Annotated in this window: 108 protein-coding genes, 2 tRNA genes, 2 pseudogenes and 1 riboswitch (2 of these 113 running past the window's edge); of the genes and pseudogenes, 59 read left to right on the top strand and 53 right to left on the bottom strand. The window is 39.9% G+C overall.

Going from position 1 to position 115,343, the window contains the following annotated elements; all coding sequences use genetic code 11:
* Together ASF86_RS14375 and recD are read left to right on the top strand one after the other, a co-directional pair.
* A protein-coding gene (locus ASF86_RS14375; RefSeq protein ID WP_056483096.1) for a UvrD-helicase domain-containing protein crosses the window boundary here: on the top strand, positions 1-3,341 show its 3' portion. The gene continues 358 nt to the left of window position 1, outside the view; 3,341 of the gene's 3,699 nt are visible here — the last part of the coding sequence; the start codon falls outside the window, past its left edge; the stop codon is at positions 3,339-3,341.
* A gap of 108 nt (positions 3,342-3,449) precedes the next feature.
* Entirely contained in the window at positions 3,450-5,201 is a 1,752-nt protein-coding gene (recD, locus tag ASF86_RS14370) for an exodeoxyribonuclease V subunit alpha (RefSeq protein WP_056483093.1), read from the top strand.
* Between the two features lie 702 nt (positions 5,202-5,903).
* On the opposite strand, the gene ASF86_RS14365 is transcribed toward recD, so the two are convergent.
* A complete protein-coding gene (locus tag ASF86_RS14365) occupies positions 5,904-7,202 on the bottom strand; it encodes a serine hydrolase domain-containing protein (RefSeq protein ID WP_056483090.1) in 1,299 nt (432 codons plus the stop codon).
* A 211-nt stretch (positions 7,203-7,413) separates the two neighbouring features.
* Between ASF86_RS14365 and rpsO the strand changes: the two genes are divergently transcribed.
* The 3 genes from rpsO to ASF86_RS14350 all read left to right on the top strand — a co-directional run bounded on the left by rpsO (position 7,414) and on the right by ASF86_RS14350 (position 11,333).
* Entirely contained in the window at positions 7,414-7,683 is a 270-nt protein-coding gene (rpsO, locus tag ASF86_RS14360) for a 30S ribosomal protein S15 (RefSeq protein ID WP_002114951.1), read from the top strand.
* 265 nt (positions 7,684-7,948) lie between these two features.
* Positions 7,949-10,036: a polyribonucleotide nucleotidyltransferase gene (gene pnp, locus ASF86_RS14355; RefSeq protein ID WP_171252347.1), complete on the top strand. Its 2,088-nt coding sequence runs from the start codon at positions 7,949-7,951 to the stop codon at positions 10,034-10,036.
* A gap of 85 nt (positions 10,037-10,121) precedes the next feature.
* A complete protein-coding gene (locus ASF86_RS14350; protein WP_056483084.1) occupies positions 10,122-11,333 on the top strand; it encodes a magnesium transporter CorA family protein in 1,212 nt (403 codons plus the stop codon).
* A gap of 214 nt (positions 11,334-11,547) precedes the next feature.
* Here the strand turns inward: ASF86_RS14350 and ASF86_RS14345 are convergent, their stop codons facing one another.
* From ASF86_RS14345 to ASF86_RS14320, 6 genes are all read right to left on the bottom strand, one after another.
* On the bottom strand, positions 11,548-11,877 hold the full coding sequence (locus tag ASF86_RS14345) for a chaperone modulator CbpM (protein ID WP_045436891.1): 330 nt from the start codon (positions 11,875-11,877) through the stop codon (positions 11,548-11,550).
* Between the two features lie 11 nt (positions 11,878-11,888).
* Positions 11,889-12,842 (bottom strand): DnaJ C-terminal domain-containing protein, encoded by a 954-nt coding sequence (locus tag ASF86_RS14340; protein ID WP_056483081.1) that lies wholly within the window; start codon positions 12,840-12,842, stop codon positions 11,889-11,891.
* Between the two features lie 145 nt (positions 12,843-12,987).
* A complete protein-coding gene (locus ASF86_RS14335) occupies positions 12,988-13,599 on the bottom strand; it encodes a LysE family translocator (RefSeq protein ID WP_056483078.1) in 612 nt (203 codons plus the stop codon).
* Positions 13,600-13,736: 137 nt separating this feature from the next.
* Entirely contained in the window at positions 13,737-14,612 is an 876-nt protein-coding gene (gene hslO, locus ASF86_RS14330) for an Hsp33 family molecular chaperone HslO (RefSeq protein WP_056483075.1), read from the bottom strand.
* 164 nt (positions 14,613-14,776) lie between these two features.
* Positions 14,777-16,621: a monovalent cation:proton antiporter-2 (CPA2) family protein gene (locus ASF86_RS14325; protein ID WP_056483072.1), complete on the bottom strand. Its 1,845-nt coding sequence runs from the start codon at positions 16,619-16,621 to the stop codon at positions 14,777-14,779.
* Positions 16,622-16,697: 76 nt separating this feature from the next.
* Positions 16,698-18,926, bottom strand: coding sequence for a primosomal protein N' (locus tag ASF86_RS14320; RefSeq protein WP_056483069.1), 2,229 nt, complete (start codon positions 18,924-18,926; stop codon positions 16,698-16,700).
* 148 nt (positions 18,927-19,074) lie between these two features.
* Between ASF86_RS14320 and gspF the strand changes: the two genes are divergently transcribed.
* From gspF to ASF86_RS14305, 3 genes are all read left to right on the top strand, one after another.
* Entirely contained in the window at positions 19,075-20,280 is a 1,206-nt protein-coding gene (gspF, locus tag ASF86_RS14315) for a type II secretion system inner membrane protein GspF (RefSeq protein ID WP_005045048.1), read from the top strand.
* Between the two features lie 23 nt (positions 20,281-20,303).
* Positions 20,304-20,888, top strand: coding sequence for a type II secretion system major pseudopilin GspG (gspG, locus tag ASF86_RS14310; RefSeq protein WP_056483066.1), 585 nt, complete (start codon positions 20,304-20,306; stop codon positions 20,886-20,888).
* Between the two features lie 269 nt (positions 20,889-21,157).
* Entirely contained in the window at positions 21,158-21,502 is a 345-nt protein-coding gene (locus tag ASF86_RS14305) for a hypothetical protein (RefSeq protein WP_003654643.1), read from the top strand.
* 64 nt (positions 21,503-21,566) lie between these two features.
* Here ASF86_RS14305 and ASF86_RS14300 read toward each other — a convergent pair whose 3' ends face one another.
* A complete protein-coding gene (locus tag ASF86_RS14300) occupies positions 21,567-21,830 on the bottom strand; it encodes a DUF2798 domain-containing protein (protein ID WP_003654645.1) in 264 nt (87 codons plus the stop codon).
* A 243-nt stretch (positions 21,831-22,073) separates the two neighbouring features.
* On the opposite strand from ASF86_RS14300, the gene ASF86_RS14295 reads away from it, so the two are divergent.
* A complete protein-coding gene (locus tag ASF86_RS14295) occupies positions 22,074-22,412 on the top strand; it encodes a tRNA-binding protein (RefSeq protein ID WP_056483063.1) in 339 nt (112 codons plus the stop codon).
* Position 22,413: 1 nt separating this feature from the next.
* Here ASF86_RS14295 and lnt read toward each other — a convergent pair whose 3' ends face one another.
* Complete coding sequence (gene lnt / locus ASF86_RS14290) at positions 22,414-23,973, bottom strand: apolipoprotein N-acyltransferase (protein ID WP_056483060.1); 1,560 nt, start codon at positions 23,971-23,973, stop codon at positions 22,414-22,416.
* Positions 23,970-24,809: an HlyC/CorC family transporter gene (locus ASF86_RS14285; protein ID WP_004794939.1), complete on the bottom strand. Its 840-nt coding sequence runs from the start codon at positions 24,807-24,809 to the stop codon at positions 23,970-23,972. Before ASF86_RS14285 ends, lnt begins: the two co-directional genes overlap by 4 nt.
* 185 nt (positions 24,810-24,994) lie before the next feature.
* On the opposite strand from ASF86_RS14285, the gene tusA reads away from it, so the two are divergent.
* Positions 24,995-25,252 (top strand): sulfurtransferase TusA, encoded by a 258-nt coding sequence (gene tusA / locus ASF86_RS14280; protein WP_005037115.1) that lies wholly within the window; start codon positions 24,995-24,997, stop codon positions 25,250-25,252.
* Positions 25,253-25,384: 132 nt separating this feature from the next.
* Positions 25,385-25,765, top strand: coding sequence for a hypothetical protein (locus ASF86_RS19880; protein ID WP_056483057.1), 381 nt, complete (start codon positions 25,385-25,387; stop codon positions 25,763-25,765).
* Positions 25,766-25,809: 44 nt separating this feature from the next.
* Here ASF86_RS19880 and ASF86_RS14270 read toward each other — a convergent pair whose 3' ends face one another.
* Positions 25,810-27,522 carry an electron transfer flavoprotein-ubiquinone oxidoreductase gene (locus tag ASF86_RS14270; RefSeq protein ID WP_056483055.1) on the bottom strand — a complete coding sequence of 571 codons (1,713 nt, stop codon included), beginning with the start codon at positions 27,520-27,522 and terminating at the stop codon, positions 25,810-25,812.
* 186 nt (positions 27,523-27,708) lie between these two features.
* On the opposite strand from ASF86_RS14270, the gene ASF86_RS14265 reads away from it, so the two are divergent.
* The 5 genes from ASF86_RS14265 to ASF86_RS14245 all read left to right on the top strand — a co-directional run bounded on the left by ASF86_RS14265 (position 27,709) and on the right by ASF86_RS14245 (position 32,121).
* The gene (locus tag ASF86_RS14265) at positions 27,709-28,320 is read left to right on the top strand and encodes a DUF1285 domain-containing protein (RefSeq protein ID WP_056483052.1); all 612 of its coding nucleotides are present in this window, start codon (positions 27,709-27,711) and stop codon (positions 28,318-28,320) included.
* A gap of 55 nt (positions 28,321-28,375) precedes the next feature.
* Positions 28,376-29,242, top strand: coding sequence for a glutamate racemase (murI, locus tag ASF86_RS14260; protein ID WP_004640924.1), 867 nt, complete (start codon positions 28,376-28,378; stop codon positions 29,240-29,242).
* Between the two features lie 116 nt (positions 29,243-29,358).
* Positions 29,359-30,363, top strand: a complete 1,005-nt coding sequence (locus ASF86_RS14255; protein ID WP_056483049.1) for a DUF4062 domain-containing protein — start codon at positions 29,359-29,361, stop codon at positions 30,361-30,363.
* Between the two features lie 73 nt (positions 30,364-30,436).
* Positions 30,437-31,453, top strand: coding sequence for a ferrochelatase (gene hemH / locus ASF86_RS14250; protein WP_056483047.1), 1,017 nt, complete (start codon positions 30,437-30,439; stop codon positions 31,451-31,453).
* Between the two features lie 23 nt (positions 31,454-31,476).
* Positions 31,477-32,121, top strand: a complete 645-nt coding sequence (locus tag ASF86_RS14245; RefSeq protein ID WP_005045031.1) for an MBL fold metallo-hydrolase — start codon at positions 31,477-31,479, stop codon at positions 32,119-32,121.
* Here the strand turns inward: ASF86_RS14245 and ASF86_RS14240 are convergent.
* On the bottom strand, positions 32,118-32,312 hold the full coding sequence (locus ASF86_RS14240; protein WP_003654666.1) for a DNA gyrase inhibitor YacG: 195 nt from the start codon (positions 32,310-32,312) through the stop codon (positions 32,118-32,120). The two genes, ASF86_RS14245 and ASF86_RS14240, sit on opposite strands and share 4 nt — an antisense overlap.
* 87 nt (positions 32,313-32,399) lie before the next feature.
* On the opposite strand from ASF86_RS14240, the gene ASF86_RS14235 reads away from it, so the two are divergent.
* The 5 genes and pseudogenes from ASF86_RS14235 to ASF86_RS20280 form a co-directional block, all read left to right on the top strand.
* Positions 32,400-33,038 (top strand): SAM-dependent methyltransferase, encoded by a 639-nt coding sequence (locus ASF86_RS14235; protein WP_080592993.1) that lies wholly within the window; start codon positions 32,400-32,402, stop codon positions 33,036-33,038.
* On the top strand, positions 33,028-34,233 hold the full coding sequence (locus ASF86_RS14230; protein WP_056483044.1) for a TIGR03862 family flavoprotein: 1,206 nt from the start codon (positions 33,028-33,030) through the stop codon (positions 34,231-34,233). The genes ASF86_RS14235 and ASF86_RS14230 overlap by 11 nt, the downstream gene beginning before the upstream one ends.
* A 75-nt stretch (positions 34,234-34,308) precedes the next feature.
* Positions 34,309-34,719, top strand: coding sequence for a GFA family protein (locus ASF86_RS14225; protein WP_056483041.1), 411 nt, complete (start codon positions 34,309-34,311; stop codon positions 34,717-34,719).
* A gap of 45 nt (positions 34,720-34,764) precedes the next feature.
* Positions 34,765-34,831, top strand: a riboswitch (Fluoride riboswitch).
* Between the two features lie 124 nt (positions 34,832-34,955).
* Complete coding sequence (gene crcB / locus ASF86_RS14220) at positions 34,956-35,336, top strand: fluoride efflux transporter CrcB (protein WP_003654670.1); 381 nt, start codon at positions 34,956-34,958, stop codon at positions 35,334-35,336.
* A gap of 219 nt (positions 35,337-35,555) precedes the next feature.
* Positions 35,556-35,651: pseudogene (locus ASF86_RS20280) on the top strand (hypothetical protein); the annotation flags it as partial.
* A 158-nt stretch (positions 35,652-35,809) separates the two neighbouring features.
* On the opposite strand, the gene ASF86_RS14215 reads toward ASF86_RS20280, so the two are convergent.
* The 3 genes from ASF86_RS14215 to ASF86_RS14205 all read right to left on the bottom strand — a co-directional run bounded on the left by ASF86_RS14215 (position 35,810) and on the right by ASF86_RS14205 (position 38,046).
* The gene (locus ASF86_RS14215) at positions 35,810-36,142 is read right to left on the bottom strand and encodes a HopJ type III effector protein (RefSeq protein WP_004640939.1); all 333 of its coding nucleotides are present in this window, start codon (positions 36,140-36,142) and stop codon (positions 35,810-35,812) included.
* A 251-nt stretch (positions 36,143-36,393) separates the two neighbouring features.
* Entirely contained in the window at positions 36,394-36,648 is a 255-nt protein-coding gene (locus ASF86_RS14210; RefSeq protein WP_004640941.1) for a type B 50S ribosomal protein L31, read from the bottom strand.
* Positions 36,649-36,747: 99 nt separating this feature from the next.
* Positions 36,748-38,046 carry an ABC1 kinase family protein gene (locus ASF86_RS14205; RefSeq protein WP_005037091.1) on the bottom strand — a complete coding sequence of 433 codons (1,299 nt, stop codon included), beginning with the start codon at positions 38,044-38,046 and terminating at the stop codon, positions 36,748-36,750.
* Between the two features lie 256 nt (positions 38,047-38,302).
* On the opposite strand from ASF86_RS14205, the gene ASF86_RS14200 reads away from it, so the two are divergent.
* Both ASF86_RS14200 and ASF86_RS14195 read left to right on the top strand, forming a co-directional pair.
* Positions 38,303-39,550, top strand: a complete 1,248-nt coding sequence (locus ASF86_RS14200; RefSeq protein WP_056483038.1) for an SfnB family sulfur acquisition oxidoreductase — start codon at positions 38,303-38,305, stop codon at positions 39,548-39,550.
* Between the two features lie 32 nt (positions 39,551-39,582).
* On the top strand, positions 39,583-40,833 hold the full coding sequence (locus ASF86_RS14195; protein ID WP_003654675.1) for an acyl-CoA dehydrogenase family protein: 1,251 nt from the start codon (positions 39,583-39,585) through the stop codon (positions 40,831-40,833).
* Positions 40,834-40,867: 34 nt separating this feature from the next.
* On the opposite strand, the gene abeM is transcribed toward ASF86_RS14195, so the two are convergent.
* Positions 40,868-42,214, bottom strand: coding sequence for a multidrug efflux MATE transporter AbeM (gene abeM / locus ASF86_RS14190; protein WP_003654676.1), 1,347 nt, complete (start codon positions 42,212-42,214; stop codon positions 40,868-40,870).
* 32 nt (positions 42,215-42,246) lie between these two features.
* Positions 42,247-42,708, bottom strand: a complete 462-nt coding sequence (locus ASF86_RS14185) for a DMT family transporter (protein WP_005037083.1) — start codon at positions 42,706-42,708, stop codon at positions 42,247-42,249.
* 116 nt (positions 42,709-42,824) lie between these two features.
* Here ASF86_RS14185 and hemW point away from each other — a divergent pair, with 116 nt between their 5' ends.
* On the top strand, positions 42,825-43,979 hold the full coding sequence (gene hemW, locus ASF86_RS14180; protein ID WP_056483035.1) for a radical SAM family heme chaperone HemW: 1,155 nt from the start codon (positions 42,825-42,827) through the stop codon (positions 43,977-43,979).
* A gap of 46 nt (positions 43,980-44,025) precedes the next feature.
* On the opposite strand, the gene ASF86_RS14175 is transcribed toward hemW, so the two are convergent.
* Complete coding sequence (locus ASF86_RS14175; RefSeq protein WP_003654681.1) at positions 44,026-44,781, bottom strand: SDR family oxidoreductase; 756 nt, start codon at positions 44,779-44,781, stop codon at positions 44,026-44,028.
* Positions 44,782-44,893: 112 nt separating this feature from the next.
* Here ASF86_RS14175 and ASF86_RS14170 point away from each other — a divergent pair, with 112 nt between their 5' ends.
* Positions 44,894-45,790: a LysR family transcriptional regulator gene (locus ASF86_RS14170; RefSeq protein ID WP_056483032.1), complete on the top strand. Its 897-nt coding sequence runs from the start codon at positions 44,894-44,896 to the stop codon at positions 45,788-45,790.
* A gap of 62 nt (positions 45,791-45,852) precedes the next feature.
* Here ASF86_RS14170 and ASF86_RS14165 read toward each other — a convergent pair.
* The 4 genes from ASF86_RS14165 to ASF86_RS14150 all read right to left on the bottom strand — a co-directional run bounded on the left by ASF86_RS14165 (position 45,853) and on the right by ASF86_RS14150 (position 51,523).
* Positions 45,853-45,928: transfer RNA gene (locus ASF86_RS14165), tRNA-Lys, on the bottom strand.
* A gap of 21 nt (positions 45,929-45,949) precedes the next feature.
* Positions 45,950-46,025, bottom strand: a tRNA-Lys gene (locus tag ASF86_RS14160).
* Positions 46,026-46,145: 120 nt separating this feature from the next.
* Positions 46,146-47,987 carry a long-chain-acyl-CoA synthetase gene (locus tag ASF86_RS14155; protein WP_056483030.1) on the bottom strand — a complete coding sequence of 614 codons (1,842 nt, stop codon included), beginning with the start codon at positions 47,985-47,987 and terminating at the stop codon, positions 46,146-46,148.
* 191 nt (positions 47,988-48,178) lie between these two features.
* Complete coding sequence (locus ASF86_RS14150; protein WP_056483027.1) at positions 48,179-51,523, bottom strand: Rne/Rng family ribonuclease; 3,345 nt, start codon at positions 51,521-51,523, stop codon at positions 48,179-48,181.
* Positions 51,524-52,244: 721 nt separating this feature from the next.
* Between ASF86_RS14150 and ASF86_RS14145 the strand changes: the two genes are divergently transcribed.
* The 4 genes from ASF86_RS14145 to ASF86_RS14130 all read left to right on the top strand — a co-directional run bounded on the left by ASF86_RS14145 (position 52,245) and on the right by ASF86_RS14130 (position 55,268).
* Entirely contained in the window at positions 52,245-53,177 is a 933-nt protein-coding gene (locus ASF86_RS14145) for an RluA family pseudouridine synthase (protein ID WP_005037068.1), read from the top strand.
* Entirely contained in the window at positions 53,174-53,848 is a 675-nt protein-coding gene (locus tag ASF86_RS14140) for an HAD-IA family hydrolase (RefSeq protein ID WP_056483023.1), read from the top strand. Before ASF86_RS14145 ends, ASF86_RS14140 begins: the two co-directional genes overlap by 4 nt.
* A gap of 72 nt (positions 53,849-53,920) precedes the next feature.
* Entirely contained in the window at positions 53,921-54,613 is a 693-nt protein-coding gene (locus ASF86_RS14135) for a helix-turn-helix transcriptional regulator (RefSeq protein ID WP_003654689.1), read from the top strand.
* A 49-nt stretch (positions 54,614-54,662) separates the two neighbouring features.
* A complete protein-coding gene (locus ASF86_RS14130; RefSeq protein ID WP_056483020.1) occupies positions 54,663-55,268 on the top strand; it encodes a glutathione S-transferase family protein in 606 nt (201 codons plus the stop codon).
* 56 nt (positions 55,269-55,324) lie between these two features.
* Here ASF86_RS14130 and ASF86_RS14125 read toward each other — a convergent pair whose 3' ends face one another.
* Together ASF86_RS14125 and hcaR are read right to left on the bottom strand one after the other, a co-directional pair.
* On the bottom strand, positions 55,325-56,002 hold the full coding sequence (locus ASF86_RS14125) for a DUF1345 domain-containing protein (protein ID WP_056483017.1): 678 nt from the start codon (positions 56,000-56,002) through the stop codon (positions 55,325-55,327).
* A 265-nt stretch (positions 56,003-56,267) separates the two neighbouring features.
* Entirely contained in the window at positions 56,268-57,173 is a 906-nt protein-coding gene (hcaR, locus tag ASF86_RS14120) for a DNA-binding transcriptional regulator HcaR (RefSeq protein ID WP_056483013.1), read from the bottom strand.
* A 654-nt stretch (positions 57,174-57,827) separates the two neighbouring features.
* Between hcaR and ASF86_RS14115 the strand changes: the two genes are divergently transcribed.
* Positions 57,828-58,880 carry an MBL fold metallo-hydrolase gene (locus ASF86_RS14115; RefSeq protein WP_005037058.1) on the top strand — a complete coding sequence of 351 codons (1,053 nt, stop codon included), beginning with the start codon at positions 57,828-57,830 and terminating at the stop codon, positions 58,878-58,880.
* Positions 58,881-58,954: 74 nt separating this feature from the next.
* Here the strand turns inward: ASF86_RS14115 and katG are convergent, their stop codons facing one another.
* The 3 genes from katG to ASF86_RS14100 all read right to left on the bottom strand — a co-directional run bounded on the left by katG (position 58,955) and on the right by ASF86_RS14100 (position 64,506).
* Positions 58,955-61,111, bottom strand: coding sequence for a catalase/peroxidase HPI (gene katG / locus ASF86_RS14110; protein WP_056483010.1), 2,157 nt, complete (start codon positions 61,109-61,111; stop codon positions 58,955-58,957).
* A 530-nt stretch (positions 61,112-61,641) separates the two neighbouring features.
* Positions 61,642-63,936 (bottom strand): phosphoenolpyruvate--protein phosphotransferase, encoded by a 2,295-nt coding sequence (gene ptsP, locus ASF86_RS14105; protein WP_004640970.1) that lies wholly within the window; start codon positions 63,934-63,936, stop codon positions 61,642-61,644.
* A gap of 84 nt (positions 63,937-64,020) precedes the next feature.
* Complete coding sequence (locus ASF86_RS14100; RefSeq protein WP_003654696.1) at positions 64,021-64,506, bottom strand: RNA pyrophosphohydrolase; 486 nt, start codon at positions 64,504-64,506, stop codon at positions 64,021-64,023.
* A gap of 182 nt (positions 64,507-64,688) precedes the next feature.
* Here ASF86_RS14100 and ASF86_RS14095 point away from each other — a divergent pair, with 182 nt between their 5' ends.
* The 4 genes from ASF86_RS14095 to ASF86_RS14080 all read left to right on the top strand — a co-directional run bounded on the left by ASF86_RS14095 (position 64,689) and on the right by ASF86_RS14080 (position 68,154).
* The gene (locus ASF86_RS14095; protein WP_056483007.1) at positions 64,689-65,339 is read left to right on the top strand and encodes an HAD family hydrolase; all 651 of its coding nucleotides are present in this window, start codon (positions 64,689-64,691) and stop codon (positions 65,337-65,339) included.
* 198 nt (positions 65,340-65,537) lie between these two features.
* Positions 65,538-66,977, top strand: a complete 1,440-nt coding sequence (locus ASF86_RS14090; RefSeq protein WP_056483004.1) for a DUF2252 domain-containing protein — start codon at positions 65,538-65,540, stop codon at positions 66,975-66,977.
* 54 nt (positions 66,978-67,031) lie between these two features.
* Positions 67,032-67,775: a sporulation protein gene (locus ASF86_RS14085; RefSeq protein ID WP_056483000.1), complete on the top strand. Its 744-nt coding sequence runs from the start codon at positions 67,032-67,034 to the stop codon at positions 67,773-67,775.
* Between the two features lie 127 nt (positions 67,776-67,902).
* Positions 67,903-68,154: a hypothetical protein gene (locus tag ASF86_RS14080; RefSeq protein WP_005044977.1), complete on the top strand. Its 252-nt coding sequence runs from the start codon at positions 67,903-67,905 to the stop codon at positions 68,152-68,154.
* 7 nt (positions 68,155-68,161) lie between these two features.
* On the opposite strand, the gene ASF86_RS14075 is transcribed toward ASF86_RS14080, so the two are convergent.
* Positions 68,162-69,022 carry a LysR family transcriptional regulator gene (locus ASF86_RS14075; protein WP_004640979.1) on the bottom strand — a complete coding sequence of 287 codons (861 nt, stop codon included), beginning with the start codon at positions 69,020-69,022 and terminating at the stop codon, positions 68,162-68,164.
* A gap of 115 nt (positions 69,023-69,137) precedes the next feature.
* On the bottom strand, positions 69,138-69,392 hold the full coding sequence (locus tag ASF86_RS14070; protein WP_003654707.1) for a DUF2061 domain-containing protein: 255 nt from the start codon (positions 69,390-69,392) through the stop codon (positions 69,138-69,140).
* Positions 69,393-69,629: 237 nt separating this feature from the next.
* Here ASF86_RS14070 and leuC point away from each other — a divergent pair, with 237 nt between their 5' ends.
* From leuC to leuB, 4 genes are all read left to right on the top strand, one after another.
* A complete protein-coding gene (gene leuC / locus ASF86_RS14065) occupies positions 69,630-71,048 on the top strand; it encodes a 3-isopropylmalate dehydratase large subunit (RefSeq protein WP_056482997.1) in 1,419 nt (472 codons plus the stop codon).
* An 18-nt stretch (positions 71,049-71,066) separates the two neighbouring features.
* On the top strand, positions 71,067-71,714 hold the full coding sequence (gene leuD, locus ASF86_RS14060; RefSeq protein ID WP_056482993.1) for a 3-isopropylmalate dehydratase small subunit: 648 nt from the start codon (positions 71,067-71,069) through the stop codon (positions 71,712-71,714).
* A gap of 112 nt (positions 71,715-71,826) precedes the next feature.
* On the top strand, positions 71,827-72,417 hold the full coding sequence (locus ASF86_RS14055; RefSeq protein ID WP_003654712.1) for a hypothetical protein: 591 nt from the start codon (positions 71,827-71,829) through the stop codon (positions 72,415-72,417).
* Positions 72,418-72,450: 33 nt separating this feature from the next.
* A complete protein-coding gene (leuB, locus tag ASF86_RS14050) occupies positions 72,451-73,530 on the top strand; it encodes a 3-isopropylmalate dehydrogenase (protein ID WP_004640985.1) in 1,080 nt (359 codons plus the stop codon).
* Between the two features lie 52 nt (positions 73,531-73,582).
* Here leuB and ASF86_RS14045 read toward each other — a convergent pair whose 3' ends face one another.
* On the bottom strand, positions 73,583-73,990 hold the full coding sequence (locus ASF86_RS14045; protein ID WP_045434880.1) for a hypothetical protein: 408 nt from the start codon (positions 73,988-73,990) through the stop codon (positions 73,583-73,585).
* A 174-nt stretch (positions 73,991-74,164) separates the two neighbouring features.
* Between ASF86_RS14045 and ASF86_RS14040 the strand changes: the two genes are divergently transcribed.
* Positions 74,165-74,536: a lysozyme inhibitor LprI family protein gene (locus ASF86_RS14040; RefSeq protein WP_003654719.1), complete on the top strand. Its 372-nt coding sequence runs from the start codon at positions 74,165-74,167 to the stop codon at positions 74,534-74,536.
* Positions 74,537-74,587: 51 nt separating this feature from the next.
* On the opposite strand, the gene infA is transcribed toward ASF86_RS14040, so the two are convergent.
* The gene (infA, locus tag ASF86_RS14035) at positions 74,588-74,809 is read right to left on the bottom strand and encodes a translation initiation factor IF-1 (RefSeq protein WP_001284370.1); all 222 of its coding nucleotides are present in this window, start codon (positions 74,807-74,809) and stop codon (positions 74,588-74,590) included.
* 263 nt (positions 74,810-75,072) lie between these two features.
* On the opposite strand from infA, the gene ASF86_RS14030 reads away from it, so the two are divergent.
* Positions 75,073-76,083: an AraC family transcriptional regulator gene (locus ASF86_RS14030; RefSeq protein WP_005037036.1), complete on the top strand. Its 1,011-nt coding sequence runs from the start codon at positions 75,073-75,075 to the stop codon at positions 76,081-76,083.
* A gap of 26 nt (positions 76,084-76,109) precedes the next feature.
* On the opposite strand, the gene truA is transcribed toward ASF86_RS14030, so the two are convergent.
* The 5 genes from truA to asd form a co-directional block, all read right to left on the bottom strand.
* Positions 76,110-76,907, bottom strand: a complete 798-nt coding sequence (gene truA / locus ASF86_RS14025) for a tRNA pseudouridine(38-40) synthase TruA (protein ID WP_056483204.1) — start codon at positions 76,905-76,907, stop codon at positions 76,110-76,112.
* A gap of 14 nt (positions 76,908-76,921) precedes the next feature.
* Positions 76,922-77,893 carry an asparaginase gene (locus tag ASF86_RS14020; RefSeq protein ID WP_056482990.1) on the bottom strand — a complete coding sequence of 324 codons (972 nt, stop codon included), beginning with the start codon at positions 77,891-77,893 and terminating at the stop codon, positions 76,922-76,924.
* 55 nt (positions 77,894-77,948) lie between these two features.
* On the bottom strand, positions 77,949-79,202 hold the full coding sequence (locus tag ASF86_RS14015) for a hypothetical protein (protein WP_056482987.1): 1,254 nt from the start codon (positions 79,200-79,202) through the stop codon (positions 77,949-77,951).
* A gap of 59 nt (positions 79,203-79,261) precedes the next feature.
* On the bottom strand, positions 79,262-80,614 hold the full coding sequence (locus ASF86_RS14010) for a FimV family protein (protein ID WP_056482985.1): 1,353 nt from the start codon (positions 80,612-80,614) through the stop codon (positions 79,262-79,264).
* Positions 80,615-80,762: 148 nt separating this feature from the next.
* Positions 80,763-81,881: an aspartate-semialdehyde dehydrogenase gene (asd, locus tag ASF86_RS14005; protein WP_004641000.1), complete on the bottom strand. Its 1,119-nt coding sequence runs from the start codon at positions 81,879-81,881 to the stop codon at positions 80,763-80,765.
* A gap of 187 nt (positions 81,882-82,068) precedes the next feature.
* On the opposite strand from asd, the gene ASF86_RS14000 reads away from it, so the two are divergent.
* Both ASF86_RS14000 and gltP read left to right on the top strand, forming a co-directional pair.
* Positions 82,069-83,178, top strand: coding sequence for an endonuclease/exonuclease/phosphatase family protein (locus tag ASF86_RS14000; RefSeq protein ID WP_056482982.1), 1,110 nt, complete (start codon positions 82,069-82,071; stop codon positions 83,176-83,178).
* A 699-nt stretch (positions 83,179-83,877) separates the two neighbouring features.
* On the top strand, positions 83,878-85,164 hold the full coding sequence (gltP, locus tag ASF86_RS13995) for a glutamate/aspartate:proton symporter GltP (RefSeq protein WP_003654734.1): 1,287 nt from the start codon (positions 83,878-83,880) through the stop codon (positions 85,162-85,164).
* A gap of 54 nt (positions 85,165-85,218) precedes the next feature.
* Here gltP and ASF86_RS13990 read toward each other — a convergent pair whose 3' ends face one another.
* The 4 genes from ASF86_RS13990 to ASF86_RS13975 all read right to left on the bottom strand — a co-directional run bounded on the left by ASF86_RS13990 (position 85,219) and on the right by ASF86_RS13975 (position 90,412).
* Positions 85,219-86,319, bottom strand: coding sequence for a glycosyltransferase family 4 protein (locus ASF86_RS13990; protein WP_056482979.1), 1,101 nt, complete (start codon positions 86,317-86,319; stop codon positions 85,219-85,221).
* A gap of 262 nt (positions 86,320-86,581) precedes the next feature.
* A complete protein-coding gene (locus tag ASF86_RS13985) occupies positions 86,582-87,517 on the bottom strand; it encodes a lauroyl acyltransferase (RefSeq protein ID WP_056482976.1) in 936 nt (311 codons plus the stop codon).
* Between the two features lie 116 nt (positions 87,518-87,633).
* A complete protein-coding gene (locus tag ASF86_RS13980; RefSeq protein ID WP_017388434.1) occupies positions 87,634-88,266 on the bottom strand; it encodes a LysE family translocator in 633 nt (210 codons plus the stop codon).
* Between the two features lie 235 nt (positions 88,267-88,501).
* Positions 88,502-90,412, bottom strand: a complete 1,911-nt coding sequence (locus ASF86_RS13975) for an ATP-binding cassette domain-containing protein (protein ID WP_056482973.1) — start codon at positions 90,410-90,412, stop codon at positions 88,502-88,504.
* 32 nt (positions 90,413-90,444) lie between these two features.
* Here ASF86_RS13975 and ASF86_RS13970 point away from each other — a divergent pair, with 32 nt between their 5' ends.
* Positions 90,445-90,690, top strand: coding sequence for a SlyX family protein (locus ASF86_RS13970; protein ID WP_005037011.1), 246 nt, complete (start codon positions 90,445-90,447; stop codon positions 90,688-90,690).
* Positions 90,691-90,745: 55 nt separating this feature from the next.
* On the opposite strand, the gene ASF86_RS13965 is transcribed toward ASF86_RS13970, so the two are convergent.
* Positions 90,746-91,756, bottom strand: a complete 1,011-nt coding sequence (locus ASF86_RS13965) for a zinc-binding alcohol dehydrogenase family protein (RefSeq protein WP_056482970.1) — start codon at positions 91,754-91,756, stop codon at positions 90,746-90,748.
* Positions 91,757-91,855: 99 nt separating this feature from the next.
* Here ASF86_RS13965 and ASF86_RS13960 point away from each other — a divergent pair, with 99 nt between their 5' ends.
* From ASF86_RS13960 to ASF86_RS13915, 10 genes are all read left to right on the top strand, one after another.
* Positions 91,856-92,233 (top strand): winged helix-turn-helix transcriptional regulator, encoded by a 378-nt coding sequence (locus ASF86_RS13960; protein ID WP_056482968.1) that lies wholly within the window; start codon positions 91,856-91,858, stop codon positions 92,231-92,233.
* 148 nt (positions 92,234-92,381) lie between these two features.
* A complete protein-coding gene (locus tag ASF86_RS13955) occupies positions 92,382-92,831 on the top strand; it encodes a hypothetical protein (RefSeq protein WP_003654749.1) in 450 nt (149 codons plus the stop codon).
* 35 nt (positions 92,832-92,866) lie between these two features.
* Positions 92,867-95,503: a type I DNA topoisomerase gene (topA, locus tag ASF86_RS13950; protein ID WP_056482965.1), complete on the top strand. Its 2,637-nt coding sequence runs from the start codon at positions 92,867-92,869 to the stop codon at positions 95,501-95,503.
* 88 nt (positions 95,504-95,591) lie between these two features.
* On the top strand, positions 95,592-96,350 hold the full coding sequence (locus tag ASF86_RS13945; protein WP_056482962.1) for a hypothetical protein: 759 nt from the start codon (positions 95,592-95,594) through the stop codon (positions 96,348-96,350).
* 135 nt (positions 96,351-96,485) lie between these two features.
* Complete coding sequence (locus ASF86_RS13940; RefSeq protein ID WP_016801770.1) at positions 96,486-97,058, top strand: HdeD family acid-resistance protein; 573 nt, start codon at positions 96,486-96,488, stop codon at positions 97,056-97,058.
* Between the two features lie 113 nt (positions 97,059-97,171).
* Complete coding sequence (locus ASF86_RS13935; protein ID WP_056483200.1) at positions 97,172-99,151, top strand: ATP-dependent helicase; 1,980 nt, start codon at positions 97,172-97,174, stop codon at positions 99,149-99,151.
* Between the two features lie 72 nt (positions 99,152-99,223).
* Positions 99,224-99,463, top strand: a complete 240-nt coding sequence (locus tag ASF86_RS13930) for an RNA recognition motif domain-containing protein (protein WP_003654760.1) — start codon at positions 99,224-99,226, stop codon at positions 99,461-99,463.
* Positions 99,464-99,472: 9 nt separating this feature from the next.
* A complete protein-coding gene (locus ASF86_RS13925) occupies positions 99,473-99,835 on the top strand; it encodes an ASCH domain-containing protein (RefSeq protein WP_056482959.1) in 363 nt (120 codons plus the stop codon).
* Positions 99,836-99,916: 81 nt separating this feature from the next.
* A complete protein-coding gene (locus ASF86_RS13920) occupies positions 99,917-100,420 on the top strand; it encodes a DUF6586 family protein (RefSeq protein WP_003654765.1) in 504 nt (167 codons plus the stop codon).
* Positions 100,421-100,532: 112 nt separating this feature from the next.
* Entirely contained in the window at positions 100,533-100,811 is a 279-nt protein-coding gene (locus tag ASF86_RS13915) for a hypothetical protein (protein WP_003654767.1), read from the top strand.
* Positions 100,812-100,847: 36 nt separating this feature from the next.
* Here the strand turns inward: ASF86_RS13915 and ASF86_RS13910 are convergent, their stop codons facing one another.
* The 4 genes from ASF86_RS13910 to ASF86_RS13895 form a co-directional block, all read right to left on the bottom strand.
* Positions 100,848-102,557, bottom strand: coding sequence for a cation:proton antiporter (locus ASF86_RS13910; RefSeq protein ID WP_056482956.1), 1,710 nt, complete (start codon positions 102,555-102,557; stop codon positions 100,848-100,850).
* A 150-nt stretch (positions 102,558-102,707) separates the two neighbouring features.
* Positions 102,708-102,863 carry a 50S ribosomal protein L33 gene (gene rpmG / locus ASF86_RS13905; protein ID WP_003654787.1) on the bottom strand — a complete coding sequence of 52 codons (156 nt, stop codon included), beginning with the start codon at positions 102,861-102,863 and terminating at the stop codon, positions 102,708-102,710.
* A gap of 12 nt (positions 102,864-102,875) precedes the next feature.
* Complete coding sequence (gene rpmB / locus ASF86_RS13900) at positions 102,876-103,112, bottom strand: 50S ribosomal protein L28 (protein WP_000048256.1); 237 nt, start codon at positions 103,110-103,112, stop codon at positions 102,876-102,878.
* A gap of 167 nt (positions 103,113-103,279) precedes the next feature.
* The gene (locus tag ASF86_RS13895) at positions 103,280-104,728 is read right to left on the bottom strand and encodes a coniferyl aldehyde dehydrogenase (RefSeq protein ID WP_005036991.1); all 1,449 of its coding nucleotides are present in this window, start codon (positions 104,726-104,728) and stop codon (positions 103,280-103,282) included.
* 112 nt (positions 104,729-104,840) lie between these two features.
* Between ASF86_RS13895 and ASF86_RS13890 the strand changes: the two genes are divergently transcribed.
* The 5 genes from ASF86_RS13890 to ASF86_RS13870 all read left to right on the top strand — a co-directional run bounded on the left by ASF86_RS13890 (position 104,841) and on the right by ASF86_RS13870 (position 108,733).
* Positions 104,841-105,533: a TetR/AcrR family transcriptional regulator gene (locus ASF86_RS13890; RefSeq protein ID WP_004641034.1), complete on the top strand. Its 693-nt coding sequence runs from the start codon at positions 104,841-104,843 to the stop codon at positions 105,531-105,533.
* A gap of 75 nt (positions 105,534-105,608) precedes the next feature.
* Positions 105,609-106,472, top strand: a complete 864-nt coding sequence (gene purU, locus ASF86_RS13885; RefSeq protein ID WP_004794803.1) for a formyltetrahydrofolate deformylase — start codon at positions 105,609-105,611, stop codon at positions 106,470-106,472.
* Positions 106,473-106,853: 381 nt separating this feature from the next.
* Positions 106,854-107,669: an energy transducer TonB gene (locus ASF86_RS13880; RefSeq protein WP_056482953.1), complete on the top strand. Its 816-nt coding sequence runs from the start codon at positions 106,854-106,856 to the stop codon at positions 107,667-107,669.
* Positions 107,670-107,708: 39 nt separating this feature from the next.
* Positions 107,709-108,329, top strand: a complete 621-nt coding sequence (locus tag ASF86_RS13875; protein ID WP_004641039.1) for a MotA/TolQ/ExbB proton channel family protein — start codon at positions 107,709-107,711, stop codon at positions 108,327-108,329.
* Complete coding sequence (locus tag ASF86_RS13870; RefSeq protein ID WP_003654800.1) at positions 108,329-108,733, top strand: ExbD/TolR family protein; 405 nt, start codon at positions 108,329-108,331, stop codon at positions 108,731-108,733. The genes ASF86_RS13875 and ASF86_RS13870 overlap by 1 nt, the downstream gene beginning before the upstream one ends.
* A gap of 57 nt (positions 108,734-108,790) precedes the next feature.
* Here the strand turns inward: ASF86_RS13870 and msrA are convergent, their stop codons facing one another.
* The 7 genes and pseudogenes from msrA to lgt all read right to left on the bottom strand — a co-directional run bounded on the left by msrA (position 108,791) and on the right by lgt (position 113,676).
* A complete protein-coding gene (gene msrA, locus ASF86_RS13865; protein ID WP_005036987.1) occupies positions 108,791-109,315 on the bottom strand; it encodes a peptide-methionine (S)-S-oxide reductase MsrA in 525 nt (174 codons plus the stop codon).
* A gap of 95 nt (positions 109,316-109,410) precedes the next feature.
* A complete protein-coding gene (locus ASF86_RS13860; protein WP_017391312.1) occupies positions 109,411-110,466 on the bottom strand; it encodes a DUF4105 domain-containing protein in 1,056 nt (351 codons plus the stop codon).
* 14 nt (positions 110,467-110,480) lie between these two features.
* On the bottom strand, positions 110,481-110,990 hold the full coding sequence (locus ASF86_RS13855) for a dihydrofolate reductase (protein WP_003654807.1): 510 nt from the start codon (positions 110,988-110,990) through the stop codon (positions 110,481-110,483).
* Between the two features lie 44 nt (positions 110,991-111,034).
* Positions 111,035-111,877 carry a thymidylate synthase gene (thyA, locus tag ASF86_RS13850; protein ID WP_003654809.1) on the bottom strand — a complete coding sequence of 281 codons (843 nt, stop codon included), beginning with the start codon at positions 111,875-111,877 and terminating at the stop codon, positions 111,035-111,037.
* Positions 111,878-112,037: 160 nt separating this feature from the next.
* Positions 112,038-112,407, bottom strand: a pseudogene (locus ASF86_RS13845) (hypothetical protein); the annotation flags it as partial.
* 11 nt (positions 112,408-112,418) lie between these two features.
* A complete protein-coding gene (locus tag ASF86_RS13840; protein WP_004641047.1) occupies positions 112,419-112,778 on the bottom strand; it encodes a hypothetical protein in 360 nt (119 codons plus the stop codon).
* A gap of 79 nt (positions 112,779-112,857) precedes the next feature.
* Positions 112,858-113,676 carry a prolipoprotein diacylglyceryl transferase gene (lgt, locus tag ASF86_RS13835; RefSeq protein ID WP_005036980.1) on the bottom strand — a complete coding sequence of 273 codons (819 nt, stop codon included), beginning with the start codon at positions 113,674-113,676 and terminating at the stop codon, positions 112,858-112,860.
* Positions 113,677-113,769: 93 nt separating this feature from the next.
* Between lgt and ASF86_RS13830 the strand changes: the two genes are divergently transcribed.
* The gene (locus ASF86_RS13830) at positions 113,770-114,549 is read left to right on the top strand and encodes an NRDE family protein (protein WP_056482945.1); all 780 of its coding nucleotides are present in this window, start codon (positions 113,770-113,772) and stop codon (positions 114,547-114,549) included.
* 49 nt (positions 114,550-114,598) lie between these two features.
* Here ASF86_RS13830 and ASF86_RS13825 read toward each other — a convergent pair whose 3' ends face one another.
* Positions 114,599-115,343, bottom strand: the 3' portion of a protein-coding gene (locus tag ASF86_RS13825; protein ID WP_056482943.1) for a PhoX family protein. The gene runs 1,589 nt beyond the window's last position; 745 of the gene's 2,334 nt are visible here — the last part of the coding sequence; the start codon falls outside the window, past its right edge — the gene reads right to left on this strand; it ends in the stop codon at positions 114,599-114,601.

Raw genomic sequence — 115,343 nt, 5'->3', positions numbered from 1 at the left:
GTTTAAAATTAGTTATAGATCAGTTCGATGAGCTATTTGTAGGGACACTCGATAGCTTTAGCCAAAAACTATTACGTGAGTTTGCTTTTGAGAGTGGCAAAATTGAACGCGCTCAAATTACCGATGACGCTAAAACTTATAGCCGACAACTCATTCATGATGTACTACGTGAGTGGATACAGTCTCAACCTCAAACCGTAATTGATGCCTTATATCTGGCAGGTGAACTTAAGAGCGTCGATAGTTTTGTCAAACTCGTCGAAGACTCACTTAATTTTAGTTCGGCTCATTTTAAGCTTCCTGAAAAACCCACTATTCAGTTTGAGCAACTTGCGCAGCTCAAACAGTTGGCGACAGAAATTGACTTAAGCCTTTTAGAGCACTATTACCAGCTTGATGGCGAACACTATAAGCATGTGAGCGGTACGGTATTTCGAAACGGCGCTTTTAATAAATTATTTAGTGAATGTTTACCGCAGCTCCTGCAAGTTTTAACGCAAAGCGACAGTATTTTAGTTTTTGATGGGTCGCTATCAGCACAGCGTGAACTTATTTTTAAATTTTTAGGTCAAATTGCCGATCAGAAAGTTTTTAAAAAATGTCCGGCCGAAATTTCAGATGGGTTTTATCAGCACACTACAGTTCAGCAAATACAGCAACTCTTTGGCGTGCTTAAAAACTATGCTGAGCAGTTCGACCAGCTTCATATTTATTTGAAGGCCTATTTGTGTGTCGAAGTTAAAAAAAGACTACCGCAGGTTTTACAAAATAAAGGCGAAACGACCTTTTCTCAGCAAATCCGTACACTGTCTGATGCTTTAAAGGGCGAGCAGGGGCAACGTTTTGCGGTATTTGTTCAGGCTCGCTATCCCTTAATTTTGGTCGATGAGTTTCAGGACACTAACCAAGATCAAGACGACATGCTCGCCAGTATCTGGCGTCATCCGCAGCGCTACCAAAAAGGCTGCATGATTATGGTGGGTGACCGTAAACAGGCGATTTACGGTTTCCGTGGTGGGGATATGCTCACCTTCCTAAATGCCTATAAAGATATTCAAGCCAAACATGGCCGCGAATATAAGTTAATTCATAACCATCGTTCCGTTGCTGATTTGGTTGAAGTAGTTGATGCCTTATTTCAACGACAAATTGATTTCGGTGAACAGGTTCAATATGACCCAATTCGAGCAGGAACTCGGCCTCATCCTGTACTGATCGAGCACAACAATCATAATTTTCATCCTTTACGCTGGCTGATGCTTAAAGATAAAGAAACAGAGGCTCAGCAAGTTGCATGGAAGATTCGAGATCTACTCAATCGTTCTCATGAGGGTCATTTATATTTTCAAAAAGACTCTCAGATTCAAGTCTTAAACGAAGATGATATTGCAGTATTGTCCCGTAATCATGATGGGCTTGATAAAGTTCAATATGAGCTAGAGCGTTTAGGCATTCGGGTTAATCGCCCATCGAAACGAAGTGTTTTTGATTGCACGATTGCTCAAGACGTCGGTGCTTTATTGACAGCAATACTTCACCCTTACGATGAGGCAAAAGTGAAACGGGCCTTAATTAGCCGCCTGTTTGCTATGGATTTGAAGCAATTGTTGCAACTTGAGCAGACAGCAGAAGGCTTAAGCCAGTTCATGACTGGTTTTGATAGCATTAGAGAGCTGTGGTCTAGTCAGGGCTTTTTAGTTGCATGGCAACAATGTTTAAGCCAGTTTGATATCTGGCAAAATTTGGTGGCTGCTCAAAGTAAAGATAATGAACGGGTTGTGGTGAACTTGCGTCATTTGACTGAAATTTTGAGTCAGCACAGCGAGAAATACTCAGGCGCGCAAAACCTCTATCATTGGTATCTCAAACAGTTGCGTTCCCCTCTTGACCGTGATTGGGAGCTAGAACGTAAATTGTCGAGAGAAGCTGGTGTTCAGCTCATGACAATTCACCAGTCAAAAGGACTGGAATTTAAGATTGTTTTCTTATTAGGTGCAGACAAGCCGTTTCGAGAAAATAACAAAACTCTGAATTTTTCGACCCAAGATGTAGTCCAACCAGACTCAAGCCAGACCTTGACTCAACGAGTCGTTGCGATTGCTGACAAGACATATTTGAATGAAATTGAACTTAAACAACACGAAGAGCGGGCATTAGCTGAACAGAATCGCCTTTGGTATGTGGCTCTAACGCGAGCAAGCCATCGCGTCTATGCACTTTTACAAGATGCTGATGGTAAATCGGTTTCAGGCTTAGCTTTCTGGAAAAATAGGAATGAGCCTTTTCAGCACCATTGCTGTACAGATGAAATGGTTTTGGAGCAGATGCCTCAAGCAATTCATTTAGCTAAGCAAACCAGTATTATTGAACTAGAAGCACAACGCTTTCCTGAGCAACGTTTTTATTCTCGTGGTAAAACCAGTTTCAGTTACTTGGCGCAGCATTTAAAACATAAGGTTGGCACAGATTTATTGGCGAGTCAGAGCAATGATGTTGTATTAGCAGAAGATGAGCTGGACTTGGTCAACACTGTTGAAACAATCAGTGCTCAGCCGATTGACTGGATAAAGAATAATTTTCCGCGAGGAACGCTTGCTGGTAATTTCCTGCATGAAATTTTTGAGCATATCGATTTTCAATGTTCAGATGACTGGGTCATAGAAATACGTCGTCGTTTTAAAAATGACTATAGTAGTCTTTGGCTAGATTTACTCAGTACATATAAAGAGAGCTTCCCAGAGGAAGAAGACGCCGAGAATCTGCTTTATCAGTCAGTTGCACAGTGGTTGCAAGATGTTTTACGAACGCCACTCTATCAGGGCTTCCGATTGAACCAACTTCAACCAGAGCAGCATTTGTCAGAGTTTCCTTTTTATTTGGCATTATCAGATCGGGTTTTAGCCATGACTCGTGTTCAGCAACTCTTTGCTGAATATGGTCTGAATATGCCGGAGTTACTTGAAGCCCGTTCAGCCCGTTATCTCAATGGTTCTATCGATTTGGTTTATTTTGATGGACAGCGCTATCACATTGCCGATTATAAAAGTAATTATTTAGGAGAGGATCTTGCTGATTATCGTAGCGATAACATTGCACAAAGCATGTCTTTAGCAAGTTACTGGCTACAGGCAGGTCTATACTTGGTGGCATTACATCGCTATTTGCAAGTCAAAATGCAGGATTACCAAATTGAGCAACATTTAGGGGGGGCGACTTATCTTTATTTGCGTGGCATGAATGGTGAAGCAGAGCAGGGGTATTATTACTGGCAACCTAGTATTGAGTTTATTCTGCGTCTTGATGCCATTTTGGGGTATTTTGCTGAGGATAAAATCGCATGAAAAATGCTGATAAGTTAGGTAATTTTAAGATTAACAAATACTTGACATGTGGATAAGCCTGTCTATAACCATGTGGACAAGCGTGTGGAAAACTAGGTGGATAAGTGTGTGGACAATCTAAATAGCCCTGAACAAGCCGATTTAAGCTGGTTAACAACGTGGAGTAACTTCTTAAATCAGGCTCCATTTACTGAGCAATCACAAGTGCCAGATACCGCTTCTTATTTGCAGCAGCTTATCGAAGCTAGCTTGCAAGGTGATAGCTGTATCGATGTCAGTCCAGAGCAAATTGCAGCACTTGGTCAACTTGCTATATCAGCCGATCAAGCGACTTCAAAAGTTGCACCATGCGTCTACGATGAGCAGGGGTTGGCATTATACCGATATTGGCACCTAGAGCAACGCCTTGCAGAACAAATTTGTCGATTAAAGCAACAATTAATTCAGCCTGTATCTTGTGATGACTATATAAGCCTACTTACAGACCCTCATCAGCAGGCAGCTTTACAAATGGTTGCTCGGCAGAGCCTGAGTATTATTACGGGTGGGCCGGGTACAGGTAAGACCTATACACTTGCACGTATTATTGCTGTGCTTAGCCAAGCAATTCCGCATATTCGTGTGGCGATGGCTGCTCCAACGGGTAAAGCAGCACAGCGCATGCAAGAGGCCTTACAGAACTCGTTTAATGACTCTAAATTGCTTGAGTCTGGATTAATGAGTGAAGAGCTCAGAAATCAGGGAACACAAACGATTCATCGGTTATTGGGAATGGGGCATAGCCAAACACCACGGTTTAATCAAAAACAACCGCTTCCTTACGATGTGATTGTGGTGGATGAGGCTTCCATGCTGGATTTAAATCTGGCAACTCTTCTGTTTGAGGCTGTGCCAGAGTCTTGTCGAATTATTTTATTAGGAGATGCAAATCAGCTCGCTTCCGTTGATGTAGGTGCAGTACTTGCTGACTTGCAACAAATACAGGTACTAGCCGACAACAGAGTACAATTACAAACCAGTCGTCGTTTTGCTGAAGGGGCGTTGATTGGGCAAGTTGCTAAATTTATTCAGGCGCAAACCTATCAACAAAATCATGAAGTGGTTTTGCAGCAATTTGAGATTGATATTGTTGAGGTTTCTGAATTAAAGCCTATAGTTTTACAAAATGACATGCCAGATGTAGTTCAGCTTGAGTATTTACCGGAAGGGAATCACACAGAAGTCGAAATTTATTATCAGAAACTCATGTTAGGTTTCCAAGGCTATGTAAAGAGTCTAAAAAACTATTTAAAAGAAGAACGCTCGATTGAACAGGTTCAAAACGTAGTAAGAGCATTCGATGACTACCGTATTTTAACGGCGGTCCATCATGGCCCATTTGGCTTACAACAGTTAAACCAGTATGCGCAGCGCTGGTTACAACAACAGTTATCAATAGTTACAGTGGGTGGATGGTATGTAGGTCGTCCGGTGATGATGACTTATAACGACTATCAACTTGGTATTTCAAATGGAGACATTGGTTTATGTTTTGAACATAGAACTCAGCCTCAGCAGTTTGAAGTATATTTTCCAAGTTTAAATAAATGGGTGGCGGCAAACCGGTTACCTAAAAGTATCCAAAGTGCATTCGCTTTAACAATTCATAAGTCGCAAGGGTCTGAATTTACACACACTGCTGTGGTTCTTGATCGGGCTGCAAAGAACTTATTAAGCCAAGAGCTCATTTACACTGCGATTACACGAGCTAAAAAAGTAGTGAGTCTTTTGGTTCATCCAGAAGCTTTAGTTCAGGCATTTACAGTTCGTACTACACGAAAAAGTGGTTTAGTTCAGAAAGTTAATCGGTTAGTTCGTTAAGACAAACTTAATATTTTTACCCTTGTAAGAAAAAGCTTACATAGATTCGAGATATTTGCTGCTAGAGTACACCCCACGTTTTTGAGATTATAAACACACAACGAGCTTGGCACGGAATGTCGGGCAAAATCGCACAATAATAATAGCTTAAGTCGAGAGACTGCGAACTTACAATGACGTAGGTGTATAAAGAGGAAACTTACAGCCGCTAAGCCTTGTAGTTTTGGGAGAGACTACAGGGCTTTTTTATATTCACGTTTTAATTTACTTCTAAAAAATTATCAAAAAAGATCTGTTTTAGACCTCTATTTAGTATGTTTTCTTTTAAAAATTTATATCAATAATATCAATATATTTATCTGTAATATGATTTTTGAGCAGCCATTTTTCCTGTGAATTGTTAAGTTATATGTTATACAGAACTGTACGTTAAATGTTAAAAATGGTTATTTACTAAATATTATACAGACCTGTACGTTTTTACTTACATGATGATAAGAAAAATACTACTTTTCTTCATAATTGGATGTGTCACAATACATCACATAAGGAAATAGAAACAAAGACACTGGAAGTGAGTTAAAACAACAAGAAGGATGTGACTAGCATCTCACCAACGATAATAAAAACAGAAATAACACGATAAACAAAAACTACAGCGCAAAAAACCCAAGCAGAAATGCTTGGGTTTTTTATTTGCTTTTACACTAAGTTAGTTTCGTGTGAATCACTACCAAACAAAGATCGGCGCTGATCTCTAGGAATGCGTGGGCATTGTGTCGAAATCTGATAAAGCACGTTGGCTAAAGCAGGAAGGTGGGTTCCCACGACAGATTTGCCCGTTGTTAACAGAGACACACTAATATCTCTTTCAGGGTCGGCCCAACATAAAATATTAGAGAACCCTAAATGACCAAAAGCTTGTCCTGTCATTGGACCAAAAAGACCTACAGGGTTACTACCTAACATTGGTCCTAAGGCATAGCGCATTGGAATTAATAAAGTACGATCAATGTTAACGCCTGTAGTCGGCAGTGTTGCCCTGAAAATCGTTTTCTCACTGAAGATTTGCTGACCGCCATAGCTTCCTCCACTTAAAAGCATTTCAAAGAAACGTCCAGCTTGTTCTGCACTGGTATAGATGTTTCCGGCTGGGCAAATTGTGTCCATAAAACGGTTGTCGTTAGTGACATCAACTGCAAGTTGTAACCCTCCACCTAATACATGGTTCAGGTAGTGGTCGGTACCAAGGCGAGGGTGTAGACCCGTTGCACAGTTTAAAGCAACCTCTGAGCGGTACTCTGGTTTTAAACCATAGTTGAAATAAGGCATTCCCATCGGTTTTTCGATAGTTTGATGCACAAATTCACGTAAATCTTGCCCAGTCACCCGCTCAATCACTTCTCCTAAAATATAACCCGCTGTAACAGCATGATAGGCAAGGTGGTTACCAGCAGGGGATACAGGCTTGGCAGCATATAAACGTTTTAAAATTTGATCTTTATCGAAGAGTAATTCGGGTGTGACATCGCCGTCTATATAGGGAATGCCGCCACGATGTGCTAATAAATGAAAGATAGTCGCACGGCGTTTACCATTTACGCCATATTCCGGAATATAGTAGCTCACAGGATCAAGCAAATTGATTTCGCCTTTTTCATCTAATAGATGAATTAACATGGCGGTGATCATCTTTGATGCTGAAAACAGGCAAACAGGTGTATCTGGAGTCGCAATCAAAGCATTCTCTTGTAGTCCTGCTGGAGAGTTCCCCTGAGCATATCCAATGCTTCTGTCCAGTAGAACTTTACCTTGTCGACGTAGACAAAAAGTAATGAGTGGATAATTTCCGGTTTTATATAATGCTTCTACACTGTTCCAGATTTTTTGAATCTGGCGTTCAGTCATTCCACCCTGTTCAGCAGCAACCTCATCTTTACGACGAATAACTTGCTCAATATTGTCCGGTACTGGACAAGTGTTAGTTGAAAAAATTTTCACACGTCCCTCGCGCTTCTTTCTTTTTATTCAAGGGTAGTGTGCAGGGTTAATATGCTCATGTCAGTGTCTAAAATGACAAGTTACTGAAAACTATTTTGCAATCCACCTATAGATACCTTAAAATAGGCGACTTGCTGTAGTGATGCACGGCAGTCAGTTGCCTCAACTGATTCATATCGTTTACTTTTTTTAAGCATCTCGGAGAAATCGAATGGCTTTAACTAATGCAGACCGCGCAGAGATCATTGCTAAATTTGCTCGCGCTGAAAATGACACTGGTTCACCAGAAGTACAAGTAGCTTTATTGACTGCTCAAATCAATGATTTACAAGGTCACTTTAAAGCTCACAAACACGACCATCATAGCCGTCGTGGTTTGATTCGTATGGTTAACCAACGTCGTAAATTGCTTGACTATTTAAATGGTAAAGACCACGGTCGTTACACTGCTTTGATCGGTGCTTTAGGTTTACGTCGTTAATTCGATTTTCACTTTGTTTTCGCTATTTCGCATGTCGCAATGCTTTATCGCTGAAAAGAGAGTTTCACTTAATTTTAGATTAAGTGATTTTTAGAAGGGGCGCTTGTGCGCTCCTTCTTTGCGTTTAACTTTTAACATTATTTAAAATTTTTGGCCTAGTGTGATGGCTTCTAAGCTTTGTCATTTATCTACCAATCGGTGTAGTCTGAATGCCAAACCTTAGGGGTCTCACTAGAATAAAATTAGGAAAATACAATACATGTCAATGTTTAATATCGTTCGTAAAGAATTCCAATATGGTCAACACACTGTTGTTTTAGAAACAGGTCGTGTTGCACGTCAAGCAAATACGGTTTTAGTTACAATGGGCGGCGTAACTGTTTTAGTTGCAGTAGTTGCTCAACCTAAAGCAAAAGCGGGTCAGGACTTCTTCCCGTTAACAGTTAACTATCAAGAAAAACAATATGCTGCGGGTCGTATCCCAGGTGGTTATGGTAAACGTGAAGGTCGTCAGTCTGAAGCTGAAACTTTAATTTCACGTCTTATTGACCGTCCAATTCGTCCATTGTTCCCAGAAGGTTTCTATAACGAAATCCAAGTGACAGCGACTGTTGTTTCTTCTGATAAGACTATGGATGCTGACATTGCTGCAATGATCGGTGCTTCAGCTGCAATGTCAATTGCAGCTGTTCCATTCCGTGGTCCAATAGCAGGCGCACGTGTTGGTTTAATCAACGGCGAATACATTCTTAACCCAACCCACGAACAATTGAAAGAAAGTGATCTTGATCTTGTGGTTGCAGGTACTGAATCTGCGGTACTGATGGTTGAATCTGAAGCGAAAGAACTTTCAGAAGACCAAATGTTAGGCGCTGTACTTTTCGGTCATGACGAAATGCAAATTGCTGTTCAAGCAATTAAAGAATTTGCTGCTGCTGCTGGTGCAGTTGAATCAACTTGGGTTGCTCCAAGCAAAAACGAAGCTCTTCTTGAGCAATTAAAAGCAGCTTTCGAAGCTAAAATTTCTGAAGCATATACGATTGCGGTTAAACAAGATCGTTATGCAGCACTTGATGCACTTTATGCAGAAGCTGTAGCTCAGTTCGTTCCTGAAAATGACGAAACTGGTATTGCTGACGAAGTAAACGAATTATTTGAAGAACTTAAATACCGTACAGTACGTGACAACATCTTGTCAGGTAAACCACGTATTGATGGCCGTGATACTAAAACTGTTCGTGGTATCGACGTTCAAGTTGGCGTATTAGATCGCGCACACGGTTCTGCATTATTTACACGTGGTGAAACTCAGGCGTTGGTAACAACAACTTTGGGTAATACTCGTGATGCATTAATGGTTGATACATTGTCAGGTACGAAAACTGACAACTTCATGTTGCACTACAACTTCCCTGCATACTCTGTAGGTGAAACTGGCCGTGAATCTGGTCCTAAGCGTCGTGAAATTGGTCATGGGCGTTTAGCACGTCGTGGTGTTCAAGCAGTTCTTCCTGCTGCTGACCGCTTCCCATATGTTATTCGTATTGTATCTGACATTACTGAATCTAACGGTTCATCTTCAATGGCTTCTGTATGTGGTGCGTCATTATCACTTATGGATGCGGGTGTTCCACTTAAAGCACCAGTTGCTGGTATCGCAATGGGCTTAGTGAAAGAAGGTGAGCGTTTTGCAGTACTTTCTGACATCTTAGGTGACGAAGATCACTTAGGTGATATGGACTTTAAAGTAGCAGGTTCTGCAAACGGTATTACTGCACTTCAAATGGACATCAAGATTGAAGGTATTACTGAAGAAATTATGGAAGTTGCATTAAACCAAGCATTTGCTGGTCGTATGCACATCCTTAACGAAATGAATAAAGTCATTTCACGTGCTCGTCCTGAAATCAGCGCTCATGCACCGACATTTGAAGTCATTAACATCAATCCAGACAAAATCCGTGATGTTATTGGTAAAGGCGGTGCAACGATTCGTGCCATTACTGAAGAAACTAAAGCTGCAATTGATATTGAAGATAACGGTACAGTTCGCGTATTTGGTGAAACTAAAGCTGCTGCTCGTGCTGCGATTGCAAAAATTCAAGCACTTACTGCTGAAGTTGAACCAGGTAAGATCTATGACGGTAAAGTAATCCGTATTGTAGAATTCGGTGCGTTTGTAAACATCATGCCGGGTACTGATGGTCTTCTTCACATTTCGCAAATTTCAAATGAACGTATTGCGAACGTAACTGATGTTCTTAAAGAAGGTCAGGAAGTGAAAGTACAAGTTGCTGATGTTGATAATCGTGGTCGTATTAAATTGACTATGAAAGACATTGAACAAGCATAATTGTTCTAGTGACATGAAAAAGTCCGCTTGATGCGGACTTTTTTTATGGCATGATGCAAGTAATACAAAAACAGATCATCGTGGTATGCAGGTTTATTACTTTTATCGCCATCAAGCTGAGGGCTATGTCTTTTTAAGCCGTGAACAGCATAGTGAACATGTTCTAGAGTTTTTCTGGATTGATAGTCTCCGAACGGATGTGGTCAATCATAATGAAGAATGGCAACAAGAGATTCAAAAGCTTTCAGGCGTAGTTATTAATGAGTTTCATATGCGGGATATTTCGAATATTGAACATCCTTGCGCCTTTGACACGCTTGAAGAATATGACTTACTGATTTTTAAAAAGCTGGTTACGCCTGATGATGAAATTAAACATGCTGAATCCCAAGACAGTGTTTTTGGTTTGGCGACTACACCAATTAGCTTTATTTTGACACCAGATGTGCTGATTAGTGTGCGTGAGCCGGGAAACAAGTCTATTGAAAATTATATTCAACGTCTTGATAACATTTTATGTAGAACTTTAGAAGAGCAAAATAAAACCCGTAAATTACCAAATTCACCGATCGATTTATCATTACGGTTGTTAAACAGCATGATTGATGGCTATCTCGATATTCGCTCGCCATTGACGAGAAGAGTCGAACATTGGCAACAGCAATTGCTTCAGGGTAATCGTCGTTTTAAACAATGGCATCAACTATTTCATGAGAATATGGCATTTCAGCAAGTAGAAAATCTATGCGAGGAGCAAATTGAAAGCTTGCAAGAGTTTAGAGATGAAATCGTAGAAAATTACCACCATGTGATTGGCAAGCATATCCACAATTCACAAGATATTTTACTGGTACGTTTAAATGATTTAATGAGTCATGTTGAACGTATTCAAAAACATACATTACGGTTGCGTAGCGCCATTCAGTCTGCAATTGATCTGCATTTTTCAGCCATTGCGAACCAGACCAATGAAAACATGCGGATTCTTGCCATTATCACCGCCGTTTTTGCACCTCTTACCCTTTTAACGGGTATTTATGGAATGAATTTTGAGTTTATTCCAGGTCTTAAGTCACCAGTTGGTTTCTGGATTATGCTAGGGGTCATGCTGCTGAGCACCATTGTACTGTTGTACTATTTCTATCGACAGCATTTGGTGGGGCGAGGTGAACGAAGTGTCATTGATTTGTTGGCCCAGCAACACCGTCAAGATCGGATGAATTTATTTTGGTTTTTGGAATATGAACCGATTAAGCAGACTTTGAAGGAAGTGGAGAAGATTACTCGGTTGAAATAATTTTTTATTTTTGCACGACGGAGTCTTCTCATTAATATATCAAATAGTTATAGCTAATTCGTTACTTTGGTTTTGCCCAAAGTAACCAAAGGCATTTGTCATCCTTAGAACCTGTTCACTATCAGCATCTAACTAATTTTATTGCAAAAACAATATTATTTAGATAATGGGCAGGCTAAGGATGACCTTTAGCTCAAGCTATGCTTCAAAAATCTTAATGAAAATGCTTCAACTGTTTTCTAAGTTGTTGTACTTCATCAATCAAATCTAACATCACTGCAACTGCTGCCAAACTTGCATCAAAGTCACGTTGTAGACGATAAGCTTTACGAGCACGAGAGACATCTTCGCCCATAAACTGATGGGTTTCAGGTGCGGTATTGACCGATAAAATATCATATTCAATTAGTTGAATAATCCAGTCGGGACTTTGACCACAAGCTTGAGCGAATTGTTGTAGATCAAATGTGGATTGTTCATCAACGACCTCAGCACTAAAGGTATGGCCGTCATATACAATTTCTCGATAATGAATGGTTGTCATAATCTTGCTCCCTAATGAGATGAACGAGGTTCGAATGAAGCAAAGGCTTCTGCCAGTTGCTGATAGGCTTGTTTTTCTTTTTCAGAATGTGCAGGTGGAAATACAATATTTAAGATTAAGTATAGATGCCCTGGTGTTTTATTAGGTATCCCTTTGTCTTTTAAACGTAGCTGTTGTCCTTGTTTTGCATTGTGAGGTAAATTAACGTTTAAAGGTCCAGCTGGTGTTTTTACTTCAATACCTTGACCTAACGCTGCTTCCCACGGAGCTACATCTACAGTCAAATATACATCACTGCCTTCGACATGAACGCGGTCTGTATCTTTATACTGGATTTCAATATAGAGATCGCCGTTAGCACCGCCATTGATACCACTTTGTCCTTGTCCACTTAATCGGATTTGCTGACCTTCTTTCATACCTTTTGGTATTTTGACTTGAAGGGTTTTACGTTGAACTTCAGGTTCGCCATAAGCATTTACGGTCGGAATTTGCAGGGTAATTTGTTGCGTTGATCCATGATAGGCAATATCAAGATCGACCTCTATGCTGGCATGTTGATCTTCACCGCGATAACTACGCTGTTGCCTCTGGTGTTGTTGACCACCACCAAATCCTGCACCAAAGCGACCAAATAAATCTTCAAAACCGCTAAAGTCTGCTTGCTCACCACCTGTAAAGCCTTGGCGGTAAAACTGTGCACCATCGAAGCCACCTTGCGCAGCGCCTTGACCAAAGTTATTAAAACCTTGTGGGTGGTCAAGCATCTGGTCATATTCGGTTTTTTTTTCGGTGTTACTTAGCGTGTCGTAGGCGACATTAATAGCCTGCATTTTTGCTTCAGCATCTTTTTCTTTGCTGATGTCAGGATGATATTTACGAGCTAATTTTCGATAAGCTTTCTTAATTTCATCAGCAGAGGCTTCTCGAGAAACCCCCAATTCTTCATAATAATTTTTGGCCATAATGTTTTATCAGGATGGTGTGGTTTATTTCATTATGAAACGATTTTTAGAGTTTTCAATAAGCTAGATTGTATAAGTGTTGTTTTATTGAAAATAAGATTGAGAGAAAGAGGTATAGATGGAGTAGGGCTATACCTCTCATTAGCTAGATAAAAGTTTGGTACAAGCCGTAAATAGCAATCAATAGAAGTAATAGGCCGCAAAGCCCTAATATTTTTGGATATAAATGGCTATTAGAAAGACGGCGGAAAAATACATAAACCAGAGATAAAGTTAAGAAGTCTAAAACAATCCATGTCAGGGTGAGTATAGTTAAACTTAGGTTGAGCTGTGGTGTAATAGAAACAAATTGGGGAAAGAAAGCAGAGAAGAAAATAATATCTTTCGGGTTGGATATTCCGACAAAAAAGCCCTTTTTGAAGCCACCATTTTGTGCTGAAACTGTTTGTATCGCTTCTGGGTGAGGTGCCTGAATGACTTCTTTAAGAATAGTGAAACCTAAATATCCAATATATACACAGCCTAAGATACGGATAATATTGAGATAACTATCGTTAACACTCAGTACTCCCTTTAAAACGAGTACTGAAATAAAAATTAAAATAAGTGAGGCTAAATTGGTCCCAAAAATCGTTTCAAGAGCCTTTCTATATCCACCTTTAAGTCCAGCGCTTGCAACTAAAATCATGACAGGGCCGGGGGTAGCAATCATAATAATGACGCTAAAAATAAAGAGAAAATAATCAAAATAATTCATGGAATATAAGAATCTTACTTATTGGGCTATAAAGTAATCTTATATTATCTTATTTAAAATAAGATATTGAAAACGATCATCAAAAAATAAGGATAAATAAAAAGGCGGTATATCCGCCTTTTTATAAAGTTTAACTACTAACTCAAATGTTCACCAAATAACGCTAAAGCTTCTTCAGCGGTAAAGGTATATTGCGTATTACAGAACTGACAGTCCATACGAATAGGGTTCTGTTCTTCTAACGTTTCATGAACAGCATCTACACCAATTTGAATCAGCGCATTAGCACAGCGTTCTTTTGAACATGTACAGCCGAATTTGAGTGCTTCAACTTCTGGTAAACGAACCTCTTCTTCGTTATATAAACGATATAAGATCTCGGTTGCATCTAAATTGGTGAGCTCTTCAGCTTTTAATGTTTCGGTCAACATGGTCAAGCGGGGCCATAAATCTTCATCAACCAACTTTTGCTCTTCGTCATCATGACGTGGTAAAAGCTGAATGAGTAAACCACCAGAGCGCTTAGCAGTACTCGCTAGCACAATTCGAGTTGGAATTTGTGCAGATAAGTCGTAATACTGCATGAGGCAACCGGCTAAATTTGCCTGATCAAGAGGTACAATGCCTTGGTAACGCTCGCCAAATTCCGGTTCAATATTGATAAATAAAACGGGATTAACTAAAGCGCCGAGAACTGTGCTGCTGTCTGTTGCTTCAATGAAGCGTGGATCACTTTCATAATCGGCTAAAGCACGAACTTCACCTAAATGATTACATTCAGCCATTGCCCATTTAAAGGTGCCGCTAGCCTGGATTTGCAAGCTGATACGACCTTTGATTTTTAATGTACTTGCAAGTAATGCAGTCGCACTCAACATTTCACCTAGCAAAATTTTAACGGCAGGCATATAGTCACGTTGAGCTAAAATAGTTTGTAGTGCTTCTTCTAGATGAACTACTTCCCCACGAACTGGAAAGTTCTCAATATAAAAGCGTTGGCGTAAATCAGACATAATATTCTCCAGGGCCCTAAGTAGATTATAACAATTTAGTTTTAAGCAAGCTTAGGGAATGCAGCGAAGCCGCAAGTAGAACAAAGGACAGCTTGGTGTCCATTGTCCAATTATTTAGGCAATGTGAATAAGTCCTTAATATAGCCATTTTTTGAAATCTCAAGTTATTCTAGATGATCTCTTGTAATATCAATGCGATTTGGCTGTAAATGACGCTTTAAATTCACATCGTGTTTTGACGTGGCTTGTTGTTGAGCATCACTTTCAAATAGATGTTCAAGTTCGGCTAAAGCGTTACGATGCGTCTCAAAGATCTTTTGTTCATCAGTATAAATACTTTGCTGTTGTATGAGCAATTTCTCATCATAGTCACGAAAGATTTCGATATTGTTATAGGCTTGCTCGTCAGAGATCCCGAGTTCTCGTAAGGCCCGATAAGCCATTCCTAATGAAGATAAATACGTCTCACGCCAAATATATTCAACACCTAAATCTCTTAAGAGATGTACATGATGGCGATCACGAGCGCGAGCCAATAGCTTTAAGTTTGGATAATTTAATCTGAGATGACGTGCCACATTCATAGAATCTTCGACATCATCAATCGCTAAAATAAATACTTTGGCTTTTTCAATACCCGCAGAACGCAGTAAATCTGGTTGGGTCACATCACCATAATAAAGTGATCCACCATATCGTCTGACAAAGTCGACTTGATGAAGATTGTTATCAATTGCGGTAAACCCTAGATGTTGCAGGCGGGCAATACGCGCAATAATTTGCCCAAACCGACCAAAACCAGCAATGATAATCGGGTTATCCTGCTGAGGAATTTCATCATACTCAGGTGGACGTTCCTTATTAAACAGAGGAATCACCTGAGTTGCCATAATCCAGTAAATCACTGGCGTGAGTACCATCGACAAAGTCACAATAAGCGTCACAGGTTCTAATAAAGCTTGAGTTAAAATCTTTTCACTTTTAGCTAAGCTTAAAATGACGAAAGCAAACTCACCGCCTTGAGCTAAACAAGTTCCTAATAGTAGGCTGTTATTCCAACTGTATTTTTTATAGCGTGCAATGGTGGTCAATATCAGTGTTTTAATGACCAGTAAGCCGATTGCTCCACCAATAATAAGCCACGGCATTTCAATCAATAGTGACAGTTGAGTAGTCATACCCACGGTCATAAAGAATAAGCCAAGTAGTAGGCCTTTAAACGGTGCAATACTGGCTTCAACTTCGTGACGAAATTCGGAATCTGCTAATAATACGCCTGTGAGGAAAGCACCTAATGTCGTGCTAATACCTAACGTATCCATCAGCAAAACGACAGCAAGAATAATAAATAATCCTACCGCCGTAATGAGTTCAGTTGCTCCACTTTTGGCAACAAAACGGAAAAATGGACGCATCACATAACGACTAAATAGAAATAGACCAGTGAATGTTGCGATGATAGCCGCAAAATAAGCCACACCATGATGGGTAGATTCTGTTCCTGCCAATAATGGAATGATGGCAAGTAAGGGAATCGCCGCTATATCTTGAAAGAGTAAAATCGAAAAAGACTGCTGACCATAAGTCGTGTTGAGTTGCTGCTTTTCAGTCAGAAGCTGCAATACAAAAGCGGTGGAAGACAGTGCAAGGGCAAAACCAATGACAAAGCTGACAGAAAGCTGCTGCTTAAAGAGTAATAGTATGATCAGCATAAGTACGCCACCGCTAATGAGGACTTGCAGACTTCCCATTACAAAAATAGAGTCACGCATTTCCCACAACCGCTGTGGTCTTAGTTCTAAACCAATCAGGAACATCAATAAAATGACACCGAATTCGGCAAGTTCCATAATCGCTTCAGGGTCATGTGCAATATTTAAAACACTAGGACCTAGAAGTATTCCTGTAAATAAATAACCTAAAACTGTTGCTATCCCTAGGCGTTTGCCAAGAGGGACTAAAATCAGAGAAGCTCCAAGAAAGATTGTTGCTTGCAGTAGGAATGACATTCATTGCCTCGAATGTATTAGTCTCTTTTAAGTGTAAAGCCAAAAAGGCTTCTTCACACCATGATATTCAAATCATCTAATTAAATTCTTGTGGATCGACATCAATTGATAGCCTGAGCTGATGCTGTCTTGGGGCATGAACCAATTGAGACCACCATTGTCTTAAGTAAAAATGTAGACGGGCACGGTCGGCAGATAAAATCACCATGTGTGCACGATAGCGTCCCGCTTTACGTTCCATCGGCGCTGGAATAGGTCCCCAAATATCAACAATCTCACCTGCAACTTGGCGAAGTTGCTCAGCAGCTTCATTTAAAAAATGCAAGGTATAGTCTCGGTCCTTCGACTCTGCACGTATGAGTACTGCATAGCGATAAGGCGGTAGCAAAGCAACTTTACGTTCAGCCAATGTTTGTTTGGCAACCGCGCGATAGTCTTTTTCGATGAGTGTGGTTAGGAGTGGGTGATCTGGCCTTAATGTTTGCAAATAGACATGACCTTTATGCTCACCACGGCCTGCACGGCCAGCCACTTGAACAATCAATTGCGCAGTACGTTCTGGTGCACGGATATCGACACTAAGTAAACCCGCATCAATATCTAAAATGGCAACCAAAGTCACATGTGGGAAATGGTGACCTTTTGCCAACATTTGAGTGCCGAGTAAAATTGTTGGTTTGTTTTGATGAATACGATCATAGATTTTTTGCCAGCTTCCGACACGACTCGTACTGTCACGATCAACCCGAATCACGTCATGCTCTGGAAATAATTCTTGTAAGTGTTCTTCGACCTTAGCTGTTCCTGCACCTAAAGTTTTTAAGCTTTTTTGCTGACACTCAGGACAATGATCTGGTAAGCGATGAATGGTTCCACAGTGGTGGCAATGTAAATAAGAATAAGGCTGGGTATGCAAAGTAAAATGTGCATCACAATGTGGACAATTGGCTTGCCATCCACAGCTTTCACAAACCAGTACAGGTGCATAACCACGACGGTTTAAAAAGATTAAAACCTGTTCTTTTCTAGCTAAAGTATGTTTGATTTGTTCAATAAGAGGCTGGCTAATTCCATGCTGTTTTTTGACAATTTTAAGATCAATCAAATGCATTTTAGGCAAAAGTGCATGTCCAGCACGTTTGTTGAGTTGCAGTGAAGTTAACTTGCCAGTTTCGACCAAATAATAACTATCGATACTTGGTGTTGCCGAACCTAAAATCACTGGGCAGTTTTGTAAGTGTCCTCGGTATAGTGCGACATCACGCGCATGGTAACGGAAGCCTTCTTGTTGTTTATAAGACAGGTCATGTTCTTCATCTAAAATGATTAAGCCCAAACGTGGCAGCGGTGTATAGATCGCTGAGCGTGTCCCTAAAATAATAGATGCTTTTCCGGTCTGTGCTTGTTGCCATGCTTGTAAACGTTTGGAGTCGTTGAGGCCAGAATGCAATAAAGCAATATCACAATTAAAACGAGACTTAAAACGCGAAATGGTTTGAGGGGTTAAACCAATTTCAGGCACCAAAACCAGTACTTGTTTACCTTGCTTCAGCACCTCGTGCATGATGTGTAAATAAACTTCAGTTTTACCGCTACCCGTTAAGCCATCTAGCAAAAATGCTTGGTATTGATGCTGTGCTTTAATAACCTGTTGAGTTGCTTGCTTTTGGTCTTCATTTAGCGTGAGCGGCATTTGTGCCAATTGAACAGGTGTAGGGCTAAAGTCGTGTGGTTCAAGCGTACATTCAACCAAACCTTTCTTTTCTAGCGCTTTAAGTGTTGCAGTTTCTACGCCACTTAAATTGAGAATGTTCTCTGTTGTTCCAGAGGGATGTAACTTTAAAATCTGATAAGCATCTTGTTGCTTCACCGAACGTTTAAGCAGTGCCTCAACATTGTCGCATGGAGTAATTTTCCAGAGATGGAACAAAACGTCCATCGGTTTGCCCTGACGCAGTATAGCCGGAAGGGCGGTTTGCATGACCTCGCCAACTGGAAATTGGTAATATTGTGCAGACCATGTCAATAAACTTAAAACTTGTTCATCTAAAATAGGTTGTTCATCTAAAAGTTCAGAAATGGCTTTAAGCTGAAAGTTGCCTGTAAATGGCTCATGTGGATTCACTTTTTCAGTGATGATACCAATTAGGTTTTGTCGCCCAAATGAAATAGCGACGCGTGAGCCTACTTGAGCCCGTTCATATTGTGCTTCGGTGAGTGTATAGTCAAAAGTGTCGTACAGATGCACAGGTACGGCAACACGCACACGATAAACAACTGAATCAGGCTTTGGCGTTATGGTCATAGAGGCTCATTTCGTCAATTTTAAAAAACGGCATAGCGTCGTGAAGAGGACTTGGGTATTCTACACAGGCTATAGAATGAATATGAATGATTGCGTAGCATAGATGCAACAGCAGCGACTATTATTTTTGGAAAATTAGAACATTACCATGCCTGCATATCAATTTACTGCCATTGATGCTTCAGGGAAGCAGCAAAAAGGAGTGCTTGAGGGAGACTCAGCACGCCAGATTCGCCAACAATTACGCGATAAAGCATGGACACCAATTAGCGTTGACCCTGTTGAACAAAAAGATAAACATCAGAGTCAGGGGTTATTTCAAAAAAAGTTCAGTGCCTATGATTTGGCACTCATGACCAGACAACTTTCTGTTTTGGTTGCAGCCGCAATTCCTTTAGAAGAAGCTTTACGTGCGGTGAGCAAGCAAAGTGAAAAAGCGCATGTGCAAAATCTTTTATCGTCTGTTCGTTCGCGAGTCATGGAAGGACACTCATTGGCTCAAGGTATGCAGCAATCTGGACGTTTTCCGGACCTCTATATTGCAACAGTTGCTGCAGGTGAGCGTTCTGGACATTTAGATCTGATTTTAGATCAGCTCTCGGATTACACCGAAAACCGTTTTGCCATGCAAAAGAAAGTTCAGGGCGCCATGATTTACCCGATCATTTTAATGCTGATGTCATTTGCTATTGTCATGGGCTTAATGACTTTTGTTGTGCCAGAAATTGTTAAAACCTTTGATCAAAACAAAGATGCACTGCCGTGGATTACGGTCGCCTTAATGAAAGCGAGCGATTTTATTCGTCATGCGTGGGTGTTTATTATTATTTTTGCAGTTGTGGGAATTGTGGCATTTGTACGGTTTTTAAAAACAACAGCTGGGCATTATGCTTTTGATCGATTAACACTCAAATTGCCATTATTCGGTAAACTGTCACGTGGTATTAATTCTGCACGCTTTGCAAGTACCTTATCTATTTTGACCCGTTCAGGCGTGCCATTGGTCGATGCATTAAAAATTGGTGCAGCAGTGACCAATAACTGGGTCATCCGCGATTCAATTGCCCATGCGGCTGAGCGTGTTACAGAAGGTGGTAACTTGGGTACGCAGCTTGAGCGCAGTGGTTATTTCCCACCAATGATGGTACAAATGATTCGAAGTGGTGAGGCATCAGGTGAGCTCGACCGCATGTTAGAACGAGCATCGACCATGCAAGACCGTGAGGTTACAACATTTATTTCAACCTTACTGGCATTACTTGAACCGCTTATGCTGGTTTTAATGGCAAGCATTGTACTGGTTATTGTAATCGCGGTTATGCTGCCAATCGTAAATATGAACAATATGATTTAATAACTTTGATATTAGAGATAATGATGAAAGTAAAAAATATTCAAAGCGAAACAGCGATGGAACAACACAGTGAATCTGCGGTTTCAAATCAGTTTGACCCAACGTGCCATTCCGAGCATAGCGCTTTATTAAATGACTGCTCCTCAAGCGTAGCTTTCGGACTTGGGGCACGCTCGAACGGCGTTCGAATGAAACGTGCCTCAGGCTTTACCCTCATTGAAGTTATGGTTGTGATTGTAATTTTAGGCGTGTTAGCAGCGCTCATCGTACCAAATGTCATGGGGCGTAGTGAAAAAGCTAAAATTGATACCACCCAAATTACATTAAAAGGTGTGGCTGGTGCTTTAGATCAGTACAAGCTCGATAACGGTCATTTCCCAACAATGCAAGAAGGTGGACTAGATGCTTTAGTGAATCAGCCTGCTACAGCAAAAAACTGGATGCCGGGTGGATATGTTAAAGGTGGTTATCCTAAAGATAGTTGGAAAAATGATGTTCAATATGTAATTCCAGGTGCAGATGGTCGAGCTTTTGATTTGTACTCATTTGGAGCAGATGGCAAAGAGGGTGGTGAAGGTAATGATGCAGATATTTATTATCAACCTTAATTGAAAATATAATGGAGATTATCAATTCGGTTAAGAATATAAACTGGTAAATACGAATTGATAATCTTTCTTAATCACAAAAAATATAGTAAGTTTTTGAAATATATGAAATAAAGTTAATAGTTATATTTGAGACTTATAATAAGAATTATTCCCATATTTAATAGTTACAAGAAAGTTAAAATGTAGAGAAAAATAAGCTATATATTTAAATAAAAGCTTTGCATAATAAATAAAAAGCACTTTATTACATTAAAAGGAGAGATTAAATGAAAGCATTTCTCATAGTAGATGAACTGACTCAGTTTCATTGGGTAATGCTGAAGTCTGTCCTATTGATTTTGGGTTTATTGCCGATTGCCGAAGTTTTTTTAAAGCTATGGCTTAATACCGAAGGAAGTAGCCAAATTATGATTGGTTTCTTCGCATTAAGTATCGTGAGTGCATGGTTAATGGTGAGCTTCTTTACTGCATTAAAAGCGAGTGTCTGGCAAGCTAAACAAATATCCACTAAATATGAGCAATTGCTTTTTAAAGCCTATCGTTATGTACCAATGGTCTTTCTATCGAGTTTAGTTGCTTATTTATCTTTGCAATTATCGATCGCTTTTTAATAATATTTTAAAACCAAATTTTTAGATAAAACGTAGACTGAATATCTACGTTTTATTTTTTAATTTAAGCAGGCTGTTGTACTAGCATTGCTGTAATTTTACGAACGATAGGCAGGATGAAAAGTAGCGTTGGGAAAGCAATTAACCAAGAAATAGCCCATGCAGACATCCATACATAAATGGAAAATTCTTCTAATCCCAAACTTCGTAATGTACTAATCATTGAAACCACAAACGTCATAATGATCGATAGAAGAAAGGGTAAAACAATAGATGTATAGCGATTTGGAAGTTTTTTAAAACTAAACAATGATTTTGAGTTTTGCATTTTTGACTCCGTAAACCAACAAACGCCAGTGCCATTCAAAAATATAAAAATATTTTGAACAAATAGCTCCAAGCATTGTTGGAGGTATGTTGGCACGTTGATTGACGTAAACGTTTACGGCTTTTTGATGAGCAGATTTAATTTAGCACGAATTTTGAAAACTGGAAATAAAAAGAGAGTGTTTCTTTATTTGTACATATTATATGCTTCAAATCAGATATTTAAGCACATGAGAAAAAGTAAATGGAACAAATCGAGTGGAATGATTTTTTTAAAGTAGAGCTTCGCGTGGGTAAAATTATTGAAGCTGAAGTTTTCGAAAAGGCACGTAAACCTGCCTATATTTTGCATGTAGATTTTGGTGAAGAGTTAGGGGTACGTAAATCGAGTGCACAGATTACTAAACTCTATCAGTCACAAGATTTAGTTGGTAAGCTGGTGGTTGCTGTAGTGAATTTCCCTAAAAAACAAATCGGACCTATTCAGTCAGAATGTTTGGTGACAGGGTTTCATAATGCAGATGGTGATGTAGCACTTTGTATCCCAGAGTTTGAAGTGCCTCTGGGTACAAAGTTATTGTAAGTTAGCGGCGGGATTTAAAAGAAACGTCAACTTTACGTGGACGATAAACCCAACCTAAAATCAGCAGTAATACTGCAAATCCTAAAATTGGATAATCACCTAAACGGTTATAAAGCGTTTGACCTTGCATGGCTGGTAAATCACCTCTCAAGACAAACTCTTTATCGATCGGTGCTTGTTCTGTGATATGACCATTTTGATCAATAAAGGCTGTTACACCTGTATTGGTTGCACGGATAAACCAGCGGCCATTTTCTTTAGCTCGCATTTGTACCATTTGTAAATGTTGCAATGGCCCAGCAGTGCCAGTAAACCAAGCGTCATTAGATACAGTCACTAAAAAGTCGCTGTCTTCTGCATTACGTCGGGTGAGGTTTGGATAAGCCACTTCATAACAAATCGCAGCGGCAAGCGCGTGCCCTTTAATCATAAGTGGTTTTTGGTCCCTCTCGCCACGTGTAAAACCGCTCATGCTAATATCATTTTGCATGGCTGGTAATACCCAAGAGAGTAGACCTGAAAGAGGGATGTATTCACCAAACGGAACAAGACGCTGCTTTTTATATAGACCACTGGAATCGCTTCCAGAAGCCATAATACTGTTGTAATACAGTGGGCTACCAACTTCATGTGATTTGGTAACATCCCAGTAAGGAATTCCGGTTACCCATGCAGTGTGGTTCTTTTTAGCTTGTGCATCCATTGCATCCAAAAACGGTTCGATATCGGTTTGGAAGAGTGGAATTGAAGATTCAGGCCATACAATTAAGTCACGGCCCCATTCAGATTGAGTCAAACCAGCATAAATTTCTAATGTTCTAACTTGATATTCGGTTAGCCATTTTAAATCTTGTGGAATGTTACCTTGAATGAGTGAAACACTAAGCGGCTTGGCAGCTTTAGGTTTTACAAACTGTATATATGATGCTCCCCACGCGCCCAAAACTAACAGGGCAGAAGGGATAACCCAGAAAATACGCTTACGTAGAACTTCAACTAAAGCACAGGCTAATACAATGACGACGAAGGAAATTGCATAAATACCGAATAGAGGCGCATAACCATCGAGTAAACGTTCGGTAAAAGCATAACCCACAAACAGCCATGGAAAACCTGTAAATACCCAAGTTTTTGCCCACTCGAAAACAATCCAGAGTGGTGCGAAAGTCAGTGGTGTTTCAGGGAAGAAACGTCGGTAAACCCAAGTCTGGAATGCGGTAAACAGGCCCATCACAAGGGCCATAATGGCAATCATACAAACGCTTAGAAACGCATTGGTATCGCCATATACATGGATGGACGTGTAGAGCCAGAAAGCTCCCACAAACCATAAACCAAAGCCATAACTCCAGCCAATAGCAAAAGCTTGTTTGGCTGAGCGTTTATGTAATGATGCATAGAGTAGGGCTGGAGATAATATTGCCAACCACCACCAATAATAAGGTGCCAGTGAAAAACTGAATACGGCACCTGAAAATAAAGCAATGAGTAAAGGAAAAATTAAAGGAAGCTGTTTTTGTTGTTGCGAAGAATCTAACAGCTTTTCAAAGTATGCTCTCATTGACGTACAGCTCGAATCAGATGAATAGTGCGGGCATCTGCTTCAACAATTGTAAATAACCAATTTCCAAGCTCAACAGTTTGACCTTGTAAATCACTTACCAGACCAATCTCTTGAAGCAATAAACCGCCGACAGTTTCTACTTCATCGTCAGAAAAATCAGCATCTAAAACAGTATTGAAATGTTCAATTGGTGTAAGTGCTTGCACCATCCATGCATTTGCTACCGTATGGTCATTGTCAGGAACAATGTACTGAGCATCTTCATCAGCAGTGTCATGTTCGTCTTCGATTTCGCCAACGATCTCTTCAAGAATATCTTCAAGCGTAACAAGACCAGCCGTTGAACCATATTCATCAATCACAATCGCAATGTGAGTCTGAGTATGTTTCAACATGCGTAGTACCTGATCGGAACGCGCACTTTCTGGAACAAATAAAGGTTGACGCATCAGAACTCGAATATCCACTTTGGTATTCGGTTCAGTTAGAAATGGCAACAAATCTTTTGCGAGCAAAATCCCGACAACATTATCAGGCTGATCAGAAGAGAAGACTGGAAAGCGTGAGTGAGCAGACTCGACCAGTACATCAAGAATATCAAGTAACTGATCATCTTCTTGCAAACTGATCATTGCTGTACGTGGTGTCATGACTTCACGAATTTTTGTAGCAGGAAGGTCAAGAACACCTTCAAGCATGGCAACAGTATCTGGTTCTAAAAAGCGGCGTGAATTTTGGACTAATTTTAATAATTCATCACGGGTTTCTGGTGCTGTACCTAACCATTTACGTAAGCCTCGCATTCCCCACGATGGACTTGGTTCCTCTTGCATGATCTTTCCTAAAGACTCAATCTATCAAATGAATACTTTGAATCATACCGAAGAAAAGATGCATATGCATCTATAAAACCAGCTAAAAGACAAAACGCATATTGTTATGTAAAAGCCAGTTACAGTTAACAGGTCAGTAATTTGTTTATGCTAAAATGTGAAAATTCTATTTGTTCGAGTTTGTTATGTCGGAACAATCCATTTCACCTACTGTCCAAATTAATACACGTGGTTTACGTTGTCCTGAACCTGTCATGATGTTGCATCAAGCCATCCGCAAATCTAAATCTGGCGATGTGGTTGAAGTCTTCGCAACAGACAATTCGACTTCGTGGGATATTCCTAAATTTTGTATGCATTTAGGCCATGAGTTGCTTTTGCAAGAAGAACGCTTAGATGAAAATGGTCATAAAGAATTTCATTACTTAGTGAAGAAAGGGTAATAGAATAATAAGGCTTCTAATAAAAACTATTAGAAGCCATTAATAATTCAAATTTAATTTGAAATGATAATTTTTTACAAATAAGAATCATTATATAATCTATAAAATGATGTATATAAATGACGTATAAAAATGAATGATTATTTTGTGAAACGAAGCTTATTTATTTGTCTTTGGTTTTTCTGTATTGCTGGTTTATTAAATCTAGAAACCGCTTGGTTATCTGAAACTCTTGCCACCATTATTTTAGTTACTATTATTATTTTGGGGTCAATTCTATTGGGTTATAGAAATACATCTTTTGCTCCCGAACCAAAAATAAAGATGAGTCTGATTTTACATACAAGGTTTATGGGGTTCATGTTAATTCTTGATTTATTACTTGGTAAATCGGTTTGGTACTTCGATTTAGCTCGAAACTTTGGTTTTCTTGGCCTATTTTTATTAGGCACATTTATTTTTTATAAAAAGAATCTCAATTTAAACGTAGCAAAAATACCGCCTTTTCAATAAGCGAATTCCAATAAAAAGCCCCGAATAATCGGGGCTTTTTTGTATTACATGTTTGGATAGTTTGGACCACCACCACCTTCAGGTGTTACCCATGTGATGTTTTGAGATGGGTCTTTAATGTCACAGGTCTTACAGTGAACACAGTTCGCTGCGTTAATCTGGAAGCGTTTAGAACCATCATTATCTTCCATGATTTCGTAAACACCAGCTGGGCAGTAGCGCTGAGCAGGCTCATCCCATTTCGGTAAGTTCACATTCACTGGAATTGAAGCATCAGTCAGCTTCAAGTGAGCTGGCTGGTTTTCTTCATGAACCGTGTTTGAAATAAACACAGAAGATAAGCGGTCAAAAGTCAACTTGCCATCTGGTTTTGGATAGTTTGGCTTGAAGCTGGTTGCATCAACCGTTTTCAATGCAGCGAAGTCTTGCTTCAAGTCATGCAAAGTAAATGGAACTTTAAAGACATTCTGGTCAATAAAGTTAAATGCACCACCAATCCACTGACCAAATTTATGCATCGCTGGACCAAAGTTACGAGAGTTGTAAAGCTCTTCTTTTAACCAGCTGTTGTTAAATTTGTCAGTGTATGACGTTAATTCTTTAGTGAATAAATCTTCGCCTTCGGTAACACGTGCAATCGCAAGGTCACCGCCTTTTTCTACACCCGCAGCAATCGCTTCAAATACAGCTTCACCACACAACATGCCTGATTTCATGGCAGTATGTGAGCCTTTGATTTTTGCAAAGTTTAAGAAACCTGCATCATCACCAATCAAGCAACCGCCTGGGAAAGTCAATTTAGGTAATGAGTTGAAACCGCCTTTCACTACAGCACGTGCGCCGTAAGAAATACGTTTACCACCTTCTAAAAACTGTTTAATCAGTGGGTGAGTTTTCCAGCGCTGCATTTCCATAAATGGATACATGTGTGGATTTTCATAAGACAAGTCCACAATCATACCCAAAGTTACTTGGTTGTTTTCAGCGTGGTATAACCACCAGCCACCAGAAGAAGCTGTTTCAGCCAATGGCCAGCCTGCACCGTGCATGACTAAGCCCGGTTTATGTTTTGCAGGATCGATTTCCCAAAGCTCTTTAATCCCGATACCGTAGTGCTGTGGATCAGCATCTTTATCAAGGTTATATTTAGCAATCAGGCGCTTACCTAAGTGACCACGGCAACCTTCAGCAAAGAGGGTGTATTTAGCGTGAAGTTCATAGCCTGGTGTAAAGTTATGCGTTGGTTCGCCATCTTTACCAATACCCATGTCACCAGTTTGAATACCTTTTACAGTACCGTCTTCGTGGTAAAGCACTTCAGATGCAGCAAAGCCAGGGAAGATAGATACTTCTAATTCTTCAGCTTTTTGGCCTAACCAGCGAACCACGTTACCTAAAGAGATAACATAGTTGCCATCGTTATGCATGGTTTTAGGAACCATCCAGTGAGGCACTTCTTTAGATGTGGTGTCTGATAACAAGAAGAAAGTTTTATCTTCAGTTACAGGTACGTTTAAAGGCGCACCTTCTTCCTTCCAGTTCGGGAAAAGTTCGTTGATGGCACGTGGCTCAAGCACAGCACCAGACAAGATATGCGCACCTACTTCAGAGCCTTTTTCAACTACACAAACAGAAAGATCGGGTAAGTTATTTTCAATCGCTAATTGACGGATCTTAATCGCAGCAGATAGACCTGCAGGTCCTGCACCTACGATGACAACGTCAAACTCCATCGATTCACGTTCGATGTGTTCCATGTAGGACTCCTCAATACTTAAAGGTGGCAACCGTCATATTCAGAAATTCGGTGCTGCCGTGAGTGTTTTAATCCATAGGCGCAAATATGCTATTGTGCCTTTTATCGTTTTGGCTAGTATAGTTTTAAACCATGATCTAGCCAATTGGCTGAGTCGTCATATTTTTTCGTCAGCAAGGCATAAACTATGGTAAATCAAAATAATTCCCCATCGGATATGGGAAAAATACCGTTATCTGATGATAAAAACTTAATGAACATTGCACAATACTTAAAAGGTGTACAGCAAAGTCACAAAAGGTCAATTCCACCTTTAGAGCAGTGGCATCCAAAGCATTGCGGCAAAATGGATTTGACGGTTAAAGCCAATGGAGAATGGTGGCACGAAGGTCAATTGATTAAGCGCCAAGCCCTATTAGATCTATTTACCAAAGTCCTATGGAAAGAAGAGGGTAAATTCTACCTGAAAACCCCCGTAGAACAAATTGAAATTGAGGTCGAAGATGAACCTTTATTAGTCAATCAGGTAGATCAAGTTGAAATTTCAGGTGATCAATTTTTACAACTGACCACGACGAATCAAGATGTGATTTTGGTCGATGCTGAACATCCAATTTTTATGCGTGAATATGAGGGGGAATTGCGTCCTTATGTGCATGTGCGTTTTGGAGTTAATGCCCTTATTCAACGTCAGTCTTTTTATCATTTAGTGAACTATGGAACACTCATCGAAAATGATAATGGTGAAACCATTTTAGAGTTAAAAAGTGGTAATTTGCTCTTGCAATTAGGCACTTGAGGTTTAAGCTTTAGGAAGTGAAAATTTCCGACACTTCAGTACAGCCATGACAGCCATGACAGCCATACAACCTCTATTTACCGATCTAGAACCTATGCCTAACGCATCTGCGGATGCTCCAATTGGTATTTTTGATTCGGGAATTGGAGGAATGTCAGTTGCAGCAGAAATTGCCAGATATTTGCCAAACGAACGTATTGTTTATTATGCCGATACTGCCTATGTTCCTTATGGTCCACGTTCCGATGACGAAATTAGGGAACTCACTGCTCGTGCTGTCGATTGGTTATACCGTCAGGGTTGCAAAATTGCGGTTGTAGCATGCAATACTGCTTCAGCATTTAGTCTTGATCATTTACGCGAGCATTATGGTGAACACTTTCCAATTGTTGGGTTAGTTCCAGCATTAAAACCTGCCGTATTGCAAACACGCTCTAAAGTGGTTGCTGTATTGGCGACACCTGCTACTTTTCGAGGACAACTCATTAAAGATGTTGTTGAAAAGTTTGCTGTTCCAGCAGGTGTTAAAGTGATGACTTTAACCAATCTCGAACTTGTTCCTTGTGTGGAAGCAGGGCAGCAAATGGGGGAGGCATGTTTAAATGCATTAAAAGAGGTTTTACAGCCTGCCGCTGAGCAAGGTGCAGATTATTTAGTGCTCGGTTGTACTCATTATCCTTTCTTAAATGAAGCAATTCATCATCTTTTTGATAACCAATTCACACTGGTTGATTCCGGATTAGCAGTAGCCCGACAAACAGCCCGTATTTTAATAAAAAATGCGTTATTATGTGACCAAATAGGTCAGAATGTTGCACGTATTGAATGTTATGTCAGCGGAAATAATGCTGAGGCACTGCAACCTGTTTTACAACATATGATTCCACAAGAGTTAACTTGGACACTGCATAATCTGAACTAGTTTTTTGGCATCGTTTAGAAAGTAGTGTTTTTTAGATTTATTATTTTATTTGGGGCGGTTCATGATCTTGGCTGATATTAAGTCAAGTACAGGTCATGGAGCGAAAGGGTATTGTTATGCTCGATACACGCTATCAGATTTTTATTTCAACGTCTGGCCGCGATATGCAGCCAGAGCGAATGGTTTTGTCTCAAACTTTGGTGGGGATGGGTTTCTTTGCTTGGGGATTAGAGCATCGAACACCTTTAACCACTACACTTGCACGTCGACAGATTGATGAATGTGATTATGTAATCCTACTTTTAGGCAGCCAGTATGGAGAACAAGCGATTTCTGGTGTGAGTTATCTGTCTTTAGAATATGAATATGCGTTAAGTCAGGCGAAACCTATTATTGTGTTCATGCATGAGCAGCCAGAAAATCGTGAAATAGATTTACAAGAAACACATCCACAACTTAAAGATAAATTTCTCGCATTTAGAAAAAAATTATTACACGAAGCAGAGCATATTTTTTACTTTAAAACTCCACGTGAACTGGAGTTGGCTGTCCGTTTAAATATCCCTTTAATGGTTGAGCAACATATGGGACAAGGTTGGGTTCCTGCTCATCAAGCTCAACAGTTACAAGATGAAATTAAGCTATTAAAAAGTAAAATTTTGCAGTTAGAACAGCGAGTAATAGAGCCATCAATACAGTTAAACGAAGTTGCACCGCAAGATATTTTTGCATTTGAATATCAGATTCAAGTATTTCAGGATGGCAACTTTAAAGAGCTTAAGCGTCAACGACAAATGACTTGGTCTCAGTTGTTAAGCGTGCTGGCAAAGCGCTTTGAAACAGCGATGCCAGAAGAGAATTTTGCAGCTTGTCTGAATGAATATTTAAATCAGGCTGGCTTAGAAGATGCTCGTCAGGAATTACCGCGAGCACATGCGGTGGCCTGTGCACAGATTAATCACAAGGCACTGTTTCGAATTAAAAATCAAATGCAATCGCAAGGCTGGATTGTTCCAACCCAGACTGAACAATCATATGGCTTATGGAAACTAACCACTAAAGCTCAAAAGATATTGCTGAGCTATAAATGGAATCATCGGGGCATTCGATTAAAAGCTTAGAGCGATTCAATTTATATATGACAATGAAAACTGTTACATTAGTGTCATAAGATGAACTGAAAGGCATTTAGACATGTCGTTTGAACAAAAACCGAAAGTTACTGTCATTTTAGCGAATTTAGGCACACCAGATGAGGCGACTGTGCCTGCGGTGCGCCGTTTTTTAAAACAGTTTTTATCTGATTCACGCGTGATTGAAATACCGAAACTGATCTGGTGGATAATTTTAAATCTGTTTGTTTTGCCTTTTCGCCCGAAAAGAGTGGCGCATGCGTATGCTTCGGTATGGTCCGCAGATTCGCCAATGCGTGAAATTGTGTTTGAGCAAACCAAACGTGTGCAGGCTTATTTAGAGCGTGAAAATAAACAGTTTGATTTAACTGTTTTACCTGCAATGACTTATGGAAATCCGGGGATTGATGCAGTTTTAGAAAAACTAGCAACTAATCCGCAAGAACATGTCATTTTATTGCCTTTGTTTCCTCAGTATTCCGCAACATCTACAGCGCCGTTATACGACGCGTTTGCCAAATGGATTCCTAAACAGCGGAATTTGCCGGGGCTGACGATTATTAAAGACTATTATCAGCATCCAATGTTTATTCAGGCATTGGCAGAAAGCGTTTTAGCCTACCAAGAGCAGCATGGTACGGCTGAAAAACTATTGATGTCATTTCATGGAATTCCACAGCCATATGCAGACAAAGGTGACCCTTATGCAGACCGTTGTCGCATCACAGCAAAGTTAGTCGCTGAAGCTTTACATTTAAAAGATGATGAATGGGCGATTAGCTTCCAGTCACGTTTTGGGAAACAAGAATGGGTGAAACCTTATACAGACCAGCTATTACAAGATTGGGCGAAGCAAGGTATTAAGTCCGTTCAGGTGTTAAGTCCTGCTTTTTCTGCCGATTGTCTAGAAACGCTTGAAGAATTAGCGATTCAAAATGCTGAACTATTTCAACAAGCAGGCGGTGGAAGCTATGCTTATATTCCAGCTTTAAATAGCGATCAGGCTCATATTGATTTGCTTGCAGGTTTAGTTCAGGCTAATCTTGATGCCCTTACTTATACCTTAGCCCACCGTTAATTGTGTTTTAGCCAGAGGTTTTTATGCTGCAAGTCAAAATTGTTCCCGTTACTGCATTTGCCCAAAATTGTTCCCTTGTTTGGGACAGTGAAACGAAAGAAGCAGTTTTGATTGATGCTGGTGGCGACGCTGCTGTTTTGAAAAAAGAAGTAGAAGCCTTAGGTCTAAAAGTGAAGGCTCTGTGGCTAACTCATGGGCATTTAGACCATGCTGGAGCAGTGGGTGAGCTTGCTAAAGAATGGAGCGTTCCAGTTATTGGTCCACATAAAGAAGATCAGTTCTGGTTAGACATGATTCAGGAAGTATCAGCACGGTATGGCTTCCCAATTCCGCAGCCTGTTAAAGTCGATCAATGGCTTGAAGGTGGCGAAGTGCTAAAACTTGGTGAAGATGAGTTTGAGGTGCGCTTTGCACCGGGGCATACACCAGGACATGTTGTTTTCTATAATAAAAATCATGGCTTACTTTGGACGGGCGATGTTCTATTTAAAGGTTCGATTGGAAGAACAGACTTCCCGCGTGGCAATCATGATCAGTTAATTGAATCGATTAAACGTGAATGTTTTAGTTTGCCAGATGATACTCAGTTTATTTCTGGACATGGCCCGATGAGTACCATTGGCTATGAAAAACAATTTAACCCGTTTGTCGCTGGTAAAGCAGGTTAATCCTCATAATCATCTTCATTTTGACTACCCTTGTTTTGCTGAGGAGCATCTTGGGTAGGCAATTTATATTCATCGTTTGCCCAAGCGCCTAAATCAATTAATTTACAGCGTTCTGAGCAAAACGGACGAAACTCATTACCTTCCCAAACACTTGGTCCACCACAACGTGGGCAGGGAAATGTACGTGGCATATAGCGATATCCTCAAAGTGAAGAGAAATAGATTAGGCAAAAGTCAGGTGAGTTGTTAGACTTATGCCGATTTTTATTTAGTTTGATGTGATTATGCCGATTCGTCAATTTCAAGCACAACGTATGCAAGCGCCTCGTGATTTTACCCCAATTGAAAATACACCGATTTGTGTTGAAATTGGTGCTGGCAAGGGTAAACATGCTTTGCTCTTTAGCGGGCAACAGCCGCAGCATACGTTATATGCAATTGAACGAACCCGTGAAAAATTCTTGGCAATGCAAAAACAGCATGGTTTGGAACCAAGAGATAATTTGGTACCTGTACATGCAGATGCTTTACCTTGGGTTGTACACGCTCTACACCCTGCTCAAGTTGAACATTTCTTTATACTCTATCCAAATCCAGAACCACATAATCCGGCACAGCGTTGGTTGAATATGCCATTTTTTGAGTTCTTAATCTCACGCCTGCAAACAGGTGGAACCATTACATTGGCAAGTAATATTCCTGAATATATTGAAGAAGCAGAACAGCAGTTAATTAATGTGTGGAAGCTGCCTTATCAAAAAGAAAAAATTGCTCAAACCTCTGCACGTACTCATTTCGAAATTAAGTATTTAGAGCGTGGCGAGCTTTGTCAGCAACTCATTATGACTAAGCCTGAAGGCTACAGTACACGTTTTGATGATTTTGCGCCGCTGCAAGGGCAGACTCATGGCGAATAAGCGGGTTGCCATTATTGGGGCAGGCCCAGCAGGTCTTATGGCTGCTGAAGTATTAAGCCAATATGCTTATGACATTGATGTATATGAACAAAAGCCATCTGCTGCGCGTAAGTTTCTTATGGCGGGTAAAACAGGGTTAAATATCTCACACGTTGAACCATTAGCACAGTTTATTGAGCGTTACGACCGTTCAGAATGGTTAAAACCTTGGATTGAAAAGTGGGACGCCGTCTGGATTCAAGACTGGATGAAAAGTCTTGAAATTGAGTCTTATGTGGGTAGCTCTGGTCGTATTTTTCCTGTCGAAATGAAAGCAGCGCCTTTACTGCGTGCTTGGCTAAAACGCTTGGCAGAGCAGCAGGTTAAATTCTTTTATCGTCATCGTTGTATTGATTTGCAAGGTACAACAGTGACTTTGCAAAATCAGAATAATCAAAACACTGAAACTTTTACCCAGCAATATGATGCTGTGGTATTGGCGTGTGGGGCTGTGTCATGGTCACAATTAGGTAGTGATGGTGCATGGCAGCAATGGATTCATCAATCTAATATTGAGCCTTTCCAGCCAAGTAATGTAGGAGTGTTGCATGTTTGGTCTACTTTTATGGAAAGTTGTTTTGGTGAACCCTTAAAACGCGTCCATGCATGGGTCGATCCTAGCCAAATTACACATGGTGATATTGTGATTACTCACTATGGTTTAGAAAGTGGGGTTATTTATAAACTCGGACGTGCCTTACGAGAACAGCAAAAACAAGGACAAAGCTTAAACCTATTTTTAGATTTATTGCCTGATGTAGAGTTGTCACAGTTAGTTAAAAAATTACAGGGTGGTAAGAAACAATCTCTGACTAATATCTGGCGTAAAGCAGGATTAGATACAGCCAAAATTAACTTAATCAGAGAAGTGGTTGATAAAGTGCTATGGAGCCAACCAGACGCTATGGCTCAGCAAATCAAAGCGCTTCAAATCAAGTTGGATGGCTTTAGACCCATTGAAGAAGCGATTAGTTGTGCAGGAGGCATTAAGCAAGAAGCACTGTCCGAAAGTTTAAATCTCAAAGAAATATCAGGGGTGTTTTGCTGCGGTGAAATGCTAGATTGGGATGCACCTACAGGTGGTTATTTGCTTACAGCATGCTTTGCCACAGGGCGAGCCGCGGGAGAGGGTGTGCGTTCATTCTTGGAGCGATAAGTGCTTCATTTGGCGCTATGTTTGATAGGTGAAAAGTGTTATTTTTGAGCGATCAATAATAGGAGTTGCGATCACATGTCTCAAGCATCACCAGTCTATCAGGGAAGTTGTTTATGCCAAGGTATTCGCTATGAAATTAAAGGCGATATCGGAGATATTATTCAGTGCCACTGCCAACGATGCCGAAAAGCCAATGGAACAGCATTTGCCACGAATGCTCCTATTAAAAGTGCAGATTTTAAAATTACCCAAGGCGAAGAATTAGTCAAAAAATTTGCTGTGGAAGGTGTGTATCGTTGGTTCTGTAGTGAATGTGGTTCACCTTTGATTAGCTCGCGTGATGGACAGCCTGAACTCTATCGTTTAAGAATTGGTACTCTTGATACACTATTAGATCAAAAACCGACATTACATCTTTTTGCTGCTTCAAAAGCAGAGTGGGATTGTATTCTGGATGATTTGCCGCAGTTTGCTGAACGTCCATGATTTAAAAAAGTATATTTCAATCATCTTTTAGATGGACTAATATAATCAAAATAGGGAGATGGCATTCTTCCCTTGAAAAACCGCCGTATTGGCTAATGATGCCTACGTTACCCTCATGTATTTATATCGCTGGGTACGTAGGTTATTGCGTACTTTGCTTATTTTTGGAGTATGCGATGTCACATTTACCTTCATGCTTTTTTACTCTTTTAGCGTCTATCTAAAGGGGTGGTCCTATGTATTACTCTCTACTTTCAATTGCTCTAGGTTCCGTTCTAGGGGCGTGGTTACGTTGGTTTTTAGGCTTAAAACTCAATCCGATTTATCCTCAAATTCCACTAGGTACCGTCACTGTTAATTTAGTGGGTGGGTTTATTATTGGTTTTGCGATTGCTTACTTTGCTCATAGCGATTTAAGTCCCAACTATAAACTTTTTGTGATTACTGGTTTCTGTGGTGCTTTAACCACCTTTTCAACATTCTCGATTGAGATTGTCACTTTGTTGCAAAGTGGTAAATTGGGAATGGCGATGTTGGGGATTTCTATTCATTTAATCGGGTCGTTAATTTTTACGTGTTTGGGGTTAGCGACTTATTATTGGGTAGCAGGCAACTGATTATTCAGATGTTTAAGGCACAATATATATGGCACGGCCTCTGTTTTACGTTATTCTCCAGCACTATTTGTATAGGCATACCTTACTTTTGAAAGATCAAAAGTAAGCAAAAATCTTTTGTTTCGCTGATGCTACATCCTTATAGCACAGCGAAACAGCGGCATCCTTGCCGCTTGTCACGATAGTAAATGACTAATTATTATTTAAATTATAAAAAGAAAATTATCTGATTTATTCTTTGATTTGATACGCGTTAAAGTCATCAACAGCCTGACTGAAATCAGAGATATATTGTTTTTGCAAAATATTGGATAAGTGCAAACAGATAACAGGTTCTGTTGATGAAAATGGTTTTGCCTACTTTTCCCAAAAGAAAAGTAGGTCGAGCCGAAGGCTAATCTAGATATAAAATCTAACTGAAAAAACTCTGTTGTGACAATCCTATGATTTGAGGGATTACCTAATAAAGCTTATTATTTTTCAGCTAAAGCCTGACCTTCAAACTTCACACCATCCCAACCATTTTGCATAAACTGACGAATATTTTGATGGTCAGTTCCCTCTGGGGTAGCCAATACAGATGCATAGTGTTCGGCAAATAAACTTAAAGTTTGTGCTTGGTCTAAATCTTGTAATTTGGCAAAAGAGAAAACTTTTGCACTGCCTTGATTTTCAGTAGCAGCATTATGCTGTGCGCCATTTTGAAAAGCTGTTGGAGTATGTTGGTAGCGTGCTTCAATATGAGCTAAAACGTCTGAAAACTTTGCTGTGCCTGCTTGTAATTGGGCAAGTAACTCTTGTGCCATTATCTTAAACTTCCTATCAAATGAGGGTTTAAGCATAGCATCGAATAGAAGCTTTGAAAGCTTGGAGAATACAAAAAATTGATGAGTTGTGGAAAAAATAAGAATAGTTTTTAAATAAGTTGTGGATAAGTTCTCTTTTATACACAACATAAAAAGATCGAAAAAACGGACATAAAAAAAGAAGCCTAAGTGGAGGAGATAGTCTTAGGCTTCCAATGATTTAAGTGTATTGATCAAACCTTAACGTAAGATTAACTCTTACGATTAAAGCGAGCGAAACGTTTATTAAAGGTTGCAACACGGCCTTCGTTACTTGCTTGACGTACTTCACCTGTGTAGAAAGGGTGTGATGCACTTGAAATATCAAGGGTAACATAAGGATAGACTTGACCTTGATATTCTTTAGTTTGTTTCGTCTGGAGAGTACTGCCAATTAAGAAGTACACATCTGCATTGGTATCATGAAATAACACTTGTTGATAAGCAGGATGAATATCTTTACGCATGAGAGATTGTCCTAAATTATTTTTGATTTAGGAAATGTTATAACATAACAATTAAAAAGTCAATGTACACCCTAAAGGTCACACTGACTTAAAATTTAATTAGCTAGATGGTGGGACCAGTTCTTCAAATAAATCACTGAGATTGTCATGTACTTTTAAGTGAATCAGGTTCCAGTAGTGTCCTGAAATTGTTCTATTGACCATCAGCGTATCTGGTGAAGGTTTAAAGACATCCCAATACTTCAAAGATTTTTTCACAAGTAACATGCCATCATGATGTGATGAGTTCTCGGCAAAATCATAAGTGGTATTAAGCGGGCGTAATAACACTTCAATCCATAGCTTATACAGATCACTTGGGAACTTGCCTTTTTCAGCAAGGGAATGTAGTTCGAGTAGCTCTGTTTCAATCAGATCAATATTTTCATGGCGAGCTGCATTCACTAAACGCTTGAAGTGCTGAACGATTTCATTTGAAAGGGTTTTAACACTACCATAGTCATAAATAATTACACTGCCGTCTTGGCGGAAAGCGAAATTTCCAGGGTGAGGGTCACAGTGAAAACGTTTTAAGAAGAACATTTCTTGACCTAAAGCACGTATTAGGCGGTTTCCAATTGTATTTCGAATTTCGAGCGGCCAAGAACTTGCAGTTTCAATGCTGTCACCTTGTTCGAGGCTTAGGGTCAAAATACGTCTTGAAGAGTAATCTTTATAAACAGTTGGAATGATAATTTTGTTATCTAACTGGCTATGGAATGTTTTAAAGACCTCAAGATTTTGAGCTTCAATTTCATAATTGAGTTCTGCTGAAAGGCTATCCTGAATTTCTGCAAAAAGCTGATCTTGCAACTTTTTATCAATTTTAAGTACACCCATTAAGCGAAGGGCTAAACGTACTTGTTTTAAGTCACTTTCACAGGCTTCATCAACACCCGGATATTGCACTTTAACCACGACTTGTTCGCCACTAGGCAGAGTAGCTTTGTGAACTTGCCCAATCGATGCAGCAGCAAAAGGTTCACTATCAAAAGATTTAAAAGCCACATTAAGCGGTTTTCCAAGCTCTCGTTCAATTTGCTGCTGAATCGCGGCAAAAGGCATAGCTGGCGCTTGGCGTTGTAGCTTTGAAATTGCTTTAGCGACCTCGGGCGGGAAAATATCTTTATATTGTGATGCAATTTGCCCGACTTTCATGACGGCACCTTTCATTTCTCCTAAGGTGTCGGCAATTTGCAAACCAATATCCTGAAATAATTTGGTTTTTGAAGCCAGCTTTTGTTCTTCATCTGCGGTCAAGTTTCGAATCGAGTTAGAAACGGTTTTCGTTGCAATGCTCGCGGTCATTCCTGCAAGTTTCATAAAACGTTTGCCTGGTGAACTTGCATTCTTTGCCATATCTTCGATACCTCATTGACTACAACATAATATTGCCTAGTTTTGATCATAGGTGACAAAGCTTAAAAAACCTATACGAAATTGTTTATCTCATGTAAGAAAATTTTCGAAAAACAAAATGTTATTTTTATAGTAAAAAATATGAAAAGCTTGTGAAAATCCATTTCATAAACAAAGCTTTAATATCTATAAAGTCTCTATTTTTTTAGTGCTAATGTGAATGACAGGTTAAATAAATATAGAGATAACAAAAGCGATGACAAGTTTAAATTCGGCCCATGGACGATCTCAAGCGGTTCCTTTATCTGTATTTGAGCAGTCGAAAGATGCACATATTATTCGCTCCGATGAAGAGGCAATTGAGGTTGCAAAACAACTTGCCCAAGAGTTTGCACAAGAGGCATCAGAGCGAGACAGAGAGCGCCGTTTACCCTTAAATGAAATTCAACAGTTCTCACAAAGTGGCTTATGGGCCATTACAGTTCCTAAGCAGTTTGGTGGTGCACAAGTCAAATATCGAACCTTGGCTGAAGTCATAAAAACCATTGCGAGTGTTGATCCATCCCTTGCGCAGCTTCCTCAAAATCATTTGGCTTTTATTGAACATTTACGTCTTGATGCAGGCCCAGAACAACAACAGTTTTTCTTTAATTTAGTGTTGAGAGGTATTCGTTTTGGAAATGCCTTTTCGGAAAAACATAGTAAAACGGTTGCTGACCTCACTACAACATTACGAAAGACTGAGCATGGTTATGAAATTAATGGCAAGAAGTTCTTTGCAACAGGCGCATTACTCGCACATTGGATTCCGATTGTCGCGGTGAATGAACAAGGGCAGCCTTATGCAGCACTAGTCCCTCGGGAAACTTCAGGGGTGAATATTATTAATGACTGGTCTGGTTTTGGGCAACGAACTACAGCCAGTGGCACTGTTGAACTTAATCAGGTTCCAGTACGTGAAGAATACTTAGTTCCGATTTATCAAGCTTTCGAGCGACCAACACCAGCGGGAGCAATTTCACAGTTTATTCAAGCTGCTGTCGATGCAGGTATTGCGCGTGGTGCAATTGAAGAAACAATTCACTATGTCAAAAATCATAGCCGCGCATGGGTCGATTCAGGTCTGGAAAAAGCGAGCGATGATCCATACACGATTGCAAACATTGGCGATTTAAAAATAAAACTGCGTGCAGCAGAAGCCGTATTGGATTTGGCAGGAGATGCGATTGATCAGGCAATTGCCGACACGACTGAAGAACATGTAAACCAAGCCACCTTACTGGTTGCCGAAGCAAAAGTACTCACCACAGAAGTTGCAATTTTAGCTGCCAATAAGCTTTTTGAATTGTCGGGAACGCGCTCCACTTTATCTGAGCTTAATCTGGATCGCCATTGGCGTAATGCACGTACCCACACCTTGCATGATCCGGTGCGCTGGAAATATCACATTGTCGGTAATTATTACCTCAATGGTGTCCATCCGCCTCGTCATGCATGGAGCTAAATTGAAGAGAAAATAAGATTAGGAGAATAAAGATGACGATTACTCAAATTGAATTAGAAGAACTGTCTGTAGGCGCTGATTATGAAAAGGTAGCAAGCAGATTTCGTCCAGTTTTTGAAAAAATTGCTCAAGGTGCAATTCAACGAGAAAAAGAACGAATCTTACCTTTTGAACCGATTCAGTGGTTAAAAGAACTGAAATTAGGTGCGGTACGTGTACCTGTTAAATATGGTGGAGATGGGGTGTCATTACCGCAACTTTTCCAGCTTTTAGCAGAGTTAGCACAAGCAGACTCGAATATTGTGCAAGCTTTGCGTGGACACTTCGCTTTTGTTGAAGACCGTTTAGTTGCCCATAAAGAGCATTCGCAGGAAGTTTGGTTTCAGCGTTTTGTACAAGGTGATTTGGTCGGGAACGCATGGACCGAAGTTGGAAATGTACAGATAGGTGATGTGGTTACACGAGTTACCAAAGATGCTTCGGGCAACTTGGTGGTGAATGGTGAAAAGTACTATTCAACTGGAAGTATCTTTGCAGACTGGATAGACCTATTTGCTTATGATGAAGTGAATGACCGCCATGTAATTGCTGCTATTTATCGCCATGAAACAGGGGTAAGTGTGATTGATGATTGGGATGGTTTTGGTCAAAAGACAACGGGCAGTGGCACCTTAAAAGTACATCAGGTTCATTTGCCAGCTTCACATCTCATTCCATTTGACCAACGTTTTAAATATCAGACTGCTTTTTATCAGGTCGTACACCTAGCAACCTTAACTGGGATTGCACAGGCAGCTGTAGAAACTTTTAGTCAAGAAATACGTGAGCGAAAACGTATTTTTAGCCATGGTAATGGTGATCTGGTTCGTCACGATCCACAAGTTTTACAAGTGGTGGGTAAAGCCTCTGCTCAAGCCTACGCAAGTCAGGCGATTACCTTAAAAACAGCAGAAGCTTTACAAAAGGCTTATGAAAGTCACTTTAGTGAGTTAGAGGTGAAAGAACATCAGTTTAATGTAGATGCTGAGCTTGAGTCCGCACAAGGGCAGGTAGTAATTTCTAACTTGGTACTGGATTTAACCAGCCAATTATTTAATGCTTTAGGCGCATCGGCAAGTAGTCAGGTCAAGCAACTCGACCGCTTCTGGCGTAATGCGCGAACAGTGTCTTCACATAATCCACTTATCTATAAAGAAAAAGTGATTGGAGATTGGGAAGTGAACCGTACTGATTTGCCTTTTGTCTGGCAAATTGGAGCAAGCCCACGGGCAAAATCTGCATAGTGTAAAAGAGCCGATATTTTATCGGCTCTTTTTATTAGGTTTGGCTTAAGCGTTTGGTGTTGATGTACAACCGCGAAAGTAATAAGACACAGGCAATGCTTAAACCAATAATTAAGCCTAGCCACACACCAGCTACGCCCCAATGGGTATAGCGAGCTAAATAGAGACCGATTGGAAAAGCAATCACCCAATATGCCATGAGCGTAATCCACATCGGTGCTTGAGTATCTTGCATACCTCTTAAACAGCCTGCGGCACTTACTTGTAACGCATCCATCAACTGATATGCCATTGCAAACCAGAGTAAATACATCGCAACAGGAGCTACGGTTAAGTCTTGAGTATAAATCGAGATAATTTGTTCACGGCCTAGAGCAATAAAAGTCATGGTTAATATGGCAAAAAATATTGCTGTGCTCAGGCCAATCTTTTGTACCTGATACATTGCAGCCCAGTTCTTTTCACCATAATAAGTACCGACACGGATGGTTAAGGCAATGGCTAGGGAAAGTGGAATCATAAACAGCACAGAGGTGACTGAAATTGCCACTTGGTGTGCAGCAATAAACACTTCACCAAGTGGGCTAAGGACCAATGCACCTGTACTAAAAATACTAATCTCAAAGAACACAGCTAAACCGATTGGTAGACCAAGCTGTAAAATTCTTTTAACCCAAGCCATATTAATTTTATCAAATCGGCCAAAAATAGACGTGTTTCGATAAGCTGAGGCTTTATAAATATAGCCAGCTAAAGTAATCAGCATTAGCCACTGTAAAATGGATGTTGCAAAACCACAGCCCGCGCTACCTAATGCAGGTATTGGTCCTAATCCATGCATAAAAATCATGTTAAGAGGGATCAATACAACTAAAGCTAACATGCTAATAGCCGTGACAGGGCGTGGATGGCCTAATGCTTCTGAATAGCCACGTAGCGCTGCGTACATAGTCACAGCTGGCATACCTAAACCAATTGCATGCAAGAATAGACTTGCTTTAGGTCGTAAGCTCTCTGGTACACCGAACACATGTAAGAAAAAAGGCATAAGCTGCAAAATGAGCATTGCCAGTACACCTAAAATGACGGCAACCCACAATGACTGACGAACAACGACAGGGATCTGCTCTGTATTTCTTGCGCCTTTTGCTTCGGCTACCAAGGGTGTAGTTGCAATCATAATGCCGCTGAACAGGAGCATGATTGGAACCCATAAACCGACCCCTACAGCAATTGCTGCTAAATCGGTTGCGGATAAATGCCCAGCCATAATAGTGTCAATTAATCCAAAGCCTGCTTGAGCAAACTGGGTAATTAAAATCGGTAGCATTAAGTGGAAGAGTTGTTTTAGTTCAGACCGAAAAGATGTGACATTCGACACAAAAGGTACTCTTTATAAATATAAAAATGAAGCTACCGTTGCAAAGTGAGTAGCACACCGACAAAGATGATGACTCCACCAAGAAACCGTTGCCATGTAACAGGTGTCTTTTCTGTGCCCAACCAACCAAAATGGTCAAGCAACATTGAAATGAGCAATTGCCCAAAAATGACTAAACCTGAAAAGGTTAAAAAACCAAGTTTAGGTGCAGTATAAATGCTCATGCTAATTGCATAAACCCCAAGAAATCCCCCAGTCCATAGAATCCATGGAATATTTGATATTTCACTTAAAGTTGGCTTCTCGGCACTTTGAAAGAAAACCATGATTGCTAAAACAATAGTTCCTACTAAAAAGGATAAGAGGGCTGCTTGTAAAGGGGTGTGCAACTGTTCTCTGAGTTGGGTATTGATGGCAGTTTGAAAAGCCATGGCAATGCCGATTCCCAGAGCTAAGGGCAAAAATAGGAAAAATTGGCTAGAGAATTTCATCATTTTTATCAGTATTTAAGTATGTTTAAAAACAGTCTAAAGCAATTAAGGTATGTTTTCATAAGCCCATTGATGCAGTCATGTTAAAATAGAAATATTGTGTAAATTGGACCTGTTCCTTGGCTGTATTAAACCCTGCTTCTATCCCTTTATCTTTATATATCCATATGCCTTGGTGTGTGCGTAAATGTCCATATTGTGACTTTAACTCGCATGCCGTACCAGACGGAGCACTTTCTTCAGAACTCGAGCAAACCTATTTAAAAGCGTTGGTAGCCGACTTTGAAACTCAACTAGAGATGGCACAGGGGCGTTCGATTCACAGTGTATTCATTGGGGGAGGAACGCCTTCCCTGATTTCAGCACAGGGTTATGTGTGGCTATTTGCAGAGCTTAAGTCATTGCTTAAGTTTGAAGATGGCTGTGAAATTACCTTAGAGGCAAATCCAGGAACGGTAGAGCATGACCCGTTTGCAGGATATTTAGAGGCAGGCATTAACCGTTTGTCTATTGGAGTCCAGAGCTTTGATACCAATCATTTGCAAAAGCTTGGACGTATTCATTCTGCAAATAATGCAATTGAAGCGATTCAACAAGCAAAACAGGCTGGCTTTAAGCGAGTGAATGTAGACTTAATGCATGGTTTACCTGAGCAAACGCTAGAACAGGCGCTTTACGATCTACAGTTAGCTGTAGAAAGTGGCGCAACACATATTAGTTGGTATCAACTCACTATTGAACCTAATACCGTTTTCTTTCGTACCCAACCTGTTCTACCGCAGGATGAAATGCTAGAAGACATTCAAGAGCAGGGTGAGGCATATCTTAAGGCAAATGGTTTTATAAACTATGAAGTTTCGGCATGGCGTAAAGAGCTGCCTTCAACACACAACTTAAATTATTGGGAATTTGGTGATTATCTTGCGATTGGTGCGGGTGCACATGGCAAAGTTACACGACCAGATGGAGTGTATCGTTTCCAAAAAACTCGTTTGCCGAAAGACTATTTAGCCAAGGTTCCAGCTGAACATTTGCAAATGAAAAAGATTGAGGCAGAAGAGTTGCCATTCGAGTTTATGATGAATGCTTTGCGTTTAAATGATGGTGTCAAAGCTGAGTTATATGAACAGCGTACAGGTTTAAGCTTGGATGACCTAAATGAGGTACTCACATCTCTACGAGCTAGAAAACTACTGGTAGATGATGTTTCCCGTTTAGCTTGTACTGAGCAAGGCCATATTTTCTTAAACTCAGTGCTTGAAGAGTTTTTATAATTAAGCAAAGCAAAAGCCGCATCATCAGATGCGGCTTTTTTTGATTTTAGCGAGTGGTATAACCACCATTTGCAAAAATAGTTTGACCCGTAATCCACCAACCATCGGTCACCAAAAAGCGTACTAATGGCTCAATATCTTCAATTTTGGTGAGCCCACCTAAAGCTGAAGCCGATTTATGATAAGCGACTGCTTCGGCAGATTCCTGACCATAAAAGAAAGGTGTATCCATAGGCCCCGGTGCAACAGCAGTCACAGAAATCTGACGATCTCCAAATTCTTTTGATGCAGCGCGGGTGTAATGCTCAACAGGGGCTTTTAAGCCTTCATAGGTTGAGTACAGCCCAGTGTAAGCTGCAAGAAGCGAAGTCACGATTGAACAGATCTTGCCGCCGTCATTTAAATGCCGACCAGCGGATTGAATAAAGAAATAGGCAATTTTTGAGTTGATATCGCTCATACTATCAAACTCTTGTTCTGTGGTTTCCAAGAAGGATTTTTTCAAAACCTTACCAACCGTATTAATAGCAATATCAATTCCACCAAAATGCTGTTTGGTGTCTAAGAAGAGCTTTTCGATATTATCAATATGCGTTAAGTCTGCCTGAATTAAAACGGCATCTACGCCTAAAGCTGTTACATCTGCGAGCGTCTGCTCAGCATCTGCCTGAGTTTCCGAACTATTGTAGTGAATTGCGATTTTTGCACCTTGTTCTGCAAATTTACGGCTAATGAGTCCACCTAAGTTTTTTGCACCGCCTGTAATCAGTACAACTTTATCTTTAAGAGTATGAGTTGCCATGATGATTGTTCCTATGATGACTTGTTCTAATGTATTTTTAGTCTAGATTGGCGGTAATTTTTGATCAATTATGCTAGTTTGGTTTAACTATTCAGAAAATACGAACAATTAAATGGATCGGTTGCAGCAGTTTTTTATTTTTACAGAAGTTGCTAAACGACAAAGCTTTAGTGAAGTGGCAAATCAGCTCGATTTACCCCGCTCGACAGTGACCAGTGCAATTCAACAACTTGAAACTCACTATGGTGTTCGGCTATTTCATCGCACCACTCGTAAAGTAAGTCTTACGCAAGATGGGCAAAGGATATTGCCCGAATGTCAAAATCTATTATTTGATTATGAGCAGCTCGAACAGCTAATACAGACACAAAAGCAGCATTATCGTGGCACGCTAAAAATTTCAATGCCCAGCCGAATCGTACATCAAGTGATTATTCCAGAACTTCCAGATTTTTATAGCCGCTATCCAGACATTCATTTACAACTAAATAGCTCTGATGACATCACTGACTTGATCGAGAAAGGGATTGATTGTGTTGTTCGGGTAGGGCAGCTAGACAATAGTAGTTTGATCGCGAAGTTCGTTGGTAACTTGATTATGGTGAACTGTGCAAGTCCCCATTATTTAGAACAATACGGTATTCCTGAACAATTAGAAGATCTATCTCAGCACAAACTCGTTAACTATGCCGGACCCGTAGGGGAAAAACAGGGGGTATTTTTATATCAAGATGGAACAGTGATGATGGACAGTGCTTTAAGTGTAAATAATACAGAAGCCTATATTGCAGCAGCTTGTGCAGGTTTGGGAATTATTCAACTACCTTACTATGATGTTCAGGATAAAATTGAGCAAGGAACTCTGGTTGAAGTGCTAAGTGCATGTACTGTTCAATCTTTGCCACTTAATATTTTATATCCGAACCGAAGTTATATTCCTAAACGGTTAGAAATTTTTATGGAATGGATTAAAGATGTTCTATATAAGAGATGCATCGTCATCTTTTAGTCATGAAACTAAAATACGATAACAATAAAAAAGCCTCTCGAACTGAGAGGCTTTTTAGAATTTGGTGGGTCGTCCGCGATTCGAACGCGGGACCAACGGATTAAAAGTCCGCTGCTCTACCAGCTGAGCTAACGACCCAAATAGGTCAAAACAGATAAGTGGTGGGTCGTCCGCGACTCGAACGCGGGACCAACGGATTAAAAGTCCGCTGCTCTACCAACTGAGCTAACGACCCGTATCGTTTTGATGTCGCGTATTTTAGCAAGTTATTCAACTAACACAAGAGGTAAATCAAAAACATTTGCATGATTGCCTATAAAAAGCACGATTTCCTCTTGTTTAGCTAAAAAATGAACTAAAAACGGTATTTATATGCCTGAATGTTGTCAAAAATTTCAGTTGTGACATCACAATAACTGCTCGCACCAGGTAATAAAGCGAGTAAACGTTCAGAAGTTTTGCCTGGATTAAACGAATCTTCCTTCAATTTATTCTTTTGATATTTAAAAGTACCTGTTGTTTCAACTTTAGCTTGCACACGTAAAAATACGGGTACTGCGTAAGCCGGTAGGCATTTTTTAAATATCGTCACCATTTCTGTTAAATCAGACTCATTTAACTCGGCCCCATCAGCAAGTGTGATTGCTGCCATACCAGCACGACCATTGGTATTTGGAATTTCTACACCATAGACCACTGCTTCAGCGATCTTGTCGTATTCACAAACCATGTTCTCAACTTCAGTCGTAGATACATTTTCGCCTTTCCAGCGGAAAGTATCTCCTAAACGATCAACAAACTGGGCATGACGGAAACCAATATTACGAACAAGGTCACCTGTGTTGAAATATGAATCACCTTTTTTAAAGACATCTTTCATAATCACAGATTTATTCTTTTCTGGGTCTGTATAGCCGTCAAAAGGCGAGCGACTGGTAATTTTACCAACCAGCAAACCGATTTCACCTGCTTTAACTTTTTTACACCAACCATTTTTATCGCGTACAGGTTCGTTTTTCTCTTTATCAAACTGAATGACCGCGTATGGCATAGGAGAGAAGCCGACTGTGTTGTCAAAGTTAAAAATATTACTAAACCCGACATTGCCCTCACTTGATGCATAAAGCTCAAGAACTTCTTGGACACCAAAACGTTGTTTGAACTTATCCCAGATATTTGGACGCATGCCATTACCGATCATTTTGGTTACGCGGTGAGCACGGTCAATTTCTGTAGTAGGAGCATCCATTAAGTAGCGGCAAAGCTCTCCTACATATCCAATTGCCGAGGCATTAAATTTCTGAACATCTTTCCAGAACGCGCTGGTTGAATATTTACGTCGAATTGCAAGGGTAGAACTTCCCGCAATCACCCCGCACCAGCAAACTACGACACCCGTTGCATGGTAAAGCGGTAAGGTTACATACATCACATCATCTGGACCAAGGTTTAAAATGTGACCATAAGTGCCATATGCGAGCGTCCAACGACTGTGCTTGAAAATAACAGCCTTTGGTAAGCCTGTTGTGCCCGAGGTATAAATATAAAACAGGCCATCATTCCCATGAACAGACTGGGTAGTTGAAGGGTTAAATTTTGGAAATTGATCAATTTCTATTGCAAGATTGGCATAACCTTGAGGTGCTGTTCCTGCATCTTGACGTGTAGCCTGATCTGCAAACCAATGGAAACGGTCTTTAGGAACATTTAGGTCCTGACGAATTTCATCAATTACTGCGCGAACTTCTTCACCTGCAATGACGGCAATTGGTTTGACAAGATTGATACTATGAGCGAGGACTTTACCGACTTGAGAGGTATTAACAAGCGCAATAGTTACCCCAATTTTAGCTAAGCCTACAATCGTGGCAATAAGTTCAGAACGGTTCTCAACCATTACGGCAATCACGTCACCTTTACGTGCGCCGAGAGAGAGATAGTAATGAGAAATCTGGTTAGCCCATTCGTTTAAAGCTTCATATGAGTAACTTTGATCTTCAAATAATAATGCAATACCTTGCGGATTTCGCTTAACAGCTTTTTCAAAAGCTACACCTAATCCCGTTGGTGTATTTGCTGTTCTTAAGTAAGCCTGTTTAAGACCATTCAGGATATGGGGTACTTTGGGGATGAAGCTAGGAAGTCTTGTTGCAACATCACCAAGCGTAATGATATCGGTCTGTGTTGTCTGGCTCATATCAATCCTATTTATTTTTCGATCAATCCAAAAAAGGTTGCGTTGGCAAAAGTACAGTATTTTTCATGGTTCACCATGCTTTTAAAACTTTTCTTCTAGTGCAATCAACCTAATTGGTTAAAAATAACAAAAAAAACCTAGTCATCGAAATGACTAGGTTTGTTTAAATTAGCTGCAATTGAGCAAATGATTTACTCAGCTACAGGATTTGCTTTCTTTGGTGGACGACCACGAGGACGACGAGGAGGGCGATTTGGTTTGTCCAGATCTGCCTTAGAATCTTCTGATTCAACCTCTGCATTAGCTTCTACGGGTGCTACAGCTTGTTCAGTGGCTGCTTTAGCTTTTGCTCTCGGTTGTTTGACAGCCGGAGCTTCAACCACCGTTGTCGCTGGTGCTTCTTCTGCGTTTGTTTCACTTTGCGCTACTTCAGTCACCTGATCAAGCTCAAGCGGTTGTTGTTTTGACTCAACAGGTGCTTGCGTTTCAGCAACAGGAGCAACAACAGTTTCTTCAACAACCGGAGCTACAGGAGCAGCTTCTTCTGGTGCAGAGTGTTGTTGTTTAACTTGCTCAAAAGCTTGTTCAGCAGCAAGTTTTGCTAAACGACGGCGTTCACGTGGATCATTAGCAACACGTGGTGTCGACTCTTTTTGTGGCGTCAATGCGAGTACAGGCGCAGGCTCTGCTTCTTGTGACGGTTTGTTGCTTGGAAGCTCTGCATCACGAGTAACAGGCTTCTTGTCTTCAGCATCAGACGAGACTTCTGTTACTAGAGTACTTGCGTACTGTTCTGCAAATTTTAGCAATGCACGATTAAACGTTGGAACTAAACCAAACTGTTCAATCAATACTGTGCAGTCTTCACCATAAACATGACGAATCAAGCTACCAATTGTGTATTGCGCCAAAGTTGGAATTTGCGATGGGGCAATAGACGGTACCGCAGCTTTAGCACGTTTTGCGTTGCGTTGTTCACGGCGACGCATACGAGGATCATTACTCGCACGTTGAATTTGCGGTTGATTTTTGTTGTGTGCTGGAGGAGGAGTAATTTCTTCTGCTTCAGCAGTTACTGCCTCTTCTACAACAGCAACAGGTGCTGGAGCTGGCTCTTGAACGACTTCAACAACAGGTGCTGTTTCAGTACGTTTAACAGGCTGCTCAGGAGTTAAAGCGATAATTTCGCTTTGTGCCTGATCAACATTGATCACTAAGGCTGTATTCATGACTTCATGCTTTGGAGCATCAATCAAATCAACCTTAATTTGTTTCTCATCAACAACTACTGGTGCCGGCGCATTTTGATTTTCATTTAATACGCTTGGATCGCGGTGGCGATTTGGACGGTTCGGACGTTGTTGATTATTACGGTCACGACGCGGCACGGCATTTTCAGTTTGTTGTCCATCATTTTGATGTTGTGGATGTGGCTGATCAGAGTGCGGACGTTTTTGTTGACGTTTTAACTCACGTTGTTCTTGACGTGATAACTGTACAACTTCTTCATGAACCTGTTGTGGTTGTTGCTGCTGTTGTTGAGGCTCTTGAGTATGGTGATGTTGCTCACGTTGCTCTTTGTGCTTACGTTTTTTGTTGTTTGGACGTTGTTGTACTTTCTCGTCTTTTTCAACATTCTCACGAACTTCCTGTTTAGCAGGAGATTGCGAAATATAAGCATTGTTAGATGGCGCCGAAACAACTTCAGCGACTGCTGGTACTACGACTTGCCCAAACTGGCCACGGCTGACAGCGCCAGTATTCACCATTTGTTCAATTGACGCAGCAGCGTTCTGTGCCGAACGAGATTGGTCAACAGTTTTAGCTTGTTTTTGAACAAAAAGGTTCTCTAACCATGCACAAGGGCTCGCTGCTTTTTGAGTGCTTGGTTGAGCAGCAGAAGGTTGAGCTGGTTGATTTACTTTCTTTTGACCGGCTGTGTTGTTTGCAGCAGGAGCTGCATGAGTATGGCCATGATCGGCTTCTTCTAAATGCCATTCAGAAGATTCATAACCTAACTCTTTCTCGCTTGAACGAGTTGCTTCAGTACGCTCATAGCTAGATGGTGCAAATCCATCTGGATTGTACTGAATTTCATAGTGAGGTGTTTCTAAGTGCGGGTGAGGTAAAATAGTCACACGAACACTCGAAGTTTGTTCTAAATAAACAAGGCTATGGCGTTTTTCATTGAGTAAGAACGCTGCAATTTCAACAGGAACTTCTACTTGTACTTCACCATGACGTTCACGAAGTGCAATTTCTTCTACTTTACGCATAATTGAAAGCGAAAGTGAGCGTAAGTCACGGACCATACCTGTGCCATGACAGCGTGGGCAAACATATCCAGTTGCTTCTTCAAGTGATGGACGTAAGCGTTGACGGCTCATTTCCATTAAGCCAAAACGAGATAATTGGCCAAACTGGATACGTGCACGGTCGCTTTGTGTTGCTTCACGAAGTTTTGCTTCAACCATGCGTTGGTTGCGTTCTTTAGTCATGTCAATAAAGTCGATCACAACTAAACCGCCAATGTCACGAAGACGAAGTTGGCGAGCAATTTCTTCTGCTGCTTCTAGGTTTGTATTAAGTGCAGTTTCTTCAACGTCATGTCCACGAGTCGATTTCGCAGAGTTAATGTCGATTGAAACTAAAGCTTCAGTCTGGTCAATTACAATTGAACCACCAGAAGGAAGTTTTACTTCACGCTCGTAAGCAGTTTGAATTTGGCTTTCAATACCAAAATGAGCAAACAATGGCTCGTTTAAAGTATAAGTTTTAAGTTTGTCTAATTGACGAGGCATTACTGCTTTAACAAAGTTATAAGCTTCGTTATAGGCTTGTTCGCTATCAATTAAAATTTCTGCAACGTCATCACGTAAGTAATCGCGGATAGCACGAGTTACTACACCAGCTTCTTGGTGAACAAGCATTGGAGACGGACCAGAACTTGCTGTGCCTTGGATTTGTGCCCAAAGGTCAAGCAAATGCTGTAAATCTAACTGTAATTCTTCTTGGGTGCGGCCAATACCTGCGGTACGCACAATAACACTCATACCGCGAGGTAAATTTAAAGAAGCTAAAATTTCTTTTAATTCTTCACGTACAGAACCTGAAATTTGACGGCTAATACCACCGCCTTTCGGGTTGTTTGGCATAAGAACCAAATAACGTCCTGCAAGTGAAATGAATGTAGAAAGGGCTGCGCCTTTGTTACCACGTTCTTCTTTTTCAACCTGAACAAGTAATTCAGTACCTTCAGTGATGAGTTCACGAATGTTTGAAGTTTGTCGCGGGTCTGCTTGGAAATAGCTGTTCGCAATTTCACGCATAGACAAGAAGCCTTGACGGCCTGCGCCATATTCAACAAACACAGCTTCTAAAGAAGGTTCTACGCGGGTTACATGGCCTTTATAGATATTGGATTTTTTCTGTTCTCGGGTACGATTTTCTAAATCAAAATCGTAAAGACGATTACCAGTGATAAGTGCAACGCGGACTTCTTCTGCGTGAGTTGCATTAATCAACATACGTTTCATGGGTGTGACACCTAATAGTGACCCACACAAACATATCGCACAAACTTAAAGGTTCTGAACGAACATCGAACATGACGGATCATTTCCCAGATCTCAAAATATTTGTGGTCTGAGTCATCTGTTACCGGCTACATTTAGCCTGAACTTCGATTCTCGTCTGTGATGTAGGCAATACTGCTTCAACCTTTAAATCGGACTTCCTTAGTGCTTCACTGGCGGGTGAGCGGTACATTGGTTAATGACTTTCACTGTCATTGTGCGCGAAGTGACTTCTTTTTAGAAGTTTGATACGGAATGTTCATCGTATCGGTGCTTTCGGCAGTTCCAATGCATCAACGCTTTAGCCTGAAGGCAACATTAAGGAGCGATTTGTCTGATGTGTATCAGTTTACGTTCCATAACCAACTAGAGTTGGTAACATATTTTTTTGAACAAACTGAATTAAACGCAACAGTTTGTCATTTTGCCGATATAATAAGCCTTCGGCGTCGGCATAATTCTTTAGGACCTATCCGAGCTGATGGTGAAAGCATCATTTTGATTGAGGTTTCAATCAGGGAAATTCCCTATTAGATGTTCACTTACGGCGGTATCCGTGCGCTGACTATATCAAACCTTGCAGCATCTGCCTATGGGCTAAGCTTAGATTTCTTGTGAAAAAACTAAGCTAAACGGTCATTTATTAATCAAATTTAGCAAAATTTCAGGTTTAAATATTAGTATGAATTCTACACAGCAATGGCAAAGTGTCACTTGGTTTGAGGTGGATGAACATCAAGCAGGACAGCGAATTGATAATTTCCTGTTCTCGCGTTTAAAAGGTGTACCTAAAAGTCGTATTTATCGTTTGATTCGTGAAAGTCAGGTTCGAGTAAATAAAAAACGTGTTAAAGCTGAGACTAAACTTGAGATTGGTGATCAGATTCGTGTTGCTCCCATTCGTTATGAACAAAAAGATGAAACAACCGCTCCTGTTAGTGACAATGTAGCACAAAGCTTGTTAAGCCGTATTGTCTATGAAGATGAAGGTCTATTAGTTGTTAATAAGCCTTCAGGTATTGCTGTCCATGGTGGCAGTGGTGTGGCATATGGTTTGATTGAGGCATTACGCGCAGCGACCGGCAAAAAATATTTAGAACTTATTCATCGTATTGACCGTGATACTTCAGGTCTGGTCATGATTAGTAAAAAACGTAGCACTTTAAAACTACTACAAGATATGTTGCGTGAGCACAAAATTCGTAAGACCTATGCTGCGATTGTTAAAGGTCAAGTGAGCCTAGATAAACAACTGATTGATGCGCCTTTATTGCGATATGAGCTGGCAAATGGCGAGCGTCGTGTACGTGTGACTAAAGATGGCAAACCAAGTAAAACTGAATGGGTTGTAGCAGAGCGCTTTAAAAATGCAACATTAATCCATGCGTCACCTTTGTCAGGTCGTACTCATCAGATCCGTGTGCATGGTTTAAGCATTGGACACCCGTTGATTGGTGATGATAAATATGGACACACGACTGCGTACACTGGGCCTGAAGCCCGTCGTCTATGCTTACATGCGATGCGTTTAGATATTCCGGGTTATCCACCGATTGAAGCACCGTTACCAGAAGATATGACCCAGTTATTAAAGGCTTTGAGAGTGGCAAAATGAGTCTAAAAACCGAATTAGTTATTTTTGATTGGGATGGGACTTTATATAATTCTGTTGGACAGATTGTTGCTAGCTTGCAGCATGCGGCAGAGCAGCATGAATTACCTTTAACCGATGAAGCCGCAAAAAGTATTATTGGTTTAGGCTTGCCTGAAGTCATGCAAACCTTATTCCCAGAAGCACCTGAGTTGCATGATTCAATTTTAAAAGCGTATGGCGATCACTATATTGCGAACTCTACAAATGATGCATGGTTCGATGGTGTTGCTGAGCTCTTACATGATTTAAAAGCTCAAGGTTTAAAACTTGCAGTCGCAACGGGTAAAAACCGTCGTGGGTTAGATCGTGTAATCGCAAAAACACAAAGTACTCATCTTTTTGATGTGACTCGAGCAGCCAATGAAACCCGATCAAAACCAGATCCACTTATGTTGCAAGAAATCTTAACAGTCACTGGGGTGAGTGTTGAACGTGCGGTCATGATTGGTGATAGTAGCTATGACCTTGAGATGGCCCAGCGTTTAAACATGCCACGAATTGGTGTTGGTTATGGAGTTCATTCGATTGAAGTGCTGCAACAATTCCAGCCTTTAACGATTGCCAAGGATGTTCAGGAACTTCATAACTTTTTAAAAGGTTATGCTCAGTTACCTACAATAGATGTGGCTTAATTTAGAATAATACAAAAAGGGGGAATTGATTCCCCCTGAACTAAAGTTAAATAAAACAATAAGAAGAGAGATATGAGTCGTTCTATTCGCCTATTAAATCTTTTACAACAACTCCGTGAAGCCCGTTACCCAGTCACTGCGCAAGTTCTCGCTGAGCGTATGGGAATTAGTGTGCGAAGTATCTATCGGGATATAGATAGCTTACGTGAGCAGGGTGTAGAAATTGAGGCATCGGCAGGTATAGGTTTTCAGCTTAAAGAAGATATTGTATTACCACCAATGACGCTCAATGAAAACGAAGTCGAAGCTATTTTTTTGGCATTGTATTGGTTGAAGAGTGTGCCAGATCAATCATTACAATCGGCATCTACATCAGTATTAGCCAAATTGAATTCTGTTTTACCTGAACATCGGCAATATTTATTACAGCAAACGACCTTAAGAGCGTTTAATACATGGCTGCCTGTAGATGAAAATCGAGTTGAACAGGTGCGTTTAGCTATTCGGCAGCAAGTCAAAATTTCGATGCATTATCATGATGAGCAGCAACGAAGTAGTGTTCGAACCTTGTGGCCTTTTGCCTTGGGATATTTTAATGACAAAATTGTATTGGCTGCATGGTGTGAACTCAGGCAGGATTTTCGACATTTTCGACTCGATCGTATTCAACAGCTGAGTTTAAGCCAAGAATTATACCCATCATTTAAGCAACAACTATTTCAGCAGTGGTGGGCACAAGAATCGCAGACTACTGACAAAAACTGACAAAGAGGTTTTGTAGACTAGGACCCACGATAAACAAGGAGCCATAAAAATGAGCCTTAAACTTTATACTAACAAAGAGTCGCGTGGTGTTGTGATCGACTGGCTTTTAGCCGAATTAGGTGTTGAGTGTGAACGTATTGAAGTTGCATACAAGACCGAAATGAAATCACCGGAATATTTAAAAATTAACCCTTTTGGAAAAGTGCCCGTATTGGTGGATGGCGATGTCGTGATTTATGAGCTAGGCGCGATCTGTGCTTATCTGGCTGATAAATTTTTCGACAAGGGGCTGGCTCCGGCATTAGATGATCCTAAACGTGGTTTGTACTATCGCTGGTTATTTGTGATGGCAGGTCCATGGGAAGCTGCAGGTGTTGATAAAGCCCTTGGAATAGAGGTATCTCCTGAGCAAAAAATGTTTGTTAGCTATGGTGATTATAACGATGCTTACCAAGCTTTAGTGCAAGGCTTGAGTGAAGCAAATCCGTATGTGTGTGGCGAACAATTTACCGCAGCAGATGTAAGTGTTGGAGCAATGCTTTTATGGCAATTGAAAATGGGTGCGATTGAATCACATCCAGCCATTACACGTTATGTTGAAGTAATTAAGCAGCGTGAAAGTTTGCAAGCGTTAGGTGCGGTTTTCTCCAGCTAAGCTTTTAAGTAAAAAGTCATCCAAACGGATGACTTTTTGTTTTTATAAATAAGAAGTTAGTTGGTAAGAAAGCCAGCAGCAACGTTAATACAAATTGCTAAAATTGTGGTGTTAAAACCAAATGACAACACGGCGTGAAATAAATTTAAAAGCCGCATATGTTTGGTGGTAATCGAAACATCGGCAGTTTGAGCAGAGGTACCAATAATATAACTAAAGTATAAAAAGTCGGGATAAGTTGGATGTTCTGTTCCGGGGAAATCTAAACCGCCATTTTCTTCATTTCTAGACAAAGCCATATAGAAATCATGTGCGTAATGTAGGGCAAAAACGCTATGCATAAATAGCCATGCAGAAACAATTGTTAATAAAGCTAAAGCTACATGCCCTAGCTTTGCAGAACTCTCAGAAGGAAGCTGTGAGAGTTGGATTAGAATAGCCACTAAACACATGGCTAAGGCCAATAAAACAATCAGCATAATGACCCATTTGCTTTCATCTTGTTTTTTGGCTTGCTGTTGCATTTTTGAATGATCGCAACTTTTCATAAGTTGCAAAATATATAATAGATATACGCTAACAGAAGCATTCCAGCTGACTAATAAAATCGTTGACCATTGCCATGAAGTTAACCACGTCAGAATCATTGCTGTGATAAATCCAATGAATAAAGCAATAAAGAAGTGAGGGCGGTTTCGTACACTACGTCCAAGATGTTGAAATACTGCAACCATTTTCCTAATCTCCTTTTACTACATGGTAAATATATTATTTTTTATTAAATGGTGAAAATAATATCAAGTTTTATATAGATTTTATTCCAAGATTTTCAATTGTATTTAAGAGATATTTACTTTACCGAGTAGATAAAATAGAACAAAAGCAGGGGCTAAAATGTTTATAAAAAGTATAAAATAAATAAAAATAATATTTACTCATACTTTTTATAAAGGTGTTCTTATTAATCATCTACTTAAAAATAAAATATAGCTTTTCTGATTAGGTGTGAGTTAAGTTTTTATCTAGATGAAATACTTTAGTGAGTTGATCAATGAACTTTTGGACGCCTAAAGACTGTGAGTTTTTACGGTAATTTACGAATAAATCCAGTGTTGGTAGCTCAATATCGAGTGGGCGGACTACCGTATTTTTGATTCCTAAAGGTGCCACGTAGGCAGGTAAAATAGTACAACCTAATCCAGAACCAAGAGAGTTAATATTAAACAACATGCTATCTGCTTTTTGAACAATATTGAGGTTAATATTGTGAGTTTTGGCAAAGTCTAGAATAGTGTTATGTAGTGTTTGTGACTGCTCGGCAGCAGGAATAATAAAATCAACGCCTTGTAAGGCATGGACAGGAATTCGGTCATATTGAGTAAGTGGGTGATTTTTAGGAAGTAAAAAAATCAGGGGTTCAGTCAAAACAAATTGGCTTTGGATATCATCACTATCTGTATTTTCTCGGGTAAAGGTAATGTCCAACTCACCTTTTTTTAAGGCTTTAAGTTGTTCAGTATTGTTTAGGTTAGATAATTCAATGGTGAGATCGGGGTGTTGTAATCGCAGATTAGGGAGAACATAAGGGAAAATTTTCATTTCTGCAATGGGGACAAAACCGATACGCAACAGTTGCTGTTTAGCCTTAGAAACTTGTCTTGCCATGGCAACTGCTTTTTCAGCCTGAGCAAGGGTTAGGCGAGCATGTTCTAAAAATACTACGCCTTCTTCGGTTAATTCAACTTTACGTTTAGTTCGATTTAAAAGTCGTACACCAACATCTTCTTCTAAATCTTTAATCTGTTGGCTAAGGGAGGGTTGTGCGGTAAAAAGTTTAAGAGCGGCTTTACTAAAATTTAATTCTTCAGCAACGGTAATGAAATATCGGAGGTGGCGTAGTTCCATAAGACTAATCCAAAAAATGTCTTACTATGATTTATGTGAAGTATAAAGCATAAAGGGATATAGCGTGAAGATACTTTAGGTATTTATAAAATAAATGGAATTTAAATTTTCATTAAGGATTTAATATGGGAAGCTGGGTTTTAATAATTCATAAAATATATTAATTGTTAGATGTTAAATGCATTATCTTTACTTAATCAAAGAAATATTTAAATGTTTTAAATATTAATATGATTGATTCTCATATTATGCAAAAGTGGGGAGTAATAAAATAAATTTATAAATGTACTTTTCTCAGAACTATTAATTTGGAATTGTTACTAAATGTTTTTTCTTTATATGTTGAAGACTCTTTAGGCTGAAAAATTAGGACTAGGGTAGTGGAGCACCGTAGTTCTATGGCTACTTTCGACAGCTTACTTATTGTTATGTTATACAAGTGCTCTTAATAAGAATGGTAATTACCGACGCATAAACTCAACACATCTATGCATTTTTTATGGCAAGCTAATTCAACTTATGTTGGTTGTGACTACAATAAAAGGGATATTTATATGATAAATAAGTGTAAGTGCCATAGCTTAATTTGTTTTAATTGTTAAGATAGAAACCTGAACACATCCATTCTGCCGATGCTAAAGCATAGAAAAGCCCATGAAAGACAAGCCGACATTAACATATCAATTGCCGACTCAGTCCTGTTGGACGCATACATGGATAAAACCTCCTTTTTATCATCCAGAGTCAGGGCGTGAATCAGATACACGTTTTTATAACCAGCAACCTAAATTACCGGCTAGAGGCTCAAAAGAGCTATTACGTTGGTTAGCCACTCGTGAGTCTTATACATGGAATGTTGATATTCAAAGTGAATATGAAACCCGTATAAATACAGCTGTGGCTTTACCTCAAAATCGACCCCATGCAGATTTGGATGATTGGCAAGTTTGGTTTGTTGGGCATGCTACAGTTTTAATTCAGATCGGACCTTATAACTTTATTACTGATCCAGTATGGTGTGATTACGCAAGCCCTTTACATGGGCGTGGACCACGCCGTGTATGCCCTGCGGGTTTTGCGTTAGAGCAATTACCGACTATTCATGGTGTTTTACTCAGCCATAATCACTATGACCATATGGATTTGGCTACACTCGATTGGTTGCATAAAAAATTTGCAATGCCGATTTATACGGGTTTGGGAAATGGTTTTTATCTACCAAAAGAATTTCATGTGATTGAGATGGATTGGTGGCAAGAAATTCCCTATCACGAATTAAGAATAATCTATACACCTGCACAGCATGGATCGGGCCGTGGTCTACGTGACCAAAATAAAGCACTCTGGGGAGGTTTTTCGGTTGTTGCTAAAACAGGTCATTGTTTCTTTGCAGGGGACACCGGTTATGCAGGGCATTTCAAACAAATACATGCACGTTATGGGGCGCCACGTGTTGCTTTGCTTCCCATAGGTGCTTATGAGCCACGTGCCTTGATGAGCTATGTGCACATGAATCCACAAGATGCGTTACATGCACATTTTGATTTACAGGCCCATCGTTCTATTGCGATTCATTATCGGACTTTCCAGTTGACTGATGAAGGTCGTGAAGATCCAGAACATGCTCTTGGACAAGCGATCAAAGCTTCGTCAAAGCTTGCGAATCCTTTTTATTGCATTCGTGAAGGGCATAAATTAACTGTGTAACTACTAGATAATTTTATATTTAAATTTAAAAAGCCAGTTCAAATTGAACTGGCTTTTTATTATTTTGATCTAAATTAAGCTAAGTCAAAACGGTCAAGATTCATGACTTTAGTCCATGCAGCTACAAAGTCTTGAACAAATTTTTCTTTACCATCTGCCTGAGCATAAACTTCTGCTAAGGCACGCAAGATTGAATTTGAACCGAAGACTAAATCATTACGTGTTGCAGTAAATTTTACTGCGCCTGTTTTACGATCTTTGCCTTCAAATACTTCGTTTGATGAGTCAACAGGTGCCCATACCGTAGACATGTCGAGTAAGTTCGTAAAGAAGTCCGTGCTGAGTACACCAACTTGATGAGTGAATACGCCGTGTTGCGAACCATCCCAGTTGGTACCCAGTACGCGTAAACCACCAACCAATGCAGTTAACTCTGGTGCAGTCAAAGTTAGTTGCTGTGCTTTATCAATTAATAATGCTTCAGTTGCTGCATTAACTCCCTCTTTTTTCCAATTTCTAAAGCCATCAGCAAGGCCGAGGAGTAATTGGAAAGATTCGACATCAGTTTGACTTTGTAAAGCATCAACACGACCAGGGGCAAATGGAATGCTAATATTGAAACCTGCCGTTTGAGCAGCTTGCTCTACACCAACGTTACCTGCGAGAACAATTAAATCAGCTAATGACAATTGAGTTGATGCTTTGATTTCTTCAATTTTAGTTAAAGTCTCAACCGCTTTTTGGTTTACTTCCCAATCACGTTGTGGCGATAAAGCAATGCGGGCGCCGTTTGCACCACCGCGTTTGTCTCCACCACGGAAAGTTGAGGCTGAAGCCCAACCAAGAGAAACCAACTCTCCAGCAGATAGTCCCAGCGCAACAATTTTTGCTTTAGCATCAGCAATGCTAGCAGAAGATGGTATAGCGCTGGCAGTCGGTAATGGATCTTGCCAAATTAAGTCCTCTGCAGGAATTTCTGGACCTAAATAACGTGCTTTTGGACCCATATCGCGGTGAGTTAATTTAAACCATGCACGGGCAAAAGCATTAGCGAAAGCTTGTGGGTCGTTATGAAAGCGACGAGAGATCTTTTCAAACTCAGGATCAAAACGTAAGGTCAAATCTGTAGTGAGCATTGTTGGCTTACGTTTAATTGATGGGTCGAATGGATCTGGGATGATCGCTTCAGCATCTGCTGCTACCCATTGAATTGCACCAGCAGGTGAACGTTCTTGCACCCACTCGTATTTGAATAGGTTTTCAAAGAAGTAATTGCTCCATTGGGTTGGAGTTTGCGACCAAATAACTTCTAAGCCAGAAGTGATCGCATCTTTACCAACACCTGTGCCAAAGCTATTTGACCAGCCAAAGCCCATTTGTTCAATTGGTGCTCCTTCAGGATCAGCCTGAACATGGTCAGCAGAGCCAGCACCATGAGTTTTACCTAAGGTATGACCGCCAGCAATCAATGCAACAATTTCTTCATCATCCATTGCCATGTTGCCGAAAGTCGCACGAATAAATGGTGCAGCCGATTTAGGGTCACCGCTGGCTTGTGGACCTTCAGGGTTCACATAAATTAGACCCATTTCAGTTGCAGCTAGGTTGCTGCCTTCCAATGCTTCAGAGTTACGATGAGCTAACCATTCTTTTTCATCGCCCCAGTTTACATCGTTGTCTGGTTCCCAAACATCTTCACGACCAGCACCAAACCCAAAGGTGCGGAAGCCAGAAGATTCAAGCGCAATGTTACCCGCAAGAATAAATAAATCTGCCCACGATATTTTTTGACCATATTTTTGTTTAACTGGCCATAGCAAGCGGCGTGCTTTATCTAAGCTCGCATTGTCAGGCCAACTATTTAATGGTGCAAAACGTTGTTGGCCGCGACCAGCGCCACCACGGCCATCGCCCATACGATATGTACCAGCGGCATGCCATGCTAAACGAATAAATAAGCCTGTATAATTTCCCCAATCGGCAGGCCACCAATCTTGGGAATCGGTTAACACATTTTTGATATCAGCTTTGAGTGCGTAGTAGTCAATTTTTTTAAATTCTTCGCGGTAATCAAAATCCTTACCAAGTGGATTAGAACGTTCTGAATGTTGGTTGAGCAAGTCAACGCGTAATTGTTTTGGCCACCAATGTAAACTAGGCGTACCACCACCGACTGTTACTTCCGGTTTTGAGTTATGACCTGAAAAAGGACATTTTGATTCGTCTGACATGGCTATATTCTCTCTGGGTAATAATTATTGAGCTCTTGATAAAGTAATAGGGCTCATTTTCCTGGACTTCTGGGTTAAAAACTCATGTTTATCAAATAAAGAAATGAGTGAACAAATGGTGAGAGAAACCGTTTAAAAATTCTTTTCACTGAGATGTTAGCTCATTATTTTTTTATTTAATAATGCATCAGATTCCTTTAATTGTTATTCCTCCAATTTACTGTATGAAGGTGAAAAAACAAGAGGAAAAATAAGCTGAAGGCTGTAAATAATGATGCATAGAATTACCTCTTCAATTGTTGGAACAACGTAAGATCTTTTAATAACGCTCTTTAAATATACTAGAAGTAGAACTCTTATTTTTCAAATGGATTAAACTGGCAGTATTGATTTGAAAAACCGATTATGTTTTTGTTTAATTTAAAAAGTAGGGCAGAACTGAGAGTGAAAAGAAATTTTTATATTCAGTGATCGTAGAAGCTATCTAAAATAAATAAAGGAGAGCATCGCTCTCCTTTATTATTTATATATTAAACATTTACGATTCGATTTGATTTGACCATATCTGCTAAACCGTGAGTTTTAAAGTAGTACTCAAGCCAGCTTTTCACAATGAGTGGATTATTCATTTTCATGACATCATCAAGTAGTTTTTGTGCATCTGTCATAGGTACATGACAAATTGCTTTTCGTACTCGCAAAATGTTACTCGAACTCATTGAAAGGGTATTAAAGCCCATCGCCATGAGCAAAATTGCAGATAATGGATCACCTGCCATTTCACCACAAATACTAATAGGTTTTTTGTATTCATGACATTCTTTAACTAAGCGAGTTAAAGCACGTAGAACGGATGGGTGGAAGTGCGAGTAAACGTTTGCCACATGTGGATTATTACGGTCAACTGCAAGTAAATACTGAGTTAAGTCATTTGAACCGACCGAGAAGAAATCGACAAGTTCAGCAAACTCATCAATTTGTAGTAGTACGCTTGGTACCTCAACCATAATTCCAATTTTTGGCTTGGTAATTTTAACTTGCTCTTCTTCTTGCACCGCCATCCAGTCACGCTCAAGTAAATAAAGTACTTCTTCGACTTCACTTACTGTAGTCACCATTGGCAATAAAATATGCAAATTATTTAAACCAATACTTGCTTTGAGCATTGCGCGAATTTGTGACGAAAAAATCTCGGGATGATCGAGCGTGAAACGAATACCACGCCATCCTAATGCCGAGTTTTCTTCTTCAATACTGAAGTAAGGTAAGTCTTTATCGGCACCAATATCCAGAGTTCGCATTACCACAGGTTTGTTGGCGAAGTGACTCAATTGTTGACGATAGATTGCACGTTGTTCTTCTTCACCCGGGAAACGTTCCCGTAACATGAATGGAATTTCACTTCGGTATAGACCCACACCTTGAGCTCCGCGTTGTACACCGCGAACCACATCAATCATAAGGCCTGTATTTACGTAAAGTGGAACAGATACACCATCTGGAGTAATCGCTTCTCTTGTCTCGTATTGTTTGAGATCTTTTGCGATCTGCTCATCTTCTTTTTGAATTTCTTTATAACGTTGGCGTAAACGACGTGGAGGATTTACAAAAATACGCCCTTGATAGGCATCCACAATCATTTCTGCATCATCAAGTGTGTTAACTGGCAGTTCAGTTACGCCAACCACAGTTGGAATTCCTAGTGCTCGAGCCACAATCACCATGTGTGAATTTGCTGCGCCTTCGGATGTAACAATCGCTGCAATATTATCAACTGGTAGTTCGACTAGTGCCGCAGTACTAATTTCTTCACCAATTAAAATACTGTCTGGACTGAGCTCACGGTGGCTAGAATCTTCTTCTTGCAACGAGGCTAAAATACGTCGGCCTAAATCTTTAAGATCAGAAACTCGCTCACGAAGATAGTCATCTTCCATTTGTGCAAATAGGGCAGTGTGCTTTTCAATGACACGGCGCACAGCACCTTGTGCCCAATGCCCGTCACGAATGAGTTCTTTAATTTCTGCCGGCAATGCATTTTCATCTAGCATTCTTAAGAAAACACTAAATAAAGCGCGTTCTTCTGCCATTAATGAATCATGCATTTTTTCATCTAAAGAGCGAATCTCTGAACGCACTGATGAAATGGCTTGATCTAGAAGTCGAAGTTCATGACTAATATCTTCTGCTTCACGGTCAGGTACTGAACCCAAATCGGCAGGTGGATATAAAATAATAGCGCGACCTAAAGCAACACCGCCTGCACCTGAAGCACCTTGAAAGGTTTTATAGGCAGGGCCATTACTTGGTTTACGAAATACGTCAATATTTCCAACTGCGTGAGCGTGGGCAATAACACCAGAAAGCTGGGCACACAGAGTAACTAAAAATGACTCGGCTGCTTCGCTAAAATCTTGAGGAAGTTTGTTTTGTACAACCAAAACACCCATAACCTTACGGCGATACATGACAGGTACGCCGAGGAATGAGTTGTAAATTTCTTCACCTGTTTCAGGTAAATACATGAAACGCTCATGTTTTGGTGCATTGTCAAGGTTAACTATTTCTTCACGTTGCCCGACCAGACCGACCAAGCCTTCACCGAGTTGCAGTGAAACATGGCCCACAGATTCTGGATTTAAGCCTTTAGAGGCCATCAATACATAGCGCTGATTGCGTTCATCGAGTAAATAAATAGAGCAAACATCCACTTTCATGGCCTCAGCAACCTGATTGACCATGGTGTCTAATGATTCATGCAAACTGACGGACGCATTAACTTCTTGGACAATGCGCCGTAGAGTGTCGAGTTGCATGTTTGACATGGATGTATACTCCAGTATTTTTTAGACTATGAATGTATTTATAACAGCACTTTCAATAAAAATCATTTGCTAGATAAATGATTTTTAGGGTAATTGTTGCATCGGCAACTGTGTACACAACTCCACCATGGCTTTGCGATAAACATCACGCTTGAAGTTCACCACTTGTCCAAGAGGATACCAATAGCTAACCCACTGCCATTCATCGAATTCGGGTGGGTCAGAGAGGTCTAACTGAATATTTCTTGCATGCGCAGTCAATTTCAGTAAAAACCATTTTTGTTTCTGTCCGATACATACGGGGTCAGAGTCTGACCGAATGTACCTATGTGGCAAACGATAACGCAGCCATCCTTTGGTTTGCGCAATAATCTGGACATGTTCGGGCAATAAGCCGATTTCTTCTCTCAGTTCTCGAAAAAGTGCCTGTTCAGGGGTTTCTCCAAACTGAATGCCTCCTTGTGGAAATTGCCAAGCATTGTGACCAATGCGCTTTGCCCATAAAACCTGTCCATCATCGTTTGCCAAAATGATCCCGACATTCGGTCGGAAACCTTCTGAATCGATCATTTGGCTACCTAAATATTGTCTATATCGTTGACTTTAATCGCGGGGACAAACACTTTTTTATGTCCAGCTCGAAAAGATCAAAGTAAAATGTTTAAATTGCTACGATCTTAACGAATTTCTATCGACTAGCGGAGATAGATTTACATTTTTTTTCTTAAATTTCAGTTTAAACGAGAATTTTCATGAAACTGGCGTTGTTTGATTTAGACCATACCTTGTTAAATACCGATTCAGACCACTCGTGGGGTGAATTTTTAGTCAATGAAGGTTTGGTTGATCCGGTTCATCATCGTCAGATGAATGATAAATTTTATGAAGATTACAAAGCAGGGCAACTTGACCCCTATGCTTATAATGAATTTGTCTTTGGATTTTTAACAAAGCACGACAATAACTACTTAACTGAGCTTCACCAATTGTTCATGCAAAAAGTTATTCGTCCACAAATGCGTCCAAAAGGTTTTGATGCAATCAAAAAGCATCAAGATTTAGGTCATACAATTGTGGGTATTACGGCAACAAGTGATTTTATTACTGCGCCTATTTTCCGTGAATTTGGTATTACCGAAATTTTGGCAACCAATGCTGAAGTTGCAGATGGGAAATATACGGGTAAAGTTGCGGGCTTGGCGTGTTATCAAAAAGGTAAACTTGCACGTCTCGACGACTGGTTGGCTGGACGCAGCGTATCTGAATCTTGGGCATATTCAGACTCAATCAACGATCGCTTTTTACTTGAATATGCAACTCATGCGATTGCAGTAAATCCTGATGATCGCCTTGAAAAGCTGGCTCAAGAAAATCGCTGGGAAACTCAGGACTGGTCGATTTAAGATTGTGGAGTTGGAAGAGTAGCTTGCAAAGCTTTGAGGTCTTCCAACTCTTAATTAATTATATTTAAAAATCATTTTCTGAATGTTTTTGATAAATCTTGTTCCAAAAGTAGATATGAATATGTCTAATAAAAAATAAATTTTATCTTGGTAAAGGTTTAAGAATATAAAAAATTCTAATTTAAAAATGAGGGAATAATGCCAAAAACACCACAAATTAAATTACCAAAACAACTTTGGAATGATGAAAGTATTGATTTAACACGTCATAGCTATCAGGGGAAATTACTTAATAAAAGCGAAGGCTTCAAATTAGGTAAGGCTCAACGTAAAAAAGTTCCGAGAGAACAGCTGTCAGAGCTTTCTGAACGACCAAAAGGTATAACTGCTTTAACTATCTATGATTGGAGTAATCAAGGACGTTTAGAGCAGCTCAAACCGATTCGTGCAAAACGAATGAGCGTTTCACCATTTACATTTTATCGTGGTATGCCTTCTTTGATGCTGTTTGATCAAGCTTGGGAGCAGGTGAACTCAGGTTTATTTCAACAGATTTGTGGCGATTGTCATTTAAGTAATTTTGGTGGGTTTGCTAGCCCGGAACGAAACTTGTTGTTTGGAATCAATGATTTTGATGAGACTTTGGTTGCCCCATTTGAATGGGATTTAAAGCGTTTAGCAACCAGTTTTGTGATTGCTGCTCGTGATATTGATCTTGCGGATAAAGTGGGTTTAAAAGCAATTAAAACGATGTTGAATAGTTATCGTCAGCACTTATTAGAAAATACGAAACTTTCGCCTCTACAAGTTTGGTATGAAAAAGTTGATGCCAGTACTTTATTAGAAAACACTGAATGCCGAAAGCTAAGAAAGAAACGCGCGAAGCATCTTGATTCAGCACAAAAGAGAAATGCATATTCTGTTTTACCGAAGCTCACACAGCAAGATCAAGATACGGGATCTCGTCATTTTGTGGATGATGCGCCGTTATTATGGCATCCAAAGGCAGATGAACCGTTCAGTAAAGATGTTGATGCATTCTTTCAGCAATATCGAGATTCTTTGAAATATGATCGCCAAGTACTTTTTGATCGTTATCAACGGACCGATGTGGCTTTGAAAGTAGTTGGTGTCGGAAGTGTGGGTACACGATCCGCGATTGCATTATTTCAGGATGCAGATCGGGAACCGTTAATTTTACAAATGAAAGAAGCGAATCCATCGATTCTTAGTCCGTTATTTGTAGAAAAAGTAAAACATGAAGGCGAGCGCGTGGTACATGGTCAGCAACTTATGCAAGCTGCCAGTGACATCTTCCTTGGATTCTCTTCAACCCCTAATCAACATTTTCATATACGTCAGTTACGTGATATGAAAATCTCGGTTGATCTTAGTGATATGGATGATGAGTATTTCAATGAGTATGCTGAAAGTTGTGGTTTGGCTTTAGCTCATGCCCATGCTAAGTCTGGAAATGCTGATGTACTTATGGGATATCTTGGAGAGGGCCGTACGATCGTAGAAGTATTGCAAACGTATGCAGAGGAATATGCAGAACGTAATCTAAATGACTATCAGCAATTTATGAACGAAGTTGCAGAAGGTAAAATTCCGCTCGCTGGAGATGATGCGCTTTAAGAATAAGTATGCTGCTACAGATGACATCAAATAATTCGAAAGGTTAGAGAAAAAATGTTTAATAAAATTATGTCTGGTTTGGGTCTTCAAGGCGTAACGGTAGAAACTGTTTTACACAATCCAAACTTGCAAGCAGGTGAGACACTGCATGGGGAAATTAGCTTCAAGGGGGGATCATCTGATAAAGAGATTAATGGCCTTTATTTGAAGTTGATGACAATGGCAGAAGTTGAATCTGGTGACCATGAGTTTAATCAACCTTTGGTCTTACAAGAGTGGTTAGTGAATTCTCGATTTTTACTGCCAGCACATCAAGCTCATTCTTTCCCTTTCAGTATTCAATTACCATTTGAGACACCGATTACCGAAGTCGCTTGTCGACGAAATGGTACACGTGTTTGGATTCAAACTCATATGGATGTTGATTGGGGATTAGATGCAACTGATCGTGATTATTTAAAAGTGCTGCCAACTCCCGCTATGCAAGTGTTTTTGCAGGCCATGCAGCGATGTAGCTTTATTTTATCAACAGTTGATGTCGAAAAAGGTCAACTTACTGCACGAAATTTTAGATCAACAATTGGTTGTTACCAAGAGCTTGAATTTGTCTCTTCACATATGTTTAGTGGGTTTAATGAGGTTGAAGTCTCTTTCATTGCTGAGCCTAATCAAACTCACGTTATGCTTGAAGTTGACCGTCATTTTCGATCAGATCAACTCTTAACGATGACCATTCCGCATCATATGCTTGATGAAAACCAAATTGTGCAACAAATTCGAAGCCTATTGCAGCTTTGATAAATTAAATTATGCGCATCAAATGAGAGTTTTTTATCAACTTGATAAGAGCCTTATATTTAAATCGCTTTTGCTGCATTGAGAGTAAGGGCGATTTAAAGCGGTCGTGATGATGTGTGAGGATATGATGGATAATCAGAACGAGACCGAAGAAAAGAAGACCCGTAGTGGCAATCTTCTTGAAGAATTTGGTGGGCAACTGATTGACGGTTTCATCACACTCATTGGTGAACTCTTCATTTACATTATTTTTTTATTATTTTCAGGTACTTTACTCGGTATTATCTTTGCCGCTATTTTCTTTGGTTGGGGCGTATTATTTTTACTATTACCTTTTGCTGTTCTAGTTTATATCCTTTTTAAAAAATATAGTCGCTAATAATCAACTACTCCTGCATCATTTTAATCAGTTCCTGCATAGCTCTGGATTGAGTGCGCGCAGGATGCCATACCATGCCTAATTGGCGATTCATTTTTACATCTAAATCAAGTTGTTGCATATCCTGATTCAACAGAGTTTTTGGTAAAACTGACCAACCTAAACCAATAGACACCAACATACGAATAGACTCAAGCGGGTTATTGCTCATGGTGATTTTTGGTTTAAGCCCTTGTTTTTCAAACTCGGCTAAAGTGATTTGAGCAGTGTAAGTTTGTGCAGCGGGTAACAAGCTCGGATATTCAATTAAATCTTGTAAGGTCAGATTCTTTTTTTGTGCCAATGGATGAAAAGGGGCAGCAACAAAAACTAAAGGATCATTCCAGATGGTAATGTAGTTAAGGCGCTCATCACCTGAAGGGGGAAGTGTTAAAAATGCTAACTCTAAATCACCGGCAAGCACTTTTTCATGCGCTTGCTCTGAGTCAACAAAATGCACATCTAAAGTGACCTGAGGAAATTGCTGAACAAAGTGTTTAAGGGGCGCAGGTAAATGGTGTAAGCCAATATGATGACTCGTTCCAATTTTTAAACGACCTTGTACCTGATTTTGCTCATGGCTTAGGGTGTGATGGATGTCTCCAAGCTCATTTAGCCAGTTTTTAACTTTGGGTAATAATGAATGCGCAGCATGAGTTGCTTGAACGCCTCGGCCTGCGGACTCAAATAGTTTGACACCAAAATACTCTTCTAAGCTGTGAATCCGTTTGGTTACAGCAGGTTGAGTAATAAATAATTGATCTGCTGCCACAGAGATAGACCCTGTTTCCATAACTTTTACAAAAGCTTCAAAGGCTGCAAGATTCATAATACAACTCAACTTGGAATAGAAAAATCGAGGGGCTAAAGTTGCCAAGCCAAAATCGTATCATGCTTGCAGCAAAACGAGTTAGAAAGTTATGAATTACCGCACTAATCTTAGCCTAAGCCGTTGTCTCTTTCTCAGCTAAGGCTGAAATGCGGCGGTCTTTAGCTGCCCATACTTTTTCGTGAAAGAAAAAAGCAAATGCTTGTACGGTTGGCTCAAGCATACTTAAGGTTAAAGCCATCCAGATATTACCTGTTACAAAGTATGCAACTATCATCGCTACGCTAATATGCATAATGTAATAGCTGAAGGTTTTCTTTAAGGTACGTTGATTATTTACAACGAATTTTTGAATATTAGCCATGATCATTCTCTTTAGCCACTTTAGATATTTTTAGTATAGAGATGAGAGTATAAGATTAAAAATTGATTATGCAAATGATAATCATTAATAAAAACGATTTGTTAAATTTGATGTGTATAGAAGGGATTATGATTAATTCCAAAAAGTTTTCTAATTTATAAAAATGATAAATTAGATTTATGTGAAACTCTGGCTATAATCGAAGAAAGATTAGAATTACCCAGTCCAATGGAGCAAGACGACATGGCAGGCAAAACTTTATATGACAAATTGTGGGATGACCACGTTGTTTCACAGCGTGATGATGGCTCATGTTTACTTTATATTGACCGTCATTTATTGCATGAAGTGACTAGTCCACAAGCATTTGAAGGTTTGCAACTTGCGAGTCGTCAACCATGGCGTTTAAGTGCAAATGTTGCTACACCAGACCATAACGTTCCAACATCTAAAAAAGAACGTGAGCAAGGCATCGCGGGTATTGAAGATGATACGTCTCGTATTCAGGTTCAAACCTTAGATGACAATTGTAAAGCCTTTAATATTGTTGAATTTAATATTAATGATATCCGTCAGGGTATTGTGCATGTCGTTGGCCCAGAACAAGGCTTAACTTTACCGGGCATGACCGTAGTGTGTGGTGATTCACATACAGCAACACACGGTGCTTTTGGTTGTTTGGCACATGGTATTGGAACTTCTGAAGTTGAACATGTGTTAGCAACACAATGTTTGATTCAGAAAAAATCTAAAAATATGTTAATCCGTGTAGATGGCGTATTAGGCAAAGGTGTGACACCAAAAGATGTGGTGTTGGCAATTATTGCTAAAATTGGTACCGCAGGTGGTACAGGTTACGCGATTGAATTTGGTGGTCAGGTGTTCCGTGATATGTCGATTGAAGGACGTATGACGGTATGTAACATGGCGATTGAAGCGGGTGCTCGTGTAGGCATGGTTGCTGTCGATGACAAAACCGTTGAATACGTGAAAGGCCGTAGCTATGCACCAAAAGGCGAGCAATGGGAACAAGCAGTTGCTTACTGGGACACTTTGCATTCAGATGAAGATGCTGCCTTTGATGCTGTAGTTGAATTAAATGGCGCAGAGATTGAACCACAAGTGTCTTGGGGAACTTCACCTGAGATGGTTATTCCGGTAACTGAAGCAGTTCCAACCTTAGAACAAGCTAAAGATGACGTTCAACGTAATGACTGGACGCGTGCTTATCAATATATGGGCTTAAACGCAGGTCAGGCATTAGCTGATATTCAACTTGACCGTGTCTTTATTGGTTCTTGTACTAACTCTCGTATTGAGGATATCCGTGCTGCGGCTGAGGTGGTTAAAGGCCGTAAAGTGGCGTCTAGCATTAAGCAAGCCATGATTGTTCCTGGGTCAGGTTTAGTTAAGCAACAGGCAGAGAAAGAAGGCTTAGATAAAATCTTCTTGGAAGCTGGTTTTGAATGGCGTGAACCGGGTTGTTCAATGTGTTTAGCAATGAATGCAGATAAATTACAACCGGGTGAACACTGTGCATCAACGTCTAATCGTAACTTTGAAGGTCGTCAAGGCAATGGTGGTCGTACTCACTTGGTGAGCCCAGCAATGGCGGCAGCGGCTGCAATCGCAGGTCACTTTGTTGATGTTCGTTCATTTTAATTCGGTCTGGAGCAAACCATGAAAGCGTATACAGTTGAACAAGGTATCGTTGCACCATTAGATCGTGCCAATGTTGATACAGATTTAATTATTCCAAAACAGTTTTTGAAATCAATCAAACGTACTGGTTTTGGCGATAACTTATTTGATGAACTTCGTTATTTAGATGAAGGCTATCCGGGGCAAGATAATTCAGTTCGTCCAAAAAATCCGGATTTCGTTTTGAATCAACCACGTTATCAAGGCGCAAATGTTTTAATTGCTCGTACTAACTTTGGTTGTGGTTCAAGTCGTGAGCATGCACCTTGGGCATTGAATGAATACGGTTTCCGTACTGTTATTGCGCCAAGCTTTGCTGATATTTTCTTTAATAACTGTTTCAAAAATGGCATGTTACCTGTCATTTTGTCAGAAGAAATTGTTGATCAGTTATTTAAAGAATGCGCTACCAATGAAGGATATCAATTAACAATTGATTTAGCGGCTCAGGAAGTGCGTACCCCAACAGGTGAAGCTTTTAAATTTGAAGTTGATCCATTTCGCAAGCATTGCTTGTTAAATGGCTTGGATGATATTGGTTTAACGCTTCAAAATGCGGATGCAATTCGCGCTTATGAAGAAAAAACTAAACAGGTTCGTCCTTGGGTATTCCAAGAGTTAAATTAACCTTTTGGTACATTTTAAACATAGCCATGGCGTAGTGTTCAAACTCTTGCTAACATGCTAAAGCATAAAAACACCTTAAAATTATGCACTAGATGAGGATTGGGCTTGAACAATGAAGAGGAACGTTACTCATAGCTTTTTGTTGAGCCTGTGCGCAATAACACTCAGTGCTTGTCAGAGCACGTACAATGTAGTGGATACTGTCCGTATTAAGCAGGCTGAACAAGAAAATTTGGGGCAGAATGCAGCAATATATTGTTCGGGTGCGAAGAGTTGTGAATTTGAACGACTAAATGATATTACTGTAGTGGATGCGCAAACACGAAGAATTAGTAATCAGGCAATTCATCAAGGAATTGTACGGTTGCACGGTTCAGTGCTCGGGCAAACCAACAGTTTATATTTATCTGTGCCTGCTAAACAATATGAAGTGGTGATCCGTTTCTATCCGATTTCTCCAGATCGGGCTGAAACAATCCATGTGATTCACCAGTTTAATGCCAACCATCGCTATACATTTAAAATGTACCGAGACAAAACTAACCGTTCGGGTAGTTTGCTGAATGTTTCTGTACCAGATCCATTATGTGTCGATTTAGAGCAAGATGAGCGTGTTATTCGCCGTTTTTGTCGACCATTTGATGTAACAACAGGGCTAGGCGAGTTCCTTGAACAGAAAAAACTAACACCGCGGTCGTCATAACACTGCTTGTTTTTTGGAAAATGGAAAAAGTTCATGTCTAAACAGATTTTAATTTTAGCTGGTGATGGTATTGGTCCTGAAATTGTTGGGGCAGCAGAAAAAGTATTAAATACAGTAAATGAAAAATTTAATTTATCGTTGACTTGGGAACATGGCCTATTGGGTGGTGCGGCAATTGATGCACATGGCGAACCGTATCCAGCTGTAACGAGCGAACAGGCAAAAAAAGCTGATGCAATTTTACTGGGTGCAGTAGGCGGACCAAAATGGGATGCGATCGAGCGTTCTATCCGTCCTGAACGTGGTCTTTTAAAAATTCGTAGTGAACTCAACTTGTTTGCTAACTTACGCCCAGCGATTTTATATCCGCAATTGGCAGATGCTTCTAGCTTAAAACCTGAAATTGTTGCTGGTTTAGATATTCTGATTGTTCGTGAGCTTACTGGCGGTATCTATTTCGGTCAGCCACGTGGTATTCGTGAACTCGAAAACGGTGAAAAACAAGGCTATAACACAGACGTTTATTCTGAAAGTGAAATTAAGCGCATTGCAAAAGTTGCTTTTGAACTTGCAGGTTTACGTGGTGGTAAAGTCTGTTCAGTCGATAAAGCGAACGTTTTAGAAGTAACAGAACTTTGGAAGCAAACAGTTACTGATTTGCAGCAAGCGAGTTATTCAAACATTCAGCTTTCACATATGTATGTAGATAATGCTGCAATGCAGCTTGTACGTGCGCCAAAACAGTTTGACGTGATCGTAACAGGTAACTTGTTTGGCGATATCTTATCTGATGAAGCGGCAATGCTTACAGGCTCAATCGGCATGCTGCCATCAGCTTCTTTAGATGAAAATGGCAAAGGTATGTATGAACCTTGTCATGGTTCTGCACCTGACATTGCTGGCCAAAATGTTGCCAATCCATTAGCAACTATTCTTTCTGTTGCAATGATGCTTCGTTATACATTCCGTGAAGAAGCTGCTGCAAAAGCAATTGAAGATGCTGTAGGTCAAGTACTTGATCAAGGCTTACGTACAGCAGATATTATGTCTGAAGGTATGACAAAAGTGGGTACAGCCGAGATGGGTGAGGCAGTGGTAGCTGCTCTTGCTTAAAAGCTTCTTATAAAAAACGCAGCTCAACGCTGCGTTTTTTTATGCCTATGTTTTAGCAGGCTTTACCTTCATATTGAATAGACTCGGCAATATCATTTTTAAGCTGGAAAATAACCTTGCAGTTGAAATTCACATCGTAAGAATTGCCACCCAAATTACCTGACTGTATAGCGACAGAATTACCTCTCATATCGACATTAGTCACCATTGGGATTGGGATGTTTAATGGACGTAAAATCGTATAGATGAGTTGATTGGGTGTTTTCTGTGGAGCATTAGCGACTTGAAAACCAAGACTACGTAGATTGATATCTTGCCGAATGGTTGCAGAAGATTTACCTAGAAAGCTCTTTAAATACTCTTGTAAATCTATAGATTGGCGTGGATGGCTAGTACAACCGTTCACATTCATTATGATCAAACAAAGTAGGCCAATTTTACATCGGGTATCTATATTCATTTTTATCTCAATAAAAAATTATATTTATTATTAAAGAACAATAGGTTGGATTTGAATGCTTGTAAAGTAAAAAAGGAAGATTATGATAAATGGAAGGTGAACTTACCTTTAAATTTATCATTACATTCAAATCGCTTTAATAATAATTTTATAGAAAACTTAAGGAAGAAAAGTATGAGAAAAATTGCTTTTGCATTTTTATGCAGTTTAGGAATGACTGTCGTCTATGCTGATAACTGTGATAGTGCCCGCAATACTTATGATGATATTTACTGTACAAATAAAATTTATGCGAGTGCAGATGTAGATCTGAATAAGAATTATCAAGCATTGCGAGTAAAGTTAAATACTGCGCAAAAAAATATTCTTAAGAAATCTCAGCTTGCATGGATACGTCAACGTGATGCTGAGTGTACAGATTCAAATAGAAATAGTGTAGACGTGCAATGTCGTTTACAGACAACGCAAGAAAGAAACCATTGGCTGCAAGAAAGATTGCGTGAATGCCAAACGGTGGGATGTAAAACCAGTCGCTTAAGTGAATAAACAACGCAATAAAAAAGCCACATCATGAAGTGGCTTTTTTGCATTCACTAATTAGCGAGCACGGTACGTGATACGACCTTTAGTGAGGTCATATGGAGTCATTTCGACTTTTACACTGTCGCCAGTAAGAATACGAATATAGTGTTTACGCATTTTACCAGAAATGTGTGCAATAACTTCGTGACCGTTTTCAAGACGTACACGGAACATCGTATTAGGAAGCGTTTCGGTGACAACGCCTTCGAACTCAATGAGTTCCTCTTTATTGGCCATAGCCTACCTGATGATCAAATTGGAAAGGCGCAAATTATAGTCAATTTATTTAAAAAAAACAAGATAGACATACTTCTACTCAAGCATCTGGTTAAAGTATGACTAATAAAAAAAGATGTAATTTTTTTCACAAAAGAAGTTTAATTCTGTTGTCAGTTCGGTCAATCAACGCTAATCTAAAATCATAGTTATTAGGGACTGTTAATTGCGTAAAAGTCAACGGCCCTAAATATCAATGAAGTATCTACATGGAAGGGCACTGCGTGGGTCAGCTAACAGATGCATCAGTTGTATTACGCTTTGGCTATCAAGCGATTCGTCGTGCGGGATTGCCAACAGAAGAAATATTAACCAAAGCGGGAGTTGCTTTAAATCAGGTTGATACGAATGCACGTACACCGTTAAGTGCACAGTATGCCTTTTGGACTGCCGCTCAGGAAGTCAGTAAAGATCCAGATATCGGTCTGCATTTAGGCGAGCATTTGCCTTTATATCGTGGTCAGGTCATTGAACATCTATTTATTAGTAGTGATACCTTTGGTGAAGGCCTAAAGCGGGCTTTGGCTTATCAGCGCCTCATTAGTGACGCATTTGATGCAAAACTAGTGATTGAAGAAGGGCGTTGTTATTTAACCAATGGCGAGCAGATCGGTGCTGATAATCTTGTTAATCGCCATTTCTCTGAATGTGCAATTTCGGGCATCCTTAGATTTTTTAAATTTATTACCGAAGGGCAATTTCACCCGATTTTTATCGATTTTAACTTCAGCGAAGGAGCAGCTGAGGATGAATATTTCCGCGTATATGGCTGTCCGGTCAGTTTAGGTCAAAAAGAAACACGTTTATATTTTGATCCCGCTATTCTGGATTTTCAGCTTTGGCAAGCAGAGCCCGAGTTATTGCAATTGCATGAGCAGCTTGCGATTGAAAAATTGCAAGAATTAGCACGCTATGATTTAGTAGGTGAAGTTCGTAGAGCAATTGGGTCAACGTTAGAAAGCGGAGAAACAACCTTGGAAACGGTTGCTGCTCAGTTGAATATTACCCCACGTCGCTTACGTACTCAGTTAAGCGAAGCTAATACTAGTTTTCAGCAAATACTTTCTGACTATCGTTGCCGATTAGCTAAAAAACTTTTGGCCAATACCAATGAGAGTGTTGAACGTATTGTGTATTTAACAGGTTTCTCTGAACCAAGTACGTTCTATCGTGCATTTAAGCGTTGGACAAATGAGACACCAGTTGAATATCGGAAACGTAAACAACATCGCTAAATAAGTATATGTAGAGCTGGCTAAGCTTACTCAGGTAAGTTTAGCCAATGTGGTCCAAGTGGTGGCTGTGGCAAATCAAACTGCTCAGGATAGTTACACTGAATAAAATAAAGACCATCTGGCGGGGCAGTGACTCCTGCTGCCTTACGATCTTGTGCAGCAAACATTGCATCGATATGATCAATTTCATACATACCTTGACCAATTTCGAGTAAGCACCCAACAATATTACGAACCATATGGTGTAAAAAACCATCTGCTTGAATATCTAAAACCAAATAACGTCCATGTTCAAATAAACGGCAATGTTTTACATGTCGAACAGGCTGATTTGATTGGCAGGCCGCTGCACGGAAGCTTTCAAAGTTATGAGTACCTTCAAATTTACTAGCTGCTTCAATCATCTTTTTCACATCTAACTGTTGGTAAATGTGAGTAACCTGTTTATGCAATAGTGCAGGGCGATGAGGCGTGTTATATATAATATAGCGGTAACGTCGAGCCGTCGCTTTAAAGCGAGCATGAAAACTTTCATCCATCAGTTTAATCCACTGAATGGAAATATCTTTAGGTAGTTGGCTGTTTGCCCCTCTTAACCACCCTGTTTCTGGGCGAATGGCATGCGTATCGAAGTGTGCCACCATATTTGTCGCATGTACTCCTGCATCGGTACGACCAGCACCATGAAGTGCTATAGGCTCATTTGCGACTTTGCTAAGCACACGTTCAATGGTTTCTTGTACGCTGGCAACGCCTGGCTGTTGAGTTTGCCAACCTCGATATTGAACTCCGCTAAATTCAATACCGACTGCATAACGTTGCATGGCTTTACCTCTATTTAATGCAAATTTTTGTTCCAATGGCTGAGCCACTGTTCTGGGGTTGAGTATTTTAAATAGATTTGAAGTGCTTTTGCATAGAGATCTGCATGACTATGTGCATCACTAATGACAATTTTTGCAGTTTTTGTCCACTCACTAATTGCATAGCGTTGATCAATACCCCCAAACGTCACCTGAGTCGTAAGAATCGGAACGCAGCCATGTGTATAGAGCTCATCTAATGTTGCGAGTAGTTCCTGATTAACAGCTATGTTTCCAGTACCAAAACCTTGCAATACTAAAAATTGAGGTGGGGCTGGCAGTAAATTTCGTAATTGTTGAACGAGCTGAGTGGTCGCGATAGGTTGCATCATCCAATTCAAAATTTGAAAAGATGCTGCACGTTCGATTTGCGTATCTTGCAGAATTAACCCGTTTTGCTGAGGTGTAAATTCAGATTCAGCTTTAAGACCAGAAAAAGCGTCAAGTTCAGTTGTATGTGTCTTTAACACAGTTTGAGCATGAAATACTTGATGATGAAACGCAAGGTAAGCACCCACAGGTAAGCTAATCGCCTGTTCTAATGCAAGATATAAATTATCAATTGCATCAGTAAACTCACGGGTATCATTCCCTTGAATATTAAGGAGAGGATATTGACTACCAGTAATAACCACATGGCAACTCTGTCCTAGAAAACGAGCTAGAGTCGCAGCAGCATAACTGAGAGTATCTGTACCATGAATAACGACGAAGTGCTGATAGCCTTCAAGTTGTAGTTGTTGTATGCGTTGAATAAGACATAGCCAGTCGGGCGCTGTACAAGCACTGCTATCTACAATATTTGGGGCAGCAAAACAGTCGACCGTTAAATGAGGTGGTATAACTTTTTCAAGTTGAGGTAAGAATTGGTCATATGGCATAGGCGCTAAAGGTTCACCTACACAGCCAAAAGTACCACCCATATAAAATAAGGCTATTTTTTTCATCTTTTTCAGGCACAAAAGCAGTCATCTTTGACTGCTTATGGTAAAACGATCAGCCTTAAGAAGCTATGCGATTTAGTAGATTTTTCGCGCGTTGTTGTTGCTCTGTGTTGAATTTTTGCTCATTATTTGCCAACAAGGCGTGCGCTGCTGGGTAAGCACCTAAACTGATATATTGCTCTGCAAGTTTTAAGTCGAGTTCATTTTCATCTAACTGTTTTAATTCTGGAAAAGCTTGGACAAGTGGGTCGTTGTTTTCAAGGCTAAGTTCTGATTCATTTAAATTCGGTTGATTATCTTCAGACTCTATAGGATTTAAAGAAAACTCAAGGGTTTCAACTGATAATGGCTGAGTTTGAATATTTTCTTCTAAGACGATTTCTTGAGAGTTATTGCTTTGTGAAGCAGAGTCTTTGTCTATCGAAAAATTACTAAAATCAAAATCAATGTCTGGTGTAGAGGTTGTATCAACTTTGAGTGTTTCAACAGACAATTCAGAGCTAGGGTCAACAGACTTTTCTGCTTTATGTGGGATAGACTCTAAATCAAATGAAAACTCTAAAGTATTTAAGTCATTTGTTTCACTGGCTGTTTCAGTGCTAATTTTATCTTCAGGTTTGGCAGAATCGACTTCTGTTGTTTTTTGCTCAAATGAGAAATTAAATTCTAGAGGTTCAACTTCAACAGCAGGTTCTTGCTTTACAGGTGTATAGTCTTTCTGCAAGTCATCAAAAGAAGCTTCAGAAGAACTTGTTGTTAACTGGTCAAACTGAGCTGTTGTGTCTGGTGTATTTTTTGGCTCTTCGTGTGTTTGAGCTTGAGGGAAATCGATAGCATCAGGTTGTCTTGATGACTCATATTCTTTTTGTCTAGTTTCAGCTTGAGTCACTATTTCATGTAATGCCAGACTTCGAATATGACTAATCAGTTGTGTTATGGCAAATTCATCTTTCTGTGCAATATGAACTTCAAGCAATAATAAATAAAGCTCATGTTGAGTATTATCTTTTTTTAGCGCCTGATTTACTTGAGCTTCAGCGGCTGAATATTGCTTTTCTTGAATGAGCTGTTTGATTTTTTGACGTACAGCTTCTGGAACAGGGCTGCTTTGTGGAATAGGTGGAAGAGTTTCTTCTACCACATTTACTTTACTTTTTTCACGCGAGTTTTTACTCGATTTAGAGTTTGCCTTTTTATTGTTTTTTTTATTTATCGTTTTAGGGGAGGTGGTCTCTTGTTTCTGGCTATTTTCGCGTTTTTTTAAAATAACAGCGACCACGAGCAATATGATGAACGGAATCACATATAACATTACTTTCCCCTTAAAAAATAAATATTTGCAATATAAAGCGAGCCAACTCTGGTTTTAACTTAATGTTTTTGCTTGTGAGTGTTTTGCTGTGCTTGTAACTGCTGTTGTAACTCTGCCAAACGCGCATTCAAAAGTTGAATACGTTGGTCTTTCAACCGTAAAGTTTGATTTAATTTGGTTACATTCCTTTGTAATGTAACGTTTTTTTCTCTTTTTGTCATAACTTTTACTGCTAACTCAGTATTGTTTTGACTTTGTTGTGTGCTCTTTTTAGCACTTCCATGTGTAGAATTTTGGCTGTTTTCAGCCACGATACTCATTTCTGCTTGTTGCAAACGGTATTTAGCTTTGCCAGAAGGCGATTTTGCAGTATGCGTTATTTCTGTTTTTGATTTATTTTGCTGAGTTTTAGAGACAGGAGTATGGGCGAGTTTTAGAGCAATTCCCTGACGTAAACGGTTTACATCACCTTGGATAAAAGCATGCTGGTTTTGTTTTTGGATATCGTGCATGACTTTCGCAACTGGCTGTTTGGTTTTCGCTGCAATACGATTAGCAATGCTCCATAGAGACTCATTGTGTTGTACTACATATTTACCTGAAGTTATTGGTCCTCTAGACGGACTTAGGGTTTGTTTCTTTGCAGCATTTTGACTGAGATTTTTGGATGGAACAGATTTCTTTTGTACTGCTAACTTTTTAACTGGTGTTTTTGGCGAATTATTTGCATCTGACTTATTAATAGCAGATGTAATTTGATTTTTTGTTGCTGCCTGATCAGGAATGGTGCTTGTTACAACTTGTTGAGCCGAAGAGTTTTCACTAAGTGAGGTAGATGAATTCGTATTTATCGATGGGACAGTCCCAGAATTGATATTCAGGTTTTTTTCACTATTCGCGTTTGTTGTAGTTGGGACTGAAGTTGATGAAGCATATTGGGTGCTTTCTGGCAGATTTAGAGCAATATCTTTTTCATTCACAATAATCTGAGGCGATAAAGTACTTTCGTTATTTTCAGTCTTTTTTATAGCAGAAGGCTTAATTACAGTTTTGATATGCTGTAAACGCGTTGCAGAACCTTCACTGATTTTTACAACAATATTGAGCTCGGGATCAATAACAGGACGGGATGAGGTAATGACAATAACCCCAGAGCCTTGACCATTTTGGCGTGTATAAAAATTAAGATTTCCCGGAGGGTGATGAGTCACACCCAAAGCACTTAAATCTTCTGGCGTTGCTAAACTGACTTGCAAAGTGGAATTGGGATCAGCTTGCTGGAAGTTCATTTCTGCATATAACAAATCGCCGGGTGCGGACTGAATTTGTATAGGGTCTAATGTAATCGCATAAATAGATGGCGAAGACATAATGGTGAAAATGGCAATTTTTAATTTGTTATAAACAGTCATCTCAATCCATGACCTAATAAGTCGTAAAGTCGTTCAAAATTATACAATAATGAAATGTAAATAAATTGTAAATTTTTCACAAACCAGTTACGAAAAAGCCGATCTAATGTGATCGGCTTTTTGTTTTGACTGAATAATTCAGACCAAATTATGAGCTTTTGTATTCTACTAAGATACGTAACATACGACGTAAAGGTTCAGCAGCACCCCAAAGTAACTGATCACCTACTGTGAATGCGCCTAAATATTCTTTACCCATGTTAAGTTTACGCAAACGGCCAACAGGTACAGTTAAGGTGCCTGTTACAGCAACAGGTGTAAGGTCAGTCATAGACGCTTCACGAGTGTTTGGTACAACTTTCGCCCATTGGTTTGAAGTACGAATCATATCTTCGATTTCATCAAGCGGGACATCTTTTTTCAACTTGATCGTCAGTGCTTGAGAGTGACAACGCATCGCGCCAATACGGACACAGTGACCATCGATTGGAATAATTTGTGAATTACCCAAGATCTTGTTGGTTTCAACCTGACCTTTCCACTCTTCTTTTGATTGACCACTTTCAAGTTGCTTATCAATGTAAGGAATCAACGACCCAGCTAATGGCACACCAAAGTTAGCAGATGGGAAACCTTCGCCACGTTGTAACTCGGCAACTTGACGATCAATATCCAAAATTGCTGATTTAGGGTCATCTAACAACGTTTTGGTATTGTTATATAAGTAGCCCATACCAGTAATTAGCTCACGCATGTTTTGTGCGCCAGCGCCTGATGCTGCTTGATAAGTCATAGCAGTCATCCACTCCACCAAATTATTTTGGAAAAGTGAACCCAAGCCCATCAACATAAGCGATACAGTACAGTTGCCGCCTACGAAAGTTTTGGTGCCGTTAGCCAAACCATCTTTGATAACGTTAAGGTTTACTGGGTCAAGAACGATGATTGCATCATCTGACATACGTAAAGTAGAGGCTGCATCAATCCAGTAGCCATTCCAACCAGTTGCTTTTAACTGTGGGAAAACTTCAGACGTATAGTCACCACCTTGACAGGTAATAATGACATCCATTTGCTTCAGACTATTAATGTCTGTAGCTTCCATAAGTGCTGGGGCAGTCTTACCACCAAATGAAGGAGCTTCACCACCTGCATTACTGGTAGAGAAATAAAATGGCTCAATATGAGCAAAATCATTCTCTTCAACCATACGTTGCATAAGGACGGAACCGACCATCCCGCGCCAACCGACCAGACCTACTTTCATGTCATTTTGCCTCGGTGCGTTAAAATTATTAGGGGGAGTTGAGTGTATCAAAAGTGTCCACAACTGCAAGCGTTACAGAAACAAAACACCATGTTTATTGAGTAGAATATCTTGTTTATGTTACATACAAAATTGATAAAGATGACAAAAAATTTAAAAACCAAATCATCTTAAAAGAGAAAATTCAATGATTTATATCGAAGTTCTAGCTGGTCTGGTGATTTGGTTAAGTTTCTGGTCACTTATTCCTCGTGATGAGTGGTGGTTTCGTGGCGCCGACTTCCCACGTTTACAGATTCTATTTGTTGGACTATTAGCCTTTGTGGGTATGCTGTTTTGGCCTACCGAGTGGAATCTATGGCGTGAAATATTGCTTGCTGCGCTCATTGCTGCCATCGCCTATCAGCTTAAAATGGTTTTGCCTTATACCCTATTTTGGAAAAAACAGGTTAAGCAGGTGAGGCGGTCTCAATTAGACCCTCAAAAGCAGATTTCATTGATTGTATCTAACGTTCTAACTCCTAATGATAAATATCATTTACTTCTTGAGCAGATTCAGAAATTACAACCTGATTTATTGCTTACCTTAGAAAGTGACAAGACATGGGAAAATGCTTTAAAAGAAATTGAAGAAGATTATCCTCATCGTGTTCCTGTGCCTTTAGATAACTTATATGGAATGCATTTATATAGCCGTTTACCTCTATCAAATACAGAAGTTAAATTTATTTTGAGTGATGAAATTCCTTCAATTCACACCACTGTAACTTTACGATCTGGTATGCCAGTTCAGCTATATTGCCTGCACCCCAAGCCACCGAGTCCAACTGAGGCGAAAGATTCAACGTTACGTGATGCAGAACTATTGATTGTTGGAGATCAGATTAAAGACTTAGATGAAAGCTGTATTGTGATGGGGGATTTAAACGATGTAGCATGGTCACGTACTACACGTTTATTTCAACGTATTAGCGGATTACTTGATCCACGGGTTGGTCGACATTTCATTAATACCTTCCATGCAGATTATCCATTACTACGTTGGTCTTTAGATCATATTTTTCATAGTACTGATTTTGGTCTGGTTAAAATGAAACGGTTGCCACATATTGGATCGGATCATTTTCCAGTATATGTCGTTTTACAGACCGGTCGGGTATTTGAACAAATTCAAGAAGAATTGGAACAAACCCAAAATGATGAAGAAGAGGCCCAAAGCGCTATACAAGAAGGAATTGCCAAGGCTGAAAAAGAAGAAAAAATTGTGACTGATGAAATTGCGCAGCCTTATAAATAAAAAGCATATAAAAATCGATGTAAGCAATATCGTACAAAGATTTGAGTCTAGGGCCAATAGGCAGAGGGGTATAAAAACCTTATTCTACATTCATCGGCACACGGAAACGGGAATGGACGATCCCACGTAAGGATACACTAAGCTGATATGGAATAAGCATCACGGATCAGATGTTGGAACGGAAACGATAAAAATAACGATTAACCTGAAAGCACAACCTCATTTACCCGAGTTTTGCAGGACGCAGAACTCGGGTTAATATTTTATATATACCCTATTTAGTTCATTGCGAATATAAGAAATATTGTTAAGTTAATCTTAATTTAAAAATCTATTTAACTGTAGGTAAGAGTTCATAAGTTCTTTATATATCTGAGCAATTTTAAATGAAAAATAGATAAAAAATTTTTTTTGATAAGTTTTTGTTTTTATAGATTATTGATGACTAAATATAAGCTTTGATCTATTTAGATATAAATTGGGGTTGTTTAATTGGCAAATCTCAATAGAATGTGCCGATCGTTGACATGTTGGATCGTCAACAGGCATTGTTGTTTATTTCGCCGGATCGGCGAGTTGTGATTTGTTTGTGCATTTAAATTTCTGTTTGGAAATTATTGTACATATTGAGGTTTCACTCTTAGTTAGTGGTCTTCTCCCTCTCATATTTGATACTTTGCGGTGCATAAGGATTGTCTTATGAAGAATTTTAAATTTAGCCTTGCTTGGCAAATTTTAATTGCTTTAGTCCTAGGGATAGTTGTAGGGGCTGTTTTACATAACCAGCCTGAAATCAAAGATAGTATTGTGAATAATGTTCTTACGCCAATGGGTAAGATCTTTATTAGCCTGATCAAAATGATTGTTATTCCAATCGTTTTCTCTACCTTAATTTTAGGTATTGCAGGTGTTGGCAGTACGAAAAGTTTAGGGCGTCTTGGTTTTAAAACCATTCTCTATTTTGAAATTATTACCACGATTGCCATTTTAGTTGGTTTGGTTGCGGCAAATATCTTCCATCCTGGTTCAGGCATTGATATGTCTCAACTGGTTCAAACCGATATTTCTCAATATAAGAGTACAGCTCAAGAAGTTGGTTCTCAATCGCATGGTTTGGTACAGACAGTTTTGTCAATGATTCCAACCAATATTATTAACTCAATGGCACATGGCGAAATGTTGCCAGTGATTTTCTTCGCCGTGTTATTTGGTATTGGTTTATCTTCATTGCCAGAGAAGACCAAAGATCCATTGTTAAGCGTATTTCATGCTGTGTCAGAAACAATGTTCCGTGTGACACACATCATTATGAAATATGCACCATTTGGTGTGTTTGGTTTGATCGCTGTAACTGTTGCGAACTTCGGTTTCGCATCATTAATTCCATTAGCTAAATTAGTGGTATTAGTTTACGTAGCTATCTTATTCTTTGCTTTTGTGGTTTTAGGAATCACTGCAAAAATGTTCGGTATCAATATCCTTATTCTAATGAAAATATTGAAAGATGAACTGATCTTAGCTTACTCAACAGCGAGCTCGGAAACTGTTCTACCGCGTATTATGCAAAAAATGGAAGACTACGGTGCACCAAAAGCAATTTCTAGTTTTGTAATTCCAACGGGCTATTCATTTAACCTTGACGGTTCAACACTTTACCAAAGTATTGCAGCTATCTTTATTGCGCAGCTTTATGGTATTGACATGTCAATTGGTCAACAAGTTCTTTTAGTTGTAACCTTAATGATTACTTCTAAAGGTATTGCTGGTGTTCCTGGTGTATCATTCGTGGTGTTATTAGCTACGTTACATACAGTTGGTATTCCACTTGAAGGCTTAGCATTTATTGCTGGTGTTGACCGTATCATGGATATGGCGCGTACCGCATTGAACGTTGTAGGTAATGCACTTGCAGTACTTGTGATTAGTAAATGGGAAAAACAATACGACAGCGAGAAAGCAGCAGCTTATGAGGCAACTTATAAATAATCTGCCTTGTTATTGTAGTAAAAACCCGCGTTGATCGCGGGTTTTTTTATGAAGTTATTTCAGTATAGATTCATATAGTGCCAGTGTCTGATCACACATGTCTTTCAAGCTAAACATGGTGACTGGGGCAACGACTTGAGGCTGTTCAATATGCTTTTCCACTGTTTCCAGTAAAGCCTTTTCATTTCCCACTTCAACAAGACCTTGTGGATACACATTAGATAAAATCTCGGCAACACCTCCACGGTTCCAGCCAATGACTGGCGTACCTACTGAGAGCGCTTCTAAAGCTGTTCTGCCAAATGTTTCTGCCTGATTGGATAGAGAGAGCACAATATCGCTAAAAGCGAGCCATTCACGTATATCTGAGCGATGTCCTACGAAGGTAATTTTATTTGCGAGTCCTTTACTTTGAATGGTGCTTTGCAGCTCACTTAAATAGGCCTGTTTTTTTGTATCAGCACCGCCGACAACAACCGCATGTAGTTGAGGATATTGTTCAGCTAGTTTTTGCATAAGTTCAATTAAGCTTTCATGGCCTTTTAAACGTGTAATACGGCCGGGTAAGCAAAGTAAAAACTTATTTTCGAGTTCAGGAAAATCATTAAAAACTTGATTGAACCATTGTGCTGAGGGCTGATAGTTATGCGGAAAAGCAGCTGGGTCAATCCCTCGATAAATGCGAACAATATCTTGGGGAGGGCAGTTTTTATAATGGTCAGTAATGTATTTAACCACGCTGTCAGAAACAGCAATGACTTTCTCGGCCTGAGTCATAATCGCGCTATAACGATTGACTGAGTAGAAGCCATGCACCGTGCTAATAAGGTGAGGAAGTTTATGTGTAGGTATTTTTCTTAAAGCAAAATGAGTTAACCATGCAGGTACACGAGAACGTACATGAACAATATCGGGTTGATGCTGTTCAATAAGCTGGCGTAAAGGCCGGATCTGCCACAAGCTTGAAAGTGACTTTTTATGAATCGGTAGTGTTAGGTGAGTAGAACCTTCAGCTTCGAGCTGTGAGACTAAGCGCCCGCCGTTGGATACAACAAGAGACTGATGTCCTTGTGCAATAAGCGCACGTGCGATTTCAAGTGTGCCGCGTTCTACGCCACCGCTATTGAGTTCTGGGAGAAGTTGCATCACTTTCATTGTTTTTTGCCTTTAGGTAGTAGCAAAGCGGGGTCTTGCGGTTTATTCATTAGGTGGAGTTTACTCCTTACTTTTGTTTTGGCAAAAGTAACAAAACTATTTGTTGGACTAACGACACATCCTGAGCGATTCCCAAAGCACTGCTTTAGGAATCAGCGCAAGGTAGTCCAACAGGCGACATCCATGTCGCCTTCGCACGATAGTACATACTGGGTATTATTTAGATGTTTATAACTATGATGCGTTAATTACGGAAGATTATTTAATAAATTTCTTCATATCCTTCAGGACGTGTTTTAAAGCGACGGTGAAACCACATATATTGCGTCGGTGCGATTCGAAGTTGATTTTCGATAATTTTATTGACGCGTGTTGCATCATTAACTTCATCATCACTTGGCATATTGTCGACTGCGGGTTCAATCAGAACATGATATTTGGGATTCTTAATATCCCCATGACGGTAGAAATATAAAGGCACCGCGACTGCTTTTGAGATTTTCAATAAGCGGCGGTGTGCAGTGACTGTGGCAGCAGGTACACCAAAGAAAGGTGCCATAACACCTTGTTTTAAACCAAAATCTTGATCGGGACTATACCAAATTGCATCGCCATCTTTAAGGTGACGAATTAAACCACGCATATCGTCATGATCGATTTGTGCTTTATAAATCGTGCCACGGCAACGATAAATGAGCATATCGAGCAATGGATTATTTTGAGGGCGATAGACAACATCAGGTTCAAAATATTGAGCACAAAGATAGCCGCCTGCATCAAGAAGCGTACTATGAGTCCCCAGTAATAAAACACCTTTGCCTTGAGCTTGGGCATTGGTAATGTGTTCTAAACCTTCAATGGTGACTCGGTTTTTAAACCAGCGCGGGTTGTACCATGCATTTAAGGTTTCAAACACGCCAAGCATCATATCGACAAAAACTTGTTGAGCTTGTTGCTGAACTTTATCGGCAGACCATTCAGGAAAGCAGACTTCTAAATTACGAATAGTGGTTTTACGGCGTGATTTTAGATATTTCCAAGCCAGATGAGCTACGCTATGCGCCAGACGCCATTGTATGGCCCATGGTAAAATAGCCAAAAGCATTAAAAAAACAATAGTAATCCAAACACCCCAATATTTAGGCAGTAAAAAGGACCATTGAAATTCACCGGGCGTATAGGGCTGCTTTTGGCTCATAACGATATAAAGATTTCAAAAAATTAAAACTGGCAAAAGTGTATCACGAACTGAATTTATCGTCGTAATACACTGTTCAATTGAGTGTTAAGAGAGTTTGAAATAAGAAGGCTGGGTTATCGGCGATTTTCTAAAAGAATTTTAACAGCAAGTCCGGCTAATACAGTTCCCATGAGCCAGCGTTGTATATTTGCCCAAAGAGGCTTTTCTTGTAGAAAAAGCGCAATGCTACCCGCAGAAAGTACAATAAGAGCATTTACTGAAACGCTTACAAAAATTTGAATCGTACCAAGTTGGATTGATTGCCATAAAATACTGCCTTGTTGTGGGTGAATAAACTGTGGCAGTAAAGATAAATACATAATGGCAATTTTAGGATTAAGCAAGTTTGTGGCAAAACCCATTAAAAAGAGTTTAGCTGGGGAGTCTACTGATAAATCTTTTACATTAAAAATAGGGGAGGCATTGGGACGTAGTGCTTTCCATGCAAGCCAGAGTAAATAAATTGCACCCGCAATACGAATAGTGTCATAGGCGTAGGGAACAGCTACAATTAACGCCGTAATACCAAAAGATGCGCAAAGCATATAAAAGATAAAGCCTACAGCTACCCCACCTAAAGAAATAAATCCAGCGGTTTTCCCTTGGCAAATCGAACGAGAAATAAGGTAAATCATATTGGGACCAGGAGTGAGTACCATCGCCAAACAAATTAGTCCAAATGCCAAAATTTGAGAAAGCTCTAGCATGCGAAAACACTCCAATATTATTATGTTGCTAGGTATAACATAATTATTTTTAGAAGTCTTATATTCAAGCACAAGGCTATTTTTAAAATACTGAAAATAGCGAAGATATAATCCATTATAGGAATGTGATGTATAAGCTTTGCTTTTTAAAAAGCTTATATTCTTAATATAAAAAAAGAGCCCCCTTAATTTAAGGAGGCTCTTTTTTACGTTCTTTTTAGCAAAGTAAAGCTGATTAGTTTCCTTTGCTCATTTGTTCAAGCACGTCCCAACGTTCCAATTTTTCAAGTAATAACTCGTCAATTTCTGTAAGACGTTGGCTTGCTTTTGTTGCTGCATCAGCATCTTTAACAAACCATGAACCATCTGCAAGTTTCTCAGAAAGTTCTGCTTGCTCCTTTTCTAAGTTTTCAATTTCAGCGGGTAATTGTTCAAGTTCACGCTGATCTTTATAACTAAGTTTTACTTTTTTAACACTGTTCTGAGCTGCGGCTTTTTCAGCTTCAGCTTTTGCCTGAGCTTTTTTTACATCAGATTTCTGGTCTACAACTTTATCATCTGGACGCTGTTGCAAATAGTCTTGATATCCACCGATGTACTCTGCAATGTTACCTTTACCATCAAATACCCACGTCGATGTTACTACGTTATCCATAAACGCACGGTCATGGCTAATGAGAAGCAAAGTGCCTTTGTATTCGGCTAACATTTCTTCAAGTAGCTCAAGGGTTACCATATCCAAGTCATTGGTTGGCTCATCCATCACAATCAGATTCGACGGTTTGAGCAGCAATTTAGCCAGTAAGATACGATTTCGTTCACCACCAGAAAGTGCTTTTACTGGAGTACGTGCACGTTCAGGTGAAAATAAGAAGTCTTGTAGATAGCTGTAGATATGACGACGGTTGCCATTCACATCAACGAAGTCAGAGCCTTCTGAAACGTTTGCCATTACCGTTTTTTCAAGGTCTAAGGCATTACGCAACTGGTCAAAATAAGCAACTTCTAACTGTGTGCCTGTTTTAACTGAGCCGCCATGTTCGATTGTACCTAAAATAGCTTTAATTAAGGTTGTTTTACCAACACCGTTATCGCCGACTAAACCAATACGGTCACCGCGCATGACAAGGGCAGAAAAATCTTTGATGAGTAGATTGTCACCATAAGATACGCTTAAATGTTCGATATCGAATACTAATTTACCAGAACGATTTGCATCTTGAGTTGCCATACTCACTTTGCCTTGTTGTGAGCGGCGTGCTTTAGATTCTTCTCGTAAAGCTTTTAGGGCACGAACACGGCCTTCATTACGCGTACGACGTGCCTTAATACCTTGGCGAATCCAAGCCTCTTCTTCAGCTAGTTTTTTATCAAATAAAGCATTCTGTTTTTCTTCTGCTTCCATTTGCTGAGCTTTAAGCTCTAAATAACGTGAATAGTTACCTTCATAAGTGCGTAAAACGCCTCGATCGAGTTCTACAATTCGAGTTGCAATGCTATCTACAAAAGAACGGTCATGCGAGATAAACAGAAGCGTTAAATTATTTTGATCAAGTAAAAATTTTTCTAACCATTCAATACTTTCAACATCTAAATGGTTCGTTGGTTCGTCTAGAAGTAATACATCTGGTTGCGTCAATAGAGCGCGAGCTAATAAAACACGGCGTTTACGTCCACCAGATAGGTCTGCCAAGTCGGCATTTGGATCGAGACCCATTTTGCTTAGAAGAGCATTTACTTTATTTTCGAGTGCCCAACCGTCTAATTGGTCTAGCTTATGCTGAAGGTTACCCATACGATCACAGGCTTCCATATCTCCTAGCATACAAGCGTCAGTCGCTTCATGATAAGCTCTGAGTACTTCTGCTGCTTCTCCTGCACCATCTGCCACAATGTCGGCTACTTTGCCAGAGTCCATTGGAACGTCTTGGGCTAACATTGAAACAGTTAGACCATTTTGAATGGAAACTTCACCAGAATCTGGTAATAGGCTTCCCTCGATCAGTTTAAGTAAAGTAGACTTACCTTCACCATTACGCCCAATTAAACAGACTCGTTCGCCACGTTCTAGATTAAAGTTCGCGCCATCGAGTAGGGCAGGTCCGCCAAAAGCAAGTTGGACATCCCTTAGGGTAATATAGGCCATAATGTTTTCCAGAATCTCAAATGAGGATTTAAATGACTAAACCACCATATCATGATGATCAAGCGTCATTGTCCGCACCCATTGAAGATTTGCAAGTGCGAATTACATTTTTGGATGATTTAGTTGAACAATTAAATCAACAACTCGCTATTCAGACTCAAGAAATAGCTGATTTAAAAAAACAAATGCAATTTCTTTATCAACGTGTGGAATCATCGGATTTATCAGATGGCATTGCACCTTTTGACCCATTAACCAATAAACCTCCTCACTATTAATAAAATGGCAAGTTCAATACTTGCCATTTTATTAGGGGATATTTATGAATTTTGCTTAAAAACCATGTAATACGATTTTCCCTTTTGTTGTACCACTTTCAATTTGTTGGTGAGCCAGTTTTAGGTTTTGAGCATTAAATGGGCTTAAAACTTGCGAAAGAGTCGTCTTGATTTTACCTGCGTCAACAAGTTCTGAAACCTCATTGAGTAACTCACTTTGTTTAACCATGTCTTGGGTTTGATACATGGAACGAGTGAACATAAATTCCCAGTGCACTGATACAGATTTAGATTTAAAAGGTTTAATATCTAACTGTGCTGGATCATCAATTAAGCCAAAATGACCTTGTGGTGCAATCAACTCTACGATGTCTGCTAAATGTTGATCAGTTTGGGTAGTCGAGAACACATATAAAGGTGCATTTAAACCTAATTGCTTGATTTGTGTTGTTAAAGGTTGACTATGATCTAACACATAGTCGGCACCGAGTTGCTTAATCCATTCTTTAGTTTCAACGCGTGAAGCGGTGGAAATAATAGTGAGATTGGTTAACTGCTTGAGTAGTTGAATTGTGATTGAACCAACACCGCCAGCCCCACCAATCACTAATATGCATGTATTTTCTGGGGCAGCTTTTGGGACCTGTAACCGATCAAATAACATTTCCCATGCCGTGATTGCGGTTAAAGGAAGGGCCGCCGCCTCTCTTGGTTCTAAGGTTTTTGGTTTATGACCCACAATGCGTTCATCAACCAACTGCAATTCACTATTACTGCCTTGGCGATTGAGTGCACCCGCATACCAAACCTCATCTCCGATTTTAAATTGTGAGACTTGATCTCCAATCGCTTCAACGACACCTACCGCATCCCAACCAAGAGTCTTCCACTGATTATTATCTGCGCTTACATTCTTACGAATTTTTGTGTCTACAGGGTTCACAGAGACCGCTTGGACACGGACAAGTAGATCATGACCTTCTGCAACAGGTGTCTCTAGTTCGACGTCAACCAGTGCCTCTGGTGATGTAATGGGACCTGCTTTTTGATATGCCACAGCTTTCATAATAATAATTCCTCTTGTTGGGAGTTTGATCATAACGTAAGCTTAAATTTGGTGACTACAGACAAATAACGCTCATAGTGTCAAAAAGGATACTGTAAAATGGCAAAAGCACGGCATTCAAGTTTTGATTGCTCTCCGGGTTGTTCTGTTGAAGCAGCCATTAGTTTGATTGACGGAAAGTGGAAATGCGTCATTCTTTGGCATCTATTTAATGAAGGCACCTTAAGGTTTAATGAAATCCGAAAGCGTGTTCCAAGCATTACCCAAAGAATGCTGACAAATCAGTTACGTGAGTTAGAACAAGACGGGATTATTCATCGAGAAGTTTATCCTCAAGTTCCGCCTAAGGTTGAGTACTCTCTAACTGATTTAGGACAAAGTCTAGAGCAAATCTTGTTTGCTTTAAAACTGTGGGGAGATGTCCATCTTGATCGGTTTGGTAAATTGGCATTAGCTGCGAGCAATCAGAACCCTTAAACATATTTAAATAATCTCACGGCAATTTGCACCTTGAAATACCGATATTTTGGGCCTTGCGATTTTATCGGGCATTATTTTTATGATGTAACTTGCGTTTTCTGGTCAGCTTATGCAACTCTAATAAAAGAGATTAATAGGTTTTGCTATGGACAATATGGGAATTTGGGTTACCGTTATCATTGTTCTTTTCGTACTAGGCTCCATTTTTGGTTTAAGAGTGAGCCCACGTGAAAAGGCACTTGGTATTATGCGAGATAAAGCCCGTAAAATAGGGTTGCATCCACGTGTAATTGTTGCACCTGAATGGACACATGTCCCAATGGCCACTGAAAAACGTGCCAGCATGGTTGCTTATTATAGTGTATTGATTCCTGATGCCCGTTTATCTTTAATGCGTGCTCGCGTTATAGACGGCAAGTTAAAAGTAATTCAGGGTGATGAGAAATTTAATGATTCTCCCATTGCATTAAAAGGGATTTATGCTATTGATATGCAGGCAAACTGTGTAGGGCTTTATTGGGATGAGGAATCAGACCTAAGAGCGACACAATTAGATGAGATGAAGGCTTATCTGTTGGCCTTGGCTAAAGCCTGATTTTTAAATTTATTGGTATAGGAATAACATTTTATATGGCGAATACCTCGCGCTCTGCATCTCAAAGCACAGCATCTACTGCACCTGCTGCACCTAAACGTGCCTTAGTGATTGTGGAGTCGCCTGCCAAAGCGAAAACCATCAATAAATATTTGGGTTCGCAATTCATTGTAAAGTCTTCTGTAGGTCACGTACGTGACTTGCCAACAGGCGGCAGTAAATCAACAGAGAAAAAGCCGGCTGCCCGGACTAAACTCACCGAAGCCGAAAAAGAACAAAAAGCTAGTCAGGCTTTAGTTAATCGTATGGGGGTTGATCCTGAACATGGTTGGGAAGCTCATTACGAAGTTCTGCCTGGCAAAGAAAATGTTGTTGCTGAACTCAAAAAACTCGCCAAAGATGCCGATGCAATCTATCTCGCAACGGACTTGGATAGAGAAGGGGAAGCGATTGCTTGGCACCTAAGAGAAGTTATCGGTGGTGATGACAGTCGTTATCACCGCGTGGTGTTCAACGAAATTACCAAAAATGCCATTCAAGAAGCATTTAAACAGCCAACACGTCTAGATCTAAATCGTGTGAATGCTCAGCAAGCACGCCGTTTCTTAGACCGTGTAGTGGGCTTTATGGTTTCGCCATTACTTTGGGAAAAAATTGCCCGTGGTTTATCTGCCGGACGTGTGCAGTCAGTAGCGGTGAAACTGGTTGTAGAGCGTGAGCGTGAAATCCGTGCGTTTATTCCAGAAGAATATTGGCAAGTTTTTGCAGATACTCAGTCCAAAAAAGATGATATTCGTCTTGAAGCATTTAGACAGGCTGGTAAAACCCTTAAACTGAAAAATAAAGCTGAAACTGATGCTTTATTAGATGTTTTAAAAGGTGCTGAATATAAAGTTGCACAGCGTGAAGATAAACCAACTAAGGTCAATCCAAGCGCACCTTACATTACTTCAACTTTGCAACAGGCTGCGAGTACACGTTTAGGCTTTTCTGTAAAGAAAACCATGATGTTAGCTCAGCGTTTATATGAAGCAGGTTTTATTACCTATATGCGTACTGACTCAACTTTCTTGAGTGATGATGCAGTAAGCATGGTACGTGCCCATATTGAAAGCCAATATGGTGAAAAATATTTACCGGCAAAGCCAAACCGCTATGGTAATAAAGCGGGTGCTCAAGAAGCCCATGAGGCGATTCGTCCGTCAAATGTTGCGCTTACAGGTGATCAACTTGCAGGTGTAGAGCGTGATGCTCAACGCCTATATGATTTGATCTGGCGTCAGTTTGTTGCGTGTCAAATGACACCAGCAGAATATTTATCTTCTACTTTAATTGTTGAAGCAGCGAATGTTGAGTTAAAGGCGAAAGGCCGTACGCTTGTATTTGAAGGCTTCACTAAAGTACGTGGCGCGAATAAGTCAGATGACGATATTATTTTACCTGCAATTAAAGTAGGCGAAATTTTAAAATTAGAAAAGTTAGATCCAAGTCAGCACTTTACTAAACCACCTGCACGTTTTACTGAAGCATCTTTAGTTAAAGAGCTTGAAAAACGTAGTATTGGCCGTCCTTCGACCTATGCTGCTATTATTTCTACCATTCAGGAACGTGGTTACGTTAAGTTAGAAAACCGTCGTCTTTTTGCCGAGAAAATGGGCGAGATTGTGACGGATCGTCTGGATGAAAGTTTTAATAACTTGATGAATTATGCCTTTACGGCAGATCTTGAAGGCCAGCTTGATAAAGTTGCAACGGGTGAGCGTAACTGGAAAGAGTTGCTAGACACTTTCTATGGCGACTTTAAAAAACGTTTAACGAATGCTCAGGGCGAGCAGGGAATGCGCCGTAACCAACCGGTTGAAGTACCAGCAGTACATTGCCCTGAATGCTCACGTCCAATGCAGATTCGTACGGGTACAACTGGTGTATTCTTAGGATGTTCTGGCTATAACTTGCCACCTAAAGAGCGTTGTAAAGGTACACTGAACTTAACACCTGTTGAGTCGTTAGCTGCGCTATCTGATGATGATGGTGCTGAAACCGCGGACTTGATGTCTAAGCATCGCTGTGAGAAATGTGGCACTGCCATGGACAGCTATGTGATTGATGGTGGTCGTAAACTGCACGTATGTGGTAACAACCCGGACTGTGATGGTTTTGAGCTTGAAGAAGGTGAGTTCAAGATCAAGGGTTATGATGGCCCAACGATCCCATGTGATAAATGTGATGGTGAAATGCAACTTAAGACGGGACGTTTTGGTCCATATTTCGCTTGTACCAGCTGTGACAATACACGTAAAGTTTTGAAGAGTGGTCAACCTGCACCTCCACGTGTAGAGCCAATCAAGATGGAGCACCTACGTTCAACGAAACATGATGACTTCTTTGTGTTACGTGATGGCGCAGCAGGATTGTTCTTGGCAGCGAGTAAATTCCCGAAAATTCGAGAAACACGCGCACCAAAAGTTGCTGAGTTACGTAGTGTTGCAGCTCAGCTTGATCCAAAATATCAATTTATTTTGCAAGCACCAGATGTAGACCCAGAAGGTAATCCAGCAGTTGTGAAATTCAGTCGTAAGAATCAATCACAATATGTAGGCTCGGAAACACCAGAGGGTAAACAAACCAAATGGAGCCTGATTTATCAAGATGGTAAATGGGTTGAGGGTTAAACAAGCCCACGATAAAAAATGCTAGCTCAGCTAGCATTTTTTATATCTAAAACAATAAAAGAAAATTTTAATTTTATGGGGAATAAGAATGTGGAAAAACATTCGGGTCTTATGCTTATTAATTATTTTGTTGATTGTTGCTGTTCAGGCATGGCGAGATCAGAATCAAGATTGGAATCACACAGTTGTAGTCGTTCTACATCCAGTGAATGCTGATGGTTTACAGACAACACAGACCTATACTGATCAATTGAAAAACGAAGATTTTTGGGCAATTAAAAACTATCTGGATGAATGGTCACAGCATTATCGTGGGCAAACAGGAAACTTTGTAATTCGTTTAGGACAACAGTTACAGCAACGACCACCAGAGGTTCCTGAAAATGCCAATATCTTGCATGTTATGTGGTGGAGCCTAAAGTTTCGTTTTTATGCATGGCGCCAGCAACAACCTGAAGATAGTGGAGCCTCACTCAAACTTTACTTAAATTATTATGATCCGAATTATCAGAAAGTCTTGATCCATTCGACTGCTTTAGAAAGAGGTCGTATTGGTAGTGTGAATTTATTTGCGAACAAAACACAAGCTTCACAAAATCAAGTCGTCATCGTTCATGAGCTTTTACATGGCTTTGGAGCACAGGACAAATATGATTTAAAAACAGGACAGCCGGTTTATCCTATAGGTTATGCTCATCCAGAAAAAATTCCCCTTTATCCGCAAATTCAAGCTGAAATTATGGGAGGTCATACTGCCTTATCTGAGCAGAGTAGTAAAATGCCTAATAATTTACAAGAAACGATCATAGGTTTACCTACTGCCCGAGAAATTGGCTGGGTGAAATAAAACTGTGGATAAATACTGCTTTATCCACATCAATTGTTAAGAAACGATGCAGATTTTATACAGACAAAAAGTGTGAAGTACATCACTATTGTTAGGTAGATGAAATTCTAATACCTGATAATAAGAGTAGCCATGATGAAAACTGTAGGTAATGATTTGGTACGTAATCAGTTACATGCTGACCGTAAATGGTATTTGATATTAGGCTTTGTGCTTATTGGTTTTGGTCTGATTTTATTTAGTTCATTGCCATTTGCGACTTTTTCTGTCGTTTTTTTATTTGGAATACTCATGATGGTCGGCGGTGTGTTACATCTCGTCGCGGCTATGAGTGTTTTTAAAGGTGCAAGCCGATGGTTATGGGCACTGTTTGGTGTGCTTTATCTCATGGCAGGCTATTACGCTTTTTCTACTCCAGTCACTACAGCTGTGGTTTTGACAAGTCTATTATCTATAGCGCTTATCATTGCAGGTGCTATACGTACTATAAATGCAATTTTACTTAAGCCCATTACAGGATGGGGCTGGACCTTGTTTTCGGGACTGCTCACCTTATTTACTGGTATTTTAATTTTGGTTTCTAAAGATTCACCTTTTTGGGTGCTGGGAATGTTCCTTGCTGTTGATATCTTATTTCAGGGAATTAACTTCCTTGGTTTAGCTTCAGCCATCAAACATCTTCCATCTAGTTCAAAAACAGTATCTTAAAAATAATATCGACTCAAAGAGCACTTTAAGTGCTCTTTTTGTTTTTAGGACAGGCAGCCCCATCTTTGCTGGGCTCTGTTAAACTATGCCTTGGTGTGTTAGCGATATGTGTTATGAGTCTTGCAAAATTAATTAATGAACTAAATGCTCAGCAAAAAAAAGCAGCAACAACGTCTGCGCAGAACTGTTTAGTTTTGGCGGGTGCTGGTTGTGGCAAGACGAAAACGATTGTTGCGCGTGCTGCCTATTTAATTGATCAAGGCTTACCAGCGAACCAAATTCAGATTTTAACGTTTACTCGACGTGCTGCGAGTGAGATTGTTGCAAGAGTAGAGCAACATGTTGGAGCACAGGCCAAGGGTCTGAGAGCTTCAACTTTTCATACTTTTTGTATGTATTTACTGCGCCGTAATCCACAAGCTTTTGGGTTAAATCAATTTAGTATTATTGATCGTGATGATCAGTTGCTCATGTTTCGCTTATTAAGAGGCAAAGACAAAGATAACGTCTTACCTAAAGCCGCAGAGCTATGCGATTTATATTCATATGCAAGAAATACTCAAACAAAACTTTCTGAAGCATTAATCAAACAGCTTCCAGAAGCCTATGAGCATAAGACTCAAATTGCAGATTTGATGAAAACCTATGAGCAGCGTAAAAGAGAACGTAATTTTTTAGATTATGACGATATTCTCTCAATTGTAGCTGTCCATTTGCAAAATTCTGAAGCACTCACCAACTGGGTTGCAGGTTTTTGTCAGGCACTGCTGGTTGATGAAATGCAAGATACCAATCCTTTGCAGTGGGCCTTATTACAACCATTGATTGGCAAAGTGAAGTTGTTTTGTGTTGGCGATGATGCCCAGTCGATTTATGGTTTTCGCGGTGCTGACTTTGAAAATATCCATTCTTTTAAAGAGCGAATTCCTGACGCAGTCATTCATACACTGGATTTAAATTACCGTTCGACCCAAGAAATTTTAGATTTATCAAACTGGTTATTAGCAAATAGCCCAATTGATTATCAAAAACAGCTGCAAGCACATCGTGGGCAAGGGCAAAAACCTCAGCTACACCTATTTGGTAATGAGTATGAAGAAGCAAACTGGATTGCACAGGACTTAATAACGCGACATCAGCAAGGTGCAAGCTGGCACGATCATATGATTTTAGTGCGTTCTGGCTATAGTGCACGATATCTGGAAGGGGCTTTTATTGCTGCTGAATTACCTTACCGTTTTATTGGTGGGGTAAAACTTCTTGAGTCTGCTCATGTGAAAGACGTGCTTAGCCTGCTACGTATTGTGAGTAATCCTCACGATGATTTGGCGTGGATGCGTTTTTTAACCTTGTGGGATGGTATTGGTGATGTTGGTGCAAGTAAGCTCGCTCAAGAGCTGATGGGAATTGCTGATGTTGAGGAGCGCTGCCAGCGACTGGAACGTCATGGAAAAGTTCCTTTACAAGCGATTTTAATTTTAAAGCAGTTAGATGTATTACAGCAGCATGTTGAAGCAAGTATTGGCTTAGCACTCGATGCTTTAGGTGAACAACTCGAGCAAAATTATAAAACTAAAGATTGGTCACGCCGGTTAAAAGATTTTGATTTGGTCAAACAACTTGCACGTAAACATGCATCTTTAGGTGAGTTTCTTGAAGAATATGTGCTTGAACCTATTTCAGTTTCTGAAATTGAAAAAGCAGCTGATCAGGATTTAGTCACTTTAATTACGATCCATTCAGCTAAAGGTGCTGAACAGAAAGTCTGCTATGTACCTCATGTATCGCCAAATCAATATCCTTATGTAAGGGCACAGGGCGATTTTGATGATGTCGAAGAAGAGCGCCGCGTATTGTATGTTGCATTAACACGTGCAGAAAATGAATTAATTTTGACTAAGCAAAACCTCAATACATGGTCAGAAGATAATTATGACGAACAAGGTCGTAAAATCGAAAGTTATTTCCTAAATGATCTCCCTGCACATTTGGTTCAGGCAAAGATTCATAGGCAAGTACCTCAGCCATTTGCTAAAAAGCAATGGAACCGTTCACCTGCAGTAAATTTAGGTTTTGGTATCGATCTGGATTAAACTACTGTATAAGACACTGTGATTACTTAAATATATTGGCTGCTCCCTTTTATTGCCAATTAAGGTTAGAAAATGAAGATATTAGTTCGTAATTTAGATCGTGCTGTGAGTGAAACTGAAATTTTAGAGTTATTCAAAGCATTTGGTAAAGTTGAAACGTGTGTTCTTGTTACTGATAAAGACACAGGTAAATCGAAAGGTTTTGGTTTTGTTGAAATGCCTAACCCACGTGAAGCAATTAAGGCAATTAAAGGCTTAAACCTGCTTAAAGTTAAAGGCAATGGAATTCGCGTTAAAGCAGCTGAAGAATAAGTCTTCAGTGTGAAAAGACAGTTTTTAGCTCTTTCGATTGTCGCGCCAAATGGTACTCGTATCGCTGAAGGTATAAAAACACTTGAAGTGCGTTCATGGGTACCTACAAAACTGCCAATCAAAGATCTATTAATTGTCGAGAACCAAAATTTTTTGGTCAAAGATACTGATGAAGAAGAGGGAGTTGCTGTCGCTTTGGTTGATATCGACTCTATTCATGCTTGGCGAAATGATGAAATTGAGCCAGCATGTGCAACTGCTTGGAGCGAGGGATATTTTGCTTGGGTTTTAAGTAATGTTCGTCCTATAAGCCAGCCTTTAAAAACTTTAGCTAAACGTAAAATTTATCAAGTTGAGCTGGATTTACCATAAATAACGTTGATTTTATTAATGGAGTCGTTAAGCTAAAGATTAGCTGTTGCAATAGCGATTTTAAAACAGGAAAGTTTAGTTATGTCACGTGTTGCTCGTTATCATGCCGATCGTACCAATCAGAAGCTCTATTTTGCGCGCTTAGCGTGTCAACAGGCTGAACAGACCGATCATGTGCAGCAGATACAAGCTCACCGTGAAGCAGCTGTATTTCACCTACATGGTGCAATGTTAGCTTTCTTGCAAGAATTGGTACGTTATTATCGTTTAAATGATTTACAACCTACCTTAAAATCTATTGAGGAACATATGGCGGCAAAAGGGCAGGTTTCTCCTGAAGTCTCTGTTTTGCAGCAATTGGCAAAAGATGGTTTCGTTGCTGAGTTAAAGCGAGCTTATCGTATGTGCCAATATGCGCCGGAACCAAAAGAGCCGACCCCTGAAGAAGAGACATCATCTAACCTGATTATCAAAGTAACTCAAGGTCCTCAATCTTGGTTACCTGATGTCAAAATTTTGCGTGAATGGCATCGAGAATTAACCCATTTAATTGATGGTTTTCGTAATGAAATGGTCGAGTTCTAAAATTAAACTGTCCTAGTGCTTGAAATTTGGTGTGGATGTGCCTATATAAATAAGACAAGAGATGCAAAGTGCAAGGGTGCTTTGCCACCATGTTGAAACATGGAGGAAGTATATGTCTATACAGCAATTGAAAGAGTTATTTGGAAATCAAGAAGCAGTGTTGGAATTAGTCCAACTCGAAGGTGGTGAACTTGCCTTGCGTAATGCCGGTTCTGAGAACGAACCCTTGGTCAAAATTCAATTTAGCGATGAAGTAAAAGCAATTTTAGGTGAACAAACACCTGTGGTTGCCCAACATATGATTCAGGCTGCATTGTTTGGACTGCTTGAGAAGCAGGTAAATGAGTGGCAGGCTGAGGTAGTAGACGAACAGCCTAAATTCTTGAGCTAATAAAAAGCGTACTCTTGAGTACGCTTTTTATATCAGTTAATGAATAGTTGACTGATGGGCAAGCTCGATCTGATTTACTATATGATGGCTCATGTTCTTTGCCATTTCCTCTTTAGCATAGAACACTTCACCAATATTCTCATCTCGAATGATAGCCGCTTCTTCTTTACTTTCTGCGCAAATTAACACCTGAATTTGAGGGTTTAATTGCTTAGCAATCGCCACAATACGGTGAATATCTAAAATATCCATAGGTGAAATCACCAAGAGCCGTGCATGCATGATATGTGCTTGAATTAAAACACTTGGCTCAGTCGCAACACCACTGACTGCTGCAATATTCGAATGACGCAGTTTTTCTACGATTTCACGATTTTCTTCTGCAATAACGACCTTAATATTCTCGTTAATTAAATTTTCAGTGATACGTCGTCCCACACCGCCATATCCTACAATGACGACCTGATCGCGTAAGTAAGCCTGATCGACTTCATCAGGTAACATTGCTAATGGGTCACCACTACGTTCAAGAAGACGAGCTAAGTGAGAGCGCTCACGAATCCAGCGTTGTACTGGTTCAATTGCAGAGAATATAAAAGAGTTCAGCGTAATTGAAAATAAAGCACCAGCTAGAATCAGGTTTTGTGCTTCTAAAGTTAATAAACCTAATGAGACACCGAGAGTTGCTAAAATAAATGAGAACTCACCAATTTGGGCCAAACTCGCGCCAACTGTAAGGGCTGTATTGATGGGATAACGAAAGAATAAAACCAAAGCCATTGCAGCAAGTGTTTTACCTACCATAATAATGGCGATAACGGCCAAAATATGTAGCGGACGTTCAACCAGAATATGTGGGTCAAAAAGCATTCCCACAGAGACAAAAAACAGAATTGAGAAAATTTCGCGTAATGGAAGCGTTTCTTCTTCGGCGCGGTGGCTAAAGTCTGATTCTTTAACAACCATTCCCGCAAAGAAAGCCCCTAATGCCATGGAAACTCCAAAAATGGCATAAGATCCATAGGCAATAGAAACAGCGGCTGCAACAACGGTCAGGGTAAATAACTCTCTTGAACCTAAACGAGCAACAAACTGCATGATGATAGGAACAACGCGTTTACCTACAATCAGCATAAAGGCAATAAAGCCAACTACTTTTAATAAAGTGAGCCCAAGGGTTAGCCAGATATTACTATCTGCACCTTCTGGTGCTTTCCCACCGAGTAAAACTGCTGTAGCTGGAAGGAGTACTAAAACCAGTACCATGACTAAATCTTCGACTAACAGCCAACCCACAGCAATTTTGCCGTTAACTGAATCTAAAAGACCTCGGTCTCCTAAAGCTTTTAATAATACAACAGTACTCGCACACGACAGACTTAAGCCAAAAACGAGTGCAGAACCAAAGCTCCATCCCCATAGCATGGATACGCCAACTCCTAATAGAGTGGCGACCGCAATTTGTAAAATCGCGCCTGGTACAGCAATACGGCGAACGAGCAATAGGTCATTTAATGAAAAGTGCATCCCTACACCAAACATCAGAAACATGACCCCGAGTTCTGCAAGCTGGTTAGCAAGATGAATATCTGCTTCTATGCCAGGTGTATTTGGGCTAATAATAATTCCGGCAATTAAATAGCCGATAAGAGGGGGAAGTCGTAATCGGGCTGCAAGATAACCAAAGAAGAGGGCAACACCGAAACCAACAGCAAGTAAAACAATTAAATCTACGTCATGCGGCACTAAAAACTCCTTTTACGTGAGTTAGGCTAAAGACAAGCATAAAAAATGCCAAGGCGAAATATGTGGAAAGTTTAACAAAAAAAAGCCAGGTATAAAAAAAATGCAAAAAAAAACGACCTCATTGTGAAGTCGTTTTTTTCGAGGCTAAAATTATTTGATTTTAGCTTCTTTGAAAATCACGTGTTGACGGATTTTTGGATCAAATTTTTTGATTTCCATTTTTTCCGGCATAGTACGTTTGTTTTTAGTCGTGGTATAGAAATAACCTGTACCAGCTGTAGAAACGAGACGAATCTTATCACGCATTGTTCAGACTCCTTAGATCTTTTGACCTTGAGCACGAAGGTCTGCAACAACCTTTTCGATACCCAATTTGTCAATAATACGCATACCTTTAGTGGTTAAACGAAGACGTACAAAACGTTTTTCGCTTTCTAACCAGAAACGGTGGTGGTGCAGGTTCGGCTCGAACCGGCGCTTGGTTTTGTTGTTGGCGTGTGAGACGTTGTTACCAACGACTGGACGCTTGCCGGTAACTTGGCAAACCTTAGACATGGTGTAACTCCATTGATTCAGCCAACAGCAAATCTGTGGCCAGTCATACTAAATGTAAACGGATGAATTCATTCAAGGGGCGTTTTATACCAAAAATACGATTAAAAGACAAGCGGAATTGGTAAAAACGAGGCATGATTTAGTATAACAGATCATGCCTTGATCAGTTAGCGCAACAAGGTTTTCGAAATGAAACGATGAATGGGCTTATTGAACGGTGGAAGAATGTATTTAAGACTATAAAGTTTTGGATTTGACATCACCGAACGTTCATGAGAAAGACTGAAAAAGCCCTCTGGTCCGTGATATTTACCCATACCTGATGCGCCAATTCCTCCAAAGGGTAAATCATCCTGAGCCACATGGGTAATGACCATGTTGATTCCGAAATGTCCTGAGTGGGTGTGCTGCGCAACATAATCAGCACGCGCCTGATCATAGTCGAAATAATACATGGCTAAAGGACGTGGACGACTATTAATAAATTCGATGACTTCTTCTATTTGATCATATTCTAAAATTGGTAGAACGGGACCAAAAATTTCATTTTGCATAATATCCATTGCAGTCGTTACGCCTGTAACTAAAGTCGGTGCAATTTTACGGACATCATCTAAAATTTCATTTTGTGGGTTAATTTCCACAATACGAGCACCTTGATCGCGGGCATTTTCAAGGTAGCCCTGAATACGGTTGTATTGTTTGTCATTAATAATAGATGTGTAATCTTGATTATTGCGGAAGTGTGGATACATGCCAGCCACAATCAATTTAAAATTTTCGATGAACTCGGCAGTTTTCCCGCGCGGTAAGAAAATATGGTCAGGTGCAACACAAGTTTGTCCTGCATTCCATAATTTCCCTACAGCAATACGTTGAGCCACATCTTTCATATCCATAGATGCATGCACAAGTGCAGGAGATTTTCCGCCTAACTCAAGAATAACAGGAACCAGATTTTGAGCTGCGGCTGCCATCACTGTTTTACCAACAGAAGTTGAGCCTGTGAAAATCATTTTGTCAAAAGGCAAATGACTAAAAGCATCTGAAATAACGCCACCACCATTTACCACAGCAACTAATTCTTGTGGAAAGGCTTCTGCTAATACACTTTCAAGGACTCGCCCAAAATTTGGAGAGGCGCTAGAAATCTTGATCATGGCATGGTTGCCTGCTGCCAACGCACAGATTAATGGTCCAACTGAAAGCAGCAATGGGTAGTTCCATGGTGTAATAATACCAATTACACCCATAGGTTGATATTGTACCCAACCTTTTGCTGGTTGATGTAATACACTGATATGGCGTTTTGAAGGTTTCATCCACGCTGTCAGATGTTTGCTGTAATATTTGATTTGTTCCAAACTGGTGAGTAACTCACCAATTTTTGTTTCCATAACTGCACGATTGCCATAATCAAGGTTAATTGCGTCCGCAATCTGATCTTGATATTTTACCAAGACTCTTTTAAGACGAGCTAAACGATCAATACGCTCTTTAGCAGTGGGTACCGGATGACGTAAATAAGCAAGCTTTTGTTGTTCAAGCAAATCATGTAAATGCTTAACATCATAAGGGAGCTGAGTCTCTGGATTTGTTTTTGTTTGACTGTTCATCGGTACTTACCAAATACATTGATATGTTTATTTTTTAGAGTAAATACTCTAAATAGTCAAGTCAGTTTATGTGTTCAAGTCTTAACCATTTGAATTATTAAAGGTTATTAAAATGTCTCAACCTAAAGCTCTGAAGACAAAAGACCGGATTTTACAAATCAGTTTGCAGCTTTTTAACGAGCGAGGTGAACGGTCGGTTACAACCAATCATATTGCTGCGGAGTTAGGTATTAGTCCCGGAAACTTGTATTATCATTTCCGGAACAAGCATGAAATCATTAAGGAATTAATGTATCAATATCAGGCGGAGACTTTGGAAGTACTTTCTTTACCTGACGATAGACCATTAACGACCAATGATAAAATCAACTATTTTCAAGTGCTCAGTGGTCAGTTATGGAGTTACCGCTTTATTCATCGTGATGTTTATCATTTAGTTGAAAGTAACGAAGACTTTAAAAAGATTTATCCACGTTTTGCGGGGCAGGTCATGCAGCAGGGGCAAAGAATTTATCAAGCCTTTGTAGATGCAGGTCTTATGAAAATGACGCCATCGGAAATTGAAGCACTCATTATTAACCTCTGGATTGTATTAACAAACTGGACAAACTTTTTGTATATGTCTGGTCATATTAGTGACAATAACCATTTAGAAGAAAAATGGGTTTGGCAAGCATTACGCCAAATGGTTTTCCTTGAAGGGCCTTATCTTATGGGTGAAAGCCGAGCAACTTATGAGCAGTTGCTTGAATCTCTTGGCCCTTCAGATCTATTTGCTAGCTTATCGTCCTTAAAAGACGAATAGTTGTGCTTGTTTATTTAGGGCGCTAGAATACTCGGCCTATTAAAAAATTTATCTCAATTAAGTGATATTAACCAAATGAATATGACCACTGCCAATACAGCCCGTTTACTGATTACTTGTGAAGACAAGCCAGGGATCGTACAAGCGGTATCGAGCTTTTTGTATCACCAAGGTGCAAACATTACCGCGCTTGATCAGTATGCGACGGAAGCTCAGGGCGGACGTTATTTCATGCGTGTTGAATTTGAACTTGACCACTTACAGTCGCGTAAAGATGCTTTGATTCAGACTTTTGCTGCGAACGTTGCTGAGCGTTATGGCATGCAATGGCGTCTTGCTTTCGTAAACGATGTTAAAAAAGTTGGTATTTTAGTTTCTAAAGTTGACCATGCATTGCTTGAGTTATTGTGGCGTCATGCACGTGGTTCGTTACCTTGTGAAATTACTCATGTTATTTCAAATCATGAAGATTTACGTGAATCTGTCGAAAACTTCGGGATTCCATTTACTGTAATTAAAGTCACCAAAGACAATAAAGCTGAAGCTTATGCGCAAATTGATGAAATGATGCAAGGTAACGATTTATTGGTTCTTGCACGTTACATGCAGATTTTAAGCGAAGATTTTGTTGCGAAATGGGAAATGAAAATCATCAATATTCACCATTCTTTCTTGCCAGCTTTTGTGGGTGCTAACCCATATAAGCAAGCTTATGAAAAAGGTGTGAAGTTGATTGGTGCGACAGCTCACTATGTTACTGCTGACCTTGATCAAGGCCCAATTATTGAACAAGACGTTGAGCGTGTGAGTCATGACTATAATGTTGAGCAATTACGTGAGCTTGGTGAAGATGTAGAGCGTAATGTATTGGCTCGCGCAGTGAAATGGCATTTAGAAGACCGTATTATTGTTGATGGTAATAAGACCGTTGTTTTTTAAATAACGCTTATTTTAAAAAAGCACGCTTCTTGCGTGTTTTTTTATATTTAAAATAAAATTGAAATAATATAACATATCAATAACAAATGGGTTTATCATAAGAATAGATCTGTTCATAGTGTAATTAGTCTAACTATTTTAAGTTTGGCTAAACAAATCGTGAGCAGGGGATGTCTATTCATGTAACTATGAGAAAACTAAAGCAAAGATACTCAACTGGTAACAACCTCTGATAGAGAGTAAATGTTTTTCTCAAAAAATAGTTGCAAATGAAAACACTTCTCATTTATTATTGTGGCACTTTATTGTTCTATCCGATGTTTGAAATCGTTTCTATAAATAGAAATCTGAAATCATCATCCATTAGGTAATTAGATTCTTATGAGTCAATCTTCCGCAGCCTTAAATGCTCCCAATCCGATGAAAAAGAAAGTCATCACAGCACTAATTGCAGTTGCAATTGGTCATATCGGGGTCTTATGGGCAGTTAGCCATATTAAGCCTGCTGAATTAAAGCCAATCGATAAGAAACCTTTACAGGTACGTTTTTTAACAATTAAAGAAGATGTGCCGCCACCTCCTCCTGCAAAAGTAGAGCCGATCAAGCCCAAGGTAAAGCCTAAACCTGTTGAGAAGAAGGTAGAGCCTAAACCTGTTGAGAAGCCAAAAGTTATTGCTCAGAAAGTACAGAAGGTAGAGCCAAAGGTTATTCAACAAGATGATACTCAAGAGAAATTAAAGAAGCAGCAAGAGTTGGAAAAGCAGAGATTAGAGCAACTTCAACGTGAACAAGCTTTAAGAGAGCAGCAAGCACGTGAACAAGCTTTAAGAGATCAACAAGCACGTGAACAAGCTGCAAGAGATCAACAAGCTCGTGATCAAGAAAATCGTAGCAAACCTCAAAGAGTGGCCGCAGGTGATGTATCTTGGAGCAGATCTCCAAAAATCTCTGCGGAAAAAGTTTCTTATTACTTTAAGCCTGAAGATGGAGTAAAAGTCATAGAAGTCGAAATTTCATCTGATGGTACGGGTAAGGTGACGGGTGTAAAGATTACTAAGTCGACTGGTAATGAGAAATTTGATGCCTATGTTGTTAAGCAAACTTATAGTGCTAGGTTTAATTCGTATAAACCTAATGGTGTGGTGACTCCTTTTGTGATCAAACAACAATTTGATGCAAGTGTTGTTAAAAAATAATTGTATTAGCAGATTAAACTTTATTACGTAGGAGTTCATATGAACTTTTCAATCTATTGGCAACATGCAGATGCAGTGAGTAAAACCCTGTATTTCATCTTATTGGCAATGTCGATTGCTACTTGGACAGTTTTCATCTTACGTTTGATGGGGACTCGCCAATTAAAACAACAAGCTTATGCTCAACTTTCTCAGGCTATCACTTCGCTAAAAGCAAAGTTACAACCTTTAAGTTTTGAGCAGCGTAAAGCGGTTGCGGAGCAGGCTCTACTTCGTCAAATTTCTGCTGAAAAAGTCAATGCTGAAAAAGGTATTTCTGTTTTAGGAACAATTGCTTCAATTGCACCATTCGTTGGTTTGTTTGGTACGGTATGGGGTATTTTCCATGCACTTGTTGCGGTAGGTAAAAGTGGACAAGCAGGTTTGGCTCAAGTGGCTACACCAGTAGGTGAAGCGCTTATTATGACGGGCCTTGGTCTTGCAGTTGCGATTCCTGCGGTATTGGCTTATAACATCTGTGTACGTGCTAACCGTGGTCTTGCTCATGATTTACAAGATCAAGCACACAGCTTATTAATTGATACGATGTTGCAGCAAGACTCAACTGTAAAGTCTGATGTTAAAACTGCACAGCAAAGTTATGTTGGAGGTCAAGCTTAATGGCTTTTCAATTGGGTGAAGACCACGATAGTGGCATAAATGAGATGAACCTCATTCCGCTAATCGACATTATGTTGGTGTTAATGATCATCTTTTTGGTCACAGCAACAGTTGCCAACCCATCGATTCCATTAACGCTTCCTAAAACAACTGCTGAAATTATTGATCCACCACCAAAAGCAATTACGATTAGTATTAATGCAAATGGTGAAGTGGCTTGGGATACTCAAGTAATTAGCCTTGATGAGCTTCAAAAACGTTTTCAAGAAGCAGGTCAAGGTGATGTTAAACCAACAGTTCAGCTTCGTGCAGATAAAGAGTCGAAGTACGATACTGTTGCACAGGTAATGTCTCGCGCCAGTGAAGCCGGACTGAGCGATATTGCCTTTGTCAGTGAAAACTAAAATTTAGTTTACCTAATAAAAAAGCAACCAAATCGGTTGCTTTTTTATTGCTCGAATTTATTGATCTTTCATAAGATGCTGGAATTTACTATAGAGCTTGAGCAACTTAGGTGGAATCGCAAAGTTGCAATAACCTTGTGAAGGATTCTTTGCATAGTAATTCTGATGATATTCTTCGGCTGGATAGAACGTCGGAACCGGAGACAACTCAGTCACAATATCAAGATCATCATCTTTTAGCGTTTGAATCGTATGTTCTGCTGCCTGCTTTTGCTCTTCATTATAATAGTAAATAACAGAGCGATATTGCGTGCCGATATCATTACCTTGGCGATTTAAAGTCGTTGGATCGTGAGTCGCGAAGAATACATCGAGTAACTGGGAGTATGTTACTTGCTCTTCATCAAAATCTACCAAGATCACCTCAGCATGCTGAGTATCTCCTTGGCAGACTTGCTCGTAGGTAGGATTAGTCGTGTGCCCACCTGCGTAACCACTAGTTACTTTTTCTACACCGCGTATTTGTAAAAATACAGCTTCGACGCACCAAAAACAGCCGCCGCCAAATAATGCCTGTTGCATTGTTTTTCCCTCTATTTCCTGCCTATTACAATAGGGTTTATGTATTTAAAATACAAAGTAAAGCATGTATAAAAAAGTAAAGAAAAGTGCATTACTTATTTCGGTTTTGGTAAACCTTGTCGAACGATTTGAGAGAAATGTTCGCTACTCTGATCTGAAAGTTGTTCAAAATTTTCAGTACGTGGGTTGATGTGTGCAATTTGATACCACTGTTTTAAACTGATAGTTTGATTAAGTGCTTTAAGATCATATAAATAATTAGGTAAGTAACCTGAAGCGATTAGGCGATAATCTTTAGGAAGTTGATAGGGGTTAATCGCTTGAACCATATCAAAAATTAAGGTGGTACAGTTACTGGTGAGGGTGTTGTACCACTTTGGTTCTGCACGAAGCTCATCGGATTTCTTTAGATATTCTAAAAATAAAGCCTTTTGCTCGCGACGTGGCATGTTGATAGGAAAATTATAAACTTGCTCTTTGCGGATGTTACTGCGTGTGTACACAATATCTTTTTCATCAGAAGCAATTAAGCTAAGTTCATATTTTCTAAAAAATCCACCAATTGCCGAAAACTCTTCAGTTTTTTCTTTGCGAATCTCGATTGAGAACACTAAAGGTTGCTGATTGGTAAATTCAAAGCTAACCAATGTATGAGCAATTTGTGGTCCCATCCAGTAAGAGGCAATGATGTTTATGCCATTCAACTGGTTAAGATCAAAAGTTCGAGTTTCCCACCGAACATCATAGGTTCCATCGGGATGCCAGTTGAAGTTACGAACATTATGCAGGGTAATCACATCGCCATGCTTTTCGTAGCTCAGCATATTGGCAACTTCAGGGTTCCAGTCGCGGTCTTGGCGTGCAGTAATCGAAAAATACCAAACGAGAGAGCAGGCAAATGCCAAAAGATAAATCAGGATGTCTGTACGGCGGCTAATAATATGGCCTTCCACATATAAGCCAGCCATACTGAGTGCAAAAGCAATCCAGATGCCAATGAGTATGCGGCTGCCTAACCAGCCAAAAGGTTGTTGAACCCAGAGCGCTACACATACCCAAATGCTAGAGAACACAATAAACAGCGTGAATAGACTATGCAAAAGCCCCAAAAGTAGGGCAGTAATAAATTCACGTGTTCCGATATTGTGCATAGGCATCCATAGAATTATTTTTTATAAGTAGCAAACTCGAATGAAGTTCCTGATTTTTCATCAACTTGCTGTTCACTCGCAGTTTTATGAAATTCACTCGGTATTGTTGGATAATGTGCATCACCTTGCACATCTAAGTCAACATGAGTGAGTTCAAGACGGTCTGCAATCGACAAAGTCTGCTTGAATATCTCACCGCCACCAATAATGAACAGTGCCTGCTTTTCGGTATTTTTCACATCTTCTAAAGCTGCGTTTAAAGCATCTTCAATTGAATAGGCAACTTTAACGCCGTCAAATTGCCAGTTAATGTCACGGGTAATGACCCAGTTCACACGATTGGGTAGCGCACGCCCCATAGACTCAAGCGTTTTACGGCCCATCACGACCACGCCGCCTTGAGTGATTTCTTTAAAATGCTTTAAGTCGGCAGAAATATGCCATGGCAACGCATTGCCTTTACCAATACAGTGGTTTTTGTCCATTGCCACAACGTGAACAACTTCTACATTTTGCCATGCCATAATCTTATTCTCTAAACCGTAACCTAATGAAATTTGAGTCGTCGTTATACTGCAACTGGTGCTTTAATTGCAGGATGTGATTCATACCCTACAATTTCAACATCTTCAAATTTGAAATCAAATAAGTCTTTTACTTCTGGATTCAGTTTCAATTGGCATAGGGGTAAAGGTTCACGTGTCAATTGAAGTTGTGCTTGTTCAAAATGATTGACATAAAGATGCGTATCACCGCCTGTCCATACAAAATCACCGACTCCTAAACCGCACACTTGAGCAATCATATGGGTGAGTAGAGCATAACTGGCAATGTTAAAAGGCACGCCTAAAAACACGTCTGCACTACGTTGATAAAGCTGGCATGACAATTTGTTATCTTGTACGAAAAATTGAAAAAGCGTGTGGCAAGGTGGTAAAGCCACTTGTCCAGCTTCATTTGGATTCCAGCCTGAAATAATTAAACGGCGTGAATTCGGATTGGTTTTGATTTCATTAATTAACCATTTAATTTGGTCAAAACCATCTTGGTTATAAGTGCCATCCGCATTTTTGGTTGCGCCGAAATTACGCCATTGATGACCATATACCGGTCCAAGTTCATGCTCTGGGCGGCCAAAACGGGCAGTTTGTTCTGCTGTAGCCCACTCATCCCAAATTGAAACTTTATTGTCTTTTAGATATTGGACGTTGGTGTCGCCTTTTAAAAACCAAAGTAACTCAATCACAATAGAACGGAAGTGAACTTTTTTTGTGGTGAGTAAAGGAAAACCTTTAGAGAGATCAAAACGCATTTGATGACCAAATACAGAACGGGTTCCTGTGCCTGTACGGTCGCCTTTGTCACCGCCATTATCAAGGATATGTTGTAGAAGGTCTAAATATGCACGCATAACACTCTCGAGTTCGGATTAATTCCATAAAATAAAGGGGGAGATAGCTCAACGATAAATAATTACGCAATAGAGCTGCTTCATCATGAACCATTGAAGATGATACCTGTTGTAGCTCAAGATGAAAATCTAAAAATGGTTCTATGGCATTTCAATGGACGTAATTAGTCAAATCGCTTGGCGCGATTTTGATAAATCGAAACAAGAAAAAAGCCAACCAGTACAAAGCCTAAAGCTTGTAGCGCAAGAATCCATTTATGCTGAGCAGGAAGCAGATACATCAAAATAACAACGATAAAAATAGGATAGATGCTGCTTAAAATTCTAAAGCTCGATTTATATGATTTGTTATTTGAAATTTTGCTATTTAAGTAATGTCCAACATGTAAACCAAAACCGAAAATAAGGCTGAGCACAGTATAAATAGGAGACAAGGGCTGAACTTGATTAGCTATGTAAACTGCCACACAAACGGCAATAATGAAGATGAGTTTGATATGGCGCGGAGCGTTGTACCAATAAGCCAACATGAAAACTAAACCTATTTCTTAAAAAGCGATTGAGGCGAAAAAATAAAAGCTGCAAGCGCCATAAAAGCAATTCCTTGCACGCCCCATATAAGTAAATTAGGCATTGCTTTAACAAAAATAAGAGCAAACAAAAGGGCTATAGGGATCCAAGTCAACAGGCGGTAAAATAACCCCGTCGGGTTTTTTTGAGCAAAGTGCAATTTAAAGTAACGACAGATTAAAAAAATTACCCCAGTTCCAGTAAACATCAGAATCGTATCTAAAGGCAGTGGTTGGTATTGATATAGCGCAATACAAATAAGCAGCGTAATAATTAAAATCACTAGTTTTTTAAATGTCGGGACTTGCGTGTTAAACCAGAATTCCAGCATGGTATATCTTCATCTTGGGAGAGTAAAAACTGTAGCATAAAAAAAGAAAAGAGGAGCCGAAACTCCTCTAATTTAGATATTAACTATTCTTTTGTGGACCCCAGTCGTAAATTTTCTTTTGGTAGGCGTACCACATCATCCAAAGCCCAATCAGCAACATTGGAATTGTTAGAATTTGTCCTTTTGTCATCCAGCCTAATAGAATAAAACCTTGGTCGGCATCTGGCTGACGGAAGAATTCCATCACAAAGCGGGCAACGCCATATCCCATTAAGAATAGGGCAGAAACAGCCATACGTGGACGCGGTTTTGAACTAAACCACCACAAGATAATAAATAGAATTAAACCTTCACAAAGCGCTTGATAGATTTGTGATGGATGGCGAACTAGGTGTAACGGATCTGTCGGGAAAATCATACCAAATGGATAATTTGGGTCAGTTACCGCACGACCATATAACTCTCCACCAATAAAGTTACCAATGCGTCCGAACATTAAGCCAGTCGGTACACAAGGAGCAATAAAGTCGAGGGTTTGAAACCATGTTTTTTGGTATTTTTTACACCAAAATAGCATAGCAATCATGACGCCTAAAAAGCCGCCATGGAAACTCATACCGCCTGTCCAGACTTGAAATAGCCAGATTGGGTTTTCGAGGAATTTATCAAACTCATAGAAAAGGACATAGCCGACACGACCGCCCAGAACGACACCTAGAGCACCGTAAAATACCAGATCGGAAACCATGTCCGATGTCCAGCCATCACGCTGTTTGGCACGGTAGGAAGCAAGCCCCCAAGCACATAAAAATGCTAATAAATACATGAGTCCATACCAATGGACTTGAAGAGGTCCTAAGTGTATTGCGACCGGATCGATATTAGGATAGGTCAGCATTGCTGCTCCTTGATCTTACGTTTTGACAGATTGTAGCGGAATGATGTGAAAAATGTTGTACATTCAATGTGTAAAGATAGGGAACAAGAATTAATGTGTATTGTGGCTTTAGCATGGCATGTTCTGGATGATCTGCCCTTGTGTCTTATGTCAAATCGAGACGAGTTTTATCATCGCCCCACAGCTTTGTTGCATCAGTGGGAACATACGCCAATTGTTGCAGGGCAGGACTTACAGTCCGGTGGTACTTGGATGGGGGTAACACCTCAAGGCCGATGGGCGGTTTTAACCAACTTCCGTGATGGGCGAGACCAAAAAACTTATGAAACTTCTCGAGGGCATTTAGTTCAGGCTTTTTTAGAATCTGATTTATTACCTATTCGTTTTGCACAACAATTAGAACAGCAACAACAAAATTTTGCTGGTTTTAACTTGTTTATGGGCAATGCTGATCAGGCTGTCTATATGAGTAACCGCGGCGAAGCTCCTCAAGTTTTAGCTAATGGAGTCTATGTGGTTTCTAATGGCCTCATGTCTGATCATTGGGAAAAAACCAGACATTTACGAACACGGTTTACGCAAGAGTTTTTGCCTATGCTTCAACACCAGACAGAAGAATTAATCTTGCAACATGCAGCGTGGGATATTCTGGAAGATGAGCGCAAGGTCACAACGGCATTATTGCCGAATACTGGCATTCAAGCAGAAATGGAAGAGTTATTATCATCCACCTTTATTCAAAGTCCTGTGTATGGCACACGTTGTTCGAACTTTCTAAGAATGACCAATAATGAATGGCTTTGGTTAGAAAAGACCCAACAAGGTGAGCACAGCGGTCAAATTGTGCAGCAGCAGATTCTCTTAAATCGATAGTAATAAAAATGCCGATCAATTGACCGGCATTTTTATAAGCATAAACAAATTAGCCTGCAATCACGCCGCCATCTTTACGGGTAATCACAACAGTTGCTGAACGTGGACGTGCAGTTTTATTGCTTGGATCTTTTTGAGTTGCAGGCCAGTTACTGTCTGGTGTCGCATAACTCTTAGAATCTTCACCAGGATGTTGAACATTAATAAAAATAGCTTTGTGGTCTGGTGTCATGGCAATGCCTGTAATTTCACACTGCTTTGGTCCAACCAAGAAACGGCGTAATGTTGAGTCTGTAACTTTAGCGCCGACTAGCGTTTGTTGGCCATTTGACGTAGTGGCAGCAGCACCATCACCAATCTGGCCCGGTAGTGCAGCAAGCATCATACAGTTGGTGACATCGGTATATGCACCATCGTCTGTTTGAATCCAAAGCACACCGCGTGAGTCGAACCACATACCATCTGGTGAAGACAAATCGTTATTGTCAGTTAAACCAGATAGGTTAATGTTTGATGCCATAGATGCTTCTGCGCCGAACAGGTAGATATCCCATTTAAAGGTTTCAGCAGTGGTTTTGTCATCGGTTTCTTTAAAACGGATAATATGACCGTTAACGTTACCTTTTTGCTCTTTGGTGCCGTTATATAAATCTGTGTAGTTACGTGGGTTGGCTGCATCTGTTGGGTAGTCTTTACCACGATTTGAGTTGTTGGTAAGAGTTACATAGATTTCGCCATTCACTGGGTTAACCGTACACCATTCTGGGCGGTCCATTTTTGTAGCACCGACAGCG

The sequence above is a fragment of the Acinetobacter sp. Leaf130 genome (genome assembly GCF_001423205.1).
Taxonomy (GTDB): Bacteria; Pseudomonadota; Gammaproteobacteria; order Pseudomonadales; family Moraxellaceae; genus Acinetobacter; species Acinetobacter calcoaceticus.
Note: the sequence above shows the minus strand (reverse complement) of the source record. Positions and strands in the feature narration are given on the sequence as shown.

What these genes read in the sequence shown, in the direction of transcription:
- rpsO (WP_002114951.1), top strand. Translation starts at nt 7,414, where the DNA reads ATGGCTTTAACTAATGCAGACCGCGCAGAGATCATTGCTAAATTTGCT.
- pnp (WP_171252347.1), top strand. Translation starts at nt 7,949, where the DNA reads ATGTTTAATATCGTTCGTAAAGAATTCCAATATGGTCAACACACTGTT.
- ASF86_RS14350 (WP_056483084.1), top strand. Translation starts at nt 10,122, where the DNA reads ATGCAGGTTTATTACTTTTATCGCCATCAAGCTGAGGGCTATGTCTTT.
- ASF86_RS14345 (WP_045436891.1), bottom strand. Translation starts at nt 11,877, where the DNA reads ATGACAACCATTCATTATCGAGAAATTGTATATGACGGCCATACCTTT.
- ASF86_RS14340 (WP_056483081.1), bottom strand. Translation starts at nt 12,842, where the DNA reads ATGGCCAAAAATTATTATGAAGAATTGGGGGTTTCTCGAGAAGCCTCT.
- ASF86_RS14335 (WP_056483078.1), bottom strand. Translation starts at nt 13,599, where the DNA reads ATGAATTATTTTGATTATTTTCTCTTTATTTTTAGCGTCATTATTATG.
- hslO (WP_056483075.1), bottom strand. Translation starts at nt 14,612, where the DNA reads ATGTCTGATTTACGCCAACGCTTTTATATTGAGAACTTTCCAGTTCGT.
- ASF86_RS14325 (WP_056483072.1), bottom strand. Translation starts at nt 16,621, where the DNA reads ATGTCATTCCTACTGCAAGCAACAATCTTTCTTGGAGCTTCTCTGATT.
- ASF86_RS14320 (WP_056483069.1), bottom strand. Translation starts at nt 18,926, where the DNA reads ATGACCATAACGCCAAAGCCTGATTCAGTTGTTTATCGTGTGCGTGTT.
- gspF (WP_005045048.1), top strand. Translation starts at nt 19,075, where the DNA reads ATGCCTGCATATCAATTTACTGCCATTGATGCTTCAGGGAAGCAGCAA.
- gspG (WP_056483066.1), top strand. Translation starts at nt 20,304, where the DNA reads ATGAAAGTAAAAAATATTCAAAGCGAAACAGCGATGGAACAACACAGT.
- ASF86_RS14305 (WP_003654643.1), top strand. Translation starts at nt 21,158, where the DNA reads ATGAAAGCATTTCTCATAGTAGATGAACTGACTCAGTTTCATTGGGTA.
- ASF86_RS14300 (WP_003654645.1), bottom strand. Translation starts at nt 21,830, where the DNA reads ATGCAAAACTCAAAATCATTGTTTAGTTTTAAAAAACTTCCAAATCGC.
- ASF86_RS14295 (WP_056483063.1), top strand. Translation starts at nt 22,074, where the DNA reads ATGGAACAAATCGAGTGGAATGATTTTTTTAAAGTAGAGCTTCGCGTG.
- lnt (WP_056483060.1), bottom strand. Translation starts at nt 23,973, where the DNA reads ATGAGAGCATACTTTGAAAAGCTGTTAGATTCTTCGCAACAACAAAAA.
- ASF86_RS14285 (WP_004794939.1), bottom strand. Translation starts at nt 24,809, where the DNA reads ATGCAAGAGGAACCAAGTCCATCGTGGGGAATGCGAGGCTTACGTAAA.
- tusA (WP_005037115.1), top strand. Translation starts at nt 24,995, where the DNA reads ATGTCGGAACAATCCATTTCACCTACTGTCCAAATTAATACACGTGGT.
- ASF86_RS19880 (WP_056483057.1), top strand. Translation starts at nt 25,385, where the DNA reads ATGAATGATTATTTTGTGAAACGAAGCTTATTTATTTGTCTTTGGTTT.
- ASF86_RS14270 (WP_056483055.1), bottom strand. Translation starts at nt 27,522, where the DNA reads ATGGAACACATCGAACGTGAATCGATGGAGTTTGACGTTGTCATCGTA.
- ASF86_RS14265 (WP_056483052.1), top strand. Translation starts at nt 27,709, where the DNA reads ATGGTAAATCAAAATAATTCCCCATCGGATATGGGAAAAATACCGTTA.
- murI (WP_004640924.1), top strand. Translation starts at nt 28,376, where the DNA reads ATGACAGCCATACAACCTCTATTTACCGATCTAGAACCTATGCCTAAC.
- ASF86_RS14255 (WP_056483049.1), top strand. Translation starts at nt 29,359, where the DNA reads ATGCTCGATACACGCTATCAGATTTTTATTTCAACGTCTGGCCGCGAT.
- hemH (WP_056483047.1), top strand. Translation starts at nt 30,437, where the DNA reads ATGTCGTTTGAACAAAAACCGAAAGTTACTGTCATTTTAGCGAATTTA.
- ASF86_RS14245 (WP_005045031.1), top strand. Translation starts at nt 31,477, where the DNA reads ATGCTGCAAGTCAAAATTGTTCCCGTTACTGCATTTGCCCAAAATTGT.
- ASF86_RS14240 (WP_003654666.1), bottom strand. Translation starts at nt 32,312, where the DNA reads ATGCCACGTACATTTCCCTGCCCACGTTGTGGTGGACCAAGTGTTTGG.
- ASF86_RS14230 (WP_056483044.1), top strand. Translation starts at nt 33,028, where the DNA reads ATGGCGAATAAGCGGGTTGCCATTATTGGGGCAGGCCCAGCAGGTCTT.
- ASF86_RS14225 (WP_056483041.1), top strand. Translation starts at nt 34,309, where the DNA reads ATGTCTCAAGCATCACCAGTCTATCAGGGAAGTTGTTTATGCCAAGGT.
- crcB (WP_003654670.1), top strand. Translation starts at nt 34,956, where the DNA reads ATGTATTACTCTCTACTTTCAATTGCTCTAGGTTCCGTTCTAGGGGCG.
- ASF86_RS14215 (WP_004640939.1), bottom strand. Translation starts at nt 36,142, where the DNA reads ATGGCACAAGAGTTACTTGCCCAATTACAAGCAGGCACAGCAAAGTTT.
- ASF86_RS14210 (WP_004640941.1), bottom strand. Translation starts at nt 36,648, where the DNA reads ATGCGTAAAGATATTCATCCTGCTTATCAACAAGTGTTATTTCATGAT.
- ASF86_RS14205 (WP_005037091.1), bottom strand. Translation starts at nt 38,046, where the DNA reads ATGGCAAAGAATGCAAGTTCACCAGGCAAACGTTTTATGAAACTTGCA.
- ASF86_RS14200 (WP_056483038.1), top strand. Translation starts at nt 38,303, where the DNA reads ATGACAAGTTTAAATTCGGCCCATGGACGATCTCAAGCGGTTCCTTTA.
- ASF86_RS14195 (WP_003654675.1), top strand. Translation starts at nt 39,583, where the DNA reads ATGACGATTACTCAAATTGAATTAGAAGAACTGTCTGTAGGCGCTGAT.
- ASF86_RS14185 (WP_005037083.1), bottom strand. Translation starts at nt 42,708, where the DNA reads ATGATGAAATTCTCTAGCCAATTTTTCCTATTTTTGCCCTTAGCTCTG.
- ASF86_RS14175 (WP_003654681.1), bottom strand. Translation starts at nt 44,781, where the DNA reads ATGGCAACTCATACTCTTAAAGATAAAGTTGTACTGATTACAGGCGGT.
- ASF86_RS14170 (WP_056483032.1), top strand. Translation starts at nt 44,894, where the DNA reads ATGGATCGGTTGCAGCAGTTTTTTATTTTTACAGAAGTTGCTAAACGA.
- ASF86_RS14155 (WP_056483030.1), bottom strand. Translation starts at nt 47,987, where the DNA reads ATGAGCCAGACAACACAGACCGATATCATTACGCTTGGTGATGTTGCA.
- ASF86_RS14150 (WP_056483027.1), bottom strand. Translation starts at nt 51,523, where the DNA reads ATGAAACGTATGTTGATTAATGCAACTCACGCAGAAGAAGTCCGCGTT.
- ASF86_RS14145 (WP_005037068.1), top strand. Translation starts at nt 52,245, where the DNA reads ATGAATTCTACACAGCAATGGCAAAGTGTCACTTGGTTTGAGGTGGAT.
- ASF86_RS14140 (WP_056483023.1), top strand. Translation starts at nt 53,174, where the DNA reads ATGAGTCTAAAAACCGAATTAGTTATTTTTGATTGGGATGGGACTTTA.
- ASF86_RS14135 (WP_003654689.1), top strand. Translation starts at nt 53,921, where the DNA reads ATGAGTCGTTCTATTCGCCTATTAAATCTTTTACAACAACTCCGTGAA.
- ASF86_RS14130 (WP_056483020.1), top strand. Translation starts at nt 54,663, where the DNA reads ATGAGCCTTAAACTTTATACTAACAAAGAGTCGCGTGGTGTTGTGATC.
- ASF86_RS14125 (WP_056483017.1), bottom strand. Translation starts at nt 56,002, where the DNA reads ATGGTTGCAGTATTTCAACATCTTGGACGTAGTGTACGAAACCGCCCT.
- hcaR (WP_056483013.1), bottom strand. Translation starts at nt 57,173, where the DNA reads ATGGAACTACGCCACCTCCGATATTTCATTACCGTTGCTGAAGAATTA.
- ASF86_RS14115 (WP_005037058.1), top strand. Translation starts at nt 57,828, where the DNA reads ATGAAAGACAAGCCGACATTAACATATCAATTGCCGACTCAGTCCTGT.
- katG (WP_056483010.1), bottom strand. Translation starts at nt 61,111, where the DNA reads ATGTCAGACGAATCAAAATGTCCTTTTTCAGGTCATAACTCAAAACCG.
- ptsP (WP_004640970.1), bottom strand. Translation starts at nt 63,936, where the DNA reads ATGTCAAACATGCAACTCGACACTCTACGGCGCATTGTCCAAGAAGTT.
- ASF86_RS14100 (WP_003654696.1), bottom strand. Translation starts at nt 64,506, where the DNA reads ATGATCGATTCAGAAGGTTTCCGACCGAATGTCGGGATCATTTTGGCA.
- ASF86_RS14095 (WP_056483007.1), top strand. Translation starts at nt 64,689, where the DNA reads ATGAAACTGGCGTTGTTTGATTTAGACCATACCTTGTTAAATACCGAT.
- ASF86_RS14090 (WP_056483004.1), top strand. Translation starts at nt 65,538, where the DNA reads ATGCCAAAAACACCACAAATTAAATTACCAAAACAACTTTGGAATGAT.
- ASF86_RS14085 (WP_056483000.1), top strand. Translation starts at nt 67,032, where the DNA reads ATGTTTAATAAAATTATGTCTGGTTTGGGTCTTCAAGGCGTAACGGTA.
- ASF86_RS14080 (WP_005044977.1), top strand. Translation starts at nt 67,903, where the DNA reads ATGGATAATCAGAACGAGACCGAAGAAAAGAAGACCCGTAGTGGCAAT.
- ASF86_RS14075 (WP_004640979.1), bottom strand. Translation starts at nt 69,022, where the DNA reads ATGAATCTTGCAGCCTTTGAAGCTTTTGTAAAAGTTATGGAAACAGGG.
- ASF86_RS14070 (WP_003654707.1), bottom strand. Translation starts at nt 69,392, where the DNA reads ATGATCATGGCTAATATTCAAAAATTCGTTGTAAATAATCAACGTACC.
- leuC (WP_056482997.1), top strand. Translation starts at nt 69,630, where the DNA reads ATGGCAGGCAAAACTTTATATGACAAATTGTGGGATGACCACGTTGTT.
- leuD (WP_056482993.1), top strand. Translation starts at nt 71,067, where the DNA reads ATGAAAGCGTATACAGTTGAACAAGGTATCGTTGCACCATTAGATCGT.
- ASF86_RS14055 (WP_003654712.1), top strand. Translation starts at nt 71,827, where the DNA reads ATGAAGAGGAACGTTACTCATAGCTTTTTGTTGAGCCTGTGCGCAATA.
- leuB (WP_004640985.1), top strand. Translation starts at nt 72,451, where the DNA reads ATGTCTAAACAGATTTTAATTTTAGCTGGTGATGGTATTGGTCCTGAA.
- ASF86_RS14045 (WP_045434880.1), bottom strand. Translation starts at nt 73,990, where the DNA reads ATGAATATAGATACCCGATGTAAAATTGGCCTACTTTGTTTGATCATA.
- ASF86_RS14040 (WP_003654719.1), top strand. Translation starts at nt 74,165, where the DNA reads ATGAGAAAAATTGCTTTTGCATTTTTATGCAGTTTAGGAATGACTGTC.
- infA (WP_001284370.1), bottom strand. Translation starts at nt 74,809, where the DNA reads ATGGCCAATAAAGAGGAACTCATTGAGTTCGAAGGCGTTGTCACCGAA.
- truA (WP_056483204.1), bottom strand. Translation starts at nt 76,907, where the DNA reads ATGCAACGTTATGCAGTCGGTATTGAATTTAGCGGAGTTCAATATCGA.
- ASF86_RS14020 (WP_056482990.1), bottom strand. Translation starts at nt 77,893, where the DNA reads ATGAAAAAAATAGCCTTATTTTATATGGGTGGTACTTTTGGCTGTGTA.
- ASF86_RS14015 (WP_056482987.1), bottom strand. Translation starts at nt 79,202, where the DNA reads ATGTTATATGTGATTCCGTTCATCATATTGCTCGTGGTCGCTGTTATT.
- ASF86_RS14010 (WP_056482985.1), bottom strand. Translation starts at nt 80,614, where the DNA reads ATGACTGTTTATAACAAATTAAAAATTGCCATTTTCACCATTATGTCT.
- asd (WP_004641000.1), bottom strand. Translation starts at nt 81,881, where the DNA reads ATGAAAGTAGGTCTGGTCGGTTGGCGCGGGATGGTCGGTTCCGTCCTT.
- ASF86_RS14000 (WP_056482982.1), top strand. Translation starts at nt 82,069, where the DNA reads ATGATTTATATCGAAGTTCTAGCTGGTCTGGTGATTTGGTTAAGTTTC.
- gltP (WP_003654734.1), top strand. Translation starts at nt 83,878, where the DNA reads ATGAAGAATTTTAAATTTAGCCTTGCTTGGCAAATTTTAATTGCTTTA.
- ASF86_RS13990 (WP_056482979.1), bottom strand. Translation starts at nt 86,319, where the DNA reads ATGAAAGTGATGCAACTTCTCCCAGAACTCAATAGCGGTGGCGTAGAA.
- ASF86_RS13985 (WP_056482976.1), bottom strand. Translation starts at nt 87,517, where the DNA reads ATGAGCCAAAAGCAGCCCTATACGCCCGGTGAATTTCAATGGTCCTTT.
- ASF86_RS13980 (WP_017388434.1), bottom strand. Translation starts at nt 88,266, where the DNA reads ATGCTAGAGCTTTCTCAAATTTTGGCATTTGGACTAATTTGTTTGGCG.
- ASF86_RS13975 (WP_056482973.1), bottom strand. Translation starts at nt 90,412, where the DNA reads ATGGCCTATATTACCCTAAGGGATGTCCAACTTGCTTTTGGCGGACCT.
- ASF86_RS13970 (WP_005037011.1), top strand. Translation starts at nt 90,445, where the DNA reads ATGACTAAACCACCATATCATGATGATCAAGCGTCATTGTCCGCACCC.
- ASF86_RS13965 (WP_056482970.1), bottom strand. Translation starts at nt 91,756, where the DNA reads ATGAAAGCTGTGGCATATCAAAAAGCAGGTCCCATTACATCACCAGAG.
- ASF86_RS13960 (WP_056482968.1), top strand. Translation starts at nt 91,856, where the DNA reads ATGGCAAAAGCACGGCATTCAAGTTTTGATTGCTCTCCGGGTTGTTCT.
- ASF86_RS13955 (WP_003654749.1), top strand. Translation starts at nt 92,382, where the DNA reads ATGGACAATATGGGAATTTGGGTTACCGTTATCATTGTTCTTTTCGTA.
- topA (WP_056482965.1), top strand. Translation starts at nt 92,867, where the DNA reads ATGGCGAATACCTCGCGCTCTGCATCTCAAAGCACAGCATCTACTGCA.
- ASF86_RS13945 (WP_056482962.1), top strand. Translation starts at nt 95,592, where the DNA reads ATGTGGAAAAACATTCGGGTCTTATGCTTATTAATTATTTTGTTGATT.
- ASF86_RS13940 (WP_016801770.1), top strand. Translation starts at nt 96,486, where the DNA reads ATGAAAACTGTAGGTAATGATTTGGTACGTAATCAGTTACATGCTGAC.
- ASF86_RS13935 (WP_056483200.1), top strand. Translation starts at nt 97,172, where the DNA reads ATGAGTCTTGCAAAATTAATTAATGAACTAAATGCTCAGCAAAAAAAA.
- ASF86_RS13930 (WP_003654760.1), top strand. Translation starts at nt 99,224, where the DNA reads ATGAAGATATTAGTTCGTAATTTAGATCGTGCTGTGAGTGAAACTGAA.
- ASF86_RS13920 (WP_003654765.1), top strand. Translation starts at nt 99,917, where the DNA reads ATGTCACGTGTTGCTCGTTATCATGCCGATCGTACCAATCAGAAGCTC.
- ASF86_RS13915 (WP_003654767.1), top strand. Translation starts at nt 100,533, where the DNA reads ATGTCTATACAGCAATTGAAAGAGTTATTTGGAAATCAAGAAGCAGTG.
- rpmG (WP_003654787.1), bottom strand. Translation starts at nt 102,863, where the DNA reads ATGCGTGATAAGATTCGTCTCGTTTCTACAGCTGGTACAGGTTATTTC.
- rpmB (WP_000048256.1), bottom strand. Translation starts at nt 103,112, where the DNA reads ATGTCTAAGGTTTGCCAAGTTACCGGCAAGCGTCCAGTCGTTGGTAAC.
- ASF86_RS13895 (WP_005036991.1), bottom strand. Translation starts at nt 104,728, where the DNA reads ATGAACAGTCAAACAAAAACAAATCCAGAGACTCAGCTCCCTTATGAT.
- ASF86_RS13890 (WP_004641034.1), top strand. Translation starts at nt 104,841, where the DNA reads ATGTCTCAACCTAAAGCTCTGAAGACAAAAGACCGGATTTTACAAATC.
- purU (WP_004794803.1), top strand. Translation starts at nt 105,609, where the DNA reads ATGAATATGACCACTGCCAATACAGCCCGTTTACTGATTACTTGTGAA.
- ASF86_RS13880 (WP_056482953.1), top strand. Translation starts at nt 106,854, where the DNA reads ATGAGTCAATCTTCCGCAGCCTTAAATGCTCCCAATCCGATGAAAAAG.
- ASF86_RS13875 (WP_004641039.1), top strand. Translation starts at nt 107,709, where the DNA reads ATGAACTTTTCAATCTATTGGCAACATGCAGATGCAGTGAGTAAAACC.
- ASF86_RS13870 (WP_003654800.1), top strand. Translation starts at nt 108,329, where the DNA reads ATGGCTTTTCAATTGGGTGAAGACCACGATAGTGGCATAAATGAGATG.
- msrA (WP_005036987.1), bottom strand. Translation starts at nt 109,315, where the DNA reads ATGCAACAGGCATTATTTGGCGGCGGCTGTTTTTGGTGCGTCGAAGCT.
- ASF86_RS13860 (WP_017391312.1), bottom strand. Translation starts at nt 110,466, where the DNA reads ATGCACAATATCGGAACACGTGAATTTATTACTGCCCTACTTTTGGGG.
- ASF86_RS13855 (WP_003654807.1), bottom strand. Translation starts at nt 110,990, where the DNA reads ATGGCATGGCAAAATGTAGAAGTTGTTCACGTTGTGGCAATGGACAAA.
- thyA (WP_003654809.1), bottom strand. Translation starts at nt 111,877, where the DNA reads ATGCGTGCATATTTAGACCTTCTACAACATATCCTTGATAATGGCGGT.
- ASF86_RS13840 (WP_004641047.1), bottom strand. Translation starts at nt 112,778, where the DNA reads ATGCTGGAATTCTGGTTTAACACGCAAGTCCCGACATTTAAAAAACTA.
- lgt (WP_005036980.1), bottom strand. Translation starts at nt 113,676, where the DNA reads ATGCTGACCTATCCTAATATCGATCCGGTCGCAATACACTTAGGACCT.
- ASF86_RS13830 (WP_056482945.1), top strand. Translation starts at nt 113,770, where the DNA reads ATGTGTATTGTGGCTTTAGCATGGCATGTTCTGGATGATCTGCCCTTG.